This is a genomic window from Pseudoalteromonas sp. AS84 (assembly GCF_038900255.1).
Taxonomy (GTDB): Bacteria; Pseudomonadota; Gammaproteobacteria; order Enterobacterales; family Alteromonadaceae; genus Pseudoalteromonas.
Map to the genome: position 1 here is coordinate 115,343 of NZ_JBBMQY010000006.1, position 102,026 is coordinate 217,368.

A 102,026-nucleotide genomic window follows, 5' to 3' on the forward strand; every position below is an offset into this window, starting at 1 on the left:
TTGTGCTGCTGGTGCGGCTTGTTGCTGTGGATTATAGCCACCTTGCTGTGCGCCTTGACCTTGGTTATTTTGACCGTAACCACCACTTTGTTGGCCACCTTGCGGCTGATTACCTTGGTAACCACCACCTTGTTGGCCGCCTTGATTACCTTGATAACCACCGCTTTGCTGATCGCCACCGCGTGCGCCAAGCATTTGCATTTGACCTGTAAATCCGTCAACTACAATTTCAGTTGTGTATTTTTCTTGGCCTTGTTGATCGGTCCACTTACGTGTTTGAAGTTTACCTTCAACATAAATTTGTGAACCTTTACGACAATATTCACCAACAATTTCAGCTAATTTGCCAAAGAATACAACACGATGCCACTCAGTTTTATCAACCATTTGGCCAGTGTTTTTATCTTTATAGCTATCCGAAGTTGCTAAGGTAATATTTGCTACACCGTTACCGTTAGGCATATAACGAACTTCAGGATCTTGCCCTAAATTACCAACCAAAATTACTTTGTTCACACCGCGTGCCATGGAACCATCTCCTATAAATGTTAGATTAAACCAGCGACTTTACGCGCTTGGTCTAGGTCAAATTCTTTATCATTAATCTTTAAATAGCTGCGACTTTCATCGCGAACCACAGTTGCTTCTATTACGCCAGGTAAAGCAACTAACTGAGAAGCAAGTGTTTGAGCATGCTCTTCAGAATCTAATTTGGTCATTAAACTAATAACTTTACTTTTGGGTGGGACTTGCATTTTCCACGCAATAATAAGCCATATTAACCCAACAAGTGCCGCTGCCGCAAACACAGCTTGCGTCGTTGTCGTTTGTGCTACATAACCACCTAACATACCGCCTAAAAAGGCGCCTAAAAACTGACTAGATGAGTAGCCACCCATTGCTGAACCTTTTTGGCTTGCAGGTGCTATTCGCGATACAAGCGCAGGCATAGTGGCCTCTAAAAAGTTAAACGCCACAAAATAAAGCAGCATACACACAGCAATGCCTACTACACTATTAACCCATACCGACATTGCTAACATACTAATAGTTAACAAGGCTACTGAGCCAATAAATGCTTGTTTTTCTTTCTCTTTTTTAATGGCCACAATCATTATTGGTACCATTAATAAGAATGCTAAAAATAGCACTGGAATATATAAATACCAGTGATGGTCTGCAACCAAGCCATCTTTAATTAACTGACTCGGCAGTACGACAAATATAGTGGTCAGTGTTAAATGTAATAGCAATACACCTGCATTTAATCGTGCTAACTGAGGGTGCTTAATTAGTTTTTTAATATCACTAAAGCTTGCTAATGTATCACCTTTGGGTGCTTTATTTACCGCATTTGGCACTAGCATGGTCACTATAAATATACCAAAAACAGCTAAAATAGCAGTCAACCAAAATACACCCGCAATACCCCACGAAGCTGCGACAATTGGCCCAAGTAACATAGCAAAGGCAAAGCTCATTCCTATGCTCATACCAATAACGGCCATTACTTTTGGTCGCTGCTCATCGCGGCTTAAATCTGAGGCAAACGCAAGTAGCGCACTGGCTATTGCGCCCATACCTTGTAGAGCGCGGCCTACGGTAACCATTTGAATAGAGTCAGCTAATGCAGCAACTACAGAGCCAATAGCAAATACGACTAAGCCACCAACAATAACCTTTTTACGACCAATTTTATCGGATAAGCGACCCATAGGTATTTGCAATACGGCTTGCGTTAAACCATACGCACCAATGGCAAAACCAATCCAAATAGGCGAAAAACCTTCAAGCGATTGTCCATAAATAGCCAATACAGGCATCAGCATAAACAAGCCGAGCATTCTAAATGCAAACACACTCGCCAGCGATACTGCGGCGCGTTTTTCTCGTGAATTAAGTGAAGATGCGGTCATTATCTGCGTGATCTTACTCTATGAAAAATTGAGGTTGGGATTCTACCATAAGCTTGGCAATAATTAATCGCCTATAAGTAAGGATTTTTCATTGATCAAGGATTAATATTGCTTCGTATTATGCGATACTGAGTAAATAATTTTGGTAATAAACGAGATAGCATGGAAAACATTGAAGTCCGAGGCGCCCGTACGCATAATTTAAAAGACATCAGCCTAACCATCCCACGTGATAAATTAATAGTTATTACTGGTCTATCTGGTTCGGGGAAGTCATCACTTGCATTTGATACACTTTATGCAGAAGGACAACGCCGGTATGTTGAATCACTCTCTGCGTATGCAAGACAATTTTTATCGCTTATGGAAAAGCCTGATGTAGATCACATCGAAGGCCTCTCTCCTGCAATTTCTATTGAGCAAAAATCAACGTCTCACAACCCACGCTCTACGGTGGGTACTATTACCGAAATTTACGATTATTTACGACTTATGTTTGCCCGCGTTGGCGAGCCACGATGTCCTACACATGATTTACCACTTGCTGCGCAAACAGTGAGCCAAATGGTAGATACTGTTTTGGCACTGCCTGAGGGCAGTAAATTAATGCTGCTTGCGCCTATAGTAAAAGAGCGTAAAGGTGAGCATGTTAAGTTATTAGAACAGCTATCAAGCCAAGGTTATATTCGCGCCCGTATAGATGGTGAAGTATGTGACTTGTCTGATCCACCAACACTTGAGCTTCATAAAAAACATACTATAGAAGTAGTTGTAGACAGATTTAAAGTAAAAGATGGCTTACAACAACGCCTAGCAGAATCGTTCGAAACCGCACTTGAAATGTCTAATGGCGTGGCACATGTAGCATACATGGATGATAGCAGCGCTGAAGAAATTCTATTTTCAGCAAACTTTGCCTGCCCTACTTGTGGCTATGCAATGACTGAACTAGAACCGCGTTTGTTTTCGTTTAATAACCCTGCTGGTGCGTGCCAAACCTGTGATGGTTTAGGTATACGTCAATATTTTGATCCTAATCGCGTAGTGCATAACCCAGAGTTAAGCCTTGCTGGCGGTGCAATTAAAGGCTGGGATAAACGCAGCTTTTATTACTATCAAATGCTACAAGCAGTTGCGGATCATTACAATTTTGATTTAGACGTGCCTTATCAAGATTTAGACAGCGACTCGAAAAAAATTATTTTAGATGGCTCTGGTAGCACTAAAATTGCGTTTAATTACCGTAACGACCGTGGCGATTTAATTACGCGTAACCATGAGTTTGAAGGCGTTTTAAATAACATGAATCGCCGCTACCGCGAGACCGAGTCAAACTCTGTACGCGAAGAACTTGCTAAATACCAAACAAGCCAAGCATGTCCTAGCTGTAATGGCTCGCGTTTACGCGAAGAATCTCGAAATGTATTTATTGGGCAAACCAACTTACCTGCAATCACGTGCATGAGTATTGGTGAAGCTATGGAATTTTTTGAAGGGTTAACGCTAACCGGACAAAAAGGCCAAATAGCTGAAAAAATACTAAAAGAAATTCGCGACCGTTTATCATTTTTGATTAACGTTGGCCTAAATTACTTATCACTTGAACGTAGCGCCGACACACTATCAGGTGGTGAGGCTCAGCGTATCCGCTTAGCGAGCCAAATTGGTGCCGGCCTTGTAGGTGTAATGTACGTACTAGATGAGCCATCTATTGGATTACATCAACGCGATAACGACCGCTTGCTACAAACACTGGTCCATTTACGCGACTTAGGTAACACCGTTATTGTAGTAGAGCACGATGAAGATGCTATTCGTGCCGCTGACCATATTATTGATATTGGCCCAGGCGCGGGCGTTCATGGTGGGCATATTATTGCTCAAGGTACACGCGACGATATTTTAGCAAGCAAAGAGTCTGTTACGGGCCAATTTTTATCTGGCGTACGTAGAATAGAAATACCAAAAGAACGTCATCCAACGAACGACAAGTGGCTAGAGCTATTTGGTGCTACGGGTAATAACCTTAAAAATGTGGATTTAAAAATCCCATTTGGTTTAGTGACCTGTGTGACAGGTGTATCGGGCTCAGGTAAATCAACGCTAATAAACGACACTTTATTTAAACTTGCTCATACAGAGTTAAATGGCGCAACAACAGCCGAAGCGGCACCGTATAAATCAATTAGCGGTTTAGAGCATTTTGATAAAGTGATCGATATTGATCAAAGCCCAATTGGTCGTACTCCGCGTTCAAATCCGGCAACCTACACAGGTATATTTACCGGTATTCGTGAGTTATTTGCAGGTACGCAAGAAGCGCGCTCACGTGGCTACAAAGTAGGTCGCTTTAGCTTTAACGTTAAAGGCGGACGCTGTGAAGCGTGCCAAGGTGACGGCTTAATTAAAGTTGAAATGCACTTTTTGCCTGATGTGTATGTACCGTGTGATGTATGTAAGAGCAAACGCTATAACCGCGAAACACTCGAAGTACAATACAAAGGTAAAAACATACACCAAGTGCTTGAGATGACTGTTGAAGACGCCCATGATTACTTTGATAAAATACCGGCTATTGCCCGTAAACTTAAAACGCTGATGGACGTCGGTTTATCGTATGTTCGTTTAGGACAAGCCGCTACTACTCTTTCAGGTGGTGAGGCGCAACGTGTAAAATTAGCGCGCGAGCTATCAAAGCGTGATACAGGTAAAACGCTCTACATATTAGATGAACCAACAACAGGCTTACACTTTGCTGATATTGAACAGCTGCTTGTTGTACTTCATCGTCTGCGCGATCACGGCAATACAATTGTTGTTATTGAGCACAACCTCGATGTTATTAAAACAGCAGACTGGGTTATCGATTTAGGACCTGAAGGCGGTGCTGGCGGTGGTGAAATACTCATTGCAGGCACACCAGAAGAAGTAGCCGAATGTGAGCGTTCACATACAGGGCATTACTTAAAACCTCTATTAAATAAATAGAGGTTAAGTTGTGACAAATCAATCGGCATTAAAGTTATTTAACCGTCGAGATTACACTTAATTAAAAATGGCGAGAAGACTCACTTCTCGCTATTTTTTTGCTCTAACTTTCATTTATCAACATAATACCAATCCGCAATAATACTTAATCATTTTGCGGGGCTAAACGTGTCGCTACCTGTGTTAAAAAATTCTCATTTAGACAACTAAATAGCGAATTTTTTGCCTAGCTATCAACACGTTTTTCCACCCTCAAAATAGATCTCTTAATTAAGCGAATTGGTATAACAATCGAAAATGCTATTAAAGAAAAACAACACACTGCTACAAACTTAATCTAGAGAGATAGACACGCCCTAGTCATTCCAACTTATCTGTATTATTTGCATGTCTTTATATTTTGATGCTGTAAAGAAAATCTGATTGTTATCACTAATAAAAAATGCGATAGGTTTAAAATCTACATGTACATCTTGTACTGTTTTATCTTCTAAATTAAGCCGAGCAACTCTTGAAATTGCATCAGAGTAGTAAAGGTAATTTCCATTAATGGCAAAAATTTGTGCTTGTCGCGCGTCTTTAGGCAATTCCCAATTCTGTTTATTTGATAATTTAATTAACTGATTATTAGTAATTGCATAGTTAGTGCCGTCAGCACCTGAAATTAATTTATTGGCTTTAATATCCTCTAATATAGTTGTGTCTCGCGTTAATAAATTAAACTGACCAAATAGATTTTCTGAACCGCTTCGCTCTAAATAAATTATACTTTCATTATCTTTAGACCATACATAGTTTAGTATCTTTCGCCCTTTAAACTCAGCTATGGTATAGAGCTTGTTCGACATAACGTCAAAAAATGCAATATCACTATTAACTCTTAATAAAACCCGATCTTGCTTACTCGATACCCTTAGTCCACCAATAGCAAAGTTAGATTTCCCTTCATAAGTAAAGTTACTAAGCTGCTTTGTAAGTCCGTTTTGAGATAACCACAACTGACTGCTGCCAGAGCGCTCGGATACAAAAATATGCGCTGGTCCTTTCTCATTAATTACTTCTGCAATGATGTAGTCGTCTTCATCACTTTTGTAGAGTGCTTCATACTCAGGAGCATCGCTAAAAAGATTAGTCGCTTTAATTAACGAAAATGCTTGTGTTTTATTTGCTGAGTAAAAAAGGCTATTAGCAGATTGAACTGCAATATAATAAGGTGAAATTGCTGGGGTAACCGTTAGTGTGCGCTTAATAATATTATTTTTATCAAACACTATGGTTGAAAGCTCAGAGCCTTCAAAAACGATCACGCCTTTATCGTCTGCAAGCCAGTCAAACGCGAAGCTAATTACGCTTTTCTTTGCTTTAAATAACCGCTTAGTTTCATGGGTTTCAAAGTTGTAGCTAAATACAGAAAAAGGCTTACCCTTTTGACTAAGTACATATGCTATTTTACTACCAGAATGAGATAAGCGAGGCATGATTACGCCATACATGACGCCTGGTGGTGGGATCACTATGAATTCTTTTTTAAGTTCTAAATCATATTTATATAAACCTGAACCCTCATGCTCATTTTTATATTCGGTGTAATAAATATGCTCACCACTTTCATCTACTTGCGCATAACCTGTGTATCTAAGGTCACACTTTTTAATTAAGGTAGCCTCTCCTATAACAGGAAATTGGCTTAAATCGACGAGTACCATTTCACACTTTTGCTGCTTTAAGTTGGTCGCTTGTAACAACACAGAGCGCTGATTTAACTGCCACGATAAAATAGATACTTGAAAGCCAGGATAGGTAATTTCAACTTCCCTTTGATCAGATAATCGCTTTACAAATGCATGCATTACGTCATTTTCAGGTTCAACATTTGTATAAGCTAAATATTGTTTATCTGAAGACATCTCAGGGTGAACCTCACTGCCTATATTCCACGTGCTTGCTACCTTATTAACCGTGATCTGTTTAATCTTTTCACTAGAAGGTGCATTAATAAAAAACAACCCAAACCATATTAAAAAGCACAGGCAAATAATGACGAATAAAGAATAAATCAAAAACTTTTTACTATTCTTTCTTTGAACCGGTTGCGAAATAGTTGCAGTAGCTAGCTCTTCATTTTTGGCAGAAATACCCGTTGAGTCAGGAAAAATATTTGTAGACTCTTTAGAAACATTTGCTTGCGTTAAGCGTTCAGGTATTACTGTTAGGCTATACCCTTTACGGTAATGCGTTTTTAAAAGCGGTGCTTTTTCAATTGGGTGGGCAAGCTGCTTTCTTAACTCTGAGATTGCACGGTTAATCGCATTATCATCAACAAAGCTCTGTTGCCACACACTCTCAATAAGCTCTTGGCGGGAAACGATTTGTTGAGGCTTATCTATAAAGTGGAGTAATAACTTTACTAAAAGTGGATCTAATTCCCTTTCTAAATGGTTTGAAGTAATCACACAGCGATTACTAATAAATTGCCAAGGTCCGATTTGATAATTCATAGTCTTTACGTATTTTTATTTTTATAAACCGTATCACATCTATACTTTATTTTATAGAAAAGCATTTTAAACCTTATATTAGCATTATAAGGTTTAAAGCTAACATACTAAATTAAAACAATTATTTATCTTTAAAACCTTATCTATTAATTGCTCATAACTAGATAAGCGACTCTTAATAAATTCAGCGATATTCTTTAAACCGTCATCAACAAGCAGCTTAGTAGAAAATCATTTGTGATTCTAAATTGGCTGCATTTAAAAATATAAAAGGTTTAATTATGAACAGCACAATGAAAAAAGTACTACCGGCTTTACTACTAGCAACTGCTTTTAATACTACTTCAGTTATTGCAGCTGACACTAAACAAGACACCGTTCAAAATAATTTTGAGAAATGCATGATTGGTGAAAGCATAAAGGTAATTAACCCTGCTAATCAAAAACTACAAAAAACAAACAAAATAGACGCTTCTGAGTCTTTAAAAAATAATGTTGATACACAAACGTTACTTTCTTCACTGGATGAAAAAATATCAGCTGAGCTTGACTCTTCAATGAGCAAAATAAACTCGCAAATTGATAAAAATCTTTCAAAGGTAACATCGTCAATCACTGCATATTTCAGCAATGTGTTATCGAACTAAAAACAATAAAATTAAAAGTTATATTAAGGAATTATCATGAAAAAATTCACAAAAAAATTAGTATCTGCCAGCGTAATACTTAGTTGCAGCCTTTTAGCAAATACAGCACAGGCTCAAAGCTCTGTATGGAAAGTAAGTAATGGCAATGACTCACTATTTATTGGCGGTACAGTTCACATACTACCTAAAGCTGAAATGCCACTGCCCGCTGAGTTTAACCATGCTTATGAACAAGCAGATACAATTATTTTAGAAGCACCCTTACCTGATCCAGCCGACACCAATGCACAAATGCAAATGCTAGGTGCGCTATCGTATACAAATAACGAAACGTTGAGTCAAAAGCTAGAACCCCAGGTTAAAGCTTCTCTTGAAAATAAGCTTAGCGAGTTTGGCGCTAACCTAGCTAAGTTAGATGGTTTTCGTCCTGCTATGGTGAGTATTGTTTTAATGTCGATGGAGCTTCAAAAGCAAAACTTAATGGGTGAAGGGGTTGATGCTTATTTTACTAAAAAAGCGACTGAAGATAACAAAACAAAAAATTATTTAGAAACAATGGAATTTCAGTTAGAGCTTTATAAAACAATGGGTCAAGGCAACGAAAACGATTTCATTAAACGTAACTTAGCTGAGCTTCACAACTATGGCGATATGTTTAAAGGACTTTTAGCTGCCTGGCGCAAAGGTGATACAGACACACTGAATAAAGTGGCACTTGAAGGTATGCAGAAAAATGATCCGAATAGCTATAAACAACTCATTACAGATAGAAATAATGATTGGTTACCAAAAGTAGAAGCCATGTTTAACAACGACAAAAATGAGTTTGTACTTGTTGGAGTTGGCCACCTTGCAGGACAAGATAGTTTACTTACCTTACTTGAAAACAAAGGCTACAGCGTTTCTTTAGTCAGTGTTGATAGCACGGCAGATATAACAGTAAGAGGGGCTGAATAATGGATAAAACAGACAAACTAGCGATATCGCTACTGTTTCTATTTGGGTCTATCATGTTGATATGTGCTATATAAAAAATGCCGCTAACAAGCGGCATTTTTTTATTTTAATAAACTTACCCGCGAGGAATAAAACCAAGCGCATCGTATACCGATTTTAATGTTTTCTCAGCACGTACACTGGCTTTTTCAGCACCTGATTTCATTATGCTATTGAGTAGGTTTTGATCTTCTCTGATCTCTTTAAAGCGAGCTTGAATTGGCTCAATCATATTTACAACTGCATCAGCTGTATCTTTCTTTAAATGGCCATACATTTTATCTTCATACTCAGGCACTAGGTCTTCTATTGAGCGCTTAGTTGCAACACTTAATAAAGTAAGCAAGTTTGATACACCAGGCTTCTCGCTGCGATCAAAGTAAATACGTGCTTGTTCGTCTGAATCAGTTACTGCTTTTTTAAGCTTCTTCACAATTTGTTTAGGCTCATCTAATAACATAATGTAACCATTTGGGTTTTCGTCAGACTTAGACATCTTTTTAAGTGGATCTTGCAAGCTCATTACGCGTGCACCAAACTCAGGAATGTACGGCTCTGGTAATTTAAATACGTCGCCGTATAAATTATTAAAGCGTGTTGCTATATCGCGAGTCAGCTCTAAGTGTTGCTTTTGATCTTCACCGACGGGTACTTGATCAGCTTGATATAATAAAATATCCGCAGCTTGCAATACCGGATATGAAAATAAGCCCACGTTTACGTTATTTGCATGCTTAGATGACTTGTCTTTAAACTGAGTCATTCGATTAAGCTCACCCATTTGCGCGTAACAATTTAATACCCACGCTAACTGTGCGTGCTCAGGTACTTGTGATTGTACAAATAAAGCAGATTTTTCAGGGTCAATACCACATGCCGCGTAAAGAGCAATACCATCCAACACTCGAGAGCGCAGTAATTCAGGCTCTTGGCGAACTGTAATAGCGTGTAAGTCTACTAACATAAAGAAACTTTCGTGGTCTTCCTGTAACTTTAGCCACTGGTTAATAGCGCCAACATAGTTGCCTATTGTCATACCACCGGTTGGCTGAATGCCGCTTAAAACTACTGGTTTACTCATGATTTTCCTTTATTTGGCTTAATTAATAATATTTAACGCTGCGTTAGAACAGGTATTATATCTAAGAAGTGATCGCATAGGTACTGTGGATTATAATCCTCAAGATTTTCACCTTGGTTATAGCCATAACTAAGTGCAATTACGTCTATATTCGCGGCTTTAGCTGCAAGTATATCGCTTTTAGAATCACCTATCATTATTGCTTTATTAGGCTGAGCATTTAGTTTTTTGCAGGCAAATAGCAATGGCTCTGGCGATGGTTTTTTTGCCATGTCGTCACCGCATACAATCACATCAAAATGACTCGTTAATGCCAGTTTATCGAGTAATTTTTCTGTAAATATTCGAGACTTATTAGTGATTAATGCTTTAGGCATACCACGAAGTGCTGCAAGCCCTGTTTCTACATGTTGGTACAAAACACTATACTCACCAACTTGTTGTTCATAGTGCTTATAAAACTCTAATATTGCTTTACCACTAAGTGACTCATCTAGATGTTCACTCACTTGCATATCGCCACTCAAAGCGCGTTTAACGAGGACCTCAACCCCATTACCGACCCAACTTTCCACCAAGCGTTGGCTAACAATAGGGAAAGCAAGACCACTCAAGGTTAAATTAATAGCAATATACAAGTCGTAAACACTATCAACCAAGGTACCATCTAAATCAAATAAGGCGACATCGTACTTCATTACTTAACACTTCCAAGCTGTTTACGCATTTGATCAATCACAACCTTGTAATCTGGTTGATTAAAAATAGCTGAACCTGCAACAAACATATCAGCACCCGCTTGTGCTGCTGCTGCAATATTATCGACTTTAATACCCCCATCAACCTCTAAGCGAATTTCTCGACCTGATTCAATAATACGCTGTTTTGCTTGGCGTAATTTTTCAAGCGTATGAGGGATAAAACTTTGCCCACCAAAACCTGGGTTTACCGACATTAGCAAAATGGTATCGAGCTTATCAATAACATGGTCTAAATAGCTTAGGCTTGTTGCTGGGTTAAACACTAAGCCTGCTTTACAGCCGTGATCTTTAATTAACTGTATTGTACGGTCAACATGCTCACTGGCTTCAGGATGAAAGGTAATAATTGATGCACCCGCCTCTGCAAATAATGGAATAAGACTATCTACAGGCTTAACCATTAAATGCACATCGATAGGTGCTGTAATGCCGTAATCTCTGAGTGCTTTACACACCATAGGACCAATGGTGAGATTAGGTACATAGTGATTATCCATTACATCAAAATGAACCACGTCAGCGCCCGCATCGAGAACTTTATCAACATCTTCGCCTAACTTTGCAAAGTCAGCAGACAAAATAGAAGGGGCTATTAAATATTTTTGCTCTGGGTTAAACATGATTAACTCCATCAATAAATAGTGTATTGCGTTAATGTAACTTAATTGAAGATGTTACCCAAGTAATATGGCGTAATAGCCCCTATTTCAGGTAACTTTAAGTTTGATATTTAATCAATATTTGCTATGATTAAAAAAGTAACAAATTATTGGATTTCATCATGCGTGCTTTTAAAACTGGGATATTAATTGCGTCGGCATTACTGCTTATCGGGGCATTTAGCTTTGGTTCAAGCTCTGAGCAAGAATTAAGCTCAGTGGGTAATTGTCATAATACACAAGTGGTAAGTGTTCAAAACACATTAACTACGTGTATTAAAGTTGAAGAAGAGTCATCGTGGTTTTCATGGTTAACTGGCGATAGCCGTAGTGCTCAGTTTCATTACCTCGATTTACTAGAGCTACTTACTAGCTCAGAAGATTCTAAAAACACTCCATCTTTAAAACCTTTATTTTAAATAATGCTGCAACTTTTTAGTGCGTTGCAAAGTGTGCTAGCAGCATTTTTTGGTGTTCAATCTGAAAATAAACGCCAAGTCGATTTTAAACAACACTCTCCTATCTCTATCATCCTAATTGCGATTGTACTATTTATTGCTTTTGTTATCGCAATTTACGCAGTGGTTGCTTGGGTGCTAGATACATAGCCATCAACTCGTCAACTTTATTTCTAGAGCCACCTTTGGGGCTAATAGTGCGCTTTACTTGAATTTGGTCAAGTGATGCTTGGCTATAAATTTTTCGAGTCCATACGGTATCGTGATTGGAAATGAGTACTGGTGTATCATTTTCAAAGGCAGCCTTCTCAGCCAAATTAGCCAAATTAGCCTGATCATCTAAATTAAACCCCCCTTTAGCGTAAGACGTAAAAGAAGCTGTTTTACTTAATGGTACATAAGGCGGGTCGCAATAAATAACAGCATTGTTAGGCACTAACTTAAAAACGTCATCGTAATCTAAACAGGTGAAGGTTGCTTTTTGTGCTTTTTCAGCAAAAAAATACATTTCTTTTTCAGGAAAATAAGGCTTTTTATATTTACCAAAAGGCACATTAAAAATACCTTTCAGGTTATATCTGCACAGTCCGTTGTAACCATGGCGGTTCATGTATAAAAACAATATTGAACGTTCATATACATCACGGCTTTGATTAAACTGCACACGATATTCGTAATAAGCATCTGCGTGATTATTCAAATCAACAAATAACTTTTTAGCATCACTAATGAGCTCATCCGGGGAGCTTTTAAGCTCTTTGTATAAGTTAATTAAGTCTGCATTTATATCGTTGAGAATATAGTGTTTAAAGTCACTATTTAAAAACACAGAGCCTGCACCAACAAAAGGTTCAACCAACGTATCAGCATGCTTGCTAGCTTGGTTTAATCGCGCATTAATGTTTTCAACTAGGCTGTATTTTCCGCCGGCCCATTTAAGGAAGGCTCTACTCTTTTGCTGCATTGGCTCTTTACTTCAATCTGGTGTTGCGCGATTTTACACTAAAGTAGTGTGTTTTACTGATCTACGAGTGCTATTTCTTGCTTTATTTTACTAATTTTTTTATAGAAAGGTTTATTTTTTTTAACCCCAGCAGATAAAGTATCCATTGCTGATTTTGCTTCGTTTATACTTCCAAAACTACCAAATGTAACAACCCACCATATTTTATTATTTCGCTTCGTTTGGTAAGTATGAGTTTGCTGCTGTAGATTGAATTGAGCAATAAAGCTATCGCTAACTTCCTGCTGAGTTACGGCTAATAATTGAATAACACTATTTGTATCTGTTTGCTGCATGTACCATATATTATCTTGGCTACTCTGAGTTTGCTCTGCTGTATTTACTTTTAGAGCTTCAGATTTAACCTCACTTGATACACTGCTTTTATTATTAGTACTAACATCAACATCACTGTCTAGTACGTTAACGGAGTTGGCAGACTCGGTAAGGCTTTGCATGATCGCAGGCACATCATTAATGTGTTCGCGTTCTAGCTTAATAGGTTGCTCAACTACTTTTGGTTTATTTAGGCTCGCTACTGGGTCATTTTTCTTTATAACCGGCTCACTTACTTGCTCTACAGATATTGCTGTATTTACGACTTGTGTTTCTTCCTGCTGATAATACTGTTGCCACCACTGTGTCATATCCGACTTATAAAGTAGCCCAATAATTAAAAGCATAATCAGCAACATCAAAATCAATAGGTGCAATCGCCAAGATACTTTGTCCTTTACGATAATATCAGCTATGTGCTCACTAGGTTGCCAAGCAAGCAATAAACTAGGATTACCTTGAGCCTCAGCTAAAAAAGTACTAAAAACAGGGTCTTCATCATAAGGTAAGTCTGAAAAATACCATTGTAATAACATCTTACTTTCTCGAAGCGTTAGCGGCTCCAAGTAAATTTCAACAGCGTTGTTTAAAGGCAGCTTAGACTGTGAAGCTATTATTATATATAGCGTATTTGGGCTGTTCTTAGAAAGTAACTCAAGCTCAATTAACATCTCATCAGATAATTGCCTACCGCCATCAAGTACCCATAAACATGGCCCACATGGTTGTTGCTGGAGCAACTGGTAATAGTTTTCAGGTAAACTTAAGTTATGATCGATCAGGGGAGAGTTAAAGCTTTGTTCTAATAACTCACTCATTAGCTGAGCGTCAGTCATTTGTGCACTTACTTGCACGAAGGCTTTATTAAAGTCGTTGTATTTATCTGTAATGAAGGTTTCGAGCATATAACTTTTACCTAGCCCAGAAGTGCCAAGTAAAACAATTAAATTTTGCCCGTACTCAAATTGCAGTGCGATTCTATCCACCAAAGCCGCACGGCTTGGTAAAATTTGTGACTGCATTTACTGCTCGATTAAGTCTCTAACTTGATCATCAGATACATTATCAACTAATGCACACTGGCCAAATTGGGTAGGTAGAATAAAGCGGATAGTGCCTTTTTTATTCTTTTTGTCTTTACGCATATGCGTTAAAAACTGCTCGCTAGTCATTTGCTTTGGAATTTCTGTTGGTAAATTATATAGCTCAAGCAGCTTAATAATTCGATCAACTTCATCTGCGCTTAAATCTTGGCGTGTCTTGGCAAGTTTAGCTGCTAATACCATTCCTGTTGCAACAGCTTCGCCGTGTAACCAAACGCCATAACCCATCTGTGCCTCAATTGCATGGGCAAATGTATGGCCTAGGTTTAACAAAGCTCGTAAGCCGTGTTCTTTTTCATCTTGAGCAACTATAAGCGCTTTTATTTCACAACATCTAAAAATGATATGCTGTAAGCATGCTTCATCTAGTTGCTGCAAATTAGCTACATTTAGCTCTAAATATTCAAATAATTCGGTATCGTAAATCAGACCATACTTAATTACCTCAGCCATACCTGCTGCAAACTCTCGTGCAGGTAGAGTGTGTAATGTTTGCGTATCAATAAAAACCGCTTGAGGCTGATAAAATGCCCCTATCATATTTTTACCTAACGGATGATTTACTGCCGTTTTTCCACCTACCGATGAATCAACCTGTGAAAGCACTGTCGTTGGTATTTGAATAAACGGTACGCCGCGCTGATAACAAGCCGCTACAAAACCAGTTAGGTCACCTACAACACCACCACCTAACGCAATTAGACACGTATCTCGGCCACAGTTATTTTGTAGTAAAAATGCTGATATTTTTTCAAACCATTCCAGTGATTTATATTGCTCACCGTCAGGAATAATAAAAGATAGCGGATTTAGATCAGCTAATGAATCAAGTAACCTTTGCAAATATAAAGGCGCTATTGTGTCATTAGTAATGATGATAGGCCGACAATCACCAATGTGGTGAACCAGGCGGCCATTATCTTGAAGTGCAGATTGCCCAATATAAATAGGATAACTTCGCTCGTCCAAATTAACAGTTAATTTAAGCATGCTTGGCTATTCCTTTATTATTGGTTTTTAAAAATCTAATTTCTCGATGATTTGGTTAGCAACAACTTTAGCGCTTTGCTCATCGGTACGTACAACAAAATCAGCAACTTCTTTGTATAGTGGCTCGCGTTCTTCTGCTAAGCGCTCTAGTACGTTACGAGGTGCTTCTTCAGTTTGCAGTAATGGGCGACGCTTGTCGCGTTGCGTGCGTGCAACTTGCTTCTCTATAGGTGTCTCTAGGTATACAACGATACCTCGAGCCGAAAGCTTGTTTCGGACTTCTTTGCTCATTACTGAACCACCACCGGTAGCAAGTACAATACCTTGCATCTCGGTTAAATCGCCAATAACAGACTCTTCTCGAAGTCTAAAGCCTTCTTCACCTTCAAGATCGAATACCCATGCAATATCTGCACCTGTGCGGCGTTCGATTTCTTGATCAGAATCAACAAATTCAAGGTGTAATTGGTCAGCGATGTGACGACCAATCGTGCTTTTGCCAGCCCCCATGGGGCCAACTAGAAATATATTACGTTTCTCAGCCATATCTTTTAGTACAAACAAACTCTAAAATTTGAAATAAAACCCCGCCTAACGACCTGGCCCCAAAATTAAGGAGGGGATTATCTCAGTAATTGCGGGGGTATTTCAAGTCAATTAGCATAAAAAGCCATATAACGAGCAATTAATCTAAATAATCACCCGTTGGTTAACATAAAACCACTGTATTTTAATCAATTTGTATTTTTGGTGTCACAAAAATAAGTAATTCACGCTTTTCATTAAACTCACTCGTGGTTTTAAACAGTCTTCCTACGTAAGGAATGTCACCTAAAATTGGCACTTTACTCGTAGTATTAATGATCTGCTGCTGGAAAATACCACCGAGTACTACGGTTTGTCCATTCTCAACTAACACTTGTGTTTGAATCTCTTGGGTATCAATAGACACTGCTTCACCTGTTCCCGTTTGTACGGTATCGCCACGCGTGTCTTGAGTAATAATTAAGTCTAGAATTACTTTATTATCAGGTGTGATATGAGGTGTTACTTCTAAGCTTAGTACCGCTTTTTTAAAGCTTACGGTAGTAGCACCACTTGAAGCTGACTCAGTGTAAGGAATTTCAGTACCTTGCTCTATTCGTGCTTTTTGCTGATTAGCCGCTATGATACGCGGGCTAGCAATAATTTCGCCTTTATTTTCTTCTTCAAGCGCACTTAGCTCTAAATCAATTAATGTACCGTTAGCCAACTTTGCTATGTGCAAACCAATGCTGGCCGCAGGATTAGAAATTGGTAAATTTACATTTAATCGATCTGAAATGCTTGGCGCATTTGTAGTTGATGTTGCGTTATAAATACCTTCAGCGCCTTCAAGGGAGCCTGAAATACCAACACTACTACCTTGGTCACTAAAGCCCCATCGTACACCTAAGTCCTCAGTAACGTTATCGCGCACAGTTACCATCCGAGATTCGATTACAACCTGCTGTACTGGAATATCGAGTGTTTCTATCATCCGGCGAATGTTTTCTATACTCTTTACAGTATCTTTTACCAATAAAGTATTTGTACGCTGATCAACCGATACACTACCGCGGGCAGTTATAATACTGTTCCTATCTGTTTTTAATAAGTCAGCAAAATTTTCGGCTTTAGCGTAGTTTAATCGAATGTATTCACTATAGAGTGGTTCTAAGTCTTCAACTTGCTGTTTAGCTTTTAAATCTTTAGCTTCACGTGCTGCAAGCTCCTCTGCAGGCGCTACCATTAAAATAGAGCCATCCATGCGTTTGTCTAGCCCTTTAATACGCAGTACTACGTCAAGCGCTTGATCCCACGGAACGCCATCTAAGCGCAGTGTTATATTACCGGTCACTGAATCACTGGTTACTAAGTTAAAATCGTTATAACCCGCAATAATTTGTAGTGCTGCTCGCACAGAGATATCTTGAAAATTTAAGGTCATAGGGCGACCTTGATACTCAACGCCACCATCTAAATAGGCGTTTTGCGTTTCATCTTTTTCTACCGTCAGCGTTAAAATATTATCTATTTGCTGGTACGTAAATGTAAACTGAGCGTTTGGCTCAATAACAACACGACTTAATCCGTCTTCTTTAAAAGTCTCGATATTACTTACAACAGTACCAAAATCTAATACATCTAATTCATAAAGTAGGTCATCTAAAATATCGGTGTGATGAAAGTCAGCATAAATTTTCCCGCCACTCTCATGAACTTCAATTGCAGCTTGAGTGTCTTGTAAAAATACGAGTACTTTCGCTTCGCCTTTTTCACCACGTCTAAAATCAATTGATTGGATACGGTTGATGTAATTTCCACTTACGTCACCTGAGTCCATCGCTACATTTTCATTTTCAGATTCTGTAAGAGGATTATCAGACACGCGTATTGATACTAAGTTGTTATGAACTTCAGTTTCATAAATTTTTAATCTATCGAGGTTTACTGTTACCTTTAAACCACTGTTAGTTAAAACATTAGTAACACTGCTAATTCCAGCTTGATTAACTTCAACATCATTTAAACCAACCTCTAACTCTGCGGTATCAAAAAACATTTCGATTCGGGCTGGGCTATTAAACACCTGAACTTTTGGCTCAAGCGTTAACTCTTCATCAAAAACAAGCTGTAACTCAGTTTCGCCTTTAAGTAATGGATTATAACGAACATCATAAAGTAACGGCCCTGCAACGGCTGAATTTACAGTGACTAAAGCAACAGCAGCCAGTAATGTTCGTGAAATACGATGAAGCCAAAGTACATCCTTATGCATGCTATTTTTACCTTTTTTATTATTAATTTGCGCCATCTGTTGCCGCCTCTAACATTTCTAATTTAGTCAAGCGCTCTTTCCAACAGCCAGACCCATCAGGGATTAATTCCACTAACTCTATATAGTCGTTACTTACTGCTTTTACTTTGCCATCATAACTACCAAGGTAATTCCCTACCGTTACACGATGCAAAGTAGCGTCAGCTGCTGTTATTAATGCCCATATTTGTCCACTAGAACCAATTGTGCCTTTCATTGCTAAGTTATCTAGCGGGTATTTTTCTAACGGTTCGCGGCGACGCTCTTGATCAGGGTGCAAACAGTTTTTTACTTGTGTTAATTTATTTTGGATTATCTCAGGCTGAGGCGCTACAAACGGGCTACGTAGCTGACCAGCACTGTACTCAAATATTTCAAACTTTGTCAGCTCAGGAATTGATTCAACCTTTGGTGTTGTGCTTGCTTTTACCTGATCAATAAATTCTTTTTGCTCAGACGTATCATCATTACAACCACTCAAAACAAACACCATTACTACAGGTACTACGCGAAGGAGCTTCATTTTTTAACTCCTTCTTCATAACGATATGTTTTTGCGACAACACTAAATGTTAACTGTTTATCGCCCGATGATAAAATAGAAAAGTCATGTAAGCTTACAATTCGTGGTAACTGAGCTACTTTACCCACAAACTCACCAAACTCATGGTAGGTTCCTATCACTTCTATTTTAATCGGTAATTCAGTATAAAATTCTTTCTCGACTTCTGGTAACCAACCTATTTTTAAAAAAGTCAGACCACTTGTTGTTCCAACATACGACAAATCATCAAGTAAACCAGGGGTTTCGTTAGAGGTAGGTAAACGTTTTAATAATTGTGAAAACTTATCTTCCATTTCAATCATTTGTTGACGATAGATCTCAAGCTTACTCGCTACTGCGTATTTAGTACGATAAGTTGTGCGTAACTCGACCTCTTTCGCAACTGCACTGTGGTAACTATCAATTTCATCAGAAACTAACAGGCTATAACTAAAAAACAATACAAGTCCGGCAACAAACGTACAGCAAATTGCTTTAACTGCAATAGGCCAATCGCCAATGTTATCGAGCTCTATTTCATTCCAATCAATTTCACTCAGTGCTTTAAAATCAAGGCTCATCGCTAACCTCACCAATTTTATCAAATGGTTTTACATAAAATTCCATATTGAAATCACTAAGTAAACGCGAAGATTGATCGCCTGCAACAATGCCTTGCATTGAAGGATTCTCTAGTAAATATGAGCTTTGTACTTGGCGCAGCATTGTTGATAAACGGTTATTAGATTCACTGCGTCCCAATACATGAATTTGGCTACCTCGGCGCTCGAGTTTTGTTAAATAAACCCCACCCGGCACTATTTTGGCAACTTCATCCATTATTTGCGTACCCAAATTACGGCTGCTTTGTAATTCTTCAATGAGCCTCATACGCTGTTGTAAGTTTTCTTTTCTTTTATCTAAACTTCTAATTTCACTAATTTTTTTATCTAGCATGCTAATTTCTGAACTTAAATAGTTATTCTTTAAGTTTTGACCGTCTTTTAATGAACTATAAAAAGAGCTTAATAAGTACATACTCGCAAAACAAAGTATAACGACACCAATAAGTATAGTTACAAATTTCTTTTTCGATTCTTCGCGCTGCGATTCACGCCAAGGAAGTAGATTTATATGTGGCATGTTGAAAAGCTCCTTAATGCCAACCCTGTCGCAATTGCAAACTGCGTTTTGTGACGTTGCATTACATTACGATCTACTTTTGGAGAAATTTCCATATTTTCAAAAGGCTCAGCAACGACAGAGTGAATACCTAGTTCTTCAATGAGTAATCGGTCAATACCTTTAATCATCGATGTACCACCCGTTAATACAATATAATCGATTTGCTCTTTGCCACTGGTTGTTAAAAACATTTGCACCGCACGTCGCACTTGTTGAAGTAACGAAGTTTGAAAAGGGGCTAATACTTCAAAGGTGTAGTTTGGCGGTAAATCACCTGATGTTTTACCAATCTCAGCTTCATCAAAGCCTTTATTATAATAAGCAACGATACTATTTGTATATTGGTCACCACCAAAAACTTGGTCACGTGTATAAATTGTTTCCCCAGCTTGAACAACGCTCACAAGCATTAAAACCGCACCAATATCAACCACAGCCACGCATTTATTAAATGCGTCGCTAGGTAACTGTTGGTAATACACATCCATTGCACGACTTAATGCATAGCTTTCTACATCAACTATTTTAGCTTCTAAATTTGCTGCTTCTAAAGCGCCAACACGCGCTTCAACACTTTCAGTACGGGCAGCTGAAAGCAAAACATTCATTTTACTAGGATCGGCTTCATTCGTCGAAAGCTTCTCAAAGTCGAGGCTTACTTCATCAAGAGGATATGGAATTAAACTATCGGCTTCAATTTCAATTTGCGACTCAAGTTCAGCATCAGTTAACGATACATCCATGAAGATCACTTTTGTGATGACTGTTTGGCCAGAAACAGCCACTGCCGCAAATTTTAACGACTTTGGTAATTTTTTTCTTAATTTTGTAATTACGTTACCAATCGCTTCAATATCTTGGATTGTACGCTCACTCATAGCGCCTTTTGGCATCGGCTCAATTGCAAGTGCTTCAAGTCGAAATCCAGTTTCAATTTCACGTAAAAGCACAGCCTTAATAGAGTGCGATCCAATATCAATTCCTACCATCATTTGGGACGGTTTTTGAAATAGTTGACTTAGCATGTTTCAACTTGGCCTTTGTTTTAATAATAAACAAGTTATAATTTTTATATGAAAAAATATTATTCATTTTTTAATCAATATATACTAGCAGTCAAAACTCGCAATTGGGAGTCCATTTAGGGAAATATAAGTGATTTTATTAAAACGAACTTTACAATTTTTTATCATTTGTGTGTTAATTGGTCTGATTACTTTGATCAGTCTTTATTACTACGTTAAACCTGATATCCCCAGTGTGCAAGTTTTAAAAGACGTGCAATTACAAACTCCTATGCAAGTATTCACTAAAGATGGGCTTTTAATCAATCAATTTGGTGAAAAACGTCGTATTCCAGTGACTATTGATGAAATCCCTCAAACACTCATTAATGCATTTCTAGCGACAGAAGATAATCGATTTTACGATCATATAGGCATAGACCCTATTGGCATCGTACGTTCGGCTGTTGTTCTTATATCTACTGGCGAGAAAAAACAAGGTGCAAGTACTATTACTATGCAGCTTGCTCGTAATTTCTTTTTAACACGCGAAAAAGCATATATACGCAAAGTTAAAGAGATATTTATAGCGCTTCATATCGAAGATGTATTAACAAAAGACGAAATTTTAGAGCTTTATCTTAATAAAATAGAATTAGGTAATCGTGCTTTCGGTATTGGTGCAGCAGCGCAAGTTTATTACGGTAAAGAGCTAAAAGATTTAACACTTGCACAAATGGCGATGATTGCAGGTTTACCTAAAGCACCTTCTGCATTAAACCCAATTCGTAACCCAACGCGTGCAAAAGCACGCCGAAATGTAGTTTTAGGCCGTTTACTTACCGAAGACTATATAACACAAGAGCAATATAACGAAGCAACTAGCCAACCTATTACAGCTTATTTTCACGGCGCAGAAATAAACTTATACGCACCGTATATCTCTGAAATGGTGCGTGCCGAAATGGTTTCGCGCTATGGGGTAGATAAAGCATACAACTCAGGTTTTAAAATTTTTACCTCAGTAGAATCAAAGGTTCAAAAAGCAGCGCAAAACGCACTTGTAAATAACTTACACGATTACGATATGCGTCATGGTTTTAGAGGTCCAACTGATATTTTATGGAATCCTGAAACACAACCAGCTTTAACTGAGCAAAAAATACTCAATAAATTACAGAGCGTAAATGAATTAGGCACTTTAAAAGTTGCAGCAGTACTTAGTGTTAATGATAAAACAGCTACTGTATTACTTAAAAACGGTGAACAAACAACCCTCACTTGGGATAATTTAAAATGGGCGCGTAAGTATATTACTCGCTACCGCCAAAGCTTTGCTCCAAAAGCAGCTACCGACATTTTAACACCAGGTATGCAAATATGGGTACGTCAAAACGAAGATAGCAGCTTCTTATTAAGCCAAGTACCGGAAGCATCAAGCGCTATTGTCTCACTCGATCCACAAGACGGTAGAATAAAAGCCATTGTAGGGGGTTACAGCTTTGAGCAAAGCCAATACAATCGTGCGGTACAAGCTAAGCGTCAAGTGGGTTCTAATATAAAACCTTTTATATATTCAGCAGCACTTGAAAAGGGCTACACGCTTGCGTCTATATTAAACGATGCACCTATAAACCAATGGGATAAAAGCCAAGGCGTAGCATGGCGTCCTAAAAATAGCCCCGCTGTTTACAACGGTCCTATTCGAATTCGCCGTGCTTTAGCACAGTCTAAAAACGTTATTTCGGTGCGTTTACTGCGTGGTGTTGGATTACAACGTACAGCTGATCACTTACTAAAATTTGGCTTTAAAGACGCTGACATTAATCGCAGTGAATCATTAGCCCTTGGCAGTGCTTCCATTACTCCCCTTGAACTTGCCCGAGGCATGAGTACATTTGCCAATGGCGGTCACTTAATTGAACCTTACTTCATCTCAGAAATTCAAGATGCTTATGGCAATGTATTGTTTAAAGCAAACCCTGCTCTTGCCTGTGACGAAGAGCCTTTGCCAACACTCAATGCACTCTCAATTCATAATAGTGATGGTGAAGAGGAGCAAACTAAAAAATGTGCACCGAGAATTATTTCTAAGCAGAATGCATTTTTAATTGCCGATGCTATGAATAGTGCAATCTGGGGGGGGGGTAGCTGGGCTCATAAAACAGGTTGGAGTGGAACCGGTTGGCGAGCACAAGCACTAGACCGTCGCGATATTTCGGGTAAAACAGGCACAACTAATGACTCAGTAGATACCTGGTTTAGCGGTTTTAATAGTAATGTGATGACCTCAGTTTGGGTTGGCTTTGATAATCCGGGCAACGCTCTTGGTCGCTCTACATATAACAACAACCTAGATAGCAGCCAAATATCAGGTGCTGAATCGGGCGCTAAAACCGCACAGCCAGCATGGGTTGAATTTATGAAAGCGGCACTAGAAGGCAAGCCCGAAGCTCCAATTGAGCCGCCTGAGGGACTTGTTTCTATTCGTATTGATTTAGCTACTGGTTTATTAAGCCATAAAAATGACTACACAAGTCGATTTGAATATTTTGAAAAAGGCACCGCACCTACAAAGTATGTGCTATCTCAGCCTAACGATATATTTGAAGAAGACACTAAAACAGAAGAAGAGCTATTTTAATAATATGTACGTAATACAAAAACGGCAGCTTATTTAAGCTGCCGTTTTTATTTAAACCAAAGGTTTATTTTAAGTTTTGAACAAGCCAATATAAATCAGAGTGCACACCCGCAGCGGTCACTTCCCTACCCGCTCCTGGCCCCTGAATCACTAATGCGTTATCGCTATACCATTTGCTATTAATGACAAAAATATTATCACCAGGAGTAAGGTTTGCTAACGCATCGCCATTAGGCACATACGCTATTCCCACTTTAGCGATTACTTCACCTTGTTTGATTTCTAACAAGCCCGTGTATCTAAGTACTGAATTTTTAGCTTTTGCTGTAGCTGCATGCTCTTCAATGAATGCATCTAGCTGTGTTTTTTTATTTAAAAAGTCATCCCAACTTCCCAGCGCAAGTTCATCAGGCATCAATGCCGATAAGCTAATATCGTCAAGTTCAAGCTCTACACCTAGCTCTCGAGCTAAAATAAGTAGTTTACGCTGCATATCTCGCCCAGATAAATCTTCGCGAGGGTCTGGCTCTGTGAATCCCATTTTCTGAGCTTCTAGTACCAACTCAGAAAATGGCCTAATTCCATCATATTTACTGCATAACCACGAAAGCGTGCCTGAGAAAACACCTTCTATACGTGTTATTTTATCGCCACTATTTTGCAAATCAGCCAAAGCAAAGTTAATAGGTAAGCCAGCGCCTACACTGGTGTTATATCGCCAATGTAAATTACGTTCTAAAATATTACTACGAAGTGCTTTATACCAAGTAGTAGATGCTGTTCCAGCGTATTTATTAGCACTAATTAAATGACAGTCTCTATCTACAAAGTCTGGATATAACAAGCTAAATTGTTCACTTGCGGTAATATCAATTAAAATTTTATGCTCGTAATCGAGCTCATTTATAGCATTCAGTAAATCTGCAGATTGATAGCTATTAGCCTCATGCTGCCATTGAGTTTTCCATTGCTGCGTATTAATACCACTTGCATTAAACAGCATTTTTTTAGAGCGAATTAGACCGACTAATTTAATACTAAAGTCATCCGATAAGCGCTCAAATTGTGCCGATAACTGTTTAATAAAAACGTCGCCAACGTTACCAAGCCCCGCAACTATAATTGCGATTTCTTGGCCTTTATTAATTAGCTTATCGTGTAAGGCACTTTGTATATCACTATCTATAAATTGATCGGTAAGCAATAAAGCATATCCAGTATCTTGATGGACAAAACGAGGTTTTATGCTGTGGAGTTTTAATAAGTCTAACGCTTGTAGGCATAATGTATTAACGTCTTGCTCAGGCGCTACAATTGCGCAGCCATTTAAATTTGACTCGCTAATATTTGCTCTACCCGCAAAGTAATTAATAACCAGATAAGTTTGTGCTGCTGGCACTACCAGATACACTTCACCATTATGGTTAAAGTGATGAAGGCTATGCTGAATAAGCTGACTAACACTTGCAACCTCTCCTTCACTTAACCCTTCAACCATTAATAGGTCAACATTTTGCAACGTGGTTATAAAACGTTTTTTCTTCGCTGAACCTTCTTTTACTATATCTGTTGGACTTGCTTGCACATCAAAACTACTGCGAACAGCTAGCTTAATATCTGTGTTTTTAAGTGGCGATAGTGTTTTTGCATGTAATACAGGATTACCCAAACGAGCTAATAAATTAGCTTGCCCACGGCAAATTTTGCCGTATTTAATCGCTTTTTTTACCTTTCGAGGATCAGTGCTATACACTCCCTGTGTATCAGTCCAAATACATACTTGCTTAGCATTGCAATAATTTGCAAGTAGTGTTGTACTGTAGTCACTCCCATTTCGGCCAAGCGTTACTGTCTCGCCTTTGATATCTGCGGCAATAAACCCAGTAACAACATTTATTTTATTAGGCAAAATTAACTGCCCACATTGCTGCGCATTTTGCGCATGCATTAATTCGCCATCATTTAAGGTAAAAAGAGTACGTGCATCTTCAGCGCATGCCTCAATATTTAGCTGCTGTAAATAAGTAGCGAGTAAACGTGCTGACCACAGTTCGCCATGTGCAAGTAATGCAGCCTCTTTTAGCTGCTCAGCTTGAGCAAGTTCTGCAATATAGCTAAGCTCGGTATTTAGTGTTTTAAGTGCACTTCGTTTTAAATCAGCTTCTAATAACTGCTCTATTAAATCACTTTGATGGTTATTTAACTGCAGTAAAATATCAGATACTGCTTGAGTATCTTGTTTTTGATAGCTTTGCCAAAGTAATACTAGCGTATCGGTTGTCTTACCCGCAGCCGATACCACCACACAATCACCCGGTTGAGTATGTGTAATTATTATTTTTGCTACGCTTTGGTATCGCTCACTTGAGCTTAAACTCGATCCACCAAATTTATGTATACAGTTAACCATATTAATCACCAAAGCGCCGGACGAGCTGCACTTAATTTAACGTTACCACCAGAAGTGCCTGCTCCTTTGCCTACACGGCCAACATTTTTATTTTGCCCTGGTTTTACAAGTTCAAACACTCGCTCAAAATCAGCGACTAAATCGTGTATATCTTCAATACCTACCGAAATACGAATAAGCGTATCGCCCACACCCGCCTCTAAACGTGCTGTTGCCTCCATGCCTGCGTGCGTCATGGTAGCGGGGTGACAAATTAAGCTCTCTACGCCACCTAATGACTCAGCTAAACTAAACGTTTTAAGGCTAGTTAAAAATGCCGCAGCGTCGTTTATATCGCCTTTAATATCAAAACTAACCATGCCACCAAAACCAAGTTGCTGTGCTTTAGCCAGCTCATGTTGAGGATGTGACTCAAGACCTGGGTAGTAAACTTGGCTTACATATTCAGAGCTTTCAAGGTACTTAGCTATTGCCAGTGCATTTTCTTGATGCTGCCTTAGGCGCACATTTAAAGTACGTAAACCACGAAGCGTTAAATAGCTATCAAAAGGCGCACCCGTAATACCAATGTTATTAGCCCACCAAGCAAGCTCATCGCCTAACTCTTGTGTTGCGGCAATAACAGCGCCGCCTACTACATCTGAGTGTCCGTTAATGTATTTAGTGGTTGAATGCACCACAATATCTACACCAAAATTAATAGGATTTTGTAAAGCAGGCGACAAAAACGTGTTATCTGCAGCCACCAATGCACCGCATTGCTTTGCAACATCGGTAACCGCTTTAATATCTGTTAAACGAAGTACTGGGTTACTTGGGGTTTCTATCCAAATAAGCTTGGGTTTAATTACTAAAATTTGTTGAAGGCTTTCTTCTTTTGTTAAATCTAATATTTCGAGCTTTAGTAGTCCGCGTTTTTGTAAAGATGTAAATAAACGATAGCTGCCACCATAACAGTCATGTGGAATTACTAACGTATCGTCACTATTAAGTAGCTGAGTAGCTAAATGCACGGCAGCCATGCCTGTAGCTGTAATTATGCCACGAGCGCCACCTTCAAGCTTAGCAAGCGTCTCAGCTAAAACATCACGATTAGGATTACCGCTACGACCATAATCATACTCACGCTTAGTATCAAAGTCGGCAAACGAATAAGTAGTCGATAAATAAATTGGCGGTACCACCGCACCATGATGTTTATCAGCATCAACGCCGTTACGTACAGCAATGGTCGCTTTGTTTTTTTCACTCATATTCGTCACCTGATTAATTTGGATGTTTAGACGTCCAAAAGAGTAAGTTATCCGTTTTGATAAGTCAAAGTATTTTAAAGCTCTAGATGGCTAAAAGTAGAAGGGGCCTCTGCGAATAACACATTTTAGCTCACAAAAGTGTGCTTATCTTTACACCTACAATAGGCTTATTAAGATAGATCGGTATCTATTATTTGACTATCTTTTTTAAATCGATAGAATTTCACGCATATTTACACGCTTTTTATACCGTGTGAGAAATTAATAATCTGAGGCAACGATACATCTTATGGCTAAATGGAATGGTGAGTATATTCACCCATACGCAGAACACGGTAAAAAATCAGAGCAAGTGAAAAAGATCACCGTTTCGATCCCGCTAAATGTATTAAAGGTATTAACTGACGAACGTACACGTCGTCAAATCAATAACCTTCGCCATGCTACAAATAGTGAATTGCTATGTGAAGCATTTTTGCATGCTTTTACTGGCCAACCTTTACCAAATGACGATGACTTACGTAAAGATAACGCCGAAAAAGTGCCAGAAGAAGTTAAAAAAATAATGCAAGAAATGGGTCTAGAAGTACCCGTTTTAAACGAAGAATAATACCAATTCCATTAAGTATGTGATCTAAATTTTACGTCGAAAAAATAATTCAGTTCTAGGCGTAAATTGAAGTAAATGGTTATTCCCTTTGCGAAATTTACAACAAAGAAATGGGTTGTTTTAGCAAGTAAAATAGATCAGCTATTTATTGGAATTGGTATAAATATTACAAAGACAAAAAAACCTCAGTAATTACTGAGGTTTTTTTATGTCTAAATTTTATTGCATAGCTCTACTGTATAGATTTACTGCATATAATTTTCTGGCAAATCAATTTGCGCAACACCTGACTCAACAGCAGCTAGGGCAACAGCTCTTGCTATACGCGGCAGTAACCGAGGGTCCATTGGTTTTGGAATAATATACTGTGCACCAAACTCTAATTTATCTACGCCTGCTGCTTTTAAAACTTCTGCAGGTACAGGCTCTTTAGCAATACTACGGATAGCCTCAACTGCAGCAATTTTCATTTCATCGTTAATAGCGCTTGCACGCACATCAAGCGCACCACGGAAAATAAACGGGAAACATAAAACATTGTTAACCTGATTTGGGTAATCAGAGCGCCCTGTTGCCATAATTAAATCGTTACGTGCGCCGTGCGCAAGTGCAGGATCGATCTCAGGATCTGGGTTTGAACATGCAAACACAACTGGTTTTTCAGCCATTAGCTTTAAATCTTCAGCCGCTAATAAGTTAGGGCCAGAAACACCTACAAACACATCAGCATCTGCAATTACATCTTGCAATGTACGCTTATCGGTATTGTTAGCAAAAAGCTGTTTATATTCATTTAAATCATCGCGGCGGGTATGAATAACACCTTTGCGGTCAAGCATATAAATGTGTTCGCGCAGTGCTCCGCACTTAATCAACAGCTCCATACACGCAACAGCGGCAGCGCCAGCCCCTAAACATACAATAATTGCATCTTCAATTGACTTACCTTGTACTTCTAACGCATTTAACATGCCCGCAGCCGTTACAATCGCAGTTCCGTGTTGATCATCATGAAAAACAGGAATGCTACAACGCTCTATTAATGCTTTTTCAATTTCAAAACACTCTGGTGCTTTAATATCTTCAAGGTTAATACCACCGAATGTATCGGCAATATTGGCAACCGTATTAATAAAGTCTTCTGTTGTACGGTGCTTAACTTCAATATCAATTGAATCAAGGCCAGCGAAACGTTTGAACAATAACGCTTTACCTTCCATTACAGGTTTAGACGCTAAAGGGCCTAAATTACCAAGTCCGAGAATTGCAGTACCATTAGTGATAACCGCAACCATATTACCTTTACCGGTATATTTATATGCATTTGCAGGATCTGCAGCAATTTCACGTACAGGTTCGGCAACGCCAGGGCTATAAGCTAGGGCTAAGTCTTGAACTGTTTCAGCGGGCTTTGTTAGCTCAATGCTAATTTTACCAGGTACGGGGTGTGAGTGATAATGTAGTGCTTGTTCACGAAAGTCAGACATAACGCGATGGTATCCTGCAATTTAAGTTAAAGTGAGAGGTGGAGTCTTGGGGTACGATACCCTTATTATTTTTAAATTCCAAGCAATATCAGGTCTATCCTGTTATATGCTATATCCTTTAATTTTAAGAGGTTTTTCAGTAACTTTGCAGGATTATATAAACATTTAATAAATAAAAATTCACCTAAAAAGTAAGTTTTAAGGTGCTTTTATGCCTAGTGAAATATTAAAAAAATGTATGTATAAAGTATCACCATAAACTTAAATAACAGCCTACTACTCTACTTTAAAAACAGATAAGCCCACGTTAGCTACTTTTATCAACCTAGTTAAAAATTGTACTATTTAAAATATAGAGAATATCTATCGATTTGTCTGTAAAGGTTTATGCATACTCAGAATAAGAATAGGAAATAGTTATGCAAAGAGGGTTATATCCAAAGTTAGCTAAATAAGGTAATAAATGGCGAATTTTAGGCACAAAAAAAGCACCCTAAGGTGCTTTTTTTAACTAAACAGCAATAATTACTTCTTGCTGCTAAGTGCACCGAAGCGCTTGTTGAAGCGATCAACACGGCCGCCAGTGTCTAAAATCTTTTGCTTACCAGTGTAAAACGGGTGACACGCAGAACATACGTCTAAGTGAATGTCTTTACAAAGAGTTGAGCTAGTTTCGAATTTGTTTCCGCATGAACATGTTGCAGAAATTACTTCGTACTTAGGGTGAATACCTTCTTTCATAGGAACCTCTAGTTAAGGCCGCATCGCTCTCCAAACCCGAAGTCTGGCACCATACGTCGTTAAAACAAATTTGTTGGTGGCGGATTTTATCCAACAACGTTCCCCTACACAAGTATTTATTTATGTTTTAGCCAAAAAAGTGAACAATCTCTGCCTCAAGCACTATTGCTAGTAGGTTTTTTACGGTAATTTTAGTACATTACAGCATTAATTTTACGGGTTGAGTTGTTATGAGTTTTGTTGAAGTTGCTATTAAAGTCCCGCTCCCACGCACCTTTGATTATAAAATAGAAGAACAGCTCAGCGGCCTCTCAACGCCTTTACTACCTGGTATGCGCGTTTTGGTACCTTTTGGTAACCAAAAAAAAGTGGCTGTTGTTCTGGGTATTAAAAGCAGTACCGACGTCCCTTTAGATAAAATTAAGAATATTATAGAGGTAATAGACGACGCCCCTATTTTAAGTACTCAGCACCTAGATCTCCTTAGCTTTACCGCGCGCTATTATTGCTATCCTTTAGGCGAAACTATTCATATAGCGCTACCCGCTGTACTTCGCCAAGGTGAATCACCTGATAAAACCAGTATTAATATGGTTGCTTTAACTGAAAAAGGCGCAAAAGTACCGTCATTAAAAGCTAAAACACAGCTCAACTTATTAAAACAGTTATCGCAATCAGGTAAGTCATCGTTAACTGAGTTAAAGGCACTGGGCTTTAGTAAAAAAACAATAGATAGCCTAATAGATAAAGAGCTTATTACGCAAACTATTGAACACGATAACCAATGGCAAAGCGTTGTACCAACTGTCGGTAGCAAACCTATACTTAATAAAGAACAAGCGGTTGCCTGTACAGCAATAAATCAAAGTACTGGATTTAGCAGCTTTTTATTAGAAGGCGTCACTGGCAGTGGTAAAACAGAAGTGTATTTACAGTGCCTAGAAGAAGTATTAAAACGTGGTGAGCAAGCATTAGTATTAGTGCCAGAAATAGGTTTAACGCCACAAACTGTAAACCGTTTTCGTCGCCGCTTTCCTGATACACCCATTATGCTTTGGCACTCAGCACTTACCGATAACGAACGCTTACAAACATGGCGCTTTTGCGAAAAAGGCAGTTGTGCGATAGTTATTGGGACGCGTTCGAGTATTTTTCTGCCATTTTTAAAACTAGGTATGATTGTTGTTGATGAAGAGCACGACTCGTCATTTAAACAACAAGATACCCTTCGTTACCATGCCCGTGATTTAGCCGCTTACAGAGCTTTTCAGCATAAAATCCCGCTTATATTAGGCAGCGCTACACCCGCTCTTGAAACACTTCACAAGGCAATTAATAACAAATACCAGCTATTAAGCTTAACTGAGCGTGCACAAACAGCGACCGACAACCAATTTAAGTTACTCGATATGAAAGGCCAACCCGACCAAGCGGGTATTGCCCACGCAAGCCTTGCTACTATGCGCCAGCATTTAAATCGCGGTAAACAGGTTATGGTATTTTTAAATCGCCGAGGTTTCTCGCCAACCCTAATTTGTCATGAGTGCGGTTGGTTGAGCGAATGTAAACGCTGTAGTACCAGCGCTACATTTCATAAAGCGATTGGACAAATGATCTGTCATCACTGTGGCGACCAGTACACTGTCCCTCACCAATGTCCTGATTGCGGGAGCACACAAATATTCCCTAACGGTAAAGGCACAGAGCAAATTGAAGAGTTTTTATCTACCGAATTTCCTGATACACCTGTTACTCGTATAGATCGCGATTCAACTCGTCGTAAAGGTAGCCTTGAAAAAGCACTTGATGAAATCAACCTAGGAGGCGCACGCATTTTAGTGGGAACACAAATGCTTGCCAAAGGCCATCACTTTGCAGATGTAAGCCTTGTTATAATTTTAGATGTAGATAGCGGCTTATACTCATGCGACTTCAGAGCGACAGAACATTTAGCGCAATTAGTCACCCAAGTAGCGGGGCGTGCTGGACGTTCAGGAGAGCCTGGTCAAGTGTTATTACAAACACACTTTCCAGAACACCCTCTTTTACAAGACTTAGTTAATAATGGTTACCAAGACTTTGCCCGCTTTGCACTGAGTGAGCGCGATGATGCTGACTTACCGCCCATTACAAATATGGCCATTGTGCGTGCACAAGGGCATAGTATTAAACTAGTCGTCGATTTTTTGACGGATTTGGTTCCTGTGAATGGGGTATCTGGTATACAATTGCTCGGTCCGATCCCTGCCCCACTTGAAAGAGTCGCAGGTATGTATCGTTTTCAATTGCATATTCAAGCGCAAGATCGCCGCATATTACATCAGTACCTTGCGCAAATGGTTGATTATTTAAGTACCAGTAAACTTGCACAAAAAGTACGCTGGAGCTTAGACGTAGACCCTATAGACATGATTTAGGTTAAGGCCAAAATAACACCATGGCACAGCACGATTATATTAATAAAAAGCCTGCAGGCAGAAACAGTAAAAAAAATGCACCCGCTAAAAAACCATTTCCTATTCTTTTAGCCGTTATAGCCATCTTACTCGTAGGTGGTTTTGCCTACACACTATGGTTTATTAAAAGTAATGCCGATCCAAAACTTGTCGAAAAACAAGCAAACCCATCTGCGCCCGCAAAAGTGGAAGTTGTTATTCCACGCACACCAGAATTTATTAAAGAAATTAGAAACCACGAGATTCAAGTTGAAGTAAAAGAACTTGAGCAAAAAGGTCCTTATGTTATGCAGTGCGGTTCGTTCAGAACTCATGCACAAGCTGAATCGTTAAAAGCTAAAATCGCATTTGCAGGGCTCATTTCTGAGATAAAACAGGCTGAAGGCAGCAATGGTACTTGGTATAAAGTACGTTTAGGTCCTTATAAAACCAAACGCCAAGCCGAAAGCGATAAAAACAAACTTAAACGTGTAAAAATAGTCGGCTGCGGAATTTGGGGCTGGACTTGAAAATAAACCATTCACCCATATAACCTCATCATAATCGTTTTTTACGAGTTGCCTCTGCAGCTCGATGATGAGGAATAACATGACTACTATCGTAAGTGTTCGCCGCGGCGACAAAGTTGTAATTGGCGGCGATGGCCAAGTTTCACTTGGTAACACCGTAATGAAGGGCAACGCCCGCAAAGTTCGACGTCTTTATAATGGCAAAGTAATCGCTGGTTTTGCCGGCGGTACTGCTGATGCCTTCACTCTTTTCGAACGTTTTGAAAGCAAATTAGAAATGCACCAAGGTAACCTAACTAAAGCCGCAGTAGAAATGGCTAAAGATTGGCGAAGTGACCGTGCACTTCGAAAACTCGAAGCGCTGCTCGCCGTAGCAGACGAAACAGCCTCTTTAATTATTACCGGTAATGGCGATGTAGTTCAGCCAGAAAACGATTTAATTGCAATTGGTAGTGGTGGTAACTTTGCGCAATCAGCTGCAACTGCCCTTTTAGAAAATACAGATTTAAGCGCTCGTGAAATAGTAGAGAAAAGCTTAACTATTGCAGGCAACATCTGCGTATTTACTAATAACTTCCAAACAATCGAAGAATTATAATAGGAACTATTATGTCTGATATGACCCCAAGAGAAATTGTTCACGAGCTAGATCAGCACATTATAGGTCAGGCTAAAGCTAAAAAAGCGGTTGCTATTGCACTTCGTAACCGCTGGCGCCGCATGCAATTAAATGAAGATTTACGCAGCGAAGTAACACCAAAAAATATATTAATGATTGGTCCGACAGGTGTAGGTAAAACAGAAATTGCCCGCCGTTTAGCAAAACTTGCTAACGCACCATTCATTAAAGTAGAAGCGACTAAATTCACTGAAGTTGGTTATGTTGGTAAAGAAGTAGATACGATCATACGTGACCTCGTTGATGTTTCAATTAAAATGACTCGCGAACAGCAAACTAAAAAGTTTAAACATCGCGCCGAAGAAGCAGCAGAAGAGCGTATCTTAGATGCACTTTTACCTCCTGTTAAAGACCAATATGGCGAAAGCCAACGCGACGATACTTCATCTACTCGCCAAACATTTCGCAAAAAATTACGTGAAGGTCAGCTAGATGATAAAGAAATCGAGATTGAATTAGCGCAAGCTCAATCAAACGTAGAAATTATGGCGCCTCCTGGTATGGAAGATATGACCAACCAGTTACAAAGCATGTTTCAAAACATGGGCGGCGATAAACGTACTAAACGTAAGTTAAAAATTAAAGAAGCCTTCAAACTATTAACAGAAGAAGAAGCCGCTAAATTAGTAAACCCTGAAGAGCTAAAAGAACAAGCTATTTTTGCAGTAGAGCAAAACGGTATTGTGTTTATAGATGAAATAGACAAAATTTGTAAGCGTGGTGATTCTTCAGGCCCAGATGTTAGCCGAGAAGGTGTTCAACGCGATTTACTACCTCTAATTGAAGGCTCAACGGTAAACACTAAGCACGGCATGGTTAAAACTGACCATATGTTATTTATTGCCTCAGGTGCGTTCCAAATGTCTAAACCATCAGACATGATACCTGAGCTACAAGGTCGCTTACCGATTCGAGTAGAACTTGAAGCACTTACTGCCGATGACTTTAAGCGTATCCTTACAGAGCCGCATGCATCGCTTACTGAGCAACAACGAGAGCTCCTTAAAACTGAGCAAGTAACGATTGAGTTTAGTGATGATGCAATTGAGCGCATTGCTAAGGCAGCGTGGCAAGTTAACGAAAAAACCGAAAACATCGGTGCTCGTCGCTTGCATACTGTGATGGAAAGATTGATGGAAGAAATTTCATACGATGCTTCTGAAAAGGCAGGTTCATCACTTGTCATTGACGCCGCTTACGTTGAAAAACATCTAGGTGCACTTGTTGAAGATGAAGACTTAAGCCGCTTCATTCTATAAAACGAATATAAACGTTATACTAAAAGCCTCCAGATTGGGGGCTTTTTAATGGGACATATAAAATGAAACACGTAATAAAAGTGCATTATCATAGTGTAAGTAAAAACCTAGATGTTTATTTTGATGATGATAGCCAAGCAGTCTTTAGCTGTGAATTCTTACGCGTTCACTCCCCCTCAGCTGAAGTGCAAGGTCATGGCTCTGGCCCTATGAAACTGGTTTTAAATAAGCAATCCGTAGGTATAAAAAATATAGTACCTGTTGGGCATTATGCACTGCGGTTAGATTTCGATGATGGTCATAACAGTGGGTTATTCAGCTGGAGTTATTTTGAAAAACTACAAGCGCAGCAACAAACATTGAGCAATGAATATTTGGCGAGCGTAGCCGAGCACGAACAAAACAAAAACAATGTACCAATAAAGTTTATTCCTTAAACCTTATGGGTAATTTAGGTGGGTATTTCTAAATTAGTTAACCTAAACCCTGGTTAAGATATTTACTATCCAGGGTTCAAGTTAGTTACACTTTAAACTTATCAATAGCGCTAAATAACACTCTAGCTTGCTCAGATACTTCTTCGCTAGTTTGGGCGTTTTTAGCAGCATGTTCAGTTGCATCTTGCGCAATGTCGCGAATTCTGACTACATTTTTATTAACCTCTGATGCCACTTGGCTTTGCTCGTCAATAGCAACCGCTATTTGAGAGCTCATTTCCATTATTGTTTGCACATCTTCAGTAATTGCGCCTAATAACTCACCGGCTTTAATTGCTTGCGAGGCACTTTCATCGCCTTGAGAACGACATTTGTGCATAATACTTACCACTTCTTGGGTACGCTGCTGTAAAGTACTTATAATACTCTCAATCTCACTTGTAGACTCTTGAGTGCGTTTTGCTAATGAACGAACCTCATCTGCAACAACAGCAAATCCACGACCATACTCACCAGCACGAGCTGCTTCGATTGCCGCATTAAGTGCGAGTAAATTTGTTTGATCTGCAATACCCCGGATTACATCAAGCACTGAACCAATTGTTTCGCCATCTTTTTCAAGTTGAGATACTACATTTGATGCATTCCCTAACGAATCAGATAGAGCCCTGATGTGCTTAACGGTAGAGTCTACTTCACTACGCCCTTGTTGAGCACTTAGGTTTGTTGATTCGGCTTTTTTTGCGGCCGCTTCAGTATTATGTGAAATATCTTGAATCGTCGCCTGCATTTCAGTAGCTGCAGTTGCAACCATATCAGCTTCATGTAATTGCTCTTGCATACCAGAGCTTGTTGCTGCAGTACTTTCTGATAAATGTTCGGTTGCCACATTAAGCGTATTTAAAGCACCATTAACTTCGTTAATCAAGTTCTTAAAATCGCCTATTAAGCTATTAAAGTCGACCGTCATAGTGGTAATTTCGTCTTTACCTGTTTGCTCTATCATTACGCTCAAATCGTTATTACGACGAATATCATTAATAGTGTGATAGACCCGTTCTATAGGCACAATAATCGAGCGACTCGTGAAATAAACCAACACTAAAACAATAATGCCAGCAGTCACAAAAATAAGAATAGCTAAAAACTGTGCCTGTTCAACGCTTTGCTCTACCTGTTGCTTAGTGCTTAATAGGATCTGCGCAACGATTGCATCACTTTGTTCAACACTTTTACGCATTTCTCCGAGTGCACCTGAATTTAAATCTAGCCCCAATTCAACCTGTGCCTCTACCAATGCTTGAAATTGAGTTTGGTAGGAGTTTAGAAAGCCATTTAATTCAGCAGTATACCCACTATCAAATTGAGCCTGAGAGATTTGCTGCTTTAAAGTATTAACCCCTTCATCAAATCGAGTTAAATACTTAAGGTCAAGACGTAGCATAAAATCTTTTTCAGCTCGTCTTAACTGTAATATTGAAGATAAGAGCTTGTAATCACCTTGCTCTTTGATCAAACTTTCAATCTCATGAACTGCACTTCTTAGTTCGCCATACAATCCATCCGTAGGATGTAACCCTATGCGTTTTTGTAGCACAACAACACTCATAAAATCATTGTTATAAGCACTTATTAAACTCTCTAGATTGCTTATTTTTTGGGTTTCGATACCCTGCTCTTGCATAATTAAGTTCAGCTTAGCAATTTTACTTTTAAGCTGATTATAATCTTGTTCAAATAAGTCTAATGCTTCTTTTTGTTTATAAAAAAGAAAGTTTTTTTCATGTTTACGCAGTTCTAATTCATGAATATTAAGCTCTTCAGCAAGCTGAATTGTTTTATTCAAGCTTAGCGTTGTTCTCGCTTCATAAATTATTACGCATAAAAGGACCACCATTGCTAAACCAACAACGACTGCGTTTAATTGTAAACGTCGTTTGATTGTTAAGTTTTGTAAAAAATTCATCGCTAACGCCTTTTTTTAATATGCATATTTATTATAGCTGATAGATACGAAGCGACTCATTAATTTAACTTTTTATTATTCTTTGTTATTCCTCGCTTTTTTATGTTTATCACTCTAAACCCACACTGTCCCATAAACCTTTATGTAACGATTGTGTATTATTCCATTGTTTTTTTTACCAACCAGTCAATTAAAGGCGCGGGATCGCTTGGGTAATTTATTTGCTTATTTTGTGGTGCGCCATTCCAATCATCAAGAGCTTGCGGGTTTAAATAGTTCATTACATGCGCCATACCCATAGCAAACAATGTTTGCGCATTTGCAGTCTGTTCAAATTGTCCGTTTAAAGGCTTTAATAGTAACTTTTTACCTAACTTAAGCGCTTCGCTGGCAAGCTCAAACCCAGCATTACCAATAACTCCACTCGTGTTTGCTAAGTCGTTTAAAAAACTCAAACGCGATGGGGAGCGTAAATGTATATGTCCAAAAGATTCATTGCGGGCATTTGGGTGATAGCAATAAAATTCTTTTTCGGGAAAGTCTTTTAAGTAATCAACAATGCTATCTAAGTTTTCAAAAGGTAAATATACCAATACCTTGTTCATCACCGCGACAGGGTTTTCATGGTTATGATGAGCAATAAACGGCGGGATTATATTATTTGCAAAAGGTTGCCAGTGCACGCCTAGGTAAGTAGACGCTGGTGCATAATGTTTAATTAGCGATTTTCTGAATATCCCTCGACCAAACATAGGTACGTTATCTGACAAAAATGCGGCTTGATGACTAATGCCAACAACAGGTATATCAGCTCTTTTTGCAGCCCACGCTGTAACGGGCTCAAAGTCATTAAGTACAAAATCGTACTGCTTTATGTCAAGCGATTTTATATCTCTCACCAGCTTACAAATTCGCATGTTTTTAAGTGTTTTTAAATTTTTTATTTGACCATTTTCAGTACTAAACGATAAGCCCCTATACGCTTTATAATCTGAGAATTCGTGCATATCAAAATAATCTTTATTTGCTCGTCCTGAAAACACATAATCAACATCAATACCGAGTTTATTAAAGCAGCTAGCCATAACCCTAGCTCGCGTTATATGACCATTACCGGTGCCCTGCACTCCATACAATATTTTCATACAGGTACCACGAGTGCTAACGCAAATAAACCACAAAAACTGCCAATAATCGCACCAATAACGATATCAGCTGGAAAGTGTACGCCTAATATCACACGAGAAATAGCCACACCAGCAGCCCAACTAAGTAGTAGCCATACATACTCAGGAAAAAAATGACTTAGTATAATTGCAACTAAAAACGCTGCAGCGCTGTGACCAGAGGGTAAACTAAATTTATCACTTGGTACTATATAGGCATTTTTTACTAAACAGTCGCATGGGCGGATCCGGGCAAATCTGTTTTTAGCTAATAAGTAAATAGGTCTTTCTATAGCAAAACCAATCAATATCGCTACGGGTAATAATTGATGCTGCTCATTATTACTAAGCCACCACACTGCTAAACACACGAGTATGTAAAGCCCACCGTCACCGCTTTTAGATAACCCGAACGCCATTGTTTTAAACCACTTCGGTGAGTTGCAATTAAATAGAGTTAAAAATAATTGCTCATCTAGCAGAGCTGCCCTTTTAAACATATTATTGTTACCCATCACTTACCCCTCATTGCATAATATATGAACACCGATTTAGCTTAGGTGTTGTAAATAACAATTGAGTGACGCTTTTAAGACACTATTATTGCGATTAGTGTTCTAGCTCATGTTTTGCCTAAATTTACTGCGATTAAGTCGTTGTTATTGCTTATAAGGAGGGTATACTGAGGTATAAATTAATGTATCTTTTGAGGATAAAATAATGGATTACAGCACTTCTGATTTATGCGACCACTTTGCTGATGTGGTTGATGTGCTAGAGCCAATGTTCATCAACTTTGGTGGTCGACACAGCTTTGGTGGCCGCATTAAAACGGTTAAATGTTTTGAAAATAATGAACTGATCCGCGAATTACTTTCTCAAGATGGTACAGGCTTAGTACTTCTTATTGACGGTGGTGGCTCAACTCGCCGTGCGCTTATTGATATTGAATTGGCTGAACTTGCACTTGAAAACAACTGGAATGGGATTGTTGTTTACGGCGCAGTACGCCATGTTGATGAGCTTGAAGAACTCGATTTAGGCATTCAAGCAATTGCTTCTATTCCTGTTGCAGCCGACAGCGAAGGTGCTGGCGAAGATGCTATAGGCGTTAACTTTGCAGGCGTATCTTTTTTTGATGACGACTTTATTTATGCTGATAGCACAGGCATTGTTTTATCTGCAGAAGAATTAGAATTGGAAGTTGTAGAAGTATAACGTGACCACCCATTTAAAAATATATGATGAAAGCGCGGTTAGATCACTTTGTTCTAGCCGCGTAAATGAAAAAAAAGCATGGCAATCAATGGCCTTGCTCGACACTCAAGTAAACCTGCAACAAGCACTTATTGACGCTGCTCAATTTGGTATTCGCTATGTACTTCTTGGTATTTGCGAAGATATAGGCCCAAAAGCAAACTTAGGAAATGGCGGTGCAAACGAAGCATGGCCGGCTTTTTTAAAACGCTTTTTAAACCAACCTCATAATCAGTTTATTGCCACTCAAAAAGTACTTTTATTGGGTGAAGTAAATACTGATGATTTAATGGCGCAAAGTAACCAACTTAATAATCAGCAAGCCCAGCAGCTAACTCAATTACGAGATTTATGCCAACAACTTGATGAGCGCGTAGAGTCAGTATTAAGCCTTATTTTTAAAGCAGGGCTTGAGCCAATAGTTATTGGTGGCGGCCATAATAATTGCTTGGGAATCATCCGCGCACTCAGCCAGTCAAAAGACACACCTGTTAATGCAATCAATTTTGATCCTCATGCCGACTTTAGAGAATGTGAAGGTCGCCATAGTGGTAATGGATTTCGTTACGCGTATAACGAGCAACATCTAAGTAATTACCATGTTATTGGCTTACATGAATTAAAAAACAATCAAGCAATTATAGATGCAATGAGTGAAGCTAACTTTAAGTTTGATAGCTATCAATCCATACAAGTTAAGCGCAAAATTACACTAACGCAGGCAATTGAAAATGCACTAAGTAATTTTAATGATTCACCACTGGGTGTTGAAGTTGATTTAGATAGTATTACTTATATGCCAGTTAGTGCGTATACATATTGTGGATTTAGTGTGAGTGACACTGAGCACTTTGTGCATTTAGCTGCAAGCCATCGCCACTCTATGTACTTACACTTATGTGAAGCAGCGCCTAGTCAGCATCCTAACGGGTTAGATGCCGGTGCTACCCATGTAGGGCAAGTAATTAGTGCACTTGTAAATAGCTACCTACAAGCCAAAGAAAACACTTAACGTTGTTGAACCAATCGCCACTCTTTTAGCCAGCTCATTAAACCGATACTACTTAGCGGGTGACCAAAGTAATAACCTTGGGCAGCATAACCTTTTAAGCTTTTTACAAACTTAAGTTGCTCAAGTGTTTCTACTCCTTCAAAAATTACTTTTGTTTTTTGTTGGCTATGCATATCAACCATTCCACCAACTAGACTGCGTATATTGTTTTGATTACTAAAGTCAGCGGTAAGTGAAGGTGAAACCTTAATATATTCAACTGATAAACTTGGTAGCTTAGAAAGCAGTACCGGGTTATCGCCAAGTCCATCAACACATACTTTTAAGCCTATGTTATTAAGCCTTGCTATCATACCTCTGCCTTTGTCATCTAAACCAGCAAAAATATGTAAAGGGCATTCAACAATTAAGTCTCCCGCCTCTAAGTGATGCTCATTTATAACAACATCAACAAATTCAACAAACTCTTCATTTAGCATTTCAGGGCCAAATACGTTAATGCTAAGCGGTATAGAAATACCTTCTACTCTAAGCGCCATTGCAAGCTCAGCGGCTCTTTCCATTACAAATTTAGCAAGCGGGTAACCAAGCCCTGCAATTCTGATGTCGTCAATAAAACGATTAGCAGATAAAATTCCTTGCTTAGGATGCTGCCAACGCAGTAGTAATTCTAAAAACTCAATTTGACCATTGTCATTACAAATTATAGGTTGAAAATAGAGTTCTAATTCGCTCGAAAAATCAATATTTGCCAACTCTTTTAGTCGCGCTTGTTGCTCTCGCAGTTCAATCATCATTTGTTGATGATAAGGCACAACCTTGCGATTTGGGTGGCTATCGAGTGCTAGGTATGCGTACGATATTAAATTATCAAAGTTATTGTCTTGCTCATTACAATCAACATAACTCGCCCTCGCTTTTACCTCTACAGTGCAGTTAGCAACATTAAATGGCTTAAGCGTTGCACCCAGTATTTGTTCAATAACCAACTCATGTAAATGTTTTTGATTCGCGAAACTACAAATAAACGCAAAGTTAAGGCCCCCTAAGTGGGCTAGCTTTTCTTGCCCTACTAAAGTCACTATTTCGTCACTTGAAAGTAATTCTTTTATTCGATTAGCCGATTGTGCTAAAAGTATATCGCCAAAATCACGTCCAATATGCTGGTTAACTTGCTCAAATCCTTCAAGACGAATAACGACTAATGCAGCACTTACCTGCTTATTGTCGCACCATGCATAGTAACCTTGACGTAACTGTTTTCTATCCGCAAAAACCGAAAGCGGCGACTCTTCAATAAATGCATCATCTGTTGGTTCTGGCTCTATCACGACTTCTATTTCAGCGCTTTCATCATTTAAAAAGCCAACAATAGTTAATAATAATATTGCTAACACAACCCAAAATAGCGGAACTTCCAATAATAAATGAGCTGAAAATAGAACAACAAATAAAAGACCAGCCAGTGAGCTGGTAATAATCATGCTCCAATTATTTCGCTCGAAGGCTTGCCATAAATGAAAACAAAATCCAAAGGCAAGTAGAATGGCAAGCCAAGCCGCACCACTGCTCAAAATAGCCAAACCAACAGCTGCTGTGCATAAATAACTAAACTTAATACTGACATTTTTAACGGCAAATAAAGTGGCAATCATCGCCATCAATAGTGCACCACTAAAAAATATTGGAAAATTACTGTCGGTTAGTATGTTCAAATTAACGGCATCCGTATTCGCTAAAAAAGTTTAAACCAGATTATATGTGGGTAAAAATAATACAAACTAGTTAATTCTACCCAAAATCCATAAATTTAACAGTTTATTTACGCCAAATTGGTAACTTAATTGTGATGGATGACTTATTTGCCAATGCGCAATATCAGCTCTTGCGCCAACTTTTAAAATACCACGATCGTCTAACCCTAGTGCTTTAGCTGCATTACGAGTAACACCTGCCAATGCTTGCTCGGGTGTTAATCTAAACAATGTGCATGCCATGTTCATCATCAAGTGCACTGAGCATAGTGGTGAAGTACCTGGATTAAAATCACTCGCAATAGCTATAGGTACTTTATATTGATTAAGTAACTCAATAGGTGGAAATTTAGTTTCTCTTAAAAAATAAAATGCACCGGGTAATAACACCGCGACCGTCCCAGCGTTTGCCATGGCTTTTACACCCTCTTCATCAAGATGCTCAATATGATCTGCCGAAAGGCCATTGAACTGCGCCACCAGCTCAGCACCATGTTGATTAGATAACTGCTCAGCATGACATTTTACTGGGAGATTATGCTTTTTAGCCGCCTCAAAAACACGTTTGGTTTGCGAATGACTAAAGCCTACATTTTCACAAAATACATCGACTGCATCAGCAAGGTTATTAGCCACTACCTGATCAAGCATATCAGTACATACCAAATCAATATATTCATCAGCGCGGCCTTTGTATTCAGGCGGTAGAGCATGCGCCCCTAAAAAAGTAGTTTTAATATCAATAGGATGATGCTCACCTAATAAACGAGCTACTTCTAATATTTTTATCTCGTTTTCAGTATCCAGTCCATAACCCGACTTTATTTCAACGGTGGTTACACCTTCTTTTAACAACGTATTTAAGCGATCTTTTGCATCAACAAACAATTGCTCACGGTCGGCTGCTCTCGTCGCTTTAACCGTACTTGCTATGCCACCGCCTTGTGCCGCAATTTGCTCATAACTTACACCTTGCAAGCGCTGCTCAAACTCTTGCGATCTTGAACCTGCAAACACTAAATGCGTATGACAATCTATTAAGCCCGGCGTTAACCACTGCCCTTTTACACTCAATGTCGGCGTTGCAAACACATCAAAATTGGGCAACGTTGATTGCTCTCCAATCCATGCAATTTTACCATTTTTAATAGCTATAGCAGCATTTTCGATTGCGCCATAAGGGGTATTTATATTGCTATCCATAGTGGCAATATTGGCATCAGTCAAAAGTAAGTCAATTTCTTCTAACTCATAATTTTTTGTTGTGCTTTGCATTTTGCAGCCCTTTTCACGCCCAGAGTGATGAAAATATAGTCTAACAACCCATCTTGTATATACAAGACAATTGTGTCATCTTATTTATATAGTTTATTTTTAATGTAACCATAAATTTAATGACGACACCTAAATTTGCGCAAATAAAACAATTCATTGTTGATAAAATTCGCAGCGGTACGTGGCAAGAAAACCAACGTGTTCCCTCTGAAAACGAACTTAGTAGTCAATTTAGTGTCAGCAGAATGACAGCCCGCCGAGCACTAAGCGAATTAACCGAGGCAGGTATTTTAACCCGCAGCCAAGGGCTAGGTACATTTGTAGCCACATTTAAATCGCAGTCATCGTTACTCGAAATAAAAAACATTGCTGATGAAGTAAAAGAACGTAACGGTAATTACACCTGTAGTGTACTCATACTTGAATCAATAAATGCAGTCGCACCTATTGCCATTGCGCTTGGTGTTGAGATTGACAGTGTTGTATACCGAAGTGTACTCGTGCATAACGAAAACGACAGCCCCTTGCAGCTAGAAGAGCGTTTTGTAAACCCTGCTCTTGCGGCTGGTTACTTACAACAAGACTTTAGCACGCTTACACCTCATGAATACCTATCTAGTGTTGCACCACTTACACAAGCAAGGCATACCGTAGAGGCTATTATGCCAAACAGCGAGATGTGCCAATGGTTGAACTTATATAACGAAGAGCCGTGCTTACAAGTTATTCGACGCACATGGTCTGTTAACGGCATTGTAAGCTTTGCGCGCCTTGTATCACCAGGCAGTAAATATCGCTTAGGTGGTCACTTAACATTTAAAAAATAACAAACAATAGCGCTTACTGCGCTTTTTTTATAACAAATCACCTTGTATATACAACAGGAGCAAAACATGAACAACCGACTCGACACAAGTCGCGTAATACGTGCACCTCATGGCGATAAAATAAGTGCTAAAAGCTGGCAAACTGAAGCAGCTAAACGCATGCTAATGAATAACCTAGACCCTGAAGTTGCAGAACATCCTCATGCACTTGTTGTATATGGTGGTATTGGCCGAGCAGCTCGCGATTGGCCAAGTTATGACAAAATTATAGAAACCCTCGATAGGCTCGAAAACGACGAAACCCTACTTGTACAATCAGGAAAACCCGTTGGTGTATTTAAAACCCACAGTAATGCCCCTCGTGTACTTATTGCCAACTCAAACCTTGTTCCGCACTGGGCAAATTGGGAACATTTTAACGAGCTCGATAAAAAAGGCTTGATGATGTATGGGCAAATGACAGCAGGTTCTTGGATTTATATTGGCTCTCAAGGCATTGTACAAGGAACTTACGAAACATTTGTAGCTATGGCAAAGCAACATTTTTTAGGCTGTGCTAAAGGGAAATGGGTATTAACAGGTGGTCTTGGTGGTATGGGCGGTGCGCAACCACTTGCAGCTACAATGGCAGGGTTTAGCGCGCTAGTTGTTGAATGCGATGAAAGCCGTATCGATTTTCGTATAAAAACAGGCTACGTTGATATAAAAGCAACAAATCTTGAACACGCACTGCAATTAATAACCGATGCATGTATAAAAGGTGAAGCCCTATCGGTGGGTTTGCTTGGTAACGCTGCTGATGTATTTAGTACACTGGTTAAAACAGGTATTACACCTGATGTAGTTACAGATCAAACATCAGCTCACGATCCACTCAATGGTTACTTACCACAAAACTGGACAATGGAGCACGCAGCACAAATGCGTGAGCAAGATCCAAAAGCGGTAGTAAAAGCCGCAAAACAATCAATGGCAGTCCAAGTTAGAGCCATGCTGGCGCTGCAAAAAGCGGGTGCCGCCACTACCGATTATGGAAATAATATTCGTCAAATGGCGTTTGATGAAGGTGTTACCAACGCGTTTGATTTTCCTGGATTTGTACCCGCCTATATTCGCCCTTTATTTTGTGAAGGTATTGGACCGTTTAGATGGGTAGCGCTATCGGGCGACCCAGAAGATATTTATAAAACCGATGCAAAAGTAAAAGAGCTTATTCCCGATGATGCACATTTGCATAACTGGCTTGATATGGCCCGTGAACGCATCCAATTTCAAGGGCTACCTGCACGTATTTGTTGGGTAGGTTTAAAAGATAGAGCACGCCTTGCACTGGCCTTTAACGAAATGGTTAAAAATGGCGAACTTAAAGCCCCTATCGTTATTGGTCGCGATCACCTCGACTCTGGCTCAGTTGCCAGCCCTAACCGTGAAACCGAAAGCATGAAAGATGGCTCTGATGCGGTATCAGATTGGCCATTACTCAATGCACTCCTTAATACGGCAAGTGGTGCTACTTGGGTGTCACTTCATCATGGCGGCGGTGTAGGTATGGGCTTTAGCCAACACTCTGGTGTGGTTATTGTTGCCGATGGTACAAATGAAGCTAAAGAGCGTATTGCTCGCGTACTTTGGAACGACCCTGCAACGGGCGTAATGCGCCATGCTGATGCTGGATACGACACAGCAAAAAACTGCGCTAAAGAACAAAATTTAGACCTACCTATGCTAAACGAGGAATGATCATGTTCGAACATACTCTCACACCAGGCTCACTTAATTTAAACACACTGAGAAAAATTAATAATTCACCGGTAAAGTTAAGCCTCGTAAAGCATGCTGAATCACAAATAGCTGCCAGCGCACAAACCGTTCAAAACGTTATTAATGAGCACCGCACTGTATACGGGATTAACACCGGCTTTGGGTTATTAGCTAATACCAAAATAGCCGACGACGAACTTGAATTATTACAGCGCTCCATTGTGCTTTCACACGCTGCGGGCATTGGCGAATACATGGATGACAGCACAGTAAGGTTAATGATCACCTTAAAAGTAAACTCGCTTTCGCGCGGCTACTCGGGTATTCGTCTGCAAGTAATCCAATTTTTTATGCAGCTGCTTAGTAGCGAAATATATCCGTGCGTGCCTAAAAAAGGCTCCGTGGGGGCATCGGGCGATTTAGCCCCTCTTGCGCATATGTGCCTACCTTTATTAGCTGAAGGTCAAATGCGACATAAAGGAAAAATAATTAGTGCAGCACAAGGGTTAAAAATAGCGGGGCTTGAACCTCTTACCCTTGCAGCTAAAGAAGGCTTAGCATTATTAAATGGCACACAAGCGTCGACTGCATTTGCACTACAAGGCCTATTTAGAAGCGAGAACTTATATGCACAAAGCTGCGTTATCGGCTCGATAAGCATAGAAGCTGCAATGGGTAGTCGCGCGCCATTTGATTCGCGTATTCATGATATTCGTGGTCAGCGCGGACAAATAGACACTGCTCAAGTATTTAGAGAGCTACTCGATACGCACTCTCAAATTAGTGATTCCCACGTCAATTGTGAAAAAGTACAAGACCCTTATTGCCTTCGCTGCCAACCTCAAGTGCTAGGTGCTTGCCTAACTCAGATACGCCAAGCCGCACAAGTATTGTTATGCGAGTCAAACGGTGTAACCGATAATCCGCTAGTTTTTGCCGATGTAGGCGACATAATATCGGGAGGAAACTTTCATGCAGAGCCCGTTGCAATGGCCGCTGATAACTTAGCTATCGCAATTGCCGAAATTGGCGCATTAGCAGAGAGGCGAATTGCATTACTTATCGATTCAAACCTATCCAAGTTACCGCCATTTTTAGTTGAAAACGGCGGTGTAAATTCAGGTTTTATGATTGCTCAAGTTACCGCAGCTGCGCTTGCGTCAGAAAACAAATCATTAGCGCATCCAGCTTCGGTTGATAGTTTGCCTACATCTGCAAATCAAGAAGATCATGTTTCTATGGCAACCTTTGCAGCAAGGCGATTAGATGAAATGGCCAATAATACCCAAGGTGTTTTGGCAATAGAATGGTTAGCATCGGTTCAAGGGCTAGAATTTAGAAAACCGCTTGAACCATCAAATAAAGTACAAAGCGCTAAAGCGTTATTGCGCGAGCATGTGAGTTATTATGATAAAGACCGCTATTTTGCGCCCGATATAGAAGCTGCCAATACATTATTAAGTGAAGGTAAGTTATGCGACTTCATAGAGAGCAGTCCCCTACCTTCAGCATATTAAATACCATATTGGTAAGTAAAGCCTAGCGCTTCGATAGCTGAGCCAATAACTTTGCGCTCAGCTTTATCATCACTGGTAAAGCGTGGTAACTCACCGCCATGTTCTGCACACTTCACTGCGTAGTATTCAGCTTTAGTTGGGTGCGCAGGATTAACCACATTATAAATATTTTGCCCTACTTGCCAGTGCTCTATCACCGCAAAAATAGCATTAATTACATCTTGTTGGTGCACCATATTTACCACTTGCTCACTTGATGTATTGAGCTCTTTACCTGCCACAAAACGCCCAGGTTCTCTATTAGGCCCTAGTAATCCAGCTAAACGCAGCACTTTTCCGTCTTGCTCAAGTACTTGCTCTTCTGCCTCATAGAGCTTTATTTGGCGCTCGTTTGTGCATGAAATATCGCAACTTTCACTATATACACCAGGCTCTTGATCGTATACCCCGGTTGATGAGCACAATAAAAAGCCCTTTGCGTTTAACTCCTTTGAAAGCTTAAGCGCTGCGGTGAGAGTTTCAGGATAATTACTTTCACTGTGCCTGCTACGTGGTGGAATAGCACATACCCAATAAGCATTTTGTAAATCAACTTGATGCACTAATTGGCCACCTTCAAGTGTAAACTGACGCTCAAAGTCAAACTCGTGTATATCTGTTCTATGCGTTCCTTGTACTTGCCAATCAGCTTTTTGCGCACTTACGCATAAAGCATGTCCTAACCAACCTGCACCTAATACTACTAATTTATTACTTTTATTTGTCATTTTTGTATAAGCCTTTATTTTAAACGCATAATTAGTTCTTTCTATCTAACTTTATAGAGATTTTAAGTAAGATATGATTAGATATAATTTCATAAATAATAAAAATATGCGTACTCATGCTAAATAATTTATCATTACGGAAGAAAATATTATTATTGATTGGTGGAACAATTACCGTTTTACTAATTATTGCCTCAACATTTTTTGTTAAACACATTGCCAACCTCTCTAGAGAAAACATAGAAAACGAAGCACAAAGTTATCTACAGACCGAGCAACTTTCAATGCAAAGTTACTTTGCGATGTACGGTAAAATGGTATCAACCTTTGTTAATAACCCACATTTAATCAATTTTTTTGAAAATTGGGATACTCGCGATCAAGCACTTGAAAGCGCGCCAGGTTACAACGAAGTAAACCAAGACTTTGTGCGTTTAAGCTCAAACGACGAAAATATTTTATCGGCCTTTTTTGCCTCAGCAACCACCGGTGAATACTTTAAAGAAAATGAACGTACAAGTCACTACAACGGCCAGCCTTATTACGCCTACAAGCGTGGTTGGTGGCAAGAAGCCATGCAAGTTAACAAACTTTACGTAGGTCCAATCTCCGTTGATTTAACCACAGGCGTAGCATCCGCAGTTGTACAACAACCTGTTTATAACGCACAGCGTAAACTCATTGGTATGGGCGGTGTTGATTTACAATTAAACAAAATTAACGACATGGTCGAAAATATTCGCTTTAATGGCCAAGGTTATGGGTTTTTACTCGATGGAAATCAAAAAGTAGTGCACTTTTCAAAAGCCACTGGGCACAAGCTTTCAATTACAGATGAAGGTGCAAACGGTAAAGAAGGACTCGATGCGCTTGAACAACAATTTACAGATACCGCAGGCTTTAAAGAGTTAAACACACAAATGCGAAATAACCTTGAAGGCAGCCAAATGGTTACCTTTAAAGGAGAGCAGTTTTATGTGGTTTACCATCGTCTGCAGTTAGAGCAGCCTTATATAGATTGGTATGTAGGTCTACTTATTCCTACTAGCATGATTGAAGAGCCCGTAAATGCTGCAGTAACTGCAACAACAACTGCAGTAATTATTATCTTAATTATTATATTAGCTATGATTTTATGGGCTACCCATATGATTTCAAAACCCATTACAACGCTTACACACATTATGCGTGATATAGCATCGGGCGAAGGCGATCTTACTCAAAAAATTGATATTGATAGCCAAGATGAAGTCGGCCAACTGGCCAATCACATGAATACGTTTATTGATAAGTTACGCGCCATGATGCTCGAAACCGCAGCTCAAGCAGAGCAACTAAGCAACGCAGCAGCTCAACTAAGACATGTTTCTGAGCAAACTAATTCTGAAATTCAACAAGAGAAGCAACAAGTTGATAGCGTGAGCGCTGCGGTAACTGAAATGGCAACTACCGTGCTTGAAATATCACGTAATGCACAACATACAAATAATGCAGCTGAAGAAGTTCAGGCAATTACAGCTGAAGGTGCAAGCCGTTCTACACAGGCGCAAAAAGTAATGACTGAACTGGCGTTGCATATTGGTGAAGCATCCAAAGTGGTTGCGGGCCTTGAACAAGAAAGTAATAACATTGGTGCATTAGTCGATGTTATTAACTCAATTGCCGATCAAACCAACTTACTTGCACTTAATGCGGCTATAGAGGCTGCTCGTGCTGGCGAACACGGTCGAGGCTTTGCCGTTGTTGCGGATGAAGTACGCTCACTAGCAAGTCGCACACAAGAATCAACCGACGATATTCGTAATATGATTTCGCGTTTGCAGCAAATAGCTCAACAGGCCTCGGTGATGATGCAACAAGGACAAGACCAAACCGAAGGCTCAGTGCTGCAAACTAAAGAAGTACTTAGCTCACTTCACAATATTGCGCAGTCGGTCACTAAAGTACAAGACCAAAGTCATCAAATAGCAACATCAACTGAGGAGCAAACAGTCGTTGCTGAAGATATTAATACGAGCCTTTCGGCAATTAATAACTTAGTGAACAGTACCGCTGACCATGCACACACCCTCGCTGACGAAGCTCGTGACTTAAGTGATTTAGCTGCAGCGCTTAACAAAACGGTTAATCAATTTAAATTATAAAACTCTCATTTAATAGCTGTGTTTAAGCGTCAAACTTAAGCGCAGCTATAACCCTTGTTTTTAATTTATTTAGCACCATATCTTTACAGTTCGCTACTATTTTTACTGTAATTGAGTAATACAAAGTTATTTTTGCGAACCAGATCAAATTTTTCGATTTTATACACAGATCTTTTTATTGAGATAGTTTGTTGTTTGGCAGAGTCTGGTATAGTAGCGCACGTAATAAACAGTGCTTTTTGAGCGGTTTAATACAATATTGCTAATTAATATGTTCTAAGTGTTATTTAAAAGCACATATTAATTACCAATTGTTAAAAATGGGTTAGCCGATACTCGGCTGACAAAGAATACATTGTAACGGTTTTATCATGATATCTAATTTATTTACCAAGCTTTTTGGTAGTCGCAATGACCGCACTATTAAAAACTTAAGAAAGACGGTCGCGCTAATCAATGCGCTAGAAACGCAACTTGAAGCGCTTTCTGATGAAGATTTAAGAGCTAAAACAGCTGAGTTTAGAGAACGTTACGATAACGGACAAGGCCTTGACGACATTCTACCTGAAGCTTTTGCTGTGGTACGTGAAGCGTCAAAGCGCGTAAATGGCATGCGTCATTTCGACGTGCAGTTATTAGGTGGTATGGTTTTACATCAAGGTCGCATTGCAGAAATGCGTACCGGTGAAGGTAAAACACTAACAGCTACCCTACCAGCTTATTTAAACGGCTTAACAGGCAAAGGTGTTCACGTAATTACTGTGAATGACTACCTTGCTAAACGTGATGCTGAAACCAACCGTGCGTTATTTGAATTTTTAGGCCTTACTGTAGGCTGTAACGTACCTGGTATGATGCCACAGCAGAAGAAGCTAGCTTATACTGCTGACATTACATACGGTACAAATAACGAATTTGGTTTTGACTACCTTCGCGACAATATGGCTTTTAGCATTGATGAACGTGTTCAGCGTCCATTATTTTATGCTGTAGTCGATGAAGTGGATTCAATCTTAATTGATGAAGCGCGTACTCCGCTTATTATTTCAGGCCCAGCTGAGGACAGCTCTGAGCTATACACTGAAATAAATACCATCGTTCCTTTACTTGAACTTCAAGAAAAAGAAGACGAAGAAGGTGTTGAAGGCGATGGCGATTACACTATTGATGAAAAGTCTAAGCAAGTTCATTTAACAGAACGTGGTCAAATTAAAGTAGAAGAGCTACTTACTGAACGCGGTTTAATTGAAGAAGGCGATTCGCTTTACTCCGCGGCAAGCATTACGCTACTAAGTCACGTTTATGCGGCTCTTCGTGCTCACAAGCTATACCAAAAAGATGTTGATTACGTTGTAAAAGAAAACGAAGTAATCATTATCGATGAGCATACTGGTCGTTCAATGGAAGGTCGTCGTTGGTCAGAAGGTTTACACCAAGCTGTTGAAGCTAAAGAAGGTGTAAATATTCAGAACGAAAACCAAACACTTGCATCTATTACGTTCCAAAACTACTTCCGTTTATACGAAACACTAGCAGGTATGACAGGTACTGCCGATACTGAAGCTTTTGAGTTTCAATCTATCTACGGCCTAGATACCGTTGTTATGCCAACTAATAAGCCAATGGTTCGTGATGATCGCGCCGACTTAGTTTATCTAACGCAAGAAGAAAAATACGAAGCAATTTTAATTGACATTAAAGACTGCCAAGACCGCGGACAACCGGTACTTGTAGGTACTATTTCAATTGAAAGTTCTGAGTATTTATCACAGTTTTTACGCAAAGAAAAAATTAAGCACAACGTACTTAATGCTAAATTTCATGCGCAAGAAGCTGACATCGTTTCAGACGCGGGCCTGCCAGGTACAGTAACAATTGCAACCAACATGGCCGGTCGTGGTACCGATATCGTGTTAGGCGGCAACTGGAACAGTGAAGTTGAAAAACTTGAGAACCCAACTGCTGAGCAAATTGCTGATATTAAAGCGGCTTGGAAAATTCGCCATGATGCAGTAATTGATGCCGGCGGTTTACATATCATTGGTACTGAACGTCACGAATCTCGTCGTATAGATAACCAATTACGTGGTCGTTCTGGTCGTCAAGGTGACGCCGGCTCTAGCCGTTTCTACCTATCGATGGACGATGCACTAATGCGTATCTTCGCTGGTGAACGCATGACTAACATGATGCGTAAACTAGGTATGCAACGCGGTGAAGCAATTGAACATCCATGGGTTAACCGTGCGATTGAAAATGCACAGCGTAAAGTAGAAGCACGTAACTTTGATGTTCGTAAGCAATTACTTGAGTACGATGATGTAGCAAACGATCAACGCCGCGTTGTTTACTCTCAACGTAATGAGCTACTTGAAGAAGGCGATATTTCAGAAACTATCACAGCAATTCGTGGTGATGTTCTTGCTGGTGTAATTGATCAGTACATTGCACCGCAAAGCCTTGCTGAAATGTGGGATATTCCTGGCCTTGAAGAGCGTTTAAAACAAGATTTCTTAATTGAGTTACCAATCACTCAGTGGTTAGCTGATGACAATAAGCTATATGAAGAAAAGCTTCGTGAGCGTATTGAAGAAGCTGTTGAGCAGTCATACAAGCAAAAAGAAGAGCAAGTAGGCGATTCTGTTTTACGTCAGTTTGAAAAAGCGATTATGCTACAAAGTCTTGATCAACATTGGAAAGATCACCTTGCTGCGATGGATCACTTACGCCAAGGTATTCATTTACGTGGTTACGCGCAAAAGAATCCTAAGCAAGAGTACAAGCGTGAATCGTTTGAGCTGTTTTCTGAAATGCTTGAAAACTTGAAAGTAGATGTTGTAAGCATCCTAAGTAAAGTACAAGTACGCGCAGAAGAAGATGTTGAAAAAGTAGAAGAGCAACACCGTAAAAGTGAAAATGCTCCTCGCGAATATCAACATGAAGAAGCTGAGCAAGTAGGTGGCGAAGCGCCAGCACCAGAAACAGCGACTGTAATGGCTCGTACAGAACCAAAAGTAGGTCGTAATGACCCTTGCCCTTGTAAATCAGGTCAAAAATTCAAACAATGTTGCGGTAAATTAAAATAGCCCAATATTGTTATTAGCTTATTAAAAAGCGGCGCTAGCGTCGCTTTTTTTATGGAGTTTTAAAGTAATGACTATAGAAATTGTACATGTAGCTGTTGGTGTTATTAAGAAAAATAACGCTATATTCATTTGTAAACGTGCAGATGAACAACATCAAGGCGGTTTATGGGAATTTCCTGGTGGCAAAGTAGAAGCAGGTGAAAGTGTTTTTGTTGCACTTAAACGCGAGCTTATTGAGGAAGTTGGATTAACAATTCACAGCTCTAGTCAACTTATGGTGATTGAACATGACTACGGCGATAAGTGCGTTAAATTAGATGTACACGTAGTGAGTAACTTTAGCGGTGAAGCACATGGCGCTGAAGGACAACCTAGTGAATGGGTAGCAATTAGTGAATTAGAAAATTATGATTTCCCTGAAGCTAATGCTGAAATTATCCAGAAAATAGTAGCCCGATATGCATAACAAACTAGGTACGAGTGAGCGCAATGAACATCTCAATACAAAATAAGCTAAGCGAACAATTAGCATTAAATCCTGAGTTAACTCAAGTTAGTGTGATTGGTAGCGGCCATATAAATAGTACGTGGCTACTTACGTGTATTGATAAACAGTTTATTGTGCAAAAACTTAATACTGAGGTATTTAAATACCCTGCTCAGTTAGTAAGTAATGCAAAGCTAATTGAGCAGCATTTAAATACCAAACAACTACAAAGCACTTACCCTCTTGCAACAGTTAAGCATATAGCTACGCAAAACAATGAATACTTAATAGAAATAGATAACGAACACTATCGTGTACTTAATTATATTAGTGACAGCTACAGCGAAGACGTTGTTAAAAACACGCAGCAAAGCGAGCAAGCGGCTTACGCCTTTGGCGTATTTGCTCATGCATTACAAGATTTTGATACACAACAACTACATACTGTAATTCCTGATTTTCATAACTTAGCGATGCGCTTTGAGCAATTAAATACCGCAATCACAAATAACTCTGTAAATAGAGTAAAGCACTGCGCTGACGAAATAGAATATTGCTTATCGCAGCAGCATTTAATTACTGAGCTTAGTAGTATAGCTAAGCAGATACCACTAAGAGTGTGTCATAACGATACAAAAATAAATAATATGCTGTTTTGTAGTGCAACTCACAAAGCAAAAGCAGTGATTGATTTAGATACCTGCATGGCGGGATTTCGGCTTTATGATTTTGGTGACATGGTACGCACTTTCTGCTCCCCCGAAGCCGAGGATTCAACAAACTTACGCAACGTTGTTATTCGAAAAGATATATTTTCAGCCATTGTTAAAGGCTATGTAACGCCATTAAAAAGTAGCATGAGTACAAAAGAACAAGAAAGCCTGCTGCTAGGCGCTAAAATAATGCCGCTCATGTTAAGTGTGCGCTTTTTAACTGATTACTTAAATAACGATGTGTACTTTAAAGTGGCTCATGCAGAGCACAATTTAGAGCGCGTACAAAACCAACTCGCGCTTTATAAAAACATACTGAGTAACGAAAAATGGATGCACGCGTGCTTAGTCGATGAACAAATTCAAGATACAAAAAAACCAGTAAGCTAAAAACTTACTGGTTTTTATTATTTACATACAATGTAATTACCAGATTTTTACGCGGTCTTCTGGTTTGATATACATTTTATCACCTTCTTTTACGTCAAACGCTTCGTAAAACTCAGGCATATTCGACAAGATACCGATTACACGGTAGTGACTTGGTGAATGAGGGTCTGTTAATAAACGATTACGTAACTCTTCATCGCGATAGTTACGACGCCAAATTTGTGACCAACCCATAAAGAAACGTTGATCGCCTGTGTAACCATCAACCACAGGTGCTTTTTTATCACCTAAAGATAGCATATACGCTTTATGCGCAACCGTTAAGCCACCTAAGTCACCAATGTTTTCGCCAAGCGTTAGCTCGCCATTAACACTTGCATCTTCAAATGGTTTATATTCGTTATACTGTGCAACTAAAGCCGCTGTACGCTCTTCAAATTGCTTAAGGTCAGTCTCACTCCACCAGTTACGTAAGTTACCGTCACCGTCATATTTAGCACCTTGGTCGTCAAAACCATGACCAAGCTCATGCCCAATTACTGCGCCAATTGCGCCGTAGTTTACAGCATCATCCGCTTCTAAATTAAAGAATGGCGGTTGTAAAATAGCAGCAGGGAATACAATTTCATTGTTTACTGGGTTGTAATACGCATTTACTGTTTGCGGAGTCATGTGCCACTCAGAGCGATCAACTGGTTTACCCAATTTAGCAATCATGTCTGCGTATGCCCATTCGCTATAACGAATGTAATTGCCTACTAGCTCATCTGAGTTAATCTCTAGCTCAGAGTAATCTTTCCACGTGTCTGGGTAACCAATTTTAGGCGTAAATTTGTCTAGTTTTTCTTTCGCTGCAAGCTTTGTTTCAGGGCTCATCCACTCAAGATTTTCGATAGCAACGCCATAACCTTTAATTACGTTATCAACTAACTCTTCCATGCGTGCTTTAGCTTCTGGCGGGAAGTTATCTTTAACGTATACCTTACCTAAAATTTCACCAAGTACACTGTTAGATGCATCAACCGCTTGCTTCCAAAGAGGTGCTTGTTCTTCTACGCCACGAAGTGTTGTGCTGTAAAAGTCAAAGTTAAGGTTAACTAAATCTTCACTAAGTAGCTCTGCATAACCACTTACAAAATGAAATTTTAAGTAGTTTTTCCACGTCGCTAAATCAGTGTCTTTGTAAATAGTAGCTAGTGCTTCTAAGTAGCTTGGTTGACGTACAATAATGTCACTTGCACTCACACCTGCATCTTTAAAGAATGCAGCTAAATCAAGGTCGCCCATCAACTTGCTTGCGTCTGCTACTGTCATCTTGTTATAAGATTTAGTTGCGTCACGGCTTTGCACGCGGCTCCACTGTGCATCAGCTAGTGTTTTTTCAAATGCAAGTACGCTCTTAGCAGCTTCTGCTGCATTCTTAACGCCTGACTTAGCTAAAACATCAGTGATGTATTGCTCGTAAGAAGCGCGAATTTTAGTGAATTTTTCGTCATCGTTTGAGTAATAATCACGATCTGGTAAACCAAGACCCGACTGAGATAAATACAATGCATACTCGCTTGAATTTTTAGCATCGTTATTTACAAACCAACCAAACGGTAAAGTACCACCTTGTTTTTGAATTTTAGCCATTAAACCCACTAAATCAGCTTTAGATTTAACACTATCAATTGTATCTAATGACGGTTGTAATGGCGTAATACCTAGCTCATTACGCGCATCTTTATTCATATAGCTTTTATAAAATGCACCAATTTTGTACTCATCACTGCCTTTTTTAGCGGCTTTGTTTGCGGCTGCACTTTCAAGGGCTATTTTCATCGCTTTTTGCGACTCATCATATAACTGCGAAAAAGAACCGTAGTTAGATTTATCACCTGGTATTTCAGTTTTAGCTAACCACTCGCCATTTACATGGTAGTAAAAATCGTCTTGTGCGCGTACTGAACTATCCATATTAGCTAATTCAATACCAAGCTCTAGTGGTTTTTCAGCAGGTGCTGTCACTACTGGAGTGTCGGTTACTTTAGTTTCTTGTTGTTTTTCACCACAACCTACCAAGCCAAGTGCAAGTGCAATACTTGCAGCAGCCATTGTTACTTTATTCATAATGATTCCGTTTGTTAGTTAGAATTTAATACCAACTCCATTAAATTCTTGAATATAGCAGGAGTAAAAATAGCACTGCCTACACGCTTTTACTTAATGGAATGGGTATCAGGGACTTCAATCAATATACATTACCAGCCAGTATCATAAACCTCATTAGGGCAACAATAAAATGGAATATGTAACAAAGTATTTTGAATGCGGTGAGCTGCCAAATTGACCCCACCAATAACAAGATGGTGGGTAGTTAAGGCTCGCTTTTATTTTTTCCATGAAGCGCTAAACGCTCAAGTTTTTCTTTTAAAGAAGGAGGGGCCGAAGATGCTATGGCGTTTAAGTAATCAGCTGTTTGCTCACTCATTTTACGAGAGTTGGTAACTGCAGGACTGCCCGACTTATTCGCAGTACTTAAACGCTGAGTCGCCTGAGGATTTGCCGTGATTTTTATTTGCCCAAGCTCTGCCATCCCGGCGGCTCTAAAATGTGAAAGCATATCCATTTTTAGATAGTTAAGCCTAAGCGCGATAGGTGCAGATACCGCCTCGATCATTAGCGTACCGTCTCGGTAATTACTTACTCGGCATTTATCACCCAACTTAGGACCTAAAAAATCTTTTAATAAGGTTTGCTGTGTATCAATTGCTTGGCTTTTGCCTGCATAAGCAGATAAACGATTATTTAACCCCGCCATAATATCGGTTAGCGGTTTTGGTGCATATCTATCTTTAGCCATTTTACACCTCGTAAAAGCTCACTTAGACCCAGAGATAATACTCTGGACCCAAGTATACACTGCCTATTAATACTACGCGCCGGCTATTTGCATTTGCTCTATTAATATTGAGCCAGTTTGAATACCACCACGGCGCTCTATGTCACCACCAATAGCAGATATACCTTTAAACATATCTTTTAAATTACCAGCAATGGTAATTTCACTTACTGGATATTGTATTTCACCATTTTCAACCCAAAAACCAGCAGCACCACGAGAATAATCACCTGTTACTGTGTTTACGCCCTGCCCCATTAGCTCGGTTACTAATAAGCCTGTGCCCATGGTTTTTAATAGTGCAGTTAAATCGTTATGAGTTTGTTCAACAAGCCAGTTATGTATACCGCCCGCATGCCCTGTTGGCGTCATATTCATTTTACGCGCAGCATAGCTTGCTAATAAATAAGTTTGTAACTCGCCGCCTTGAATAATTTCTCTGTCAATGGTTTTAACGCCTTCGCTATCAAACGGTGACGACGCCAAACCTTTTAAAATATGCGGGCGCTCAGCTATATTTACACAATTACTAAATACCTGAGTGCCCAAACTATCAAGTAAAAAACTCGATTTACGATAAAGCGCGCCACCACCAATTGCCGACACTAAGTGACCAAACAATGAGTTTGCAATATCAGCTCTAAAAATAACAGGCACTTTCATTGTGCCTAGCTTTTGACTATTTAATTTAGCGAGCGTTTCAGCTGCCGCTTCAAGCCCAACTGCCGCTGCGTCATTTAAACCCGCTTGATCGCGCGCAACCGTATAAGCAGAGTCGCGTTGCATCTGTTCGCCATCTTGACCTATCACCATAGTGCTAATGCTATGACGAGTACGTGGAAAACCGGTTATCAAACCATGGCTATTACCATAAACACGTAGCCCTTGATGCGATGAAAAGCTCGCACCATCAGAGTTAACAATACGCTCATCAGCATTTAGTGCAGCTTGCTCAGCAGCATGACAAAGCTCAATGCCTTCCTCAGGACTTACATCCCAAGGGTGGTATAAATCTAAATCTTTAGGATTAAATTCTAGCAATTCTTTATCAGCAACGCCGTTAAATGGGTCATCAGATGTAAACTTAGCTATATCAATCGCTTTTTCTACTACCATACGCAACGTTTTTGGATTTAAATCAGCGGTTGACGCCGAGCCTTTATTATTACCAACATATACGCTAATGCCTAAGCCGCCATCTTGGTTAAACTCAATGGTTTCTACTTCACCCATTCGAGTACTAACCGATAAACCAGATGTACTAGACATGGCCGCTTCGGCAGCTGTAGCGCCTAATTTTTTAGCATGTTCGAGTACTTCTGCTACCGCATCTTTAACTTGCGATATTTGAGAATAAATTGGATCGTTTTGTTGGCTTTTCATAAATTAAGTCCTGAGCCTTAGAGGCATAATGCACGCATTTCTTATATTTAAATGCTAACACACTCAATGCATCACATCAGCTAATATTCCTAAGTATCATATTCATGTATAATGGCAAAAGTTATTTTTATTTAAGAGCACCCCATGGCAAAGAAAAAAGGCAAGCCTGCTGAAATTGAAGAAGAAATTGAATATGTATCAAGAACGGAGCTCAAACGCGAAGCGCAAGAGTTTCATCAGTTAGGTACTGAAATTGCCAAAATGGGTAAAAAACAGCGCGAACGCCTGCCATTAAATGACGATTTAAAAGCGGCAATGGTTGTTGCTGATAAAATAAGTAATAAAAGCGATGCGTATCGCCGTCACTTAAACTACATTGCTAAAACGTTGCGTACTGTAGAAAACATTGACGCTATTAGAGCGATTATCGACGTAATGCTTAATAAAAATAACCAAGCTGAAGTATTGGTCAAAAAAATTGAGCAACTACGTTCAGACTTAATTGAACAAGGTGATGATCTTATCAATGAGACTATTGAGCAGTTCCCGTCTCTTGATCGTCAGCAAATGCGACAATTGGTTCGTAATGCGGCAAAAGAAGCGAAAGCTGAAAAGCCTGGTAAAGGTTATAAAGAGTTATTTCAATATCTCAAAGATGCACATACCGTTACGTATTAATTAGACCGTATTAATTGATATTTTATTAAAAAAGGTGCTTCGGCACCTTTTTTGTTATAGATCAAACCGCCTCCCTGCGTACTTTTTTATAATCCCCCTAAATAAATACTTAGGTGCGCGTGATGATTAAACTTCCACAGTGGGATCAAACCCTAATAAACAAATATAATGTGTCTGGCCCGCGTTATACCTCATACCCCACGGCTCTATCACTGCGTGACGGTTATCAGCAACAAAACTTACTAAACGCGATAGAATCGTCAACGAGTCGTTCACTTTCTTTATATATTCATATTCCATTTTGTAGTCAGCTTTGCTACTACTGTGGCTGTAATAAAATAATTACCCGCCATCAATCTAAAGCAGATACGTATCTCGACTTTTTAGCAAAAGAAATTACTGCTCAAGCGCATTTATTTAAAAGCTACACGGTTGAGCAATTACATTTAGGTGGCGGTACACCCACTTTTTTAACCGCAAAACAAATGACCCGTTTAATAAAGCTTTTAGAGCAGCACTTTAATTTTACGCGAACTACTGAACGCGGTATTGAAATAGATCCACGTTCGCTTGCCGATAACATGCTTGTTGATTTAAGGATGCTTGGCTTTAATCGTGTCTCGTTTGGGATTCAAGACTTTAACGACGACGTGCAACTTGCTGTTAATCGCCCGCAAAATGCAGATACGGTTAAGCAATTAATTACACAAGCTCGCGAGCTGGGATTTCAATCTATTAATGCAGATATGATTTACGGGCTTCCTCTGCAAACACCAGAGAGCTTTAAGCAAACTATAGAGCAACTTATTGAGTTAAGCCCTGACCGAGTATCGGTGTTTAACTACGCGCATTTACCAGAGCGCTTTGCCGCACAGCGAAAGATTAAAGATGCAGATTTACCCAGTGCACATAATAAACTCACCATGTTTAAAAATACGCTGGAGCAGATGACGCAAGCAGGCTATCAATTTATTGGTATGGACCATTTTGCAAAAACCGATAACGAACTGGCTGTTGCGCAAAATGAAGGGAAATTACATCGTAATTTTCAAGGTTATACAACCCATGGAAATTGTGATTTATTAGGCTTAGGCGTGTCATCCATTTCGCAAATTGGCACTGCCATTTTACAAAATCAAAAAGAATTAAAGCATTATTACCACAGCGTAGAAACACAAAGCGGCTGTGCTCTTAATAAAGGTATGCACTTAACACATGATGATGTAATTCGTGCTGATGCAATTAAGCAGCTCATTTGCCAGTTTGAATTAGATATACAAGACTTTAGTAAAAAGCATGCGCTTATATTTAATGACTACTTTGAGGATGCGTTAATTGCGCTTACGCCACTTATAAAAGATGAACTAGTCACTATAAATGATAATAAAATTAGCGTAACACCACGCGGCAACTTATTCATTCGTATTATTTGCATGTGCTTTGACGCTCATTTACAAAAACAAATAAATGCGACACGCTTTTCACGAGTGATTTAACTAAAAACTGTCCGGCATAAAAAAAGCAGACCAAGGTCTGCTTTTTCTGAGTACTCGAAAAACTAGTTAAAAACTACTTTATCGCTGCCAGGAGCCGCTTTAAACTCGATGATAATTTTAGCGCAATCGGCTTTAACTTCATCTTTAAGTGTTTCTTCAGCTTGCCAGCGAGCCTTATCTAGCTTAAAAATTTCTTTTTTAGCATATTTTTTACGTGCATCGTGTGTCGGCATTTCTTTAACTACCTGGTACATTTTATAAATGCCAGGGTACTGTATTGTTAAATCACGCTCGCTCTCAAAGCCATATTGAGACATAAGTACCCAAATACGTAAACAGCCTTCAGAAAGCTCACACTGCTCTTCATTCATTGCACGCGCAATTAAATGAATACTATCGGCTAGTTTGGCATTTCGCTTTAAACGCGACTTCTCAAGCTTTTGCTTTTGTTCAGCCTGCGTTTTAGCAATTAACTTTTTTTGCGCATTTAACTTGTACAGCAACTGACCCGCATAAAATGCCAGACCAACTATTATAGCAGCGCCTAAAAGTAAGGCTAAAATTACCGCGGTACTCATTATTTATCCTTACTATTTGTCGTCTTCATCTAACCATTCGTTGGCTAAATCGTCAGATAAGTATTGATCGAAATCAGAATTGCCTTTGCTTTCAATATCATCTTCAAAGTCATCTTCAAATTCGTCTTCATCCTCGTCTTCAATACCAAGAATTTCACATAAGGCCTGATGACGAGCAATACGGCTATTAAAGTACTTAGCATCTTTACCTGTTAGCATTTCACCTTCTTCATGACGCTCTACTAATTTAAGTAAACGTTCGTCATTCTCAAGTGCTTCTAGCTCTTGTTCAGGTGTGAATTCAGGCTCGATTACCTTTTTCAGCTCAATAGTTGGCTTTAAGTTGCGTTTCATTTCAACTTTAGGCTCAGGCGCAGTTGCAATTAATGGTACTGGCTTTTTACTGCCTACACGCTTATCTTTAGGCGCGTGACCACCATTGTGGCTTTCGCTATCTAGTAAATCTGGCGCGTTACGAGAACCTGGCTTAGCGCCTTTGGTTTTTTTAACTCGCTGCTCTTTTAATGCGCGCATTTCTTTAAGCTTATCTTGGCTTAAACGAACAGGTCCGTTTGCTGGGCTTTTGCGTGACTTTTTAGTTCTACTCATATCTTGATCATCTCACTTAAGAGGTTTTGAGCGAAGCGCAAATTAATGGGCATCGCAGTGCTGGCCTAGCCAGAAGAATTCAGTTTGCGCTATAGAGGTTGGGTTTCCCATTTAAAAGCGCCTTAGCTAATTAATCGCTAATTTTAAACGGTGGGTATTGTAACAGGACAAATAAAAAGGCGGTAGAGAAAACATCTCTACCGCCTGCTAATCTGAGCGCCATTATCTGGACACTTCTCCCTTCGACTTTTTTTAGTCTTTATTATTTTTATTATTATCAGTCCGTATTGTTATTATTTTTACGTTCCTTGTTACATTCCATTTTGTTTTTATTATTAAACTTCCATGAGTTTTTTATTATTATCGGCCATCCTGACACTTTTTTATTATTTCCTTTAGTAGCACTAATCTTGTGCTATGTAGTCATGCCGCTCTACTTTCCTTGATAGTAATTTCCGTTTTATTATTGTTGTTTTGCGACAGTGGTTAATTTACTCGTTAATGATTTTGTTACAACTGGTTTATATAACTTTTATTATATTAATTACATTAGGATATTAAAATTAACATAGATTACAACAGCTTAAGGTGCAACAAGGAATAAAAAGAAGACTTATCCTACAACCAAACATGGTCAATGTCTTACATTTAAGCGGGCGATATCGTTAATTTTTGACACAAAAAAAGCAGCCAGGGCTGCTTTTTTTAACACATTGTAGTTTATTTATTATTAACTGCTAAATAAATACGACTTTAGTGTAAACCACCTAAGTACTGAGATAGTACTTCAATGTCTTTATCTGTTAATTTCTTTGCAATGTCGCCCATCATGCCATTTAAGTCATTATGACGAGTACCATCACGGAATTTTTCAAGTTGAGACTTGATGTATCCTGGATGCTGAAAAGAAATTTTTGGAAACTTAGCCAGTGACGAGCCATTACCACGTGGACCATGACATGCTGCACATGATGGAATTCCACGCTCTGCGTCGCCTGCTTTAAAAAGCATTTCGCCAACTTCAACAACATCTTTAGGTGTAGCACCTTCAGACATGTTCATTGAAGAAAAATAAGCAGCTAGATCTTTCATGTCTTGCTCGCTAAGTGGCATAGCCATAGCGCTCATTACTGGATCCATACGCCCTTCTTTGCCGCCTGACGTCATACCTAATTTTAAATCCTGAAGTTGCTTAAGGATATAATCTGGATGTTGACCTGCAATTTTAGGGTAAATATTAACCGGCGCATTACCGTCTGGGCCGTGACAAGCCGCACACGTTGCTGATTTTTCTTTACCTGCGTTTACATCGCCATCAAATGCTGTTGCGTTGCTTGCTGACAACGCACCAAGCAATATTGTTAAAGATAGTGCTATTTTTTTCATGGTGAATTCTCTGTTTCCGACCCTGTATCATCTACAATCGTGATGCTGTAATACATATATTCTACACGATAATAAATTCTCTGGCACGTTTTCTACACATATTAAGCTTATAATTTACAGGGTTTTGACTTAGATTAAGCTTTAACATGTTTTAAATGTACCATAGGTGCTGTTTTTAGGTGGTTAAATACGCTTTTTAATACATCCTTTATAGTATAAAATACGCGCCCTGAGTGAATTTGGTTTACTCAACGTTATTTTTTTAAGTTTTAGGAGAGCCTGTGCTCAAATCTCGTATCAAATATAATACTGCGTCTTTCGTAACAAGCGCTCCCGACATTACTAAATTACCTGCTGATACGGGAATTGAAGTTGCGTTTGCCGGTCGCTCCAACGCAGGTAAGTCGAGTGCATTAAATGCATTAACCGATCAAAAACTAGCACGTACAAGTAAAACACCTGGACGTACTCAGCTAATCAATACATTTGATTTAGCTGATGTTGACGATATGCGCCTTATCGATTTACCAGGCTATGGTTTTGCTAAAGTACCAATCGAAATGAAAAAGAAATGGCAGAAGTCGTTAGGCGAATATCTACAAAAGCGTCAAAGCTTAAAAGGTATTGTTATTTTAATGGATATTCGTCATCCATTAAAAGATTTAGACCGCGATTTAATTAATTGGGCTATTGGCAGTGAAATTCCAGTATTGGCTCTATTAACTAAAGCCGACAAGCTAAAGCAAGGTCCTCGTAAATCACAAGTGCTGCAAGTTCGTCGTGAATTAAGTACGCTTGATGGGGATATTACAGTTCATGCATTTTCATCATTAAAAGGCACGGGTTTACCAGAAGTGGCTAAAAAACTAGATGAGTGGTTTTTAGGTCCTGTTATTGCTGTACCACCTACCGATGAAACAATCACAGACGAAACTAACCCAGAAGCCTAAACGCTGGCGTTACGATAAATAAAACTGCTTTCCTGCAGATTTAATAAAATAGCCGAGCTTGTCAGTCTCGGCTTTTTCAGCCCACTGATAAAATACACTTCGCGTAACACGCGCACTACAGCCATAAGGTAGCTTTAAATAAGGTACTTTAGACCCTTTGTAATCTTTTATAACTAAAGGTTGCTGAGTGCTCAGTAACCACTGCCTGGCTAAATTATCAATACAACACAACACCGGCCCTTGCACTGTATTTTCAAAATGCCAATCAACAATAATAAACGGCGCATCATCAACCGTTATTGTTATTTTTTCGGCCGGTGTTTTTAAATAAAATAGCTCACCTTCTTTACATAAAACAGAAGCAAACAGCTTCACCATGGCTGGGCGTGTTATCTCGCTGCCATCGTAAAACCATTTCCCCTCATGATTAATGACAATTGGCAGTTCACCACAATGAGTTGGCTGCCAACTATCAAAAGGTTTGCTTGGCTCGCTTAATTGTTTGCTAAGCTCACTTAAAGAAATCACTGCTTTTTAAGTGTAATTGCAAAAGTAACAGGTACTGCTGTTGCAATTGAAGGTAAGCCCGCTAGCTCTTGCAGCTTTTTAACGCCTTCGGTTACACCAAAATCAGCACTATTAATAATAATAGGTGTTAATGATGATACCGTTAAATCACCACTTTGCGTGCTGCTAACGAGTACATCAATTGCCAATGGCTTTTTATTACCGTGAAAATCAAGCTCAGCTTTAATACCCTTCAATACATATTGACCAGGCTTTTTAATATTACTCAGTTCTTTAGTTAAATTTGCAGTTAAAACAGCATTTGGAAATTTATTCGCTTCGAACAACAATGACGTTAAACGCTCATTACGAATAGGAATTAAAGTTTCAGCTGATGTTAAATCAACATTAACGCTAAACTCACCTTTATCAGAAAGCATACCTTCAAGGTTAGTAAAATGGTGAGCTTCAGCAATCGAATCTTTTTTAATTGAAACAAAGCTTAGTTGGCTTTTATCATTCACTAGCTGCCAATTGGCCTGAGCAACATTAGAAATAACTAAACTTGATAAAGAAAAACCTGCAATAGCTAATGCTTTAAACATAACGCACTCCTTAGTAATAAAATGAAAAGAATAAAAATAATATCGCTTCGATGGTATCACCTGCGATGTACCCAAACCACCTCGAAATGACGAATGAATAATACAATTGGTATGGCGCAATAAAGAATTAATTAGATAGGATTTTCAGGCGTAAAACAAAAAACGGCCCACCAAACAAGTTGGTAGGCCGGTATAGCAAACTGGGGAGAAGCTATCAATTTGTTGCACCCTTTCAGATGCATCATCAACAGGATGTCCTACAGGATAGGACAGACGGGACTTTAACAAAAGCACGCATTAAAATACAATCATATTCCTGTAAAACAGCTCGAATTGACGAACATATAACTATTTAATACAAATAGTTGCTTAAATTAACCTTATTTTAACTAAAGCTTGCATATACCTGATTGAACCGTTGTTATTCGCCATTTTTATTAAACATAAAAAAAGCGCCAAAAGGCGCTTTAATTAAAATGCTTAAACTGCATTAATGGGCTTGTTCCCAGTTGTCACCTTCATCGGCTTCAACTATAAGTGGTACATCTAGCGCAGCAGCTTGCGACATTAGTTCACAAATATGTTTTGTGTATTGTTCTGCGCAGTCTGTTTTAATTTCAAATACTAATTCATCGTGTACTTGCATAAGTAGTTTAATTGTATTTGGTGCTTGTTCGTGTACCCAACGGTTAACGCTCAGCATTGCTTTTTTAATAATATCGGCGGCAGTACCTTGCATTGGTGCGTTTATAGCAGCACGTTCGGCTCCTTTCCTGCGCGCCCCATTACGTGCGTTTATTTCTGGTAAATGTAGACGACGGCCAAATATTGTTTCAACGTATCCATTTTCAGCTGCTTTTTCGCGTGTTGTTTCCATGTATTCTAATACACCAGGAAAACGCTCAAAGTATTTATCTATGTAATGCTGCGCCTCATGGCGTGGCACATCTAGTTGACGCGCTAAACCAAATGCCGACATACCATAAATCAAGCCAAAGTTTACTGCTTTCGCCTTACGGCGCATATCGGTAGTTACATCATCAAGCTCTACACCAAATACTTCAGCGGCAGTTGCACTATGTACATCTAAGCCGTTAGCAAATGCATTTAATAGACCTTTGTCTTGTGAAAGATGCGCCATAATACGCAGCTCAATTTGACTGTAATCGGCAGCGACAATTTTATAACCATCTGCAGCTATAAACGCTTCACGAATACGACGTCCTTCTTCTGAACGAATAGGAATATTTTGTAAATTAGGATCAGTTGAACTCAAGCGTCCCGTAGCTGTAATTGCCTGATGATAAGACGTATGTACACGCTGGGTTTTCTCATTGACCATTAATGGTAATTTATCGGTGTAAGTTGATTTAAGCTTTGATAAACCACGGTGCTCTATAATTACTTTAGGTAGCGGATAATCATGAGCAAGCTCCTGCAGTACTTCTTCTGCGGTAGAAGGTGCACCTTTAGGTGTTTTTTTAATAATAGGCAACCCAAGCTTTTCAAACAATAATACTTGTAGTTGTTTTGGAGAACTTAAATTAAATGGTTCGCCTGCTATTTCAAACGCCTCTTTTTCAAGCTCAATTAAACGCTCGCCTAAACGTTGACTATGCGCTGCAAGCATGTTGCTATCAATTGCAACACCGGTGCGTTCAATATCAGAAATCACACTAACTAGCGGCATTTCTATCTCTTCAAATACCGATTTTAGCTTTTCATCAGCTTCAATTTTTGGCCAAAGCACTTCGTGTAAACGCAAAGTAATATCGGCATCTTCTGCGGCGTAAGGCGCTGCTTTTTCAAGTTCAATTTGGTTAAAGGTAAGTTGCTTTTTGCCTTTTCCAGCAATATCTTCAAAGCTAATATTTTTATGACCTAGGTATTTAAGTGCTAACGAGTCCATATCGTGACGCGTGCCTACACTATTAAATACATACGACTCAAGCATGGTGTCAAACTTAATACCATTTAGCGCAAAGCCTGCATTCGCTAATACGCTTTTGTCATATTTGAGGTTTTGCCCTACTTTAGCTTTATTTTCATCTGCCAAAATTGGACCTAGCTTTTGCATTACAAATTCAAGGCTTAATTGCTCAGGCGCACCCGGGTAGTCATGCGCTATAGGTAAATACACAGCTTCGCCCGCTTTTACGGCAAAGCTCATACCCACCAATTGCGCTTTCATGTAATCAAGGCTGGTTGTTTCAGTATCAAATGCAAATAACTCAGCACTATTTAATTGCTCTATTAGCGTACCAAATTGCGCCTCAGTTAAAATAGTTTCGTAATGAGCGTCTTCTACTTTTGGTAATTCAGTCGCTTCGGTAGGTACCGCTAGGTGTGTTTCTGCATCTTTAGGATTATCAAGTAACTCAGCTAACCAACGACGGAATTCGCACTCACCATATAATGCAATTAATTCGTCTTTGTTAGGCTCTTGAAGTTTGAATGTATCAAGGTCAGATTCCACTTCAACATCGCACTTAATTGTCGCAAGTTCGTAGCTCAAAGGAAGATGATCAAGCGCAATTGCTAACTTTTCACCTATTTTACCTTTAATCTCACTGGCATGATCCATCACACCTTGAAGAGAGCCATATTTTTCTAACCATTTAACCGCAGTTTTAGGTCCACAACCTTCAACACCGGGAATGTTATCGACCTTATCACCCATTAATGCTAAGTAATCGATAATAAGTTCAGGGCCTACACCAAACTTTTCAACCACAGTAACGGGATCTGAAATACTGTCGGTCATCGTGTTTATTAGCGTAACGTGTTCATTAACAAGCTGTGCCATATCTTTGTCTCCAGTAGAGACTAAGACATGTCTTTTTTGCTCTGATGCTATACGTGCAAATGTACCAATAACATCATCAGCTTCAACGCCTTCAATACTAATTAGCGGAAAGCCCATCGCTTTAATAATACTGTGTATAGGTGCTATTTGAGTGCGTAAGTCATCCGGCATAGGGGGACGATTTGCCTTATATTCGCTATACATATCGTTACGGAACGTTTTACCTTTAGCATCAAATATAACCACCATATGTGAGGGATCGTATTGTCTGATCAAGCTTTTAAGCATGTTGATCACGCCATAAATAGCGCCCGTAGCTTCACCTTTAGAATTAGTTAAATGCGGCGGAGAATGATAAGCACGAAATAAATATGACGAGCCATCAACTAAAATAAGTGGGTTTTCGGGGATCTGAGCCATGGTGAATTTGGATCCTAAATGCAAAAAATTAAGGTAATTATAAGCATGCCATAAGGTAGTAAATAAAACGACTGTGAATTACTGCTTATCGTGTTATTAAAACTATAGCAAGCTGTGGATAAGTGTGTAGATAACAGCCACGAGCTATCCTTCCAAAGCATTGTAAAATGCCTAGAAAATACTTTAACTGTATGTTTTAATTTAAAAAAGATAATACGAGGTTCTTTTTTTATTATTTTAAACCAATGTGGAAAAAGGTTTTCTAACGACTGCTTGTGTTGTTATTCACTTTGATTATTCGCGTCCATTTAAATAACCGGAGGAGTATTCTAGCACAATGGATCGAAGATCATAGCGATCCTTTATAATTTTTTTAAAGGCAAAGTGATCGCAAATGGCATAAACCGCAAAACAACTTGCATAGAGAATGATTTTTGAACTAGAAATTTATTTTCGCGAGAAATTTTGAGCATGTTAGACTTCATCCGATCGACTTATAAAAAAGACTTTAGGGGCACAAAAGCATGAAAAACGTAGCGGTAATATTAGCAGGGTGTGGTGTGTACGATGGTAGTGAAATTAATGAAGCAATTTTAACTTTATTACATATAGCCAAAAATGGCGCAACTTATCAGTGTTTTGCGCCGGATATTGAACAACTTCATACCATTAACCATTTAACGGGCGAAGTAATGCCTGATAAACGTAATGTATTAACAGAAGCGGCTCGTATTGCACGGGGTGACATTAAATCGCTGCTTGAACTAGATGTAACTCAGTTTGACGCATTAATTGTACCTGGCGGTTTTGGCGCTGCAAAAAACTTATGTGACTTTGCAATTAAAGGCGTAAAAGCAAATATTAATAAAGACGTACTTAATGCTTGTAAATCATTTGCAAAAGAAAATAAGCCTGCTGGTTATATGTGTATTGCACCCGCTTTGATCCCATTTATTTACGATAACGCTGTACTTACTATCGGTAACGATGCAGAGACAGCACAAGCGCTAAGCACATTAGACGCTAAACATATAAATTGTGCAGTAGATGATGTTGTTATTGATCAGCCAAATAAGCTAGTTACCACCCCTGCTTATATGCTTGCGCAATCAATTCTTGAAGCCGATGCAGGGATCGAAAAACTAGTTAGTAGCGTATTATCAATAAATTGATCTTAGGATCTAAAAGTTAATTGTATGACTGTTTACGCTTACTAAATTGCTTAACAAAAAACAGTAAATAATTAAATTTTATTGCGTTAACGCAAAAAGTAGTCAGTTTTATTAATAAAAACGCCTCTTAGCATTTTATAAATTGGCTCAGAGAGTTATAATCGGTTTAATTTCCGTCATCTTTAATCGTGATTGATCACGTTCAAATCGAAGTGAGCAAGGCAAAATGAAAAAATTAACAGCTGCAGCATTATTAATGCTAGCAACCACAGCATACGCACAGCCATATGATAACTCTATGACTGAAGATGCAATTAAAGTACGTCTCGCGCCGGTTGGTGCTGTATACCTTGAAGGCGATAAAGCTGCTGTAGCAGCGGCACCTACTGGTCCTCGTTCTGGTGAGCAAGTGTATCAAGGTGCATGTTTTGCATGTCACGGTACTGGTGCACTAGGCGCGCCTAAATCGCCTGACGATTGGGCTCCACGTATAGCTAAAGGTAAAGACACTTTACTTGAACATGCACTAAATGGCTTTAATGCTATGCCTCCAAAAGGCACCTGTATGGATTGTTCTGATGATGAGATAAGCGCTGCTATCGACTTCATGACATCTAAGTAAATACAGCTGAAATACACAAAAAAGGTTTACTTCGGTAAGCCTTTTTTAATACCTAAAATAGTGTTTCTAGCCAGTATGGTAGTACGAATATCAACTTGACGATAAGCGCTAAAAGTGAAAGTATAAGGCTAATAACTATACAATAAAAATAGCCGGTTAGATCATTGGAAGATAAACACCCTGTATCGAGTAAATTAGCGTATCAAAATAAACGTCTTAAAGCGCTACTAAAAAAATACAAACAATCACATCACTTGCAAAATGCGCTGATCCAATTATCAGAGCAAGCTAGTACTGTTGCCGAGCTAACCCTATTATACCCTGCCATCCACGATATTTTACAAAAGTATGTACCGAGTAAAAGCTTTTATGTGGTGCTATTAAATCAACACAGTCAATCATTAGAGCTATCTTACTTCTCAGATGAGAAAGACGGTATTGCTGTTGCCCTTAATCAATCAAATAGCTTTGATGAAGGAGCAACTGGTTATGTGTTTAAGCAAGGTAAAACAACATGCTTTACGAAGAAGCAAATGCAAGACGCTGCAACCGAAGGCTTATTTAAAGCATTAGGCACACCAGCAGAGCATTGGGTAGGTGTACCTGTTTACCAAGAACATAATATTATTGGTGTATTAGCAGCGCAAAGTTACGATACAAAACAAGGTTATAGTTCACAACAAATACAATTACTCGAGTTTATGTCGCTTTATTTAGCAACTGCGATAGAGCGTGTAAAAAAACGAGAGCTCCTTGAATCGGAAGTAAAAATTCGCACCCGAGCACTCACTCAAAGTAACGATGCATTGAACCTTGAAATAGAGCAACGTAAACGCGCACTTCAACGTCAACAAATTCTGTTCAAAATATCTGAAATAGCAACGCAAGCTAAAAATCTTGATGATGCTTACTTTAAGATACATCAAATAATAAAAACAATTACCTATGCAGAAAACTTATATATTGCACTTTATGATAAAGAGTCTGGCTGGATAAGCTTTCCTTATTGTGTTGATGAATTTAAAGAAAATACACAACCAAGACGCTTTGCTAAAGGTTATAGTGAATTGGTAATAAGCACTGAAGAAACGCAACTAATACACCCATGTAGGGCAAAAGAATTAATAGAAAGCGGTGTAGTACAAAGAGCCAAGCCTGTACAAAAAGAGCAAATGGCCACCAGTTGGCTAGGCGCTCCACTTAAAACCGCTCAAGGTGTTATCGGCCTTATTGTTTGCCAAGCTTACGATAATAAACATATTTTCAGCCAAGATGATTGCGAGTTAATTACCTTTGTATCACATCAAATTGCAGCTGTTTTGCAGGCAAAGCTAGCCAATCAAGCGATTGCAAAAAGCCACCAAGAACTCGAATTTAGAGTAAACGAAAAAACCAAAGAATTGCGCCAAACTAATCTTCACTTACAAATGCAAATTGATGAGCGTAAAAAAATAGAGCAACAGCTTTATCATGATGCACATCATGATTCACTTACTAACTTACCTAATCGTAGCCTATTTTTAACTCAGCTTGAAAAAACGCTACAACATTATCAACGTTTTCCTGAGCATCACTTTGCCGTTTTATTTATCGATTTAGATAAATTTAAAGATATTAATGACCAGTTGGGCCACCATGCTGGCGATCAGTTTTTAATTAATGTTAGTGAGTTATTCGCCCAATGTATCCGCGAACACGATTTACTAGCACGCTTAGGTGGCGATGAGTTTGTTATTTTATTAACGCATTTAACTGAGCCTCAACAAGCAGAAGATGTTGCAAATCGCATTATCGACTTAATGGAAAAGCCTTTTTGCCTTAAAGGGGAATATTTACAAAGTGGTGCAAGTATAGGGATAACCTATTCAAAGAAAAGCTATATGCATACGGATGAAATTATTCGTGATGCTGATGCCGCAATGTATCACGCTAAAAACTCAGGAAAAAATCGCTACGAGCTATTTCATCCGCTACTAACACAATCAATACCTGCGCAGGCTCTAAAAGCACAACATCACCTTGATATATTACCTATGAGCTTTAGAGGCTCAGAAATAATTACGCTTGATGAGCAGCATCAGTCTGAATCTTTATTTGAAGCATTTGGTGAACACCCAATACTTGGCTTTACTAGCTTTGATATTTTGAAAAAGTTTGCATCAGATAAAGAACAGCACCTCGAGATAGAGTTACAGTTATTACAACGCGCTTATGCACAAGCAATTACCGCAAATGTAACTATGGCGCTGGTTCCTTGTTCTGGTTTACTACTTGAGGAGCACGAATTTGTTTTATTTACAGATACGCTAAATAAACAACAAGGACATAGCCAGCTCTGTTTGCTATTTGATGAGCAAGAGATTCGCCATGCAAGTGCAACACAAATAGAAAACCTCAAAAAGCTGCCGCAACTAGGCTATTCGATTGGTTTAAACAATTTTGCTAAAGATAGATGCGAACTGAATTTACTAACCGATATTAACTTTGATTATCTGCTACTTAGCTCGACCTTTAGTAAACGTGTTTTACAACAAGAAAGTTACGATTTTCAGCTACAAGGTGTGCTCGCAATTACGAAGCTAAAAGCAATGAAAGTTATTGCTAAAGGCCCATCGATACTCAATTTTAGGGCTTTACTAGACAAGCACGGTTTGGCTTTTTTTGTGGGAAAACAACACGCTCTAGTATGCTCTGAGTTACCTGAAATACAAGCAACCCAGTCTTTATAAAATTAGCCTGAAGTATTACTCAGGCTTTTTAAACATTGCACGAAGGTTAGCGACTCTTGCTTGGCCTTTTTCCATTCGCTCTGCTTGCGTATTTGGCGCTTTTTTGTTTTCGAACGCGAGATCGTCCTGCGGTAACTCTTGTACAAATCGGCTTAACTCAGTTTGTGAGGTTTCACCAAATTGACGACGTATTTTTGCATAAGTAAGTGTTAACTCCTGCTGTGCACGAGTAATACCAACATAAGCTAACCGGCGTTCTTCATCTACGTTATCTTCATCAATACTTACCTGATGCGGAAGTAAGCCCTCCTCCATACCCACCATAAATACGTACGGATACTCTAAGCCCTTTGATGCATGCAGTGTTGATAAGTGCACCGCATCGGTTTCATCTTCTTCTTCGTTACGCTCAAGCATATCCCGAAGGGTTAGCTTGCTAACAACCTCAGCTAATGTCATTGGTTCGTTGTCGGCATCACCGGTCAACATATCGGTTATCCAGCGATATAATTCAGATACGTTTTTCATACGCATTTCAGCGGCTTTTGCGCTCGGTGACGACTCGTACAAATATGCCTCGTAATTAATGTTACGCACTAAGTCTTTAACAGCTTCGAGCGTATCACCACGTACTGCGTTATCAGATAGCTCAACAACCCAGCGTGCAAACCCAGCAAGCGCATTAAAGCCACGCCCTTTTAATCTATAACCTAAATCGTTATCAAAACAAGTAGCAAACAAGCTCGCGTGCTTTTCGTTAGCGAGCGTTCCAAGCTTTTCAAGTGTGACCGTGCCTATTTCTCGTCGTGGTGTATTTACAATACGTAAAAATGCATTGTCGTCGTCTTGATTAACTAAAAGCCGTAAGTACGCCATAATATCTTTAATTTCTGAACGAGCGAAAAACGACATACCGCCACTAATTTTATAAGGGATACGGTTACTCATTAAAGATTTTTCAAAGCCACGTGCTTGATGATTACCACGATATAAAATCGCGTAATCTTTATAGCTTGTGCGCTTCATAAACTTATGCGAAATTATTTCAGCAACCACGCGTTCAGATTCATGCTCTTCATCGCGGCACCCTATTACTTTAATCGGCTCACCATAACCTAGTTCACTAAATAACTTTTTTTCTATATCGTGTGGGTTATTTGCAATCAAAATGTTAGCCGCTTTTAGTATTCGTCCTGCACTTCGATAGTTTTGCTCAAGCTTTATAAGTCTAAGCCCTGGGTAGTCTTTACCTAATAACACTAAGTTTTGTGGGCGAGCACCACGCCATGAGTAAATTGATTGATCGTCATCACCTACCACAGTAAAACGGGCACGCTCGCCTACTAGCAATTTAACAAGTTGATATTGGCTTGTATTGGTATCTTGATACTCATCCACCAGCAAGTATTTAAAGCGTTGCTGCCAGCGCTCACGAGACGTGGCGTTATTAGTAAGTAACAAAGTAGGGATCATAATTAAATCATCAAAATCCAGTGCGTTATAAGCACGTAGCTGATTTTGATAGCGAGCATACAGCTGTGCAAACAATGCCTTTTGCGCATCACGCGCTTCGCGTATTGCTTGCTCTGGCAGTACTAATTCATTTTTCCAACTACCAATTTCCATTTTAAGTAGTTTGAGTAAGTCCTTGTCTTTTTTTAGCTCATCCTCGGTGAGTTCACTAAGAAGCTGATTAGTATCTTGATCATCAAATAACGAAAAGCCGGGTTTAAACCCTAATGTACTTAACTCTTTTTTTATTATTTCTAAACCAAGTGTATGAAACGTTGATACCCATAAACCTTTAGCGTCTTGTTTACCAAGCGTTTGCAATACTCGCTCACGCATTTCTTTGGCTGCTTTATTGGTAAAAGTAACAGCGGCTATATTTCGCGCTTTGTACTCACATTTTTTCACTAAATAAGCGATTTTATTAGTAATAACACGGGTTTTACCAGAGCCTGCGCCCGCGAGTACTAAGCAGGGACCACTAATATATTTTACGGCTTCATCTTGTTTAGGATTGAGTTTCATAACGACCAAAGAAATTTAAAAGACGCACAATTTTAACGTAACCATTACTGCGAGCATAGCAATTGCCTTAATTAATTAAGGTAAAGATGATCATGTGTTAAATACCGTGGGTATAAGGTAATATTAGTTATTATCATTTAGGCAATGCCGAAGGGACAATTATGATCAACCCAGCAAAACTTGAAGAAATTGCTAAGCAAATTACTAGCAATATGCCACAAGGTGTAAAAAACCTAGCAGACACACTCGAAGGTAAAACAAAGCAAGTTTTACAAAACAAGCTTGCTGAGATGGACTTTGTGAGCCGTGAAGAATTTGATGTGCAAAGCCAAGTACTTATTCGTACTCGCGAAAAGTTAACTGAGCTTGAAGCTAAAGTTGCCTTACTTGAGCAACAACTTAGCACTAAAACTGACGCTGAATAATTAAAAAAAGGCAGCTTAGGCTGCCTTTTTGCGCTTTACTAAGTTTATTCAAATAGCTCATCAAGTACATAGTAAGATAACTTAACCTGCTGCGCTAAACTCACACTCAGCATTTTTTGCGCAACTTGCTCGCCAGTTATTGGTTTGTAACGCTTTAAAAACGCAAATCGTGTAATAACAGGAAAAATAATACTGCCTATCTTTTCTGCCACTCTAAATTGCTCACGATCACCTAATAATAAAGACGGTTGTAAAATACTTATTTTATCAAAAGGGAGTGCTTTAATATGTTGCTCAAGCTCACCCTTCATTTTCAAATAAGCACTATTACTGTGCGTGTTCGCCCCGCTTGATGACACTAAGCAGTAATGCGTAACACCATTATATGCCGCTAACTGCGCCGCTATAAACTGATAATCAAAATCTACTTTACGCTGAGCTTGTGTAGAGCCCGCCCGTTTACGGGTTGTACCCAAACACGAAAACAATGCGTCACCTTTAAAAAGCTCAACGTATTGAGTTAATTTTTCAAAATCAATAACGTGATTAACTAGCTTTGCGTGTGTAATAGGCAAAGCCCGACGACTTAACGTAACCACTTTAGTATAACGATCGCTATTAAGTAGCTTGTGTAGCAACTCATTACCGACCAAACCTGTAGCACCTATTAATATCGCCGTTTTAGTCATAAATTTATTTATTTTCGCCCACTTTATTAAGTACGTGCTGCACTGCTTTTTTGTAGCTTTGCGTTTCTTCACTCGCGCACGTTACTACAGATTCTAAATCATGAAGATGGCCGTTTTCTAAACCATAAACCCAACCATGAACGCTTAGCTCTTGGCCGCGTTCCCACGCATCTTGCACAATGTTAGTACGGCATACATTACGTACTTGCTCAATTACATTTAGCTCAATAAGGCGGCTTAAACGTTCGCTTTCTGGCATTGCATCAAGTTGTTCAAGATGCTTTTCTTTTACATCCCCTACGTGGCGTAGCCAATTATCAATAAAGCCGAATTTTGCATTGTTTAAAACGGCTTGTACGCCACCACAGCCATAGTGACCTACTACCATGATATGTTTTACTTTTAAAACCTCTACAGCGTACTGCATAACCGACAAACAGTTATGGTCAGTGTGTACAACCACGTTAGCAACGTTACGATGTACAAATAATTCGCCTGGTAATAAATCAACTATTTGATTAGCAGGTACACGAGAGTCTGAACAACCAATCCATAGATACTCTGGATTTTGTTGCATTGATAAAATTTTAAAAAACTCAGGATCAGCTTCGCTTGTACGTGCAGCCCAACGTTTATTGTTATCGAATAAATTTTTTAACTTTCTCATTGCATCTCTTATTAAGTCGAGGACGGAAATTTAATGGATATTAGCAAGAATCAAAATATTACGAGGCGTTAACTGCTTTTCACAAAAAGTATTCACACTCACCTGATAGCCTTGCTGTTGCAAATATAAAGCACGATCGAGCACAAGCCAAACCTCAATTGCCCTTCTGAACACATGTCGAACCAGTTCAACTCGGTCAGTTATTTTTTTTCGAGCAACCCCAACACCTAAATATTTATTATAATCAGCATCTTGCGGTAGGTTTATTGCCTTTTTGTCTGCAGCCCATGCACAAAATGATTTAAACGAATCTGAGAATATAGCTTTGTTAACCGAAGGTACGCTTACATAATATTGCTCGCCAGTAATCGATTTTCTAAGTGCGTCAAAACCAAGCCGCCATTCTAGTTCTGTTTTGCGTACTTTTTCCAGGCGAGAAGGTGCTGTAACGGTTTCTTGTAATGCGAGCTTTAAATCGCGATGCGTTAGGTTAAGCTTGCTTTGATTTGCAACCTCACTCATTGCACGGTACTCATTAGCCGTAAATAAATGATAGCAACAAGGTGAAAAGCTAATTTGTTGAACTTTCGCTAAACTTGCTTGGCGCATAAATGCTTGGTGCAAATCACCACATGCGTGTAGCGCTACGGCATGCATATCAGCATTAAAAAATTGAGTGATATCGTCTTTTAATACATCTGCTTGGCTAAAATGCATTGCTAAGCCTTGTTGCTGTGCACTTTTTTGCCCTTGCTCGCATAAGCTTTGTTGCAGCTCAATACTATGCACATTACTTGCGCCATTAAAAGCAAGCATTCGCCCTAAGTGCCCTTTACCCGCACACCACTCTAAAACCGGTTGCTTAGTAGTAGGTAATGCAGATACAAAATCTTGTAACTGATCAAACTTACGACCTTTAATCCCGTTACTTATCCAAAATGGATAGTCGACTCGAGACTGTGCAGAGCTAGGTAACTCACATAGCTTAGCAAGTTCATCAAGTTGGTTTATGTGTTGGCTAAAAAATTTGTATAGCTGATTTTGATCGTTATCAAGAACTGTTACCTGATCATCAGTTAGTTCGTTAAGCATGCCTTGCAGCTCTGGCCAAGGAATAGTGTCAAAATCAAACGCGGTGCACTGCCAATACTGACGATGGCTCATTAAAAGTGAATCAAGTGCAAAAAATTGCTCGGCTAAAGTCATAACAGCTTAAAAAATAAAAAGACAATTAATTATATCAGCTCAGTGAGTTCTCATTAAACAGTTATTTTTGGCTAAAAATCAGCCGTAAATACAAAGGTATTGAAATAATACTCACCAAAATAGCGGCTATGAGCATCCAAGATAATTGCATCTTTTCGGGTTCTTGGTATTTATAAATAAAGTGAGATTTTACTTCGTCAAATTCGTTTTGCTGTATGCCATATAAGTCAGCAATTAAGCGCCATTTTGCTATCGACATATGCCCTAAACTAGTGGTGGGTGGAGTTATATAACTTTTTAGTACTTCAGCCTCAAAGGCGAGCTGATGAAAGCTTTTGCTCGGTGCATAGTTTTGCTGGGTGACTGCAATGGCTTCATCCATATTCATCATTGCATAGCGCCAACCTTTTAAGCTCGCTTGGTAAAATTTTTCGACCGTTTGCGGATTTTTCTTAAGCATGTTTTCGCTGGTAAATAAAATGTCGCTATACACGTCCATTCCATATCGCTGTGGGCAAACAAGCCGATGGGCTACACCTTGCTGAGTCATATAATAAGGCTCTGTAGTAACATACACTTGCATCGCATCTAGTTTGTTTTCAATCCAAGCCTGAGCTGGATTCTCGCCATCGTAAACTTTGAGATTACCTACTCCTACACCACTGCGTTTAAGCATAACAAGTAACTCGGTGCTATCTTTTAGACTCACCGCTGTAATACGCTTATTAACGAAGTCACGTGGGTGAAAAATATCAGAGGTGTCTTTTACCATCCAGCAATAAGGTGAAAACTGCAGTAAAGCAGCCATAGCAACAAGAGGCTGACCATTAATGCGCTGCTGCAAAATACCAGAATGCCCTACGCCAAATTGCGCTTCACCACTTGCAACAGGACCAAAAGTATCAGGTTTCATTGGATTAGCTTGTTTAATGGTGACATCAAGGCCAACATCATTATAAAAACCTTTTTGCTTTGCCATATAATAACCGGCAAACTGAAATTGATGTGTCCATTTTAACTGTAATGTAACTGATTCTTGCGCCATTATGTGGCTGCAAAAAAAGCACAATCCAATGATTAATCCTTTAAATAGCAACGAGGTGTCCTCAAAAGCATGACGATTACCTGTAACTATATGTAAAACGTGTGATAAAGCAAGCACCCTAGTTAGATGCCTGCCTTTAAAGAAGGGTTATACTGAGGCGAGTTTTTCGACTTTTTCTGCTTGCGGTTTTGATGTTAAAAATTGAGTAAAACACGGGTTTTGTGTTTCATCTTGTACACTGTAACCTAAGCGATTTAAATGCTCGTTAAACATCTCATACTGACTCGGCTCAATAGCAAAACCGGCTAGTACATTCCCCATAGAACCACCGTGATTACGATAATGAAACAAGGTAATGTTCCAATTACTGCCTAAAGTATCTAAAAAGCGTGCAAGTGCGCCCGGATATTCAGGAAACTCAAAGCGAAGTAGACGTTCATGTAATTGCTCTGGCGCTTTGCCCCCAACCATGTAGCGCACATGTAATTTAGCGAGTTCGTTGTCTGATAGATCGCAAAATTGATAATCGTTACTTGTTAAGTCTTGCTTTAGCTCATTAAGCTCTTGCTCGCCTTGGCGCAGGGCAATACCTACAAATATCTGCGCTTCACCAGGTCCTGCATAGCGGTAGTTAAACTCAGTAATAGCACGGCCACCTAAAGAAGCACAAAACTGCTTAAAGCTGCCTTTTTCTTCTTTAATAGTAACAGCTAATAATGCTTCGTTTTTTTCACCCAACGCAGTGCGCTCTGCTACATAACGCAAACGATCAAAGTTTAAATTAGCACCCGATAAAACAGCGGCTAAGTGCAACCCTTTTAATCCCGATTGCTGACTCCACTTTTTAAGCCCAGCTGTTGCAAGGGCACCTGATGGTTCTGCAATTGCACGCGTAGATACAAAAATATCCTGCATGGCTGCACATATTTCGTCGCTAGTTACTGTAACAACCTCATCACAAAACTTTTGCGCTAAACGAAACGTTTCAGTACCAATAATTTTAACCGCTACGCCATCGGCAAAACTACCAACGCGATCAAGCTCTACTGGCTTACCGGCTTCAAGTGCTGCTTGTAAACATGCACTTTCGTCAGCTTCTACGCCAATTACTTTTATATCTGGACGCAACGATTTAATGTAAACCGCCATACCAGCAAGTAAACCACCACCGCCAACAGGAATAAACACAGCATCAAGCTCGTTTAATTGCTGCATTAACTCGCGTGCTACAGTGCCTTGACCAACAATAACGTCTGGGTCATCAAATGGTGGGACAAATATACCGTTACGCTGCTCTGTAAGCTCAAGCGCATATGCTTTTGCTGCATCAAAATGATGCCCATGTAGCACAACTTCACCGCCAAGCGCACGGACTGCGCTGACTTTTATTTCAGGCGTTGTTACTGGCATTACAATAGTTGCTTGATGCCCAAGGTGAGATGCACTTAATGCAACCCCTTGAGCATGATTACCCGCAGAGGCAGTGATAACCACCGAGCCTTTAGGTAATTTATTTAATTTGTTATAGGCACCGCGTAATTTAAACGAATACACGGGCTGTTGGTCTTCACGCTTTAACCAAACATGGTTACCTAGCTTTTTACTGAGTTCAGCCATTTCGCTGACCTCAGTAACTTTAGCCAAAGGCTCCATGTTTGCTTGAATAATAGCGCGAAAATAATCGAGCTCTTGAGAGACCATAATTAACTAAGCGCCTCCAATTTAGCTAAATCGCGCACAGCGCCTTTATCGGCACTCGTTGCAAGTAATGCATAGGCTTTTAAAGCAGACGACACATAGCGCTCACGATCAACTGGTTTGTACGCCATTTTCCCGCGTGCTAATTGCTTTTGTTTACGCGCCTCAAGTTCTTCATCGCTTAGCGCTAAAGTGATTTCGCGTGTTGCGATATCAATAATGATTTTATCGCCATTTTCAACATAAGCAATTGCACCACCACTTGCCGCTTCTGGCGACACGTGACCAATTGATAAACCTGACGTACCACCCGAAAAGCGACCATCCGTAATAAGGGCACACTTTTCAGCTAAGCCTTTCGATTTTAAGTAGCTTGTTGGGTATAGCATTTCTTGCATACCAGGACCGCCTTTTGGTCCTTCATAACGAATAACCACTACATCACCGGCTTTTACTTCATTATTTAAAATACCTTCTACCGAATCATCTTGTGATTCGTACACCACTGCGGTGCCTTCAAAATGCAGCATTTCATCAACGACACCTGCACTTTTCACAACACACCCATCAACGGCTAGGTTGCCCGATAGCACAGCCAAACCACCGTCTTGGCGATAAGCGTGTTCAACGCTTCGAATACACCCATTCACACGGTCATTATCGCCTTCATCCCAACGACACTCTTGGCTCATTGCTTTAGTTGTACGAATGCCCGCAGGACCCGCACGATAAAACTTGCGCGCAGCTTCGTTAGTTGGGTCTGTTGCATCCCATTTTTTAACAAGCTCAGCCATCGTTGACCCAGCGACATGATTAACCGACATATCAACTAAACCCGCTTTACCAAGTTCGCGAACAACTGCCATCATGCCACCAGCACGGTGGACATCTTCAATATGGTACTCTGGTGTTGCTGGTGCAACTTTACATAAAAACGGTGTTTTACGAGAAAGCGCATCAATGTGCGACATATCAAAATCAACGCCCGCTTCTTGCGCTGCAGCGAGTAAATGTAATACGGTATTTGACGAGCCGCCCATTGCAATATCAACAACCATTGCATTCATAAAGGCTGTTTTATTGGCAATAGCGCGTGGCAATACATCTTGATTATCTTTTTGATAATACTCACGACATAAATCAACAATACGAGCACCCGCTTCAACATACAGTTGTTTACGGTCTTTATGAGTGGCAAGCGTGGTACCGTTACCCGGAAGTGCTAAGCCTATTGCCTCTAACAAACAGTTCATTGAATTTGCAGTAAACATACCTGAACACGAACCACATGTAGGACACGCAGAACGCTCTACTTGCTCTGAATCTGCATCACTTACCGATTCATCAGCGCCTTTAACCATGGCATCAACTAAATCAAGTTTAATATCGATGTTAGCAAGCTTAGTTTTACCCGCTTCCATTGGACCGCCCGATACAAATATTACCGGTATGTTTAAGCGTAGTGCTGCAAGCATCATCCCTGGAGTGATTTTGTCGCAGTTTGAAATACAGATCATAGCATCGGCGCAGTGACCATTTACCATGTACTCAACCGAATCAGCAATTAAATCGCGCGAAGGCAGCGAATAAAGCATACCACCGTGTCCCATCGCAATACCATCATCAATCGCAATGGTATTAAATTCTTTAGGAACGCCACCGGCTTGGGTTATTGTCTCACCCATAAGTTCACTAAGCTGATTAAGGTGTACATGTCCTGGTACAAATTGTGTAAACGAGTTAACTACGGCAATAATCGGTTTACCAAAATCAGAGTCTGTCATACCTGTTGCGCGCCATAATGCTCTTGCGCCTGCACGTTTACGTCCTTCAGTTGTTGTTGCACTTCTTAATTTAGCCATAGTTACCTCTGTTTTTGCCGCAATAAAAGCGGGCATTCCTCATTCTAAAATTGGTAAATAACTGAGTGTCTCAGTTACTCGTAAATTATTTTTTAATTCGCAATTACACAGCCTGTTGGTGCTGTAAATTTTGTACAGTGACTTCTTTAACATCCACTAGCTTATTTAGCTGGCTTGTTAATAGGTGAATAGGTTTATCACTATCTACCGTCATGGCTACATTGTATAAACCATCATCTATATTGAGTTGAAAATGCGTAAGGTCAAAACCACGATGACGCACTACTCGTAAAAAGCGCTCTACCGCTATACTTTGGCTTTTTAATGCAATAGTTAGGCTATGTTTCATTTTACTTTCTCCGTCATCATTTCGTCGTTAGCAGCCCCAGGTGGTACAAGTGGCCAAACATTTTCTTTATCATCAATACAGGCATGTACTATGTACGGACCTTTGCTGTTTACTAATGCAGTAATAGCATCATCAACTTGGTTTGCATGGGTAATTGTTTGCCCTGGAATACCAAATACTGCAGCTAATTGAACAAAGTCAGGGTTATCCGACAGGTTAGTTTCAGAGTAACGGCCTTCAAAAAATAGTTCCTGCCATTGGCGAACCATACCCAAGCGTTGGTTATCTAAAATTAATATTTTTACAGGTAAATTATTACGGCGAATAGTGGCTAATTCTTGAATATTCATCATTATTGAACCATCGCCCGACACAGTAATAACAAAGTCATCAGGGCGTGCAACTTGTGCGCCAATAGCGGCCGGTAAACCAAAGCCCATTGTGCCAGCGCCACCACTACTTAAATGATTACTCGGGTGGCTAAACTTCATGTGCTGTGCTACCCACATTTGGTGCTGACCCACATCGCAACACACAACACCCGTTTTTGGCATGCGTTGGCTCAGTTGGTTTAATAAGTACGGTGCATAAACCTTCTCACCCGGGTAGTCGTAACGCCACGCGTGCTTAATATTCATTTCTTTGTTTGTGTCACACCACGCTTTAGGTGTTACAAAACACTCAAGTGCGGGTAAAGAGGTTTTTAAATCAGCAATTAATGAAGCTTTAGCTGGTTTACGCTTACCTACTTCAGCGGCATCAATATCTAAATGAATTACTTTAGCTTTAGCTGCAAATTTAGCTAAGTTACCCGTTACGCGGTCATCAAAGCGCGCACCTATACACACAAGTACATCACATTCCTGCACTGCAATATTAGCAGATTGAGTTCCATGCATACCAAGCATGCCTAAGTAATGCTCGTAGTCAGGTAATACACTGCCCAATGCTTTTAGTGTTGATACAGCAGGCATCTGGGTTTTATTTAAAAACTGCATTAACTCGTCTTGCGCATCAGCGGCTTGTACACCACCGCCTACATACGCTACAGGCTGTTTAGCCTCACTCAACAATTGATTAGCAATAGCAACTTGCTTTAAATCTAACTCTGGTAAGTATTCATCAGCTGCTAGCCAAGGTTTAAAAGGGACTTGCGCCATTTGAATATCTTTAGGGATATCGACAAGTACAGGACCTGGTCGGCCGCTTTGCGCTAAATGAATTGCTTCTTGTAATATCTCTGCTAAGTCTTCCGCTCGTTCTACCATGTAGCTGTGCTTAGTACACGAAAGCGACATACCTAGTACATCTATTTCTTGAAACGCATCTGAACCAATAGCTGCAGTAGGCACTTGGCCGGTGATCGCCAATAATGGTACTGAGTCCATCATCGCATCAGCAAGGGCAGTTATTAGGTTAGTTGCACCTGGGCCCGATGTTGCAAAACACACACCTAATTTACGCGTACTGCGAGCATAACCAACAGCTGCAAACCCTGCACCTTGCTCATGGCGAGTAAGGTAGTGTTTGACTGGCGCGCCATACAGCGCATCGTAAATTGGCATAATAGCTCCGCCTGGGTAGCCAAATACTTCATTTACGCCGTGTTTGGCCAATAAGTCGATTGTTAGTTCTGCGCCTGTCATTAATAAACCCTCATTCCTCAGTGACAACCCAATTACATTTTTACGCTAAAAATTTTACCCTTAAAACTAAAAAGCCCTCCGAACGGTTAAGTGCGGAGGGCTCTTTAATGCTTAAGTTTTTAAAGCACTACGAAGCCCTCGCGGGAATAATCACCACGATAATAATCAGGACTAGGTTAAGTGCGTTTGTAAGCATGTAATTAATACCAAATTTTGTTCAATTATCGCGAAGGTTATTCCTTCGCTCTCTTTTTATATTAGTACCGCGCTAGGCCCTTTAAGTCAACACCAAAGTTAATCTAACAAAAAGACTAAAACACAATTTATCAGGTTTTAAAATTCACTATATAGGTTAGTAGTGGTTTTTTTATGCTCTAATTTTAATCTCAGAAATTCACTATTCTTATATCCCTTATTTAAGGTTTGATTAATTTTTGAGAATGTTTTTATAAATAAAATTATTTATCACCTTCAGGTAATGCGTAGGTTCTCTTAAGCGACTCTTAAGTGTTGTTGCATAGCATAGCGTTGTTATTTTAAACGAGCCTAAATATGAACGTAATTAGTCAAACACCAGCACAAAAAAAACCAAACCGTAGCAAACGGTTTTACATTCACTGTAGTGCAAATGCCTTTGTAGTGATGATTGCCTGTTATTACTGTTTAGTTATAAACATTCCTTTTATTCAAGGTTCGTTTAGCGCCATAACCTCTCTTGCATCTTTTTCATGGATATTTTTACTTTCAGTCCCGCTACTTTTGTTATGCCTTTTAATTATTTTCTTTTCGATAGTGTCGGTTAGGTGGTTACTAAAACCAATTAACTACCTTTTACTGATAATTTCGAGTGCCGTGCTTTACGGCTCATTAAATTACGGCGTCGTGTTTGACTATTCGATGATTCAAAACACGTTCGAAACAGACTCAAGTGAAGCGCTGAGCTATTTAAATCCGCAGCTCATAGGCTTTCTACTGCTGTTTTGTGCGCTACCTGTTTTTATATTAAGCAAAGTAAAAATACACTTTACCCGCCCTCACCAAGAAGCGATTAGTCGTATAAAACTTATTGTAGCGTGCTGCTCACTAATTGCTTTAGTGGTCGTAAACTTTTACGCCGACTACGCAGCCACTGGCCGCAATAACCGCATTTTAAAAAAAGAACTCATCCCATTTCAGTATCTCTCTAGCGGTTATAAATATATGCGCGATCAGCTGCTGTATACCAATATGGAATTTAAAAATATAGATGCAACACCCACTCTTACTGCGCCTAACACCACCAGCGTAACAGTTATGGTTGTTGGTGAAACCGCACGAGCAGAAAACTTTGCTTATCAAGGTTATGGGCGCAACACCAACCCTTATACACAAAAGCATAATGTGACGTATTTTAATAATGTGGTGTCTTGTGGCACCGCTACTGCAGTGTCTGTGCCGTGTATGTTTTCACTGCAAACACAAGATAACTTTGATCGATTAGCAGCCGACAACCAACAAAACCTGATTGACTTAGCACAACAAGCTGGCAGTGACGTACTGTGGGTTGATAACAACAGCGGCTGTAAAAACGTATGCACCCGTGTTGTTAATATTGATATACCAACCACCCCATCAGCGCTTTGCGATGGGAAATATTGTTTTGATGAAGCACTGCTTGCTCCGCTTAAGCGCAAACTCGCTAATTTAAGCCAAGCTAATACCGTTATCGTCCTACACATGATGGGCTCACACGGACCAACCTACTTTAAACGCTACCCAAATAAATTTAAGCAATTTACGCCCACGTGCGACAGAAGCGACATTCAAAACTGCTCACTCGATGAATTAGTTAATACCTACGACAACACAATTGCGTACAGCGACTTTGTTAACGCCCAGGTAATTGAGCAATTAAAAGCGCTGCCAAGCAATATAGATAAGCAGTTTTTATATGTCTCTGATCATGGTGAATCACTTGGCGAAGCTGGGGCTTATTTACATGGTTTTCCGTATAGCTTTGCACCTAGCACACAAACGCATGTTCCTCTTTATATGTGGGCTGATGAGCATAATCAGCGCATTACCAATACCTGCTTGGCTAATTTAGACACCACTGCTGCACGCTCACACAACAATATTTTTCACACCCTTTTAAATTTAATTGGCATTAAAAGTAAAACGTATCAGGCATCACTTGATTTACTTGCTAGCTGCCAAACAACACCAAGCAAAATAAAACTATGAGCAATAAAACCGTTATAAAACGCCAAGGCTTAATGCGCCTTATTTTTACCTTAAGTCATTCTTTTAACGGCTTAAAATGGATGAGTCAATTTGAAGCAGCGTTTCAACAAGAGCTAGCACTGTTTTCGTTACTCGGTGTGTTTGTGTGGCTACAAGAGATTGCACTAAGCGATAAATTACTGCTTATAGCCAGCCTGCTTTTTGTATTGTTTGCTGAGCTGGTAAATACGGCAGTTGAGGTTGTAGTTGATAGAATTGGCAGTGAATACCATGAGCTTTCGGGGCTAGCTAAAGATATTGCCTCTGCAAGCGTGTTTATAGCCATGCTAATTGCCGCACTTATTTGGTGGGCTGTGTTATGGGCATAAAGCTAACTTTTATACCTAAAATAACGAGGCTAATATTTAAAGTAATACCTAAAATACAAAATGCACTTGGCCCTGTATGGATTTTAGTTGTATTTGCTGTTTTAGCACTTAGCTTTTTAACACTTGCTCGCTTTGGTTTAAGTGTATGGCAAGGGGAGCGTGTATTTGGATCGCATGCGTGGGTGTCTATATTTATAGGTGGTTTAAGAGTTGATATAGCCACTCTAAGCTACATTATTATGCCCGCATTACTACTTACTTTACTGATGCAAAGCGTAGGTTGGCAAAATAAAGTACGCGGCCTCATTAAAATTTATTTAGTGACGATGTCTGCTTTACTTGTTTTTTTTGAAGTGATTACGCCTACGTTTATAAACGAGTACGATTTACGCCCAAACCGCTTATTTATAGAATATTTAATTTATCCTAAAGAAGTCTCAAAAATGATTTTTTCAGGCTATAAGTTAGAAGTATTTATTGCTGTTATAACACTTATTTTAAGCTGTAAATTTGCAAGTAAAGTATTTAGTAATCAATGGCAAAGCAAGTCATCACTAACAGGCTTAAACCAATCAATTTTAGCGCTCGTTTTAGTATGCTTAACTATTTTGGGCGCCCGCAACTCATTAGGGCACAGACCACTTAACCCCGCCATGGTCTCGTTTTCTACTGATCACTTACTTAACGACTTAACCCTTAACTCACTTTATAGCGTCGCGTTTGCAGTTAAGCAACTTTCTAATGAGCAATCAAGCCAAGACTATTACGGTAAAATGCCCACCGATGAATTGCTTAGTATTGTGCGTAGTAACATGCAAAATACGCAAGCCGCATTTAGTGATGTAACTGCCCCTACAAAAACGTTTCATGGCGCAAGTAATACAGGTAAACCCAAAAATTTAGTCATTATTTTACAAGAAAGTTTAGGTGCTCGTTATGTAGGCACGCTTGGCGGTTTACCACTTACACCTAATATAGACGCCCTTTATAAACAAGGCTGGGGGTTTGATAATTTATACGCTACGGGTACACGCTCTGTTCGTGGGATTGAGGCGGTAATTACAGGGTTTACACCAACGCCTTCGCGTGCGGTTGTTAAGCTTGATAAATCACAACGCGACTTTTTTACCATTGCTGATTTTTTAGCGAAGCAAAATTACAACACGCAGTTTATTTATGGCGGCGAAAGCCATTTTGATAACATGCGAAGCTTCTTTTTAGGCAACGGTTTTAAAAGTATTGTAGATACAAATAACTTTAAAAAAATAGACTTTAATGGCTCGTGGGGCGCATCAGACGAAGACTTGTACGACCAAGCCGACATAGAACTTACTAAGCTTAAAAAACAAAATAAACCCTTTTTCAGCCTTATATTTTCAAGCTCTAATCATAGCCCGTATGACTTTCCTGACGATAAAATAACGCTGTACGATAAACAAAAACAAACCCGTAATAATGCTGCCAAGTATGCCGATTATGCACTAGGCACGTTTATCGAAAAAGCTAAAAAATCGAGCTACTGGGATGATACTGTATTTATAGTTATTGCCGATCACGACTCGCGCGTATCTGGGGCGAGTTTAGTACCGGTTGATCACTTTAAAATCCCGGCCGTTATTTTTGGTAAAGGTATTACCCATAAACGAGATAGCCAACTAGCCAGTCAGCTCGATATTCCTGTTACTCTACTGTCTTTAATTGGCGCAAGTGGTAAGCACCCTATGATAGGTCATGATTTATCAAAGCCAATTAGCGGCAACAAACAACGCGCAATGATGCAATACGACAAAAACTTTGCCTACATGCACGATAATAAAGTAGTGGTGTTACAACCACAAAAACCAGCAACCACCTATACGTATAGCAATAACCAGCTTGTGCCATGTGAAAACGATGAGCAACTAGTTAAAAAAGCCCTAGCTCACGCGAACTTTGGTAATTTAGCTTATACAAATGGTTGGTACCATTAAGAAAGTGACTTGATAATAAAGCCTTGTTAAAGTAACAAGGCTATTTTTATAAACCGAGTAAACATGAAAATCCTCGTTATTGAAGACTCTGAAGCATTAAGACGCAGCTTGCAAGTTGGCCTTAGCAACCTTGGTTTTACCGTAGATGAAACTAGTGATGGCTCAGAAGGGTTGAGTATGGCACTGAGTGGAAACTACGACCTCCTCGTACTTGATTTAATGCTACCGAGCGTTGATGGCATGAGTATTTTACAAGCACTGCGCAGCAGTAATAGCCAAAGCCGTGTGCTAATTTTATCGGCACGAAGTGAGCCTCAAGATAAAATTAACGGCCTTATGAAAGGCGCTGACGATTATTTAACTAAGCCATTTTCGTTTGAAGAACTCCATGCTCGTGTCCTTGCATTACTTCGTCGCGGTTCACTGCAAAACCAACAAAATACCCTTACCGTAGGTGATTGCGTATTAGATCTGTCACTTAAAACTCTTCACTACAAGCAACATGCCATTGAGCTCACGCGTAATGAATACAAAATAATAGAATGCTTATTTAACGCCCCAGAGCGAGTATTAGGGCTCGAGCTTATAAGTGAGGCCGTGGTAGGTCAGTTTGATATGCTCTCTAAAAATGCGCTTGAAGCACACATCTCAACCATACGTAAAAAAGTAAGACAGATTGATGGCGAACTCCCGATAAAAAACAAACGTGGATTTGGTTATGTCGCAACAACAAAATAAAAGTCACTCAATAAAGCGTAAACTCGTTAATAATATTAGCGCTGTGATCTCAGTTATTTTATTCACCATATTTTTAACCGTTGATTTAAGTGTTGATACTTGGGTGGAAGATCAGTTTAATCAATCTCTAACTAACAAAGCTAACTACTTAAAAACCTTAGTTGAAGATGACAACAACGTGGTTGAATTTGATTTTGCTGGTGAGTTTATGTCGGAGTATGAAGCAGCCGATGCCACGGAGTTTTACCAGTTATGGCATGGCAGTGATGTGTTTGAGCGCTCGGACTCATTAGAGCTTTATGAAAATGCTAACCTGCCTTTTTTAGAAATGCCGATAAACGAATCTAAAATTATAGATTACGAGCTTCCTAACGGGCGTGATGGCCGCGCACTTATAAGTCACTTTGTAGCCCAAAAAGACGATAGAAACCCTACTCATTCTGCTGTTTTTAATACCATGACTCTTGCGATTGCAGCGCCCACCGCCGAACTTAATAAAGTATTGATTATTATTGATCTGGTTTTTATTTTAACCTGTGTGCTTGGTGTGTTTGGTGTGCGCTATTTAGTGACACGTATTGTAAATAAAGGCCTACACCCGCTACACAACTTAAACGACCAAATTAAGTTACTCGATATTACCGGTGTTGCGCAAACAATAGAAAGCGACTTTAAAGTAGAAGAAATAGAACCTATACGTAACGAGCTAAATAAGTTTATTACCGTTAATCAGCAACTCTATAGTAATGAAAAACGCCTAACAAGCGACATTGCACACGAGCTTAAAACCCCAATAGCTGAACTAATAAGCCTCTCAGAGGTGGCTATTCGCTACCCTGACGATAAACGCATTAGCGACACCTATACCAGTGATGTGCTTAATATTTCACAGCGTATGAAAACGATTGTTAGCAACCTATTACTGTTGCAGCGCTCAAGTAGCAGTGCAATGCAATTAAATGCACAAAATATCATTCTAAATAACCTAGTAAATCAAATTGTTGATGAGCTGACCTTTAAGCACCTAAGTATTAAAGCGCGTTTAAATAATGAGATAACTGACGAGTTTACACTTAATGCTGACGAATTTAGTTTAAATACCATTTTATGTAACTTAATCGATAACGCACTATTTTATGGACTCTCTGAGGCACCAATTAAATTAACTGCCGTAAATAACAGCACAAACATGACCATCTCTGTTAGTAACAAAGTAAATAAACCACTAAGTAGTGAACAGCTCACTGCTATTTTTGACCCGCTCTATCAGCTAGATTCATCTAGAACTAATAACCAGCGCCATGGTTTAGGATTATCAATTGTACAGAGCTTATGTAACTTAAATGGCTTTACTATTACGGCCAGTAATACCGAAAGCAATACGCTAACGTTTATATTAACGTTACCTCTGAAGTAAATTTAGGTTAGTATTTACACTACTAATTTTGAGATTTTAAGGACAAACCATGAATGCTCTTATCCGTGTTAGCCACTTTTTTATTGTGGCATTACTTATAACATTTAGCCTTAACAGCTATGCAGCTCCTGCTTTATATAAAATAGAAAAAAATGGCGTCAGCTCTTACTTGTTTGGCACTGTACACGTTGGTGATGCCAGCATGAAAGGCTTACCTAAAAATGTAACCGATGCAATTAGTGCAAGCAAAGAAGTGATTGTTGAAGTTGATATAAGCAAACTTACTCCCCTTGAGATGCAGCAGCGCTCAATGCCATTTATGATGCTAAGTGACGGTAAAACGTTGCAAACTGAGCTTTCAAAACAAAATTATACCAAGTTAAAAGATTACTTTGCTAAAAAGTCGATTGATATTGCTATGTTTAATGGCTTAAAGCCTTGGGCTGTTATGGTGACTATGATGCAAATTGAATTTCAAAATGCAGGTTATTCGGATAAAACCGGCATAGATAAGCAAGTGCTTAGTTATGCTAAAGAGCATAATATTAAAATTGGCGAGCTTGAAACCCTAGAGCAACAACTACAAATGTTTGATGGTATGGCACTATTAAGCAATGAAATGATTGAAGAAACCTTTGAGCAACTCGCCGATATTAATACTTACTTTATCAAGTTAGTTAATGCGTGGAAAAGCGGTGACATGGACACACTAACCGATTACTACAACATGAGTTTTGATGACAGTAATTACGGTGAAATTAGCGAGCAAGTAATGCTAACTAACCGCAATAATAATTGGGTTAAACAACTCACACCGCGCTTAGCAAACGAGCAGCTATTTATTGCTGTAGGCGCCCTGCATTTACCTGAAAAACACGGGTTACTTAAACAACTTCGAGATAAAGGCTTTAGCGTTACTCGTCTTTAGAATTAATGGCCCCAATAGAGCTTACGTAAACAAACTCGCTAAGTAAGCTCATAATGTTCAGGTAAATTATGAAACGTTTTCAATTTGAGATTTTATTTTTTCTCACGATGCTTTTTATCAATGGAATATATTACTACCAAGAGGGGCATTTTAAACCAAGTGGTGGGTTAATCCTTGCCTCTATTTTTATTGCAATTGAAATTGTTATTTATTTAATACAAAGCATTAATAAAAAATATAAAAAACGAACTAACACCTAAAGTCTTCCATTTTTAAGTAGCTCTCTATCCCTTTAATTTTGTCTGCCGCATGATGATTTACATAAATCACAGTACTTGTGTTGGCAGTACAAATTTTCTCTATTAGTAGCAGTACACGCTGCCTGTTTGCTTCATCTAAGCCTAAGCAGGGTTCATCTAAAATAAGTAACGTTGGGTGCTTTACCATAGCTCGCACAATTAATAACATACGCTGATCGCCGTACGAAAGCTGGGTGAATGAGGTGTTTTGTTTATCACTTAAACCAATAAATGCCAGCCACTGCTGAGCAATATTAATTTGTGCGTCGCTCGGTTTTTGATATAAACCTATGCTGTCGTAAAATCCTGAAATAACAGTATTTAAAGCCGATATACTTACGCGGTAATCCATATGTAGCGCGTTAGATATAAAACCAATATGCTGTTTTATATCCCAAATACTCTCCCCTGTTCCACGTTTAAAACCGAACACTTCAATGTCATTGTTATAACACTGTGGGTTATCACCTGTTACTAAATTTAATAAGCATGTTTTACCTGAACCGTTCGCTCCACTGAGCTGCCAATGCTGATGCTTTTTTATAGTCCAATTGAGATTTTTGAATATGCTTACATCACTATAACTAACTTTAGCATTACTCAATTTAACTAAGGTATTACCGGTGAATGCCTTTTGCTCTTGCTCGGCGTCAGGAGGAGGCACATCCAATGAAGTATGTTCTAAATGAAGTAGTTTTAGTAAATCACTCAATTGCTCCTTGTCTGGCTTTGCCAAAGTATGTAACAAGCAACCTTGGTTTACATAGCCATAGTGAGTAATGAATGAAGGGATTTCGTCTAAGCGGTTTAGTACAAAAACAAAAGTAATTGTTTGGCTAAGTTCTATGAGTATTTTATTAAGTTGCTGGCAAGATTGTACGTCGAGTCCATGAAATGGCTCATCAAGCACGACTAACTCACTATGGGAGCTGAGTGCTTTTATAAGTAGGAGTTTACGAGTTTCACCCGTTGAAAGGTCTCTAAAATGCCTATTTAGTAATGAGCTAAATTTAAATAATTCTATTAGCTGCGCTAATAACTCATCATTATTACTATGCCCTGTAAAAATAAGGTCTTTAACGAGGCTGTGCTTTCCATGCTCTAATTCTTGAGCTAGTAACTGTTTATGCGAATCAGAAGACACGAGCATAAGCTTATTAATACTACTTATACGCTTACCAGTTTCGCACTTAGCCTCACCAACTAATGCAGCTGTCAGGGCAGATTTACCCGCTCCATTAGCGCCTAAAAGTAACCAATGTTCTCCTAGGTTCACTTGCCAATCTAGGTTGCATATAGCGTAACGGCTTTTACCTTGCCCTTGTAAATAACCATTGAATTGCTCAAGCGTAATTGACTGCACTAACTTTTCCTAATAAACCTTAAAACAGCAAGTTAACGTATATTAAAAGTGCTTAGCAAGCTTGTTATCTGCAAAATTAATTTATTTCACTAGGGCGTATTGATCTTTGTGGATTGAAATTTGTTCAATCTAGGGGCGATTAAATCGCGGCGCGAGGTTTGTAACCTAGTGGGCTAAGTCAAAACCGAGTAACAAAGAGTTAATCGTCCCTAGAAAGAACCCAATGGGCAGCGCATGTTTGGTATTTATGCTGCGTTATCGCCTATTTATGGGGAATAACCACGCTACATAGGCTCTGCCTTGCCTAAAAACCAAACAGTCTGCTGCAAATTCAACTACCAAAGATCAACACGCCCTAGCAACGCTAATACTATTTAATGCATCTTCAATTGCTTGTTTATTTATTGGTTTATGAATATGAAGGTTAGCCCCGTATTTATAAACTCGCTCCATATCCTTTTGTGAGGTATTTGCTGTTATAACAATAATTGGCGTTACCTTATTAAGTTCAGAGCGTATTTTTTTAATCGCCTCAAACCCATCCATTACTGGCATATTTAAGTCCATAAAAATAATATCGTAGTGATTTTTACATACCATATCGCACGCCACTTGGCCATTTTCAGCGCAATCATAGGTTAAATTTAACAAAGTAAGTATTCTGGTCAATAACATGGTATTTAATGGGTTATCTTCTACAACTAAACATTTTAGTTTGTCATTTATTTTACGAGATTCTGGGAGATCTTTACTGACGATTATTGGTAAACTCAACGATACCAACGCTCCATGGACTTCATTATTTTTAAAAGTAATTTCGCCGTGCAAAGCTTTTACAACATACTGAACCCGAGTCAGGCCTGTTCTTAACCCTTGGAAGTGGTTTGTTTGTTTAAATGAATCAAATTCAAGCTCAGTAATCTCTTTCGAAAAACCACAGCCAGTATCACTTACCGTTACACACAGCTCGTCATTAAATAGCTTAGCAGATACAGTAATTTTACCTTCAGTCGTAAACTTAATAGCGTTACTAATTAACTCTGTTAATGTGTGCTGAAACCGTTGATGATCCAATTTACAGACAAAATTTAACGACTCATCTAAATAACTTACTAGTTTAAGACCTTTTTGCTGACAAGCATGCTCGTAAGCCATTAGTACTTTATTACACGACTCTAGAAGGTTTTCATCATTTAAATGCGGTACCCACTTACCAGCGCTTAAAGCCTGCAAGTCTTGTAATTCATCTAATATAGCTATTAACCTAAGCGCGCAATAGTTAGCTTGGGTTTTAACGCTTTGCTGTTTATCAGAAACCTCTAATTCCTCAATAGACGTAATAAGTCCCTGTAAAGGTGTTCTAAATTCGTGACTAGCTCTGGCAATAAAATGCTCTTTATTTTGACTTGTTTGATAAACAAAATCTTTTTGTTTTTGTAGCTCTAAAAGCGTGTCTGAAACCTCTTTTTCCATTGGTATAAAAACAAATCTTAACTCAATAAGTAATAATGTCATTGCCAATAACCAACATAGTATCTCTAGGTTGGCGACCCAATTTACTTTTTTAACAGCTTGAGATTCCAATAAGCTCACTGCCTTATCAAGCTTTGTTAATAACGTTTCAACATGCTCTATTGAAAATAGAGACTGGTTTACCTCACCTTTTTGATACAAAAGCCTTTCAGTTTGTTCTACATATTCTAATACGGTCTTATCCAAGCCAGTAGTTGCACCAAAATATAAATCCACTAATGCTGAATCTAAATAAATGTATTCACCATCAGAATTTTTTGTTAATAATGTTTGGTGGGATTTTTTAAATGTATTGAGAGATTTCTCAAGCGATTCAGTATGAAGTGGTGAGTAATTACTAATGTTGAGTATGGCATTGCTATGCCACGCTATTTTTTGCGACAGCATTCTTTGCTTACCAGCAATATTAATAACTTTTGCATCGTACTTTTGAACGGAGAAGCTATATTGTAACAATAGAGCAGAACCACTGATTAGAAGAGCAATAGTCAATAACGCCCATCGATATCGCTTTCTAACACTTTTAATAATATCGAACATGCAACAGCCTGTTTTTTATTTAAGTGTAGACTAATTTTATAAAACAAAAAATCAGTCAGAGTAATTATGTTTTTAAGTTAATAAACAATAAAAAGCCCAGCAAAAACTGGGCATATTAAGGTAGGCGTTAACGGTTCTCTAATCGATTATAGTCAAACATTCCATATTCTATACCTCGATATTGTTTAGCCGTTTCGTGCAATATATCGCTGTATTGCCAAAACTGTGGGTGAGTGCGGCGAATACCATATTTACTTTTTAAAGCGCGATAATCAGCTTCAATTTGCATCATTGGTAATTGCTCAGCAAAAGCATTCACTTGTTGCTCGTTATTTAAATACCAAATAGCTGCTGGGTAATCACCGATAAAGCCAGGAACAATAGTCGCGGTATCTTCATCATAAGCACGTTGGCCATCTTCATTTAACAAACTAGATATATTGTAGTGCGCGTTATGATGGATAATGGTGTAAGCCTTATGACTATTATCGGCTTGCTTAACTAATACAAAAGACAATTGTGGTAATAAATTGATCGCTTTTGCTGGCATGTTATTTATTATACTTAACTCTTTAGAAACTTTAGTATAATCATATTGCTCACTTAATACAGGCGCTAAGGCTTCTTTCATCAAGGTATATAGCTCATGCTGTGGATCATCAGTTTCATAGTTAATACCACTTGGCTGGCTAAATTCACGATTGCTTTTAAAGAACTTAGATAAGTCAGGTGGTGAATTACGGTACCACTGCTTTTTAATTTGATTACGCTTGTGCTCAGGTAATAGAGCTAAAAAGTTTTGCTCTCCCTCTAAACGTAAAAAGTCCATATACAAACGTGTAACTAATTGATGGCCTATATTTCCGTATACATCAAAGCCTGCCACAAGCAAATAATGAATACGTTCGAATAACGCATAATCAAGTATCCAAGTGGTTTTAGGCTCTTGACCAATAAAGCCTTTAACAACGGTTGCACTATCAAAATGGCGGAAAATAGTCAGCGCAGCATTTTTATTATGCCCATCACCTTTCCAAAGCAAGTCAGTTGTAAGGTGCTCGCCACCTTTAAACATTTCGTTAGCAAGCTCAACTTTTGCCTGTAAATATTTTTTCTCACGAACTGAGTATTTAACCCAGCTAGAAATAGGTAACGCATTACTTTCCTCTGCGGCAGGAAGTTCTAGAGCTTCCTCATGTTGCATTAGCATTTCACCTACAGCAGGAGTCGCAACCTTATCAGGATCAGCAAATGCCACCCAAAAGTGATCATTTATAACATTTAAAGCAATCTGACCACGACAAACAGGTCCTTTTATAAAGCCCATAATAATTAACTCTGCTTCATCAAGCATAAACTGATATTTAGACTTAATAGGGATCACTTCGAAGGTTTTAAAAGGATTAGAAGCCGACTCTGCTTTATAGCTAGGCATTTGCGTGACAGTATAATCTGGCGCAATAAACTGCTCGTATAAACGCAGTAACTTAGCTTCATTAAGCTCAAGCGGTAAATGCGTTTTAGAAAGTATTGTTGTACGCTCTTGCATAAAGCGATAATAAACACGGCTAACTTTAGGATCGTCATATGGACGACGCGTATTTATTAACTTTATTGTCTCACCAGGAGGTGTACTCGAGCGAACGAGTTTAAAAAAGCTTTGTGGGTTCTCTGATGTAAAATAAATATGAGCTAAAAACCAATGCTCATAAATATAACGTGCTGATAACTGATACTTTAAATTATCTTGATTTAAAAAGGCCTCCCAGCCCTTTATTTTATTCTGATCATATTCACTTGGAGGCTTAACGTGTGACATTTTACCGCCACTTTTAAGCCAGTTCTGCAAATGATTAAACTCTTCGCGCGAAACCCCAGGTAAGCCATAAGGCATACCACCATGAGGTTGCTCGTCAGCTAATCGGTCAAACTCTCCCATTGTCGCACAGGTTTGCGAACGCCCTAATGAAAAATCAAATTCATCATCTAAAACCTCATTAGCTGGTAATTCATAACTTTGCTTTAGCACTAAACTATTAAATAAAACGCTACCCGCTAAGTTAGCTTCTTCACTTTGCACGCGCTCATTTAGCACTGGGGTAAAGTTTTTTTCTCGCCATTGCTGTGTATTGGTTGCATCAAACAATAGACGGCTTGGGGTCGTTGCCAATAAACGAGTTCCATCGTAAACAAGCTCTTTACTCAAACCTCGATCAATACCTTCAGGGGATGAGAGCTTAAGCTGGCAAGGTGCGTCATAACAACCATGGCAGACGACGCAGCGGGTATCGAGTACTGGTTTTACATTTTGTAAAAAATCAGCTCCAGCAAGAGTAGAATGTGGAACGATACGTTCTTGCGCTTGTTCAGGTCCAAATAAATCATCGTAATGCGCATTACCTAGGTAAGCACAACCACTAAGGATAATTAATACAAATGTACTTATTATTATTTTTTTCATTCGTCCTCGTCACCTAAATCAAAGGTGGGCATCATATCCATTTGAGGAGAAACGAATGTTTTCTGACCTTCAGTATTTAAAACAATACTTAAAAGAGGTCCATGCGTTAATGTTATCTGCGCATCATGCTCTTGCTCTAATATACTTAAATACAGAGAATCCGTTATAAGCAATTCATAACCACTAACGGTAATAGCTACACTGCTATCTTCACTTGGATTTTGGCAAATTTGAGCAAGTAACTCATCATCAAGTCCAATTGATATTTCAAAATCAGGCTGCTCTAAATCTCTAGAGCTTAATGATTCATCTAATAGAAATAAAGGAAGGGTTAAATTGCTATCTTGTTCAAATTCCATTGCGTTCTCTGCACTTTCTGACGATTTAATTGGCGCGTATTATAGCAAACTAACGAGTAAATTAACGCTAAAGCTAATGTAGTTGTTTAAACGTCATCCATAACAGATTCGATCACCGAAAATACAGCACCTTGAGGGTCGCATATAACACTAAAACGACCAACATCGGGGATATCTGTTGCAGGAACACATACTTGCCCACCTAAGCTAGCGGCTTTATTTACTGCTGTATCGCAGCTCTCTACTGCAAAATAAATCATCCAATGAGCAGGAATATCTTCGGGCCACTCATTTGTCATTTCAAGCATGCCAGCAATTGGCTGTCCATCCACTAAGAATAAAGTGTAGTCCATACCTTCCATTGGTTTTATTTCACTTTCCCAGCCTAGTAAAGTACAGTAAAAGTCTCTACTTACTTTACTATCTCTGGTTGCTAACTCATGCCAATAAGATGTATTTAATTCACCTAAGTGCTTACAACCTTTATGCTCATTGCCTTGCCATAACGCTACAGTTGCACCTACAGAATCTTTTAGCATCAACATTCGGCCTGCATTCATAACATCATGAGGACCTGCAATAACTTCAGCACCCAGTTCTTTTGCTTTTAGCGCACAGTCATCAACATTATCGACGGCAATGTAAGCCAACCAATGACTTGGGATCCCTGCACTAATTTGCTCTTTAGGCATTTCATACATAGCGGCTATATCATCACCTTGCTTTTGTAGCATGGTGTAGTATATGTTTTCTCCAATAGGTTGATCGTCATATCCCCAATCAAATAATGATGTATAAAACGCCTTACCATCTTTCCAATTGTGCGTACAAAGTTCTGACCAACAAAAAATACCATGCGGATGATTATCAATTTCACTCATTATTAAACCCTTATTATTCTAATTTTATCTAAACGAGCTCTGTCACATTTTATAAACTACATAATTGAACAGATCATAAATTGAGATTAGAGCAATAACTAAGCGGAGTCGATAAAAGAAGGGCAAAAAATTCGTTATTCAGTTGTTTCATACATGAGGTTTTTAACGTATTTAGCGTCAGGTTTAAACCCTCAAATTGATTAAATATTATTGCTGATTGATATAAATGATTTACTAAGAAGTTCTTCGTTCTAGAGGAATCCCTGAATCAATTTTTTGCAGACGTAAAAAAGCCCGACTCTTTCGAATCGAGCTTACTACAATTTGAGGTCGGTGCGCTACGCAGTAGGATGTCATGGTGCCCACCGCAGTAAAAAGTCACAGTGAAATGCTACATACTTATCGGCGTGCAGAGATATTGAGGGCTTTTGGTGTGATTCTAGCATCGGAAGTCGCTTCGCTCGCCCTACGTGATAGGTGTTGATGTGAGTGTTAACTGCGCGCATTTCACTTTTCTGCAGACGTAAAAAAGCCCGAATCGTTAGATTCGGGCTTTCTACAATTTGAAGCCTGGTAATGTCCTACTTTCACATAGCAAATGCTACACTATCATCGGCGCTGTTTCGTTTCACTACTGAGTTCGGCATGGGATCAGGTGGGTCCAAAACGCTATTGTCACCAAGCAAATTTGGTTGTCAGTTCGTATCGCTACGCACTAACTGAATTTGGAAAATATCTGATAATATTTTTTAAGTCTTTCTTTAAGTAATATCTACTTTAGTCATATTAACTTCTGTCTAAACTGTCGCATAAAACGCGTTTGGCGTTGTATGGTTAAGCCTCACGGGTAATTAGTACAAGTTAGCTTAATGGCTCACACCACTT

The 102,026-nt window shown here is 39.2% G+C and carries 82 protein-coding genes, 1 rRNA gene and 1 pseudogene (1 of these 84 cut by a window edge); 35 read left to right on the top strand and 49 right to left on the bottom strand.

The features are described 5' to 3' along the window. On the bottom strand, positions 1 to 528 hold the 5' portion of the coding sequence (ssb, locus tag WNY79_RS08620; protein ID WP_024598062.1) for a single-stranded DNA-binding protein. It extends 189 nt beyond the left edge of the window; 528 of the gene's 717 nt are visible here — the first part of the coding sequence; it begins with the start codon at positions 526 to 528; its stop codon lies off the left edge, out of view. Positions 529 to 548: 20 nt separating this feature from the next. Further along, positions 549 to 1,916: an MFS transporter gene (locus WNY79_RS08625; RefSeq protein ID WP_010553785.1), complete on the bottom strand. Its 1,368-nt coding sequence runs from the start codon at positions 1,914 to 1,916 to the stop codon at positions 549 to 551. A gap of 162 nt (positions 1,917 to 2,078) precedes the next feature. Here WNY79_RS08625 and uvrA point away from each other — a divergent pair, with 162 nt between their 5' ends. Further along, positions 2,079 to 4,904 (top strand): excinuclease ABC subunit UvrA, encoded by a 2,826-nt coding sequence (gene uvrA / locus WNY79_RS08630; protein ID WP_342875660.1) that lies wholly within the window; start codon positions 2,079 to 2,081, stop codon positions 4,902 to 4,904. Between the two features lie 356 nt (positions 4,905 to 5,260). On the opposite strand, the gene WNY79_RS08635 is transcribed toward uvrA, so the two are convergent. Continuing rightward, positions 5,261 to 7,402: a winged helix-turn-helix domain-containing protein gene (locus WNY79_RS08635; protein ID WP_342875661.1), complete on the bottom strand. Its 2,142-nt coding sequence runs from the start codon at positions 7,400 to 7,402 to the stop codon at positions 5,261 to 5,263. A 281-nt stretch (positions 7,403 to 7,683) separates the two neighbouring features. On the opposite strand from WNY79_RS08635, the gene WNY79_RS08640 reads away from it, so the two are divergent. Together WNY79_RS08640 and WNY79_RS08645 are read left to right on the top strand one after the other, a co-directional pair. Further along, on the top strand, positions 7,684 to 8,049 hold the full coding sequence (locus WNY79_RS08640; protein WP_342875662.1) for a hypothetical protein: 366 nt from the start codon (positions 7,684 to 7,686) through the stop codon (positions 8,047 to 8,049). Positions 8,050 to 8,085: 36 nt separating this feature from the next. Next, positions 8,086 to 9,006 (top strand): TraB/GumN family protein, encoded by a 921-nt coding sequence (locus WNY79_RS08645; RefSeq protein WP_342875663.1) that lies wholly within the window; start codon positions 8,086 to 8,088, stop codon positions 9,004 to 9,006. Between the two features lie 115 nt (positions 9,007 to 9,121). On the opposite strand, the gene trpS is transcribed toward WNY79_RS08645, so the two are convergent. From trpS to rpe, 3 genes are read right to left on the bottom strand one after another with little or no spacing between them, the layout of a single operon-like run. After that, positions 9,122 to 10,126, bottom strand: coding sequence for a tryptophan--tRNA ligase (gene trpS / locus WNY79_RS08650; RefSeq protein ID WP_024598066.1), 1,005 nt, complete (start codon positions 10,124 to 10,126; stop codon positions 9,122 to 9,124). Positions 10,127 to 10,158: 32 nt separating this feature from the next. Further along, positions 10,159 to 10,824, bottom strand: a complete 666-nt coding sequence (locus tag WNY79_RS08655) for a phosphoglycolate phosphatase (protein ID WP_182197339.1) — start codon at positions 10,822 to 10,824, stop codon at positions 10,159 to 10,161. Further along, positions 10,824 to 11,507 carry a ribulose-phosphate 3-epimerase gene (gene rpe, locus WNY79_RS08660; protein ID WP_024598068.1) on the bottom strand — a complete coding sequence of 228 codons (684 nt, stop codon included), beginning with the start codon at positions 11,505 to 11,507 and terminating at the stop codon, positions 10,824 to 10,826. Before rpe ends, WNY79_RS08655 begins: the two co-directional genes overlap by 1 nt. Before the next feature lie 161 nt (positions 11,508 to 11,668). Here rpe and WNY79_RS08665 point away from each other — a divergent pair, with 161 nt between their 5' ends. After that, a complete protein-coding gene (locus tag WNY79_RS08665; RefSeq protein WP_024598069.1) occupies positions 11,669 to 11,965 on the top strand; it encodes a hypothetical protein in 297 nt (98 codons plus the stop codon). Positions 11,966 to 11,968: 3 nt separating this feature from the next. After that, positions 11,969 to 12,154: a DUF2970 domain-containing protein gene (locus WNY79_RS08670; RefSeq protein WP_076915754.1), complete on the top strand. Its 186-nt coding sequence runs from the start codon at positions 11,969 to 11,971 to the stop codon at positions 12,152 to 12,154. Here WNY79_RS08670 and WNY79_RS08675 read toward each other — a convergent pair. From WNY79_RS08675 to WNY79_RS08715, 9 genes are all read right to left on the bottom strand, one after another. Then, positions 12,111 to 12,968: a Dam family site-specific DNA-(adenine-N6)-methyltransferase gene (locus tag WNY79_RS08675; protein WP_024589888.1), complete on the bottom strand. Its 858-nt coding sequence runs from the start codon at positions 12,966 to 12,968 to the stop codon at positions 12,111 to 12,113. The genes WNY79_RS08670 and WNY79_RS08675 overlap by 44 nt on opposite strands. A gap of 53 nt (positions 12,969 to 13,021) precedes the next feature. Then, the gene (locus WNY79_RS08680) at positions 13,022 to 14,365 is read right to left on the bottom strand and encodes an AAA family ATPase (protein WP_076925374.1); all 1,344 of its coding nucleotides are present in this window, start codon (positions 14,363 to 14,365) and stop codon (positions 13,022 to 13,024) included. After that, a complete protein-coding gene (gene aroB / locus WNY79_RS08685) occupies positions 14,366 to 15,436 on the bottom strand; it encodes a 3-dehydroquinate synthase (protein ID WP_170072560.1) in 1,071 nt (356 codons plus the stop codon). 27 nt (positions 15,437 to 15,463) lie between these two features. Then, a complete protein-coding gene (gene aroK, locus WNY79_RS08690) occupies positions 15,464 to 15,982 on the bottom strand; it encodes a shikimate kinase AroK (protein ID WP_004589350.1) in 519 nt (172 codons plus the stop codon). A gap of 184 nt (positions 15,983 to 16,166) precedes the next feature. Continuing rightward, on the bottom strand, positions 16,167 to 18,272 hold the full coding sequence (locus WNY79_RS08695) for a type IV pilus secretin PilQ family protein (RefSeq protein ID WP_342875664.1): 2,106 nt from the start codon (positions 18,270 to 18,272) through the stop codon (positions 16,167 to 16,169). Beyond that, complete coding sequence (locus tag WNY79_RS08700; RefSeq protein ID WP_197111959.1) at positions 18,259 to 18,798, bottom strand: pilus assembly protein PilP; 540 nt, start codon at positions 18,796 to 18,798, stop codon at positions 18,259 to 18,261. Before WNY79_RS08700 ends, WNY79_RS08695 begins: the two co-directional genes overlap by 14 nt. Then, entirely contained in the window at positions 18,795 to 19,400 is a 606-nt protein-coding gene (locus tag WNY79_RS08705) for a type 4a pilus biogenesis protein PilO (protein ID WP_007586270.1), read from the bottom strand. The genes WNY79_RS08700 and WNY79_RS08705 overlap by 4 nt, the downstream gene beginning before the upstream one ends. After that, the gene (locus tag WNY79_RS08710) at positions 19,390 to 19,962 is read right to left on the bottom strand and encodes a PilN domain-containing protein (RefSeq protein WP_024598073.1); all 573 of its coding nucleotides are present in this window, start codon (positions 19,960 to 19,962) and stop codon (positions 19,390 to 19,392) included. Before WNY79_RS08710 ends, WNY79_RS08705 begins: the two co-directional genes overlap by 11 nt. After that, a complete protein-coding gene (locus WNY79_RS08715; RefSeq protein WP_024598074.1) occupies positions 19,950 to 21,029 on the bottom strand; it encodes a pilus assembly protein PilM in 1,080 nt (359 codons plus the stop codon). Before WNY79_RS08715 ends, WNY79_RS08710 begins: the two co-directional genes overlap by 13 nt. A gap of 130 nt (positions 21,030 to 21,159) precedes the next feature. Here WNY79_RS08715 and WNY79_RS08720 point away from each other — a divergent pair, with 130 nt between their 5' ends. Further along, a complete protein-coding gene (locus tag WNY79_RS08720; RefSeq protein ID WP_342875665.1) occupies positions 21,160 to 23,652 on the top strand; it encodes a PBP1A family penicillin-binding protein in 2,493 nt (830 codons plus the stop codon). A 64-nt stretch (positions 23,653 to 23,716) separates the two neighbouring features. On the opposite strand, the gene metL is transcribed toward WNY79_RS08720, so the two are convergent. After that, positions 23,717 to 26,062 carry a bifunctional aspartate kinase/homoserine dehydrogenase II gene (gene metL / locus WNY79_RS08725; RefSeq protein ID WP_342875666.1) on the bottom strand — a complete coding sequence of 782 codons (2,346 nt, stop codon included), beginning with the start codon at positions 26,060 to 26,062 and terminating at the stop codon, positions 23,717 to 23,719. A gap of 5 nt (positions 26,063 to 26,067) precedes the next feature. After that, entirely contained in the window at positions 26,068 to 27,315 is a 1,248-nt protein-coding gene (metB, locus tag WNY79_RS08730) for a cystathionine gamma-synthase (protein WP_342875667.1), read from the bottom strand. 289 nt (positions 27,316 to 27,604) lie between these two features. On the opposite strand from metB, the gene metJ reads away from it, so the two are divergent. Further along, the gene (metJ, locus tag WNY79_RS08735) at positions 27,605 to 27,925 is read left to right on the top strand and encodes a met regulon transcriptional regulator MetJ (protein WP_007586263.1); all 321 of its coding nucleotides are present in this window, start codon (positions 27,605 to 27,607) and stop codon (positions 27,923 to 27,925) included. Positions 27,926 to 28,170: 245 nt separating this feature from the next. Here the strand turns inward: metJ and WNY79_RS08740 are convergent, their stop codons facing one another. Next, the gene (locus WNY79_RS08740; protein ID WP_076925368.1) at positions 28,171 to 29,412 is read right to left on the bottom strand and encodes a malic enzyme-like NAD(P)-binding protein; all 1,242 of its coding nucleotides are present in this window, start codon (positions 29,410 to 29,412) and stop codon (positions 28,171 to 28,173) included. Between the two features lie 525 nt (positions 29,413 to 29,937). Beyond that, positions 29,938 to 30,153: a 50S ribosomal protein L31 gene (gene rpmE / locus WNY79_RS08745; RefSeq protein ID WP_002958369.1), complete on the bottom strand. Its 216-nt coding sequence runs from the start codon at positions 30,151 to 30,153 to the stop codon at positions 29,938 to 29,940. Between the two features lie 230 nt (positions 30,154 to 30,383). Between rpmE and priA the strand changes: the two genes are divergently transcribed. From priA to WNY79_RS08770, 5 genes are all read left to right on the top strand, one after another. Further along, positions 30,384 to 32,570 carry a primosomal protein N' gene (priA, locus tag WNY79_RS08750; RefSeq protein ID WP_342875668.1) on the top strand — a complete coding sequence of 729 codons (2,187 nt, stop codon included), beginning with the start codon at positions 30,384 to 30,386 and terminating at the stop codon, positions 32,568 to 32,570. 20 nt (positions 32,571 to 32,590) lie between these two features. Continuing rightward, a complete protein-coding gene (locus WNY79_RS08755; protein WP_024600429.1) occupies positions 32,591 to 33,118 on the top strand; it encodes an SPOR domain-containing protein in 528 nt (175 codons plus the stop codon). Between the two features lie 79 nt (positions 33,119 to 33,197). Beyond that, entirely contained in the window at positions 33,198 to 33,716 is a 519-nt protein-coding gene (gene hslV / locus WNY79_RS08760; protein ID WP_002958366.1) for an ATP-dependent protease subunit HslV, read from the top strand. Positions 33,717 to 33,727: 11 nt separating this feature from the next. Continuing rightward, entirely contained in the window at positions 33,728 to 35,056 is a 1,329-nt protein-coding gene (gene hslU, locus WNY79_RS08765) for an HslU--HslV peptidase ATPase subunit (RefSeq protein ID WP_024600428.1), read from the top strand. 62 nt (positions 35,057 to 35,118) lie between these two features. Then, positions 35,119 to 35,493 carry a gamma-butyrobetaine hydroxylase-like domain-containing protein gene (locus WNY79_RS08770; RefSeq protein WP_342875669.1) on the top strand — a complete coding sequence of 125 codons (375 nt, stop codon included), beginning with the start codon at positions 35,119 to 35,121 and terminating at the stop codon, positions 35,491 to 35,493. An 85-nt stretch (positions 35,494 to 35,578) separates the two neighbouring features. On the opposite strand, the gene WNY79_RS08775 is transcribed toward WNY79_RS08770, so the two are convergent. From WNY79_RS08775 to WNY79_RS08785, 3 genes and pseudogenes are all read right to left on the bottom strand, one after another. Beyond that, complete coding sequence (locus WNY79_RS08775; protein WP_304182180.1) at positions 35,579 to 37,459, bottom strand: methyl-accepting chemotaxis protein; 1,881 nt, start codon at positions 37,457 to 37,459, stop codon at positions 35,579 to 35,581. 109 nt (positions 37,460 to 37,568) lie between these two features. Next, positions 37,569 to 38,604 (bottom strand): annotated as a pseudogene (locus WNY79_RS08780) (MJ1255/VC2487 family glycosyltransferase). Further along, positions 38,601 to 39,140, bottom strand: a complete 540-nt coding sequence (locus tag WNY79_RS08785; RefSeq protein ID WP_024600424.1) for a phosphatase PAP2 family protein — start codon at positions 39,138 to 39,140, stop codon at positions 38,601 to 38,603. The pseudogene WNY79_RS08780 and the gene WNY79_RS08785 overlap by 4 nt, the downstream one beginning before the upstream one ends. Positions 39,141 to 39,345: 205 nt before the next feature. Here WNY79_RS08785 and rraA point away from each other — a divergent pair, with 205 nt between their 5' ends. Together rraA and WNY79_RS08795 are read left to right on the top strand one after the other, a co-directional pair. Then, positions 39,346 to 39,843, top strand: coding sequence for a ribonuclease E activity regulator RraA (gene rraA, locus WNY79_RS08790; RefSeq protein WP_008169908.1), 498 nt, complete (start codon positions 39,346 to 39,348; stop codon positions 39,841 to 39,843). Between the two features lies 1 nt (position 39,844). Then, positions 39,845 to 40,894 carry a formimidoylglutamase gene (locus tag WNY79_RS08795; RefSeq protein ID WP_304182181.1) on the top strand — a complete coding sequence of 350 codons (1,050 nt, stop codon included), beginning with the start codon at positions 39,845 to 39,847 and terminating at the stop codon, positions 40,892 to 40,894. Here the strand turns inward: WNY79_RS08795 and WNY79_RS08800 are convergent. Then, positions 40,891 to 42,555, bottom strand: a complete 1,665-nt coding sequence (locus WNY79_RS08800; protein WP_076925360.1) for a GGDEF domain-containing phosphodiesterase — start codon at positions 42,553 to 42,555, stop codon at positions 40,891 to 40,893. The two genes, WNY79_RS08795 and WNY79_RS08800, sit on opposite strands and share 4 nt — an antisense overlap. A 120-nt stretch (positions 42,556 to 42,675) precedes the next feature. Beyond that, a complete protein-coding gene (hutI, locus tag WNY79_RS08805; protein WP_342875670.1) occupies positions 42,676 to 43,923 on the bottom strand; it encodes an imidazolonepropionase in 1,248 nt (415 codons plus the stop codon). A gap of 119 nt (positions 43,924 to 44,042) precedes the next feature. On the opposite strand from hutI, the gene hutC reads away from it, so the two are divergent. From hutC to hutH, 3 genes are all read left to right on the top strand, one after another. Beyond that, on the top strand, positions 44,043 to 44,750 hold the full coding sequence (gene hutC, locus WNY79_RS08810) for a histidine utilization repressor (protein ID WP_024600420.1): 708 nt from the start codon (positions 44,043 to 44,045) through the stop codon (positions 44,748 to 44,750). Positions 44,751 to 44,816: 66 nt separating this feature from the next. After that, positions 44,817 to 46,490, top strand: coding sequence for a urocanate hydratase (hutU, locus tag WNY79_RS08815; protein WP_342875671.1), 1,674 nt, complete (start codon positions 44,817 to 44,819; stop codon positions 46,488 to 46,490). Between the two features lie 2 nt (positions 46,491 to 46,492). Beyond that, positions 46,493 to 48,028, top strand: a complete 1,536-nt coding sequence (gene hutH / locus WNY79_RS08820; protein ID WP_342875672.1) for a histidine ammonia-lyase — start codon at positions 46,493 to 46,495, stop codon at positions 48,026 to 48,028. Here hutH and WNY79_RS08825 read toward each other — a convergent pair. After that, positions 48,025 to 48,795 (bottom strand): NADP-binding protein, encoded by a 771-nt coding sequence (locus WNY79_RS08825; RefSeq protein WP_024600417.1) that lies wholly within the window; start codon positions 48,793 to 48,795, stop codon positions 48,025 to 48,027. The two genes, hutH and WNY79_RS08825, sit on opposite strands and share 4 nt — an antisense overlap. A 116-nt stretch (positions 48,796 to 48,911) precedes the next feature. Here WNY79_RS08825 and WNY79_RS08830 point away from each other — a divergent pair, with 116 nt between their 5' ends. The 4 genes from WNY79_RS08830 to WNY79_RS08845 all read left to right on the top strand — a co-directional run bounded on the left by WNY79_RS08830 (position 48,912) and on the right by WNY79_RS08845 (position 55,615). Next, positions 48,912 to 50,939, top strand: coding sequence for a methyl-accepting chemotaxis protein (locus WNY79_RS08830; RefSeq protein ID WP_170072537.1), 2,028 nt, complete (start codon positions 48,912 to 48,914; stop codon positions 50,937 to 50,939). A gap of 371 nt (positions 50,940 to 51,310) precedes the next feature. After that, a complete protein-coding gene (gene secA / locus WNY79_RS08835) occupies positions 51,311 to 54,025 on the top strand; it encodes a preprotein translocase subunit SecA (RefSeq protein ID WP_024600415.1) in 2,715 nt (904 codons plus the stop codon). 67 nt (positions 54,026 to 54,092) lie between these two features. Beyond that, positions 54,093 to 54,491, top strand: coding sequence for an 8-oxo-dGTP diphosphatase MutT (mutT, locus tag WNY79_RS08840; protein ID WP_024600414.1), 399 nt, complete (start codon positions 54,093 to 54,095; stop codon positions 54,489 to 54,491). A gap of 23 nt (positions 54,492 to 54,514) precedes the next feature. Continuing rightward, positions 54,515 to 55,615 carry a phosphotransferase gene (locus WNY79_RS08845; RefSeq protein WP_342875673.1) on the top strand — a complete coding sequence of 367 codons (1,101 nt, stop codon included), beginning with the start codon at positions 54,515 to 54,517 and terminating at the stop codon, positions 55,613 to 55,615. A 36-nt stretch (positions 55,616 to 55,651) separates the two neighbouring features. Here the strand turns inward: WNY79_RS08845 and WNY79_RS08850 are convergent, their stop codons facing one another. From WNY79_RS08850 to pmbA, 3 genes are all read right to left on the bottom strand, one after another. Beyond that, positions 55,652 to 57,727, bottom strand: coding sequence for a M13 family metallopeptidase (locus WNY79_RS08850; RefSeq protein WP_342875674.1), 2,076 nt, complete (start codon positions 57,725 to 57,727; stop codon positions 55,652 to 55,654). A gap of 247 nt (positions 57,728 to 57,974) precedes the next feature. Continuing rightward, positions 57,975 to 58,460 carry a DUF721 domain-containing protein gene (locus tag WNY79_RS08855; protein ID WP_342875675.1) on the bottom strand — a complete coding sequence of 162 codons (486 nt, stop codon included), beginning with the start codon at positions 58,458 to 58,460 and terminating at the stop codon, positions 57,975 to 57,977. Positions 58,461 to 58,532: 72 nt separating this feature from the next. Then, positions 58,533 to 59,882, bottom strand: coding sequence for a metalloprotease PmbA (gene pmbA / locus WNY79_RS08860; RefSeq protein ID WP_024600410.1), 1,350 nt, complete (start codon positions 59,880 to 59,882; stop codon positions 58,533 to 58,535). 144 nt (positions 59,883 to 60,026) lie between these two features. On the opposite strand from pmbA, the gene yjgA reads away from it, so the two are divergent. Next, positions 60,027 to 60,560, top strand: coding sequence for a ribosome biogenesis factor YjgA (gene yjgA / locus WNY79_RS08865; RefSeq protein ID WP_007582068.1), 534 nt, complete (start codon positions 60,027 to 60,029; stop codon positions 60,558 to 60,560). A gap of 122 nt (positions 60,561 to 60,682) precedes the next feature. After that, a complete protein-coding gene (gene hemN / locus WNY79_RS08870; RefSeq protein ID WP_342875676.1) occupies positions 60,683 to 62,056 on the top strand; it encodes an oxygen-independent coproporphyrinogen III oxidase in 1,374 nt (457 codons plus the stop codon). Positions 62,057 to 62,118: 62 nt separating this feature from the next. Here the strand turns inward: hemN and WNY79_RS08875 are convergent, their stop codons facing one another. From WNY79_RS08875 to WNY79_RS08885, 3 genes are all read right to left on the bottom strand, one after another. After that, the gene (locus tag WNY79_RS08875) at positions 62,119 to 62,634 is read right to left on the bottom strand and encodes a DUF2489 domain-containing protein (protein ID WP_342875677.1); all 516 of its coding nucleotides are present in this window, start codon (positions 62,632 to 62,634) and stop codon (positions 62,119 to 62,121) included. A 12-nt stretch (positions 62,635 to 62,646) separates the two neighbouring features. Then, on the bottom strand, positions 62,647 to 63,243 hold the full coding sequence (gene yihI / locus WNY79_RS08880) for a Der GTPase-activating protein YihI (protein WP_170072525.1): 597 nt from the start codon (positions 63,241 to 63,243) through the stop codon (positions 62,647 to 62,649). 753 nt (positions 63,244 to 63,996) lie between these two features. Next, positions 63,997 to 64,629 (bottom strand): c-type cytochrome, encoded by a 633-nt coding sequence (locus tag WNY79_RS08885; protein WP_024600405.1) that lies wholly within the window; start codon positions 64,627 to 64,629, stop codon positions 63,997 to 63,999. A 281-nt stretch (positions 64,630 to 64,910) separates the two neighbouring features. Between WNY79_RS08885 and yihA the strand changes: the two genes are divergently transcribed. Continuing rightward, on the top strand, positions 64,911 to 65,579 hold the full coding sequence (gene yihA, locus WNY79_RS08890; RefSeq protein ID WP_007377272.1) for a ribosome biogenesis GTP-binding protein YihA/YsxC: 669 nt from the start codon (positions 64,911 to 64,913) through the stop codon (positions 65,577 to 65,579). A gap of 9 nt (positions 65,580 to 65,588) precedes the next feature. On the opposite strand, the gene WNY79_RS08895 is transcribed toward yihA, so the two are convergent. The 3 genes from WNY79_RS08895 to polA form a co-directional block, all read right to left on the bottom strand. Further along, positions 65,589 to 66,107, bottom strand: a complete 519-nt coding sequence (locus tag WNY79_RS08895) for a DUF1285 domain-containing protein (protein WP_342875678.1) — start codon at positions 66,105 to 66,107, stop codon at positions 65,589 to 65,591. Continuing rightward, positions 66,104 to 66,691 carry a YceI family protein gene (locus WNY79_RS08900; protein ID WP_197236594.1) on the bottom strand — a complete coding sequence of 196 codons (588 nt, stop codon included), beginning with the start codon at positions 66,689 to 66,691 and terminating at the stop codon, positions 66,104 to 66,106. Before WNY79_RS08900 ends, WNY79_RS08895 begins: the two co-directional genes overlap by 4 nt. 490 nt (positions 66,692 to 67,181) lie before the next feature. After that, positions 67,182 to 69,917, bottom strand: coding sequence for a DNA polymerase I (polA, locus tag WNY79_RS08905; RefSeq protein WP_170072521.1), 2,736 nt, complete (start codon positions 69,915 to 69,917; stop codon positions 67,182 to 67,184). 524 nt (positions 69,918 to 70,441) lie between these two features. Between polA and elbB the strand changes: the two genes are divergently transcribed. From elbB to WNY79_RS08920, 3 genes are all read left to right on the top strand, one after another. After that, positions 70,442 to 71,089: an isoprenoid biosynthesis glyoxalase ElbB gene (gene elbB, locus WNY79_RS08910; protein WP_342875679.1), complete on the top strand. Its 648-nt coding sequence runs from the start codon at positions 70,442 to 70,444 to the stop codon at positions 71,087 to 71,089. Between the two features lie 226 nt (positions 71,090 to 71,315). After that, positions 71,316 to 71,711: a cytochrome c5 family protein gene (locus WNY79_RS08915; protein ID WP_342875680.1), complete on the top strand. Its 396-nt coding sequence runs from the start codon at positions 71,316 to 71,318 to the stop codon at positions 71,709 to 71,711. Positions 71,712 to 71,875: 164 nt separating this feature from the next. After that, positions 71,876 to 74,440, top strand: coding sequence for a diguanylate cyclase (locus tag WNY79_RS08920; RefSeq protein WP_342875681.1), 2,565 nt, complete (start codon positions 71,876 to 71,878; stop codon positions 74,438 to 74,440). 15 nt (positions 74,441 to 74,455) lie between these two features. Here the strand turns inward: WNY79_RS08920 and rep are convergent, their stop codons facing one another. After that, positions 74,456 to 76,474, bottom strand: a complete 2,019-nt coding sequence (gene rep / locus WNY79_RS08925) for a DNA helicase Rep (RefSeq protein ID WP_024605304.1) — start codon at positions 76,472 to 76,474, stop codon at positions 74,456 to 74,458. A 161-nt stretch (positions 76,475 to 76,635) separates the two neighbouring features. Here rep and WNY79_RS08930 point away from each other — a divergent pair, with 161 nt between their 5' ends. Next, a complete protein-coding gene (locus tag WNY79_RS08930) occupies positions 76,636 to 76,899 on the top strand; it encodes an accessory factor UbiK family protein (protein ID WP_024600398.1) in 264 nt (87 codons plus the stop codon). Between the two features lie 44 nt (positions 76,900 to 76,943). On the opposite strand, the gene WNY79_RS08935 is transcribed toward WNY79_RS08930, so the two are convergent. The 8 genes from WNY79_RS08935 to ilvG form a co-directional block, all read right to left on the bottom strand. After that, on the bottom strand, positions 76,944 to 77,588 hold the full coding sequence (locus WNY79_RS08935; RefSeq protein ID WP_342875682.1) for an NAD(P)H-binding protein: 645 nt from the start codon (positions 77,586 to 77,588) through the stop codon (positions 76,944 to 76,946). 4 nt (positions 77,589 to 77,592) lie between these two features. Further along, on the bottom strand, positions 77,593 to 78,255 hold the full coding sequence (can, locus tag WNY79_RS08940) for a carbonate dehydratase (RefSeq protein WP_007582103.1): 663 nt from the start codon (positions 78,253 to 78,255) through the stop codon (positions 77,593 to 77,595). Between the two features lie 30 nt (positions 78,256 to 78,285). Next, positions 78,286 to 79,461, bottom strand: a complete 1,176-nt coding sequence (locus tag WNY79_RS08945; protein WP_342875683.1) for a methyltransferase — start codon at positions 79,459 to 79,461, stop codon at positions 78,286 to 78,288. Positions 79,462 to 79,522: 61 nt separating this feature from the next. After that, positions 79,523 to 80,506, bottom strand: coding sequence for an ABC transporter substrate-binding protein (locus tag WNY79_RS08950; RefSeq protein ID WP_170072513.1), 984 nt, complete (start codon positions 80,504 to 80,506; stop codon positions 79,523 to 79,525). A 147-nt stretch (positions 80,507 to 80,653) separates the two neighbouring features. Further along, the gene (ilvA, locus tag WNY79_RS08955) at positions 80,654 to 82,207 is read right to left on the bottom strand and encodes a threonine ammonia-lyase, biosynthetic (RefSeq protein ID WP_024600394.1); all 1,554 of its coding nucleotides are present in this window, start codon (positions 82,205 to 82,207) and stop codon (positions 80,654 to 80,656) included. Positions 82,208 to 82,209: 2 nt separating this feature from the next. Beyond that, positions 82,210 to 84,066: a dihydroxy-acid dehydratase gene (gene ilvD, locus WNY79_RS08960; protein WP_024600393.1), complete on the bottom strand. Its 1,857-nt coding sequence runs from the start codon at positions 84,064 to 84,066 to the stop codon at positions 82,210 to 82,212. A 103-nt stretch (positions 84,067 to 84,169) separates the two neighbouring features. Then, positions 84,170 to 84,415 carry an acetolactate synthase 2 small subunit gene (gene ilvM / locus WNY79_RS08965; RefSeq protein ID WP_076925340.1) on the bottom strand — a complete coding sequence of 82 codons (246 nt, stop codon included), beginning with the start codon at positions 84,413 to 84,415 and terminating at the stop codon, positions 84,170 to 84,172. Next, positions 84,412 to 86,061, bottom strand: coding sequence for an acetolactate synthase 2 catalytic subunit (gene ilvG / locus WNY79_RS08970; protein WP_342875684.1), 1,650 nt, complete (start codon positions 86,059 to 86,061; stop codon positions 84,412 to 84,414). The genes ilvM and ilvG overlap by 4 nt, the downstream gene beginning before the upstream one ends. Positions 86,062 to 86,613: 552 nt before the next feature. Between ilvG and WNY79_RS08975 the strand changes: the two genes are divergently transcribed. The 7 genes from WNY79_RS08975 to WNY79_RS09005 all read left to right on the top strand — a co-directional run bounded on the left by WNY79_RS08975 (position 86,614) and on the right by WNY79_RS09005 (position 93,965). Continuing rightward, on the top strand, positions 86,614 to 88,284 hold the full coding sequence (locus tag WNY79_RS08975) for a phosphoethanolamine--lipid A transferase (RefSeq protein WP_342875685.1): 1,671 nt from the start codon (positions 86,614 to 86,616) through the stop codon (positions 88,282 to 88,284). Further along, positions 88,281 to 88,652, top strand: a complete 372-nt coding sequence (locus tag WNY79_RS08980) for a diacylglycerol kinase (protein WP_294120974.1) — start codon at positions 88,281 to 88,283, stop codon at positions 88,650 to 88,652. Before WNY79_RS08975 ends, WNY79_RS08980 begins: the two co-directional genes overlap by 4 nt. Further along, complete coding sequence (locus WNY79_RS08985; protein WP_076925338.1) at positions 88,643 to 90,622, top strand: LTA synthase family protein; 1,980 nt, start codon at positions 88,643 to 88,645, stop codon at positions 90,620 to 90,622. The genes WNY79_RS08980 and WNY79_RS08985 overlap by 10 nt, the downstream gene beginning before the upstream one ends. A gap of 63 nt (positions 90,623 to 90,685) precedes the next feature. Then, complete coding sequence (locus WNY79_RS08990; RefSeq protein ID WP_076925337.1) at positions 90,686 to 91,360, top strand: response regulator transcription factor; 675 nt, start codon at positions 90,686 to 90,688, stop codon at positions 91,358 to 91,360. Next, complete coding sequence (locus WNY79_RS08995; RefSeq protein ID WP_076925336.1) at positions 91,341 to 92,777, top strand: HAMP domain-containing sensor histidine kinase; 1,437 nt, start codon at positions 91,341 to 91,343, stop codon at positions 92,775 to 92,777. The genes WNY79_RS08990 and WNY79_RS08995 overlap by 20 nt, the downstream gene beginning before the upstream one ends. A 49-nt stretch (positions 92,778 to 92,826) precedes the next feature. Then, on the top strand, positions 92,827 to 93,705 hold the full coding sequence (locus WNY79_RS09000; RefSeq protein WP_024600390.1) for a TraB/GumN family protein: 879 nt from the start codon (positions 92,827 to 92,829) through the stop codon (positions 93,703 to 93,705). Between the two features lie 68 nt (positions 93,706 to 93,773). Then, complete coding sequence (locus tag WNY79_RS09005; RefSeq protein ID WP_182779468.1) at positions 93,774 to 93,965, top strand: hypothetical protein; 192 nt, start codon at positions 93,774 to 93,776, stop codon at positions 93,963 to 93,965. On the opposite strand, the gene WNY79_RS09010 is transcribed toward WNY79_RS09005, so the two are convergent. The 6 genes from WNY79_RS09010 to rrf form a co-directional block, all read right to left on the bottom strand. Then, the gene (locus tag WNY79_RS09010) at positions 93,955 to 95,367 is read right to left on the bottom strand and encodes an ATP-binding cassette domain-containing protein (protein WP_342875686.1); all 1,413 of its coding nucleotides are present in this window, start codon (positions 95,365 to 95,367) and stop codon (positions 93,955 to 93,957) included. The genes WNY79_RS09005 and WNY79_RS09010 overlap by 11 nt on opposite strands. A gap of 345 nt (positions 95,368 to 95,712) precedes the next feature. Beyond that, a complete protein-coding gene (locus WNY79_RS09015; RefSeq protein WP_342875687.1) occupies positions 95,713 to 97,440 on the bottom strand; it encodes a response regulator in 1,728 nt (575 codons plus the stop codon). Between the two features lie 127 nt (positions 97,441 to 97,567). After that, complete coding sequence (locus tag WNY79_RS09020) at positions 97,568 to 99,901, bottom strand: fatty acid cis/trans isomerase (protein ID WP_342875688.1); 2,334 nt, start codon at positions 99,899 to 99,901, stop codon at positions 97,568 to 97,570. Next, a complete protein-coding gene (locus WNY79_RS09025; protein ID WP_024600386.1) occupies positions 99,898 to 100,260 on the bottom strand; it encodes a hypothetical protein in 363 nt (120 codons plus the stop codon). Before WNY79_RS09025 ends, WNY79_RS09020 begins: the two co-directional genes overlap by 4 nt. An 86-nt stretch (positions 100,261 to 100,346) precedes the next feature. Next, positions 100,347 to 101,141, bottom strand: coding sequence for a VOC family protein (locus WNY79_RS09030; RefSeq protein WP_342875689.1), 795 nt, complete (start codon positions 101,139 to 101,141; stop codon positions 100,347 to 100,349). 568 nt (positions 101,142 to 101,709) lie between these two features. Then, positions 101,710 to 101,824, bottom strand: a 5S ribosomal RNA gene (gene rrf, locus WNY79_RS09035). Between the last annotated feature and the right edge of the window lie 202 nt (positions 101,825 to 102,026).

What these genes read in the sequence shown, in the direction of transcription:
- WNY79_RS08975 (WP_342875685.1), top strand. Translation starts at nt 86,614, where the DNA reads ATGAACGTAATTAGTCAAACACCAGCACAAAAAAAACCAAACCGTAGC.
- trpS (WP_024598066.1), bottom strand. Translation starts at nt 10,126, where the DNA reads ATGAGTAAACCAGTAGTTTTAAGCGGCATTCAGCCAACCGGTGGTATG.
- WNY79_RS08655 (WP_182197339.1), bottom strand. Translation starts at nt 10,824, where the DNA reads ATGAAGTACGATGTCGCCTTATTTGATTTAGATGGTACCTTGGTTGAT.
- rraA (WP_008169908.1), top strand. Translation starts at nt 39,346, where the DNA reads ATGGATTACAGCACTTCTGATTTATGCGACCACTTTGCTGATGTGGTT.
- WNY79_RS08800 (WP_076925360.1), bottom strand. Translation starts at nt 42,555, where the DNA reads ATGGCGATGATTGCCACTTTATTTGCCGTTAAAAATGTCAGTATTAAG.
- WNY79_RS08775 (WP_304182180.1), bottom strand. Translation starts at nt 37,459, where the DNA reads ATGAATTTTTTACAAAACTTAACAATCAAACGACGTTTACAATTAAAC.
- WNY79_RS08950 (WP_170072513.1), bottom strand. Translation starts at nt 80,506, where the DNA reads ATGGCGCAAGAATCAGTTACATTACAGTTAAAATGGACACATCAATTT.
- WNY79_RS08695 (WP_342875664.1), bottom strand. Translation starts at nt 18,272, where the DNA reads ATGGCGCAAATTAATAATAAAAAAGGTAAAAATAGCATGCATAAGGAT.
- yjgA (WP_007582068.1), top strand. Translation starts at nt 60,027, where the DNA reads ATGGCAAAGAAAAAAGGCAAGCCTGCTGAAATTGAAGAAGAAATTGAA.
- WNY79_RS08705 (WP_007586270.1), bottom strand. Translation starts at nt 19,400, where the DNA reads ATGAGCCTTGATTTTAAAGCACTGAGTGAAATTGATTGGAATGAAATA.
- WNY79_RS08625 (WP_010553785.1), bottom strand. Translation starts at nt 1,916, where the DNA reads ATGACCGCATCTTCACTTAATTCACGAGAAAAACGCGCCGCAGTATCG.
- WNY79_RS09005 (WP_182779468.1), top strand. Translation starts at nt 93,774, where the DNA reads ATGAAACGTTTTCAATTTGAGATTTTATTTTTTCTCACGATGCTTTTT.
- pmbA (WP_024600410.1), bottom strand. Translation starts at nt 59,882, where the DNA reads ATGAAAAGCCAACAAAACGATCCAATTTATTCTCAAATATCGCAAGTT.
- WNY79_RS08855 (WP_342875675.1), bottom strand. Translation starts at nt 58,460, where the DNA reads ATGGCTAAAGATAGATATGCACCAAAACCGCTAACCGATATTATGGCG.
- WNY79_RS08930 (WP_024600398.1), top strand. Translation starts at nt 76,636, where the DNA reads ATGATCAACCCAGCAAAACTTGAAGAAATTGCTAAGCAAATTACTAGC.
- hslV (WP_002958366.1), top strand. Translation starts at nt 33,198, where the DNA reads ATGACTACTATCGTAAGTGTTCGCCGCGGCGACAAAGTTGTAATTGGC.
- WNY79_RS08670 (WP_076915754.1), top strand. Translation starts at nt 11,969, where the DNA reads ATGCTGCAACTTTTTAGTGCGTTGCAAAGTGTGCTAGCAGCATTTTTT.
- WNY79_RS08715 (WP_024598074.1), bottom strand. Translation starts at nt 21,029, where the DNA reads ATGCTAAGTCAACTATTTCAAAAACCGTCCCAAATGATGGTAGGAATT.
- WNY79_RS08665 (WP_024598069.1), top strand. Translation starts at nt 11,669, where the DNA reads ATGCGTGCTTTTAAAACTGGGATATTAATTGCGTCGGCATTACTGCTT.
- rpe (WP_024598068.1), bottom strand. Translation starts at nt 11,507, where the DNA reads ATGTTTAACCCAGAGCAAAAATATTTAATAGCCCCTTCTATTTTGTCT.
- ilvM (WP_076925340.1), bottom strand. Translation starts at nt 84,415, where the DNA reads ATGAAACATAGCCTAACTATTGCATTAAAAAGCCAAAGTATAGCGGTA.
- WNY79_RS08985 (WP_076925338.1), top strand. Translation starts at nt 88,643, where the DNA reads ATGGGCATAAAGCTAACTTTTATACCTAAAATAACGAGGCTAATATTT.
- WNY79_RS09020 (WP_342875688.1), bottom strand. Translation starts at nt 99,901, where the DNA reads ATGAAAAAAATAATAATAAGTACATTTGTATTAATTATCCTTAGTGGT.
- WNY79_RS08635 (WP_342875661.1), bottom strand. Translation starts at nt 7,402, where the DNA reads ATGAATTATCAAATCGGACCTTGGCAATTTATTAGTAATCGCTGTGTG.
- polA (WP_170072521.1), bottom strand. Translation starts at nt 69,917, where the DNA reads ATGGCTCAGATCCCCGAAAACCCACTTATTTTAGTTGATGGCTCGTCA.
- aroB (WP_170072560.1), bottom strand. Translation starts at nt 15,436, where the DNA reads ATGCTTAAATTAACTGTTAATTTGGACGAGCGAAGTTATCCTATTTAT.
- WNY79_RS08675 (WP_024589888.1), bottom strand. Translation starts at nt 12,968, where the DNA reads ATGCAGCAAAAGAGTAGAGCCTTCCTTAAATGGGCCGGCGGAAAATAC.
- WNY79_RS08680 (WP_076925374.1), bottom strand. Translation starts at nt 14,365, where the DNA reads ATGCAGTCACAAATTTTACCAAGCCGTGCGGCTTTGGTGGATAGAATC.
- hutU (WP_342875671.1), top strand. Translation starts at nt 44,817, where the DNA reads ATGAACAACCGACTCGACACAAGTCGCGTAATACGTGCACCTCATGGC.
- WNY79_RS08770 (WP_342875669.1), top strand. Translation starts at nt 35,119, where the DNA reads ATGAAACACGTAATAAAAGTGCATTATCATAGTGTAAGTAAAAACCTA.
- WNY79_RS08850 (WP_342875674.1), bottom strand. Translation starts at nt 57,727, where the DNA reads ATGAATAAAGTAACAATGGCTGCTGCAAGTATTGCACTTGCACTTGGC.
- WNY79_RS08785 (WP_024600424.1), bottom strand. Translation starts at nt 39,140, where the DNA reads ATGGGTAACAATAATATGTTTAAAAGGGCAGCTCTGCTAGATGAGCAA.
- metJ (WP_007586263.1), top strand. Translation starts at nt 27,605, where the DNA reads ATGGCTAAATGGAATGGTGAGTATATTCACCCATACGCAGAACACGGT.
- WNY79_RS08935 (WP_342875682.1), bottom strand. Translation starts at nt 77,588, where the DNA reads ATGACTAAAACGGCGATATTAATAGGTGCTACAGGTTTGGTCGGTAAT.
- mutT (WP_024600414.1), top strand. Translation starts at nt 54,093, where the DNA reads ATGACTATAGAAATTGTACATGTAGCTGTTGGTGTTATTAAGAAAAAT.
- WNY79_RS08915 (WP_342875680.1), top strand. Translation starts at nt 71,316, where the DNA reads ATGAAAAAATTAACAGCTGCAGCATTATTAATGCTAGCAACCACAGCA.
- WNY79_RS08755 (WP_024600429.1), top strand. Translation starts at nt 32,591, where the DNA reads ATGGCACAGCACGATTATATTAATAAAAAGCCTGCAGGCAGAAACAGT.
- WNY79_RS08995 (WP_076925336.1), top strand. Translation starts at nt 91,341, where the DNA reads ATGTCGCAACAACAAAATAAAAGTCACTCAATAAAGCGTAAACTCGTT.
- WNY79_RS08945 (WP_342875683.1), bottom strand. Translation starts at nt 79,461, where the DNA reads ATGACTTTAGCCGAGCAATTTTTTGCACTTGATTCACTTTTAATGAGC.
- WNY79_RS08845 (WP_342875673.1), top strand. Translation starts at nt 54,515, where the DNA reads ATGAACATCTCAATACAAAATAAGCTAAGCGAACAATTAGCATTAAAT.
- aroK (WP_004589350.1), bottom strand. Translation starts at nt 15,982, where the DNA reads ATGGCTGAGAAACGTAATATATTTCTAGTTGGCCCCATGGGGGCTGGC.
- metB (WP_342875667.1), bottom strand. Translation starts at nt 27,315, where the DNA reads ATGAGTGAAAAAAACAAAGCGACCATTGCTGTACGTAACGGCGTTGAT.
- can (WP_007582103.1), bottom strand. Translation starts at nt 78,255, where the DNA reads ATGAGAAAGTTAAAAAATTTATTCGATAACAATAAACGTTGGGCTGCA.
- WNY79_RS08885 (WP_024600405.1), bottom strand. Translation starts at nt 64,629, where the DNA reads ATGAAAAAAATAGCACTATCTTTAACAATATTGCTTGGTGCGTTGTCA.
- elbB (WP_342875679.1), top strand. Translation starts at nt 70,442, where the DNA reads ATGAAAAACGTAGCGGTAATATTAGCAGGGTGTGGTGTGTACGATGGT.
- WNY79_RS08640 (WP_342875662.1), top strand. Translation starts at nt 7,684, where the DNA reads ATGAACAGCACAATGAAAAAAGTACTACCGGCTTTACTACTAGCAACT.
- WNY79_RS09025 (WP_024600386.1), bottom strand. Translation starts at nt 100,260, where the DNA reads ATGGAATTTGAACAAGATAGCAATTTAACCCTTCCTTTATTTCTATTA.
- WNY79_RS08645 (WP_342875663.1), top strand. Translation starts at nt 8,086, where the DNA reads ATGAAAAAATTCACAAAAAAATTAGTATCTGCCAGCGTAATACTTAGT.
- WNY79_RS09030 (WP_342875689.1), bottom strand. Translation starts at nt 101,141, where the DNA reads ATGAGTGAAATTGATAATCATCCGCATGGTATTTTTTGTTGGTCAGAA.
- WNY79_RS09015 (WP_342875687.1), bottom strand. Translation starts at nt 97,440, where the DNA reads ATGTTCGATATTATTAAAAGTGTTAGAAAGCGATATCGATGGGCGTTA.
- WNY79_RS08900 (WP_197236594.1), bottom strand. Translation starts at nt 66,691, where the DNA reads ATGTTTAAAGCATTAGCTATTGCAGGTTTTTCTTTATCAAGTTTAGTT.
- ilvD (WP_024600393.1), bottom strand. Translation starts at nt 84,066, where the DNA reads ATGGCTAAATTAAGAAGTGCAACAACAACTGAAGGACGTAAACGTGCA.
- hutH (WP_342875672.1), top strand. Translation starts at nt 46,493, where the DNA reads ATGTTCGAACATACTCTCACACCAGGCTCACTTAATTTAAACACACTG.
- ilvG (WP_342875684.1), bottom strand. Translation starts at nt 86,061, where the DNA reads ATGACAGGCGCAGAACTAACAATCGACTTATTGGCCAAACACGGCGTA.
- WNY79_RS08830 (WP_170072537.1), top strand. Translation starts at nt 48,912, where the DNA reads ATGCTAAATAATTTATCATTACGGAAGAAAATATTATTATTGATTGGT.
- WNY79_RS08710 (WP_024598073.1), bottom strand. Translation starts at nt 19,962, where the DNA reads ATGCCACATATAAATCTACTTCCTTGGCGTGAATCGCAGCGCGAAGAA.
- metL (WP_342875666.1), bottom strand. Translation starts at nt 26,062, where the DNA reads ATGGTTAACTGTATACATAAATTTGGTGGATCGAGTTTAAGCTCAAGT.
- WNY79_RS08875 (WP_342875677.1), bottom strand. Translation starts at nt 62,634, where the DNA reads ATGAGTACCGCGGTAATTTTAGCCTTACTTTTAGGCGCTGCTATAATA.
- WNY79_RS09000 (WP_024600390.1), top strand. Translation starts at nt 92,827, where the DNA reads ATGAATGCTCTTATCCGTGTTAGCCACTTTTTTATTGTGGCATTACTT.
- secA (WP_024600415.1), top strand. Translation starts at nt 51,311, where the DNA reads ATGATATCTAATTTATTTACCAAGCTTTTTGGTAGTCGCAATGACCGC.
- uvrA (WP_342875660.1), top strand. Translation starts at nt 2,079, where the DNA reads ATGGAAAACATTGAAGTCCGAGGCGCCCGTACGCATAATTTAAAAGAC.
- hutC (WP_024600420.1), top strand. Translation starts at nt 44,043, where the DNA reads ATGACGACACCTAAATTTGCGCAAATAAAACAATTCATTGTTGATAAA.
- hslU (WP_024600428.1), top strand. Translation starts at nt 33,728, where the DNA reads ATGTCTGATATGACCCCAAGAGAAATTGTTCACGAGCTAGATCAGCAC.
- hemN (WP_342875676.1), top strand. Translation starts at nt 60,683, where the DNA reads ATGATTAAACTTCCACAGTGGGATCAAACCCTAATAAACAAATATAAT.
- ilvA (WP_024600394.1), bottom strand. Translation starts at nt 82,207, where the DNA reads ATGGTCTCTCAAGAGCTCGATTATTTTCGCGCTATTATTCAAGCAAAC.
- WNY79_RS08825 (WP_024600417.1), bottom strand. Translation starts at nt 48,795, where the DNA reads ATGACAAATAAAAGTAATAAATTAGTAGTATTAGGTGCAGGTTGGTTA.
- WNY79_RS08990 (WP_076925337.1), top strand. Translation starts at nt 90,686, where the DNA reads ATGAAAATCCTCGTTATTGAAGACTCTGAAGCATTAAGACGCAGCTTG.
- WNY79_RS08700 (WP_197111959.1), bottom strand. Translation starts at nt 18,798, where the DNA reads ATGAAGCTCCTTCGCGTAGTACCTGTAGTAATGGTGTTTGTTTTGAGT.
- yihI (WP_170072525.1), bottom strand. Translation starts at nt 63,243, where the DNA reads ATGAGTAGAACTAAAAAGTCACGCAAAAGCCCAGCAAACGGACCTGTT.
- rep (WP_024605304.1), bottom strand. Translation starts at nt 76,474, where the DNA reads ATGAAACTCAATCCTAAACAAGATGAAGCCGTAAAATATATTAGTGGT.
- priA (WP_342875668.1), top strand. Translation starts at nt 30,384, where the DNA reads ATGAGTTTTGTTGAAGTTGCTATTAAAGTCCCGCTCCCACGCACCTTT.
- rpmE (WP_002958369.1), bottom strand. Translation starts at nt 30,153, where the DNA reads ATGAAAGAAGGTATTCACCCTAAGTACGAAGTAATTTCTGCAACATGT.
- WNY79_RS08980 (WP_294120974.1), top strand. Translation starts at nt 88,281, where the DNA reads ATGAGCAATAAAACCGTTATAAAACGCCAAGGCTTAATGCGCCTTATT.
- hutI (WP_342875670.1), bottom strand. Translation starts at nt 43,923, where the DNA reads ATGCAAAGCACAACAAAAAATTATGAGTTAGAAGAAATTGACTTACTT.
- WNY79_RS08740 (WP_076925368.1), bottom strand. Translation starts at nt 29,412, where the DNA reads ATGTCTGACTTTCGTGAACAAGCACTACATTATCACTCACACCCCGTA.